This is a genomic window from Pseudoalteromonas sp. NJ631, from assembly GCF_000276645.1.
In the GTDB taxonomy this organism is placed as follows: domain Bacteria; phylum Pseudomonadota; class Gammaproteobacteria; order Enterobacterales; family Alteromonadaceae; genus Pseudoalteromonas; species Pseudoalteromonas piscicida.
In genome coordinates this window covers 1-115,343 of the sequence record NZ_AKXJ01000014.1, presented here as the reverse complement: position 1 = coordinate 115,343, position 115,343 = coordinate 1, and the positions used below count along the sequence as shown (strand labels likewise).

Genomic DNA, 115,343 nt, shown 5'->3' with positions numbered 1-115,343 from the left:
CCTGCCGTCGCATATGCAGGAACCATTTGTGCCAATGGCGCAAAGAACATCATGAGTAAGAAGCAGATCCCTACGACCACGGCCGTCAATCCTGTGCGACCACCGACAGATACACCCGACACTGATTCGATGTATGAAGTCGTCGTTGAGGTACCGAGCACTGAGCCTGCAATCGTCGCAGTGCTGTCAGCTGACAATGCCCTACCCAACCTTGGCATACGACCATGTTCGTCAGATAATCCAGCCTTTTGCGTCACCGCAACCAATGTGCCACTGGTATCAAATAAATCGACAAATAAAAATGCAAACACCACACTGAGCATGGAAAGCTCAAAAATTCCGCTCAAATCTAACTGCATATAGGTCGGCGCGATACTTGGGGGCACATCAACAACCCCGTGATAATCTACAAGCCCAAGCCCCCACGCAACACCCGTTACCATTAAAATGCTGATAAGCACGCCACTTTTGACTTCACGGTACATAAGCGCCGCAATCACAAAAAAGCTCGCAATAGCTAATAGCGGGCCGGGAGAAGTGATATCACCAAGTTGTACTAATGTAGCATCGCTTGCGATAACAATTTTCGCGTTCTTTAGCGCGATTAAGGCTAAGAATGCGCCAATACCTGCCGCGATCGCACGCTTTAGCACAATGGGAATAGCTTGGATCACCCACTCGCGAACCTTGAATACGCTCAAAAATAGAAATAAACAGCCCGACATAAATACCGCGCCTAATGCACTTTGCCATGTATAGCCCATGCCAAGCACAACACCATAGGTAAAAAAGGCGTTTAAGCCCATTCCAGGCGCAAGCGCTAAAGGATAGTTAGCCCATAGCCCCATAATAAAACAGCCGATTGCGGCTGCGATACAAGTTGCTACAAAAGCAGCGCCGTGATCCATACCAGCTTCTGCTAGCATTGCAGGGTTTACAAAAACGATGTAAACCATAGTAACGAATGTCGTCAAGCCAGCAATCACCTCAGTTCTTACATTGGTGTGCATAGCTTGCAGTGAAAATAACCGCTCGAGCATAACTAAAATTACAAATTTGAGGAACAAGTGGTTGGATTTTAACACGAATCACTTTAAAACTCGGACAAAATAGTTAAAATTCAGCTACACTCTGCTTATCAAGATTATTGCGAATAAAGATATGGATCAAAATAGCACCGACAACTCAGCAAACCATGACTTAGAACAGCAGCTGCTGAATGTGCTTGAATTTGTTACGTCGCCATTAAAAGCGGACGCAAAATTCCCAGATCTTCATGACAATACCCAAGCTTTGAAAAAAGGTCTCTATTACCTAAAAGAAAAGTCTTTTCCGCTTGCGGCAAAATGGCTAAGACTGGCGGCGATGTCTGGTGATTTGAAGGCACAGTTCTTTTTAGGTTTGTTGTTTATGAAAGGTCAAGGAGTGCCACCCAGCCCCTTTCATGCAGCCGCTTGGTTAAGTTTGGCCAGCAGCCAAGGGCACAAAGGCGCCGAACAGGTACTACTAGATGTACGCCGCTTCCTTACAACTAAGCGCTTTAGAGATGCACAGTGCTATGCTGCAACACTTTACGAGCAAATTCATCAACTACAGCATATTAGCCAGTAAATTAAATTTGACTCTCCAAAAAAACGTAGGCTAGGCGTAGCTAAGCCTCTCTTAAGTAAACGTACGCTTTCCCTCTGCGACGATCAAAATGATACAGTAGGAAAACTACTGTATCGCAGCTGAGAAAACTTCCTTGCTTTACTCATACTGAACTTTCGTCAATTAAGCTCTCATTTCAAAAAAATCACAACCACTTGTTTTATAATGAAAATTTAAACTAAATAAAAATTAAGCTTGAATATTGATTAAAAAGCTAGCAATTTTCCTTGCATTCACACACTGTATAAACTACTGTATACACATACTGTATAGATAACCAGTGAGACAATTATGTTACACAGCAATGCACTTCTACAGCCAAACAATTCAACTTATTACACACTTAACGAAATCAATAATGTGATAGTTGAAGATGAGATCGTCGCTAGCTTAGAGTTACTTAAAGTTTTACATAAATGTCAGCATAAACAAGGCTGGACGCTACTCGTTGCACCCGATAATGTACCAAACAAGTCACTACTAGAAAGCGCTTCAGTTGATGCAAGTAAGTTGCTCGTCATTAGGCAAAAGCACATATACGACCTTGAGTATGTACTTAAAAGTGCTATCAGCAATGGTAATTTCGCTGCAGTGGTGATTTGGACTGATATTGCATCAGTGCAAACTATCAACAAAATGGAACTGCCGGTATCTGACGTTGCGATCCACTGTTTTCAAAGCGCTTAACAAGCTACAATAACAGGATATAAATTTGTTAAAACTGAAGTTTTTATGTCTTGTTATTGCAATTCATCCCTTCCCTATTCGCAATGCTGTGAGCCGTACCTTAAGGGACAAAAATTCGCAGAGCGTCCACAAATACTCATGCGCTCTCGCTATACTGCATACTGCTTAAAAGATGCACAGTATATTCATGACACGTACGCCCAGGCTAAACAAGCACAAAATAGTGTCGACGATATTGCTGCATTTGCTAATTATGCACACTTTATAAAATTGGAAGTGCTAGAAGAAATAGCAGAAGCTACTCAGGGGGTTGTTGAGTTTAAGGCACACTATATCGCAGAAAACACGCACTATATACTCCATGAACGGTCAAATTTTATTACCGAAGCAGGCAGATGGTATTACTTAGATGGTGAATTGTACGATACGCCTACAACCAAAGTAGGCAGAAATGACGTCTGTCCGTGCGACAGTGGTAAAAAGTATAAAAAGTGCCATGGTAGCTAAAATAGTCTGAATTAGAGATTAAATATAAAGCAATAAAAAAGCTTGAAACGAGCAAAGGATGATTAAAGGCCGTTTAGCTTATACCAGTTGTATTAAGTAAATGATCTATCTTGAAGCGGGGAAATAGCTTTAGTAGCAAGGCAAAAATTTTGCTATTTAGTTGTTCTAAATGAGAAATTTTTAACGAAGCTAATATGCTATTTCACCCTTCAAATTGATTAGAGAATTAATTCAATTGGTATTAGACATGAGGCGCGATAAGCATGGCGTTTTATGTCAGTCTAGTAACGAAGCAAACAGCTGTAAAATGACAAGTTTAATACCAGTTTGTCTTAAACTTGCTCAATTTGAAGAAGTAAAAGCAGCTAATGTTGTTACGCCGTCGCGCGTAACATACTCTGCATATCTCCCGTTGCAATTTGATCATAAAAACCAGCTGCATCCATTGCCTTATCAGTAACCAAGGCCAGTTTACCTTGCGCGCTCGCCAAACGCCTTTTAACCGCTGGTTCCAAATTTTCTACAACTTCGAGTGGAATATGCTTTTTATCATTTCGTGCGGCAAAAGGTTCTGGATTTAAATTTTCTTGCAATCGCAAGGTCGCCATCGCCCCCGTAGATACCAGCTGCGCGTTATGCTGACCAATAAGCATATTGTACTCTTTTGGCGCAAGCGGCTTTTGTGGACCTATTTCAAATTGCTTTTTTAGTGTTTCTTCTGAGTTATCTTTTGCGGCAGCTTCAGATTTTGGTAGGTGAAATTGGCTAAAATCTAATGCATCAGTTGATAGCATAGATAACAGCATGGCAAAATCGGCAGAGCGCGTCTCATGAACACTAATGTTCAACGCGGACCCTAATTGTGACTCACTGATTAAAACGCCATCAATTTGCATGTATTCCAACCGATTATTTTGCTAATTATGAATTTATCGGCCTTTTTCCGAAAAACTTTAGTAGTTTTCTTTACTTCGAAAAAAACTTTGTTATTATCACCGCCGTTGTTTAGGAGGGGTTCCCGAGCGGCCAAAGGGATCAGACTGTAAATCTGACGGCTCAGCCTTCGCTGGTTCGAATCCAGCTCCCTCCACCATAAACAACAGTTACAATTTCGGAGGGGTTCCCGAGCGGCCAAAGGGATCAGACTGTAAATCTGACGGCTCAGCCTTCGCTGGTTCGAATCCAGCTCCCTCCACCACTTTCAAATTGTAACGCTTTAAAATGTATGGAGGGGTTCCCGAGCGGCCAAAGGGATCAGACTGTAAATCTGACGGCTCAGCCTTCGCTGGTTCGAATCCAGCTCCCTCCACCACTTTTAAAGTAAACGCTCCAAATGATGGAGGGGTTCCCGAGCGGCCAAAGGGATCAGACTGTAAATCTGACGGCTCAGCCTTCGCTGGTTCGAATCCAGCTCCCTCCACCACCTTCTATGCTTTATCTCACAATAAGCTTACATATATAAACGAGCTTAAAAACAATCCAAAGCCAAAAATCAAATGTGCTGCCATACTTTTTACCCTTGCCTTAGTCGGCTCTGGTAATTTAGATGCTGCGATCCCTGCACCAAAACAGGGTTGCATAATAAAAAATGGAAAAACACACGTTATGAAGCCAAAAACTAACGCAGTCAAAAGGCTAGGCTCAATCAACCAAGGCTTGCCCACGCTCAGTAGAAACACCAAGGCGAATACAATCCCAATGAAATAATGCATGGACCAGCCAATGACACGTTCACCAGATATTGGTTTACTACGCCCGATACCTTGATGCGTAAGTTGACCTTGACACAAGTGTCCAATCCACCTACCAACTAATGCATAATCTAAGCCCTTTATGGCAAACAAGCGACTGAGCATAAATGCCCACAAATCCATAACAAGCGTTGCACCTACGCCAATCACGACTGCTGGCATTAATATCGAATATAGGTTTTCCACTATTTTTACTCCTCTTTTTTACTGATAGCCGCTATCCTACTAGTTCAAGTTAACTTTAAGTCAAGGGCAAAAATGGATATCAGTGAAGTTGCAAAGAAGTCAGGTTTACCCGCATCCACGCTTAGATATTATGAAGAAAAAGGACTGATCCGATCGATTGGTCGACAAGGGCTCAAACGTGTTTTCCCCCCTTCGATACTTGAACGTCTAGCACTTATTACACTTGGCAGAAACGCAGGCTTTTCGTTAGATGAAATAGCGGACATGTTTACCCCCGAGGGTAAAGCGGATATTGATAGGGTGAAGTTACAATCCAAAGCGGATGAATTAAATGAAACCATTAAGCATTTAACTGCAATGCGAGATGGCCTCTATCACGCTGCAAAATGCCCTGCGCCAAGCCATTTTGAATGTCCGACATTTCAAAAGCTGTTAAAACGAGCGGCAAAGGTGAGGCCCGACAAATAATAGGCATAAACAGGACACTATGCTAATGCTCAATCATCAAGTCACGACCGTGGTCACGTAAGTAACGCCGAGCCATTTTATGGTCGTGGCCATAGTGCTTTGTTACCAAATGCCAAAATGCGCTATTGTGTGCCATGACATGAAAATGGCAAAGTTCGTGCACTACCACATAATCAATTACCCACTGAGGCGCACCAATCAAAAACGTATTAAACGCAAGCACGCCTTTAGATGAAAAACTGCCCCAGCGGCTTTTATAAACGCGTATTTTTAGGGTATCAAAGCGAGCTTGAATATCAGGTTGATAGCGCGCAATAACCATATCTACATAGTCATTTAGCGTTTCGCTTAACAGCGCAACTAATTCACGCCATTCATTTTTGACAGCCTTAAGTAAAACCCTTTTGTTTTCAAAATCAATTACAGAGGTCGTACTTTCGCCTCTTTGAATGGTAAAGGTCTCGCCGAATACTTGCACAATTCCTGTTTCCAGTGGCCGAGGGCTCTTTGGTATGATTTTTAGAGCAAGCTTTGATTTTATCCAATCGGATTTGCTTTCCACCCAATTATGTAACCAGCGCTCGCAAATTTGCTCTGGCGCATACACAAATACTTGGCCCGCTTTTATTTTTATCGCAACGCTCTTACGCTTTCGGCTTTTCTTCAATTGATATTGCAAGGTAACAAATTCTTAGTCACTAAAGCATGCATTATAGTATGAGCAACTTATCAGAGTCACTGCAAACGCCATGTAAGATAATGAATTCGACCAATGATGACAATACACTCATCAATAGTGTGGTTTCTAACACTCTATAAATTAGAAAGATTTTTTCGTTAAATCACCGTATTTATTATTTTTGCTGCTACGCTTAATGAAAAAGGCATTTTGATTTAGGCAAGCTATGGCTGATAAACCCATTTGCCAATATGTGTCACCTGAGGGAAAAAAATGCAGTGAAATCGATATGGGCTCAGGTTACTGCTTTTGGCATGACAATAAATTCGATAAAGGTGGCTTGGAGCTAAGCCAAAAGCTTGAACGCTACGCCAAGCGCGGAGGTTTGCTGCAAGGCTTAGAGTTGAAGCGAGCCAATTTGGAAGGGCTCAATCTTGTTAACTTTGAAAATCATCATGGCTATGATCTATCTTATAGCAACTTTTATCGTGCCAATTTAAAAGGGGCACACCTGTTTAATAATACCATTAAGCATGCGTCTCTAATGAAGGCTGATTTGAGAGAAGCAAGTCTGCACTGCTGTAATTTAGAAAGCACCAATTTGCTCGGCATAAAGCTGGAAAACACCCGTATCGATAATATGGAACTCGGCGAGCAATTACTGCAAGAGCAGCAAGCTTTTGAAGCTCGTAGAAACCGAGCCAAAGAAGACGCGGAAGACTTGTTCTTACAGTCCGAAGAGATCTATCGTTTACTACGTAAAGGTGCGGAAAACCAAGGACTATTTGAAATGGTTGGACGCTTTACATATAAAGAGCTGCGCATGCGACATGCCCAGTACCCACGATTTTCAAAACGTCACCTTATTTCCAGCTTTGTCGACTTGTTATGTGGGTATGGAGAAAAACCAGAAAATGTCATTCGTTTCAGTCTAGGTATGATAATTACCTGTGCATTTTGCTATTTTCTATTTGGCGTTTCGTTTCAAGATCAGATAATGCAACTGGACTTAGACAACAGTGTATCTGAAAACGTAATGGCGCTGCTGAACAGCTTTTATTTTAGTGTTGTTACCTTCACAACCTTGGGTTACGGGGATATTACGCCTGTGGGGATCTCCCGACTGATCGCAGCGGTAGAGGCTTTTACCGGCAGCTTTTCATTAGCGCTATTTGTGGTGGTATTTGTGAAGCAAATGACGAGGTGATACTCATCTCGTCATTTTTAATCCGCGATTTCTGATTTCAGTTGTTCTAAAAAATCCAGCATATATTGGGTGCGGGCTTGAGCCTGCTCACGGGCTGCGGTGGTATGCATGTTATCTTTAATATGCAGCAGCTTAATGAAGAAGTGATCTAAGGTATATTTGGTATCGTCAGCTTTTCTGTGCTCACAAAAAGGGTCTTCTACATTGTAAAGATTACGCGCTATCGCCCCACCTACTTTCATACAGCGGCTAACACCTATCGCCCCTAGTGCATCCATTCTGTCTGCATCTTGAACAATTTTGGCTTCTAATGTCGTGGGTGTGACACCGGCGCTAAAGCTGTGTGCGACAATGGCGTGGTGAATCGCCTCAAGTTTATCCGTGTCGTACTTCAACTCTGTTAGGAAGGCAACCGCCTTATCTGCTGCTAATTTCGACGCCAGCGGCCTGTCTGGATGATTTTTTGCTACGGCAACACAATCATGTAACCAAGCGGCAGGGATCACCACAGCAGGATCCGCTCCCTCAGCTTCGCAAAGCACCTTTGCAACTTTAACTACACGCTTGATATGAGACAAATCATGGGCGGTATCTGCACATGGTGTCGACAGCATAAACTCTTCACATGCTTTTTCTAATTCATGCATTTTTAACGTCATTAAGCTCAACTTTTATTAATATCTGACAAATAAACCCACACAAATTCAGCGGGAAAGGCATTACTGATTGTATGTTGCCACACCCTTCACTAAAATGGCAGCTATCAGGAAAGATTAGAGAAAATATATGACTTGCGCGCTATATCTGCAACCAGGCAGAGAAAAATCCCTTAACAGAAAACATCCTTGGGTGTTCTCAAAGGCCATTAAAAAAGTAAAAGGTAAACCTGCCCTTGGCGATACCGTTAAGATTTACAGCAATGAGGGTAAATACCTCGCGACAGCCGCTTACAGTCCAGACTCTCAGATCCGAGCCAGAATTTGGACATTTGATGAATCACAACATATCGACCAAGCGTTCTTTGAGCAAAAACTCGCACGCGCACTAGCAGCCAGAGAATATGTTATTGCTGAAGGTGGTTTAACTGGCTTTAGATTGTGTGCCGCAGAGTCCGATGGGCTGCCAGGTGTAACAATTGATAAGTTTGATAACTACTTGGTTTGTCAGTTGCTAAGCGCTGGTGCCGAGCGCCACAAGGGTGAAATAGTAATGGCATTGCAATCACTATTTCCCGATTGTCATGTTTACGAGCGCTCAGATGTTGATGTGCGCAAAAAAGAAGGCCTTGATAAAATTACCGGACCGCTTGCTGGCGATGCGCCAACCGCACCCGTCCTTATAAGCGAAAATGGTTTAAAGATTGAAGTCGATATCATCGGCGGCCATAAAACCGGCTTTTATCTAGATCAACGCGACAGTAGAGCCGCGTTAGAACGCTTTGTAAAAGACAAAGAAGTACTTAACTGCTTCTGCTACACCGGTACATTTGGTCTTTATGCACTGCGCGGTGGCTGCAGTAAAGTAATCAACGTTGACGTATCGCAGCCTGCACTCGACACAGCTAAACGCAATGTAGAACATAATGAACTAGACTTATCGAAAGCTGAGTTTGTTAAGCAAGACGTATTCAAACTACTTAGACAATATCGTGATGAGGGCCGTCAATTCGATACTATTGTGATGGATCCACCAAAGTTTGCAGAAAGTAAGGCGCAGCTTAACGGTGCTTGTCGTGGCTACAAAGATATCAATATGATTGCCATGCAGATATTAAAGCCTAGTGGCACGTTACTCACCTTCTCGTGTTCTGGTCTTATGGAACAAAACCTGTTCCAGAAAGTCGTTGCAGACGCTGCGCTCGATGCCGGTAAAGAATTGTTGATTATGGAAAGACTAAATCAAGCAGCCGATCACCCTATTGCGGGCAATTATCCAGAGGGTTTTTACCTGAAAGGCCTTATTTGTAAAGTTTATTGATTTAGCAATTTATAGTGGTATTGGAGGAAGTTTCAATACCACCTTTAGGGCTTAGGTAATCTAATTAAATTTGGTGATTTCAAGCCCTACAATCCACTGCTCATCCTGCTCTTGACTACAACGGATCACGGTTGCATGAGCACTAAGCGGCAGGATCATATCGCCACTGGAATCAATGAAAATGTCAACGGTTGAATTTGCTTCAATTGGGTCGCTCACTGTCACCGACAACCCTGTGGCGCTTAAATCGTGACAAACTCCTTGGTGCACTTTACCCGACTCAAGTTCGGTTAATTTTGCTACTGCATCCACCGACATACGCATAAAACGGCGTTTATCTTCATTGATCATATAATGCTCCTACACCATTGATTTTATTTTTTCTAATAGCGATTGCATTGAAAATGGCTTTACCACATAGGCATCGCAGCCTGCATCGAATCCCGCTTTTTGTTCTTTTTCGGACTCTAAACCAGACACCATTAATACCGGAATGTCCTTCGTTTCTGGTGTATTTTTCAACATTCGACAGGTGTCGTAACCGTCAAGACCCGGCATACACACATCAAGCAAAATAGCATCTGGAGGATCAGCAATTGCATTAGACAAGCAACTCGTACCCGAGTTTGCATAGCTCAGCTCAAACGCCCCTGACAGTGCCATTTCAAGCATTTCATAGTTAAAATACTCGTCGTCAACCACTAGCAGATGCGGTGCATTTTTCCTTTTCTCTCGTGTGGACATATTCAATGCCGCTTCCTTCTCACAATCCAAAACTTTACTTCCTCATATAATAAAGTAACTGTCGTACTCTAAAATGCAAGTTTATATTTCGCACTCTTTTATCGAATTCAGAACGCGTTTAGCCGAAATCGGATAAGCCGTTCCTAATGTTTGAGCAAACAAAGACACACGAAGTTCCTGTTGCATCCAAAAAATATTTATAAGCGACTCTGGTACAGGTAATCCAGAAGGGATTTTTGCCAACTTGTCTTGATAGGCCGCAGCAACTTTTTCCAATTCTAGTACACACAGCCTATCTCTGTTTGGATCTACCGCAAGTTTTTCAAGCCTTTTCTCAATCGCTTTCATGTAGCGCAAAATATCAGAGGTTTTGTCAGCACCATGAGCGGTGACAAATCCTTTGAAGATAAGACCGGATAACTGAGATTTTATGTCGCCGTGCGCGGTGATCATCGTGAGATCCACTCTGCCTTTCATGCGCTTGTTAATACTGTGGGCAATGCTAAGCACAGCCTCAACTTGCTTCGCAATTTCAACTACAGTGTCACCTAGCTCAGCTCGAATGTGCTCTTTGGCTTTTTCAAACGCGACGTCATCTCTGATCTCGCCAAATGCACGCAGCAACTTATCAACCCCAGCTTGCGTACAGTCATCAACTAAATCATGCACTTTACCAAAAGGGTTAAAGTACAATCCTAACTTAGCCTTATTTGGTAAGTGTTGCTGCAGGTATTTAACAGGCGAAGGAACATTGAGTAGCACAAGACGGCGCAATCCTGCTTGATGCGCCGCTTGGGCTTTTATTTCGTTATCAAACAGTTCTATAGCCGCACTTTGTTTTTTATCGACTAATGCAGGGAAAGCCTTAATCTCATAATTTCCTTGCTTTTTAGTATATTGCTCAGGCAGCTCGCCAAAATCCCACTGCTGAATATTCGTTTGCTCTATTCCTTGCTCAGCCACTTGCGACAGCGTCTCGGTCACTTGCCCTTGCAACTTTGCTTTAAGTGCCAATAAATCAAAGCCATGGGCTATCACCTTACCTTTGTCATCAACTACCTGAAATTGCATTTTTAAGTGCGGCTCAAGTGCACTAACGTCCCAATCTGACTCGGCGACTTTGACACCTGTCATTCTGAGTAAACGGTTGGCCACCGCTTCTATAAATGAACCTTGCATTACCTCAACAGCGGCAAGCACCGCATCGGCATAATTTGGTGCTGGCACAAAATTACGTCTTAAGGTCTTCGGCAGTGACTTAATAAGCCCACAAACCAGCTCATGTCTGAGTGCAGGAATATGCCAATCAAAACCTTCATCTTGAACTTGGTTTAACAATGCCAAAGGAATATTGACCACCACGCCGTCTAGTGCTTGGCCTGGGTCAAAGTGATAACTGAGAGGCAAGATCAAATGCCCTTGCTGCCACGTATCAGGGTAATGGATATCCGTGATATGTTCAGCGTCATGCTTCATTAATAGATCGCGCGTCATATGCAAAAAGCGTTTGTCTTTTTGCTTTTGTGAACGCCACCATTTACTAAACGCAGCACGATTATTTACGTCTTGTGGAATTCGATCGTTATAAAACGCAACCACATCTTCTTCGTCGACTAGGATATCGCGACGCCTCGCTTTATCTTCAAGCGCCTGCACTTCTTCAACCAATTTTTGGTTTGCGCTTAAAAAACCTTCGCTCTGGCCAAGTTGACCGTTTGCTAACGCTTCACGAATAAATATCTCTCGACTAACCACAGGATCAATATCACTATACACCGTGCGTTTGCGGCCAACGATGATCAAGCCGTATAAGGTTTGTTGTTCAAATGCGATAACCGCTCCAGCCTTTTTTTCCCAATGCGGCTCGCTATAGCTGCTATTAACTAAATGCTTGGCGAGCGGTGCAATCCAATTTACATCGATCTTGGCGTTAACCCGAGCATAAAGTTTACTAGTTTCCACAAGCTCTGCAGACATTAGCCACTTAGGGCTTTTCTTAAACAGTGTTGAACCGGGGAAAATATGAAATTGGCTGTTACGTGCGCCTTTAAAGACTTGCTTTTGCTTTTCGTCCTTCACACCAATATGGCTAAGCATACCGCTTAGCAATGATTGATGGACAGCTTCATCGCTTGCAGGACTGCTATTTATTTTAAAGCCAAGCTCCTCACATACCGTGGTCAACTGATATACAATATCTTGCCACTCACGTACGCGCATATAGGCCAAAAAGTCTTTTTGGCATTGCTTTCTAAACTGGTTACGCGTCAGTGCTTGCTGCTGCGCTTCAATATAGTTCCATAGATTTAGATATGCAACAAAGTCAGAGTGTTCGCACTCAAAGCGATTGTGTTTTTCGTCAGCGGCTGCACGTTTGTCTTGAGGACGCTCTCTTGGGTCTTGAATAGACAGTGCCGCGGTGATCACTATCGCCTCCCAAAGCGCATTATTTTGTGCCCCTGACATCACCATTTTGGCAAGCCTTGGGTCTATGGGTAAGCGACTTAGTTTACGACCTGATTCTGTGAGCTTAGCCTTTTCTCTGCGCTTAGCAGGAACTATCGCCTCCAGCTCTTCAAGTAACGACATACCATCTTTGATATTACGGCTATCAGGCGCTTGTACAAATGGGAATTGACTTATATCACCAAGTCCAAGTGCAAGCATTTGCAAAATAACCGAAGCTAAATTGGTTCTTAGAATTTCAGGGTCGGTAAACTCAGGGCGCCCTAAAAAGTCGTCTTCAGAATATAAACGAATACAAATACCGGATGCCACACGCCCACATCGACCTTTACGCTGGTTTGCACTGGCTTGTGATACCGCTTCAATCGGTAAGCGTTGCACTTTGGTTCGATAACTGTAGCGGCTTATTCTCGCAGTACCTGGGTCGATAACATAGCGAATACCTGGTACGGTCAATGACGTTTCTGCAACGTTTGTAGACAATACGATGCGCCGTTGGCTATGGGGCGCAAAAATGCGATTTTGTTCGGCATTAGACAGGCGCGCATACAAAGGTAAAATCTCAACGCCTTTTAAATTGCGTTTTGCCAGCGCGTCAGCGGTGTCACGAATTTCACGCTCACCGTTCATAAATACCAGAATATCCCCAGGTCCTTCGGCACAAAGCTCATCAACCGCATCAAAAATGCCCTGTAACTGGTCGTTTTCTGCTTCGCTATTTTGTGAGTCTACATCTTCAACTGGACGATATCTCACTTCTACTGGATAAGTTCGTCCTGACACTTCAATAATAGGTGCGTCACTAAAATGTTTGGAAAAACGCTCAGGATCAATGGTTGCTGAGGTAATAATCACTTTAAGATCTGGACGCTTCGGCAACAGCTGCTTTAAATAACCCAAAATAAAATCAATATTCAGGCTGCGCTCGTGCGCTTCATCAATGATGATTGTGTCGTACTGGTTGAGGAATCTGTCTTGTTGAATTTCCGAGAGCAAAATACCGTCGGTCATCAGTTTTACGTATGTATTGTCAGAGACTTGATCTGAGAAGCGAATTTTAAATCCAACTTCTTGCCCCATCTCGCAGCCAATTTCCTCTGCGATACGGGTAGATACGCTTCTTGCCGCTAGTCTTCTTGGTTGTGTATGACCAATATAGCCATCCACGCCTCGACCTAACTCTAAGCAAATCTTTGGCAGCTGCGTGGTCTTCCCCGAGCCTGTTTCCCCGGCAACAATAACCACTTGGTTATTCGCAATGGCCGCTTTGATGTCGTCTTTTTTCTGGCTGACGGGTAGTTGCTCAGGATACTCTACTGCTGGAATATTGGCACTTCTTGTTACCTTTAATTCTTGGCTTTTTGCAATCGCAGCCGCTACTTTTGCAACTACCTGCTTTTGCTTTTCTTGATCGGTAATTTTTTTCGCGCCATGAAGGCGCTTTTTGAGGATGAAGTGATCCTTTTTAAGACATGAATTTAGCTCTTTGAACAGCGAGTCAACCTGCACTACACGACACCTTGTGATTACATAAAACGCCGCGTAGTTTACCAAATCAGATTAGGCGAACCCAACAAAATTTGGTTAGGAATTGAGATTTTTGCCGTTATTTACAAGGCAGCTCCTCATGAGCTACCGAAACGGCCTGTATATTTCATCGCTTCATACGTAGCGGTGGCCAGAGACATAAGCATCATGTAAATGCTTATCTAACGCTAATAACACGTTTGCGCGACTGATGACCCCGAGTAAGCGCCCTTCATCGTCAACTACCGGGTACACTTTGGGTTTATTGCAAATCATCAAATCTGCCATTTGCACTATACTATCTTCACGTTTTACGCAAAGAGGCTCTTTTGTCATGACGTCGGACACCACACTATGAGACTCATTTTGATAGGTCGCCTCTAGCATTTTTTTGAGACAATCTTGCTCAGATAAAAACCCAATAACCCGCCTTGCTTCGTCTATAACCGGCCCGCCCGATTGACCGCTTTGTAGCAGCTTCTCTACAGCTGATTCTACGCGCATATCTTGCTTGAATGTTACGGGGCGATGATTTAAGTAGTCTGCGACTTTTATTGATTGCATTGCTCATCTCCATTAAAAACGCCAGCTATCATGATAATAGTAGCTGGCGTTTGAAGAACTTGCTTAGTCTCAACGAAATATTGTTTTACTCGCTATAAATACCAACATAGGTCTGTGTTGTTGACGACTTGCTCGCACGATACATCCCCGCGGTATTAAATGGCATGCTAATATTTCCTTTAGGGTCAACAATGATCACCCCACCCGTGCCACCAATTGGATAAAGCGTATCAAAAATCACTTCTTTTCCCGCTTTTTCAATCGACTTGTTTTGATAAGCGACACGAGCACAAATATCAGCTGCGACATTATATCGAATAAAATACTCACCATGTCCCGTTGCTGACACAGCACAAGAGCGGTTATCCGCAAATGTGCCCGCCCCAATCACTGGTGAGTCACCTATCCGTCCAAAGCGTTTAGCCGTCATCCCACCGGTTGACGTTCCAGCCGCTAAATTCCCCTGTTTATCAAGTGCGACAGCCCCCACAGTTCCCATCTTATATTGGCTCTCTAATCGTTGATGTGCCGCCTGATAGTCTTTGGTCGCCGCTTCTTTCATCTGCAATCGCTTTTTCGCCTTTAGGAGCGATTGATAGCGAGCATCGGTGTCAAAATAGCTGTTTTCCACTAACGTAAAACCGCGTTTCTTAGCAAAGTCTTCTGCACCTTCACCACTTAGCATGACGTGTACTGAGTGCTGCATTACTTCTTTTGCCAGATCGATTGGGTTTTTAATGTGCTTCACCCCCGCCACAGCGCCCGCTTGGCGATTACGACCATCCATGATTGATGCATCTAGCTCATGCCCTTCATCGTAAGTGTACACGGCCCCCTTACCAGCATTAAAAAAAGGAGAATCTTCAAGAATGTTAATGGCTGCCGTTACCGCATCAAGGCTTTCTCCACCTTGTTCTAGTACCTTATAACCCGCTTCAACGGCTTCTTTTAGCTTAGCTTTGTATTGTTTTTCTTTTTCTGGTGTGAAGTTACTGCGCTCAATCGTACCAGCTCCCCCATGAATGGCGATCGCAAACGGTGGCGCTTTCTCGTCAGCTACAGCAGCTGTCGCCGACAAGGCTAATAAGGCTGCTAACAAAGAGATTTTTTTCATTTTTATACCTTGGTTCGTTGTTAAACTTCAGCATGAGGTGAATTTTAGAACGATGCAAGCTTTCGCGTTAAAATACTCCTTTCAACTCAACAAGAAGAACGCCGAGTAGCGTATAACTGTCGTTGGGAAACACGCTCGGTTTGGATCCCTCGAGGCGGTTCATACTGTCCTATTCCAAACGCTAAGTAATACCAATTTGTCTTAATACTTGCTCAATTTGAAGGTGCAAATTGGTGTAGCACTTATAAAATAGCATCCACAAAAAAGCGCTTCCTCTGGAAGCGCTTCTATCGAATCATTCAATATCTAAAAGCGATTAGCTCGCTTCACGCTGTGCCTTCATACGAGCAAGGCGCGCTACTTGATGTGTAGAAGTTAAGAATGCGAAGATCGGTGCTAAATAGCCACGTTTACGTAGCTCTAGGAAATCTTCGTCACCTAATTCATTTAACTTACGCTCATCCACAAGGTAGATACCGTTGATGTCTTTTTTCTCACCACGGATTTCTACCGTTAGTGTTTGTTGAACTAGAAGCTCTTTGTCAGCAAGATACTGAGTAAACGCTTCAGTTACGCGAGCAAACTCAACATAGCTAACTAACGCTTCTTTACGACGACCTAGATATTCGGTTTCTTTACCGTCTTCGAAAAGCGCATTGCCTTCTTCTTCACCAACTAGCGGACTTGCTTCATCAATAACAATACCAAACTGATCTTGCTCAGGGTGCTTAACCAAACCAAACGGGTAACGTGCTGCGGCCATTGGCACAAAGCTGCCAGTCCACTTGTCACCGTCTACAAATAAGTTTTCACCTGGCTGAAGACCAAACATAGCAACCGCTTGAAATTGACCTGACTCAGTGTTTTTAACAAACGCCATTGGGAATTCTGTCGCTACACGCGCAAACTCATGCGCCACTACAGGCATTAAGTGCTGAGTTTTAAGGAAATCAACGTTCACGCCATTTTTTACTTTGATATTAGCGTGCTTTTCGTTGTGTAAAGGCTGCACTTGTTGTTCCGCCATAATACTGCTCCATTATTTTACGTATTTGTTACTTTATTTATTGCCCCTAAGGCTAGCGGTTTTCGGGGCAAATTGGAAGTTAAATATTTATGAGAAGAGATACCGATAACTATGGCAACCAAAAACCAAATAATTACCTCGCCTATATTCTTGAATATCTGTCTAAAAACTCTTGAATATCTGTCTAAAAATCAATCTAGACGCATCGTGCGAATCAATGACTAAAGAAGTAAAGAAATATATTAAACTCTTAGTTAAGAGTTTGATATATTGATGGTCTTGCCAACTTCCCTAGTGTAAAAAGAGAGCTAAATGAACGAAGCAATTAAACAACATATAAAATCTATTGAAAAGGTTGAACCCATTCAATTGTCGCCTTATGAAAGAGACACACCGATGATTTATATGGACTTTGGCAATATGAGCACAGTGTGGAAACAGCAAGCGCCAAGTTATCGTCCTGATTGGGTAAAACCGATCAACAGTTATCCAGGCTTATGGGCTCGAGTTTCAAATGACTATTTTGAATTTGTTAAGGAATTAGCACTTAAACTGGCTCCTTATTTTGGTGCATCACCATCACTAGAATCAATTAAACGTATCAGCTGCAATTATGCAATTGCCACCAAGTCAAATGAAGAACTTCATGCATATCAAACAATTCCACACTTCGACAATTTAAACTCAAACCAGATAGCATTGGTTCATTACCTTTGTGGTGGTGAATTTGGTGGAACTGGCTTTTACCAACACAAATCGACGGGAGTGAAGGAAGTTATCAGTGCAAATCATGACCGCTATCGAGATCACTTAGATATTGAGCTGTCACAAGGTGGCTACAAAGAAAAACAATATATCTCCAGTCACCATCCACTTTTTGACAGAACGCATTATATCGAAGCTGAGTTTGGCCGCATCGTGGCTTTCCCTAGCACTCGACTTCATTCAGCGTGTCTCGCGGAATCGCAACTTAACTCAGACGTAATATTGGATGGACGTTTAACGATTACGAGCTTCATTATTTTTGACCGACGTGAACTACCGAACGTTTAATATGCTCTAAGGTTTCTCTGTGCCCTCGTAAGTTATTACTGCAATAGCTTACTCCTTTCTGAATATCCTCCAATAGCTTCGATAATGCACTAGCCTCTCCCGAAGGCGGCTGAATCGAAAGGTGGGTATAATAATTCATGCCGTATAGAACATAGAGGTAGTTGCTGACACGGAACAGATCTAAATTGGAACGGAAGTCGAATTGAGAAGGAATTTTAGCACGCCAAAGTTGTAGCTTTTCTTTTAACTCATTCGATAACGAGTTTTCATTTCTATTATCAATCCAAAAAGCGCTATCATCTCTTTTTGATAAATAATAATGAAGTTTGATGAAGTCGGTCGTTGACTCCCACATCTGCGTTACATCTTCATTGAAACGCTTTTGCCTAAGTGTAATATTTTCTACATCACTCGGAAAAGCCTCTGCAAACATCCTTGCAGTAACATCAAACATAAGCAAACCTGTAGCTTCTAATGGCTCTACAAACCCTTGTGATAGCCCCATGGCAACACAATTATTTATCCATGGCGTTTGCTGGTATCCAACCTTCATTGGCAATTTTCGGACTTGGCTGAGCATCTTACTATCATCTATATAATTCAGTAAGGTAGATCTCGCACTCTCCTCTGTTTGATACTTACTGGAATAAACATACCCTATTCCTCTGCGAGTTGTTAAGCCTATATCCCAAATCCACCCGTATTTTTGAGCGGTTGAAGTCGTGTAAGGTTTGATCGTGGCATTTGGAGTATCATAATCAACTTGAACAGCCAACGCGGTGTCTGCTAAAAGCTCACTCCCTTTATCAATAAACTTCCCTCCAAGTGACTGTTCAATCAGTAACGATTGAAAACCGGAACAATCAACAAAGAAATCTCCCTTCATTCTTTCACCATTGCCGAGTTCTAAAGACTCGATAAAGTGCTCTTCATTTAAGTTGGCCTTTGTGACATTACACTTTAGATTCTTAACGCCAAGCTTGTGTATTGCATGCTGACGCAGGAGCTCTGTAAATTTACCAGCATCAAGATGATAGGCATAATTAAAGAGTCCTGAAAACTCTTTATCTGATAACCGTTTTGGTGGTAATGCTTTTGCACAAATATACGACTGTACTGATACTAAATCTGCATACTTTTTGCTGGCTAAATCTTTATTTAACAACCAATGAGGTGTTACATCAAAAGGGCGAATATTTGGGAAATCAAAAAGGTGATGATAAAAATCTTCTTCTACAGCTGATGGATTATGACACCAATTCACGAATTTAATACTATGTTTGAAAGTGACATCACATTGACTTATAAAATCACTTTCTTTTATTCCAAAGTATTTTAGCGTGTCTTTGATTACAGGGACGGTTCCTTCTCCAACTCCGATGGTCGGAATATCAGGCGAGTCTAATAAAGTAATTGAAATATTGTCATTTTCATTAGGGTTTAACTTTTTGGCAATATGACATGCAGCAATCCATCCAGCCGTCCCACCACCAACGATTACGACCTTGCTAATTTCTTTCAAATTAATTACCTACGAAACATAGTAAAACATCAAAACCGAATTTCTATATTGCTAAATAGAAAGAAGCCCCATATAGGGGCTTCCTTGATAGTATGCTAAATCTTAAAAGCGGAAATCAACACCAAGAGAGTATCTCGCATCCCCTTTATATGACCAAGCAGCATAGCCGTCACGAATTGATGGCTTAGTACCAGCAGGGAATTCAGCTACCCCATACTGTACACTATCTTCCTCAGTCAAATTCACAGCTGCAAAACGTAGCGTAATTGCGTCAGTAACATTGTAACTTGCGGTTAAATCGAGTGATCCATAATCATCGTGCATACGGTTACCGTAGAAGCCTGTCTCACGGATCATATACTTAGAACGCCAGTTGTAAGCAAGTCTTACGCTTACATCATCTTGCTCATAATACGCAACAGCATTGATTGTGTTTTCAGAACTATCTGAGAATAAGCCTACAGCATCAGAGAAGTTCGACTCATCAACAGAACCGTCAGCATAGGTGTAGTTGAATAGCGTGCCAAATCCACCACCTAGTTCGTGCTGAACTTGGAATTCAAAACCAAGAATATCACCACCATCACCATCAACCTGAGTGTTTACCTGCCAGTTATCTTGACCAGTCACAGGGTCAACAATTCCAACCGATTGGTTCAACGTGGTTTCACTAGTCGTAAAGTTACTGACATCTTTGTAGAACAATGTGATTGCAACCATATTTGCATCACCGTAGTAATACTCATATCCTAGGTCAGCTTGAGTAGCTTTAAACGGCTTAAGATTAGGGTTACCCTTTGTAAGCGTCTCATTACCGCGCTGAGTATCACCATAACCTGCAATCTGCGTTGCTGCAAACATATCGTTGTAGTTAGGACGAGAAATAACTTGTGCTAGAGAAACACGTACAATGCTATCTTCACTTAAGTCGTAGGCTAAGTTAAAGCTAGGTAAGATTTCGCTGTAATCACCTTTATCTTCAACAATGCTTGAGCTCAGACCATTGTTTTGGCCAATACCATTTGGATCAACAAAACCTGGCATAGGCGCAAAGTATTTAGATGATGCATCTGTTGATACATATCTCAAACCAAAATTACCTCTGTAATTTTCGCCTGAATAGTTAGCCATTAAGTAAATAGCTAAGTTTTCTTCTTCAACCGTAGAATAACCTGAACGGTCATGATACCAAGTACCAAAAGTTGCTTCTGCATTTGCTCTCATTGCATTAATGTCTGGTGTCGGAATTGCGACATTTGCATCCGTTCCTGACGTATCACTACCAGTCCAAAACTGCGTTGGGTCGATAGTATTGTGTGCATTATGCGTTGGGCGATACGAATCTCTTTCTACTTCGTGATCGGTCCAACGAACACCTGCTTTTATTGACGTAATATAATCATGATCTAGATTGTAGGTAAGATCTGCTTGGAAATATGTTTCTTCATCTTTATTTGGTGCTTTTTGAGAAGCCCAATTTTGCAGACCTCGACCGTCCCAACTTGGGTCAAATTCTGAAATATTCCAGCCGCCTTTTGGCAGATTTACTGAAGACACCTTTCCTGAGTTATCTAAAACTAAACCGTTAAGATCTGCCGCAGTTCCTAAGTATGCTGCGTGGTTTATTGTTAAATCCGTTCCACCTTCAGCTGAAGTTGAGCCTAAACGAGTCTCAACCTTAAAGTTGTCGCCATGATAATTATAGGCTAAATCAATAACTTCAGATTCCATCGAAGCAAAACGAGCAAACGTTTGTAAGAATGCACGGTTTGGCGCTGGATTCTCTGCTGTGTTCGAACGAACAGTACAGACATCTGACACTGCGATTTTTTTCTCACAGTTATTCAAGTTTGTGAATAAGAAAATACTGTTGTTAGCGTTATCAGCTTCTAGTTCTAATCCCAAGTAATGTAGGACAAACTCTGAATTTTCTGTTGGTGCGTACTGTGCAGTGATATCGATAGAAGTTCTTTCACGCTGCTGTTCGAAATAGTTTACTGACTCCGCACCATCCCAACCATAAGACGCTTCATTTCCGCGACGTACATATGTAGAATCTTCATACGCAACCGCCCCCATCACACCAAAAGTTTCATCAGCATTTTTCCAGCTGTAAAGCGCTGAGAGGCCAGGGTCTGTCTCTTCTGACTCTGTTGAATATTCACCTTCAACAGAGAAGAACGCTGAGTTTGAGTCCAAATCTAATGGTTTGCGAGTTTTAACGTTAACAGTACCACCCACTCCTCCTTCAACTAAATCGGCCTGTGAAGACTTAAAAACTTCGATAGCGCTGATTAATTGAGGTGGTAACAATGTATAGTTGAAGCTTCGGTCGATTGCTTGTTGGTCATACCAACCAGTCGACGCAACTGACTGACCATTTAAAGTGGTCAGTGTCAATTGGTTTGAAGCTCCTCGGATAGATACTTGTTGACCTTGTCCAAATTGACGGTTTACCGCAACACCTGGAATACGACCAAGTGCTTCACCTACATCGCTGTCAGGAAACTTACCGATATCTTCTGCAGATACGGCGTCAACAACACTCGTTGCAAAACGCTTGGTATTGATAGATTCTTTTAAAGAACGGCGAATACCACGAACTTCAATGACTTCTACGTTTTCTTGTACTTGATTTTGGCTTTCTTCTGCAACTACAACGCCTGAAAAGCCCGCACCTAGTGCGATACCGACGTTCACTGCTAGTAAGCTTTTTTTGAAATTATTAGCTAACACAGGATTCCCCTTGAATCATTTTGTTGGTTTTTTAAATCACTTCTGCCCAGTGATGATGACAACGCTGTCATCTAATAACAAACCATACACCCTAAATTACATATTCGCTACAATTTTTTTGGCCTGTTATTCAAAAAATATTCATATAGATATATATCTTATTGATAAATATAAACTTAAATATAGCCAAGATATGGTTTGTTACAAAAACGATTGGAGAATAGCACAAAAAATTTTGCTGCTGTAGGGTTTTAAGATGGAATTGTCTCAATAAAGGGACATTTTAGTTATCTGAATACACACAAGGGGATGTGTATTCAATTCCCTCATCAAGCTTGGGCAGAAGCTAAAGATGAGAACCAATATCAATGACAACGCTGTCATTATAGGTTTATCTGTAAGTACTGTCTAGTTCTTTTAAGAGAATTTTTTATGACAAAGGCTTATAAAATCTACAATTAGCGAGTTAGCTATCACTATCTTTTGCACAAATTTGAATACCCCATTACGGGACTTGTTGATTTTCTAGGGGTCATGCTTTGAATAGGAAAAATTTATTGCTTTTATTCGCAAGAAGTAAGAAGTAAGAAGTAAGAAGTAAGAAGTAAGAAGTGTTGTCGCTCCGAGCTGAATGTCCAGAGATATTCAATCAGTTGACTCAAGTAATCAAGGTAAGGCCAGCTATCACGCCAGCCTTACATTTTACTATTTCTAGTAGATGCACTCGGGTTACGGGCACCAAAATACGGTCAAATTAATATCAGGGTGATTTAATACAGCGCGCAGTGGTACTTCATACTCTGAGCCGGGTTGTTTTGCCGCTTCATACACCGCCTTTTTTTCATCACCAGAGATTAATAAAACAGCCGCCTTAGAGTTAGCTATTCCCGCCAAAGACAAACTCATGCGCTCGGTGATCTCACCTGTCACTTCGCTTTGATGAGCATTAATTGCGCAAACAGTGTTTGTGGTCGTTAACGCGTGCTCTAGGCCCTTTGCATTTGGAAATAAACTGGCGGTATGACCATCAGGTCCCATTCCCAAAATAGTAACATCGAACGGTTTTTTCAACGCTGCATAAGCAGACTCACATAAATCAGCGCCTTCTTCTGCTGACACTGCCGCATTCTTCATCGTCACAAATCGAGCATTTGCCGCTTTGTCTTGCAGTAATGTCGACTTGATAAATGCTTCGTTAGACTTTTCGTGTTCCGGTTCGACCCAGCGTTCATCAACCATAGCAACCGTAATTTTGTCCCAGCCTAGTTCAACACCAGAAAGGTAACTATACGCTGGAGCCGGTGATGAACCACCAGATACTAACAGCACAGCTTCACCGTCCTGCTCAATACCTTGACTGAGCCCAGCTTGAAGTAGCTCTGCAAGCGCTGCTGTCATCTCGTCTTTGGAGCTGAAATTTCTTTCTGTTAACTGTGCCATTACGCTTGCTCTCCCGCGTTGAACCAAACATGTTTGTTTTCTTCTAGCAGTTCATCGGCGTCTTCAGGACCCCAAGAGCCAGCACGATAAAGTGACGGAGCCCCTTTACTCTGCCAACGCTCAATGATTGGATCAACCCACTGCCATGCTTGGCGCACTTCGTCACGGTGAATAAATAAAGCAGGGTTATTTGCAGCGGCGTCTAGCATTAAGCGCTTATATGCGTCTGAATGATAGCCATTGTTATACTTTTCACTCAATGAGATATTTAGCGTCACTGGCTCTAGTTGCATTTCAAGGTTATCTAGACGCTTAGACATTAGCGTTAACTGAATACTTTCTTCAGGTTGTAACCTTATTACCAGACGGTTTGGCTGAATTGGACCCGCCGCATCGCCATAAACATTGTGAGAAACAGGCTTGTACTCAACCACAATTTCAGCACAACGCTTTTTCATACGCTTCCCTGTTCTTAAATAGAAAGGCACGCCAGACCAACGCCAGTTATCAATGTGAGCACGAATAGCAACAAATGTTTCTGTTTTACTCGACCCTTCGCCCAGCTCTTCTAGATAGCCAGGTACCAGCTTGCCTTCAAGGTCGCCTGGCACATATTGGCCACGCACAACATTATTATCTACATCTGTGTCAATTAGCGGCCTAAGCGCTTCTAATACTTTAAGCTTTTCAGTGCGAATGCTGTTGGCATTAAGTTTATGTGGTGACTCCATCGCAACCAAGCAAAGTAGTTGCAATAAGTGATTTTGCACCATATCACGAAGCGCACCTGCTTTGTCGTAAAAGCCTGCACGGCTTTCAAGACCGACTGTTTCAGAGATACTGATCTGAATATTATCTATGGCTTTAGCATCCCATAGATTCTCGAAAAGTGCGTTTGAGAATCTAAGCGCCATCAGGTTTTGAACCGTTTCTTTACCTAGATAATGATCGATACGGAATACTTGCTCTTCCGAGAAGAACTCACCGATTTTGGCATTGATTTCTTCTGCAGATTTACCGCAATAACCAATAGGCTTTTCAACAACTACACGTGATTGCTCAGTGATTAGCCCTTTGATTGATAATAACTCACAACAACGACCATAAACCGCAGGAGGAAGTGACAAGTAGAATACACGAGACTTATCTTCCCCATCAGCCAAAATATTCTTTAGCGTATCCCAGTGTTCGTCTTCTTCAGTAACGTTGACTACCACAGGCACTAAAAACTGTTCAAATGCGGACCAATCTTTCTTGTTGTATTCGCCTTTGCCAAGGTGAGTTTGTAATGCGATATGTGCCGTTTCGATAAATTCTTGTTGTTTGTTTTGCTCACGAACGGTCGGTAAGATGCGAGTGCCTTCAGGTAAGTTACCTTCTTGATATGCACGATACAAAGCAGGTAGGAGTTTGCGAAGTGCTAAATCGCCTCCCCCACCAAAAATTACGATGTCAAAAGGATTAAGCATAATTCACTCTCATTAGGTTAGGCGTGCACTACAGGCACGCAGTGTTTATTCGATTTGGAGCCACTCCAAAGCCTACCAAATTCATTGTGTAACGGGTGATGATTTCGATTGCAATGCGCTAGTAATATCAATTTGACTTAAGACCTGCTCAATTTGAGGGATTAAGTAAGTTGGTATAAATGAGTCTTAGAAACCTGTATTTCCTCTCACAAAAATACAGGTTCTAAGTACTCCAGCGCTACCCGTTCAAAGGTATTCTGTTTACTTCAAGTTCCACTCGAAGTACTAATTTGTTCTCTTTTGCTTGTAATAAGCGATTAGACCCGCCGTTGAGCTATCATGCGGGTTAGTAACGTCTTCTTGTGTTAACTCGGCTTCAATATTTGATGCCAGTCCTTTACCAAGCTCAACACCCCACTGGTCAAATGAACACACATCCAAAATGATGCCTTGGCAGAAAATTTTGTGTTCATACAAGGCAATTAGTCGGCCCACAGCTTTTGCATCTACCTTATCTAAGATAAATGAAGAGGTTGGACGGTTACCTTGGTGTATTTTATGCGGGATCAACTTGTCGATTTCCGCATCCGACTTACCTTTAGCCGTTAAATCTTCACGTACCTGCTGTGCATCTACACCCGTCATCATTGCTTCCGTTTGCGCGAAGAAGTTAGACAGTAAAATATCGTGATGCTGGCCTACTTTGTTTTGCGGTTCAATCGAAGCGATGAAATCGGCCGGTACAATCACATTACCTTGGTGTAAACACTGATAAAAAGCGTGCTGGCCATTTATCCCTGTCATGCCCCAAATAATTGGCACAGTCGTATAGTTTACCTGCTCTCCTGCAAAAGTAACATGCTTACCATTACTTTCCATTTCACCTTGTTGTAAATACGCAGGCAGCATATGAAGCGCCTGATCATAAGGCAAAATCGCTTGTGCTTGATACCCTAAGAAGCTGGTATTCCAAACGCTGAGTAACGCCATCAACAGTGGAATATTGTCTTCGTTGTTTGCCGTTTTAAAGTGCTCATCAATTTCAAACGCACCTTCCAGCACTTCGACAAACTTATCGAAGCCTAAATAAAGTGCGATTGGTAATCCTATCGCGCTCCAAAGCGAGAAACGACCGCCAACCCAGTCCCACATCGTAAACACGTTGTCATCGCTAATACCAAACGCTCTGGTCTTCTCAAGGTTGGTGCTCACCGCAACAAAATGCTTGGCGATTGCCGCTCTATCATTTGCAGCATTCAAAAACCACTCAACGGCAGTCTTTGCATTGGTCATAGTTTCAGAGGTTGTGAAGGTTTTTGATGACACAACAAACAGCGTGGTTTCTGCGTCCAAACCTTTTAGTACTGAAGCAATCTGTACACCGTCAACATTCGAAACATAATGCACGTTTAGCTTGTCATCTGCATACGCAGCAAGCGCATCAGTTACCATTTGCGGGCCTAAGTTAGATCCGCCAACGCCAATCGCAACCACATCTTTTACAGCTTTGCCTGTATACCCTTGCCACTCACCTGAACGAACTCGGTTACTAAATGCTTGTAGTTTTTCTAATTCTGCATTGACTTGTTCAGTAACGTTCACACCATCCACATAAATAGGTGTATTAGCTCGGTTACGCAGTGCTGTATGTAAAACCGCTCGGTCTTCGGTGATATTTATTTTTTCACCAGAAAACATCTTTTCTCGCCAAAGCGCGATATCGCTCTCTTTTGCGAGCTGCATCATTTCAGAGAATGTTTGGTCGTCAATGCGTTGCTTGGAAAAGTCGAACAACACACCTGGGATTTGACGAGAGAACTTTTCAAATCTTTGTGCATCGTTTTCAAACATCGTTTTTAAATGCTGTTGCTCTACTCGCTGCGCAGAACCACTGAGCTTTTGCCAACTATCCAAATCTACACGACCACCCATTACATATTCCCCTAAGACGTAAGTGATTGTTAGTTACCTTACTTTTCAGGTAGTAACAACAAAGAAACATTATTAAACAAGCACATTATGCCAAAATGACAACGCTGTCAAATTGCTTCTTTTCAATTTTACATTGCGAATAATAACCTAAAATAAAATTTTTGACACCGGTATCATTCATTTATTTCTGCGAATTGTAGTGCTAAATTCTGTACTTATTAGATAGACTAAGAAAAACAGATGATCCTTTTATTAAGCCGATGCTCGTCTTAACGGCTTAATATCACAGAAATTGGGCGCTAGCTTCTGCATACATAAAGCGCTACTATTCCTCTGTGCTTAATAATGATCGATACAGACCTGTAAATAGAAGAACAACTACATGAAAGTCACTATTAATGATGTTGCCAAGCTAGCTGGCGTATCTATGAAAACCGTATCGCGGGTAATCAATAAAGAACCTTCGGTTAGAAAAAAAACCTACGATCAAGTAATGCAGGCTGTAAAAGAGCTTAATTATCAGCCTAATATCGCTGCGAGAAACTTAGCTGGTACTTCTTCATTTGCAATTGGCTTGGTCTACGACAATCCCAATGCGTATTATGTCATTGATATGCAAAACGGGGTGTTATCTCGCTGTAGAGATGAAGGATATGAGCTCGTCATCCACCCCTGTGAATCCAATTCGGAAAATATGGCCGAAGAATTCGTCACTATGATCAAACGCTCACGTCTTGCAGGTTTGGTCTTGACTCCTCCTCTATCCGAACAACAAACCATTATTGATATGCTAGATGAGCTGGGCATTCATTACGTTCGTCTACTTTCAGGTCGAGCGCAAGAAGCGGAAAATAGCGCAAATAACTGTATCTTTGTTGACGACTACGCTGCAGCCTATGAAATTACTGAGCATTTGATCCAACTTGGACATAAAAAAATTGCGTTTGTACTTGGCGATGAAGAACACAAATCAACGACGGAACGGTTAGCCGGATATCGCGATGCCCTAAAAGCACACGGTATAAAACAAGACGATACACTGCTCTATCACGGTACTTACTCATTTGAATCTGGAGTAAAAGGCGCTAAAGCACTGCTGGCCGATGGCAATCCAAACCAAATCACTGCGATTTTAGGTGGTAACGATGAGGTTGCAGCTGGAGCTTTATTTGCTGCGCGGCTGATGAATATAGAGATCCCAGGCCAATTGTCTATCAGTGGCTTTGAAGACTCTCCATTCTCCCGCCAAACTTGGCCAAAGCTTACGACTGCACATCAGGCTAACAACATTATTTCTGAACATGCTGCGCGTTTATTGTTTTCTAAAACACGGGGACATCGAAAAAATGATAAAGAAGTCTCACATGTGTTCACACCGAGTATGGTGGTTCGTGAAAGCACGGGTAGGCTCACACAATAGCTATTTATTTAGTCGGCTCTAGAGCCGACTAACATCAAAAATTCTCACTACTTCGCCAACAGCTCTTCACTCTTACTCGACCATGCATTGATCAGCGCCTTGACCAGAGATGCAAGTGGAATCGCAAAGAATACCCCCCAAAAACCCCATAAACCACCAAAAAATAACACTGCAACAATGATATAAACAGGGTTAAGATCTACAGCTTCTGAAAACAATAACGGCACTAGAACATTACCATCCAAAGCTTGAATAATGCCGTACGCGATGAGAATAGTCCAAAATTCTGGCGCTAGACCAAATTGAAACAAAGCAACTGCGGCAACGGGTAAGGTAACGAGTGCAGCACCAATAAATGGGATAAGTACAGAGAACCCAACCAACGTCCCCAATAGTGCAGCATAACGTAAATCCAAAATGGAAAATGTCACGAAGCTCACTACACCAACAATAACAATCTCAAAAACTTTACCACGAATATAATTCATGATTTGTTGGTCCATCTCATGCCATACTTGTGAAATGAGTTTTCTGTCCTTGGGTATAATTTTTGACACTCCAGATGTAAGCTCTGTCTTGTCTTTCAACATGAAAAAAGCAAGCAGCGGCACTAAGACTAAATAAATCATCCAAGCGACAACGTCTTTTAATGAGGTTAATGAGGCTGAGACAATAACTTCGCCAAGTTCTAGCAATTTACTTTCCACAGAACTCACAATAGCTTGTACCTGAGTTGTAGAGATCAGCGTCGGATAGTATTCAGGTAAATGTAAAAGGAAGTCTTTCCCCTCTTCTACCATGGTTGGACTTTCTTGGAGCAGGTTACTTAACTGTTGCCACAAAACGGGAACGATACCAAATACCAGCCCCAAAGCGACCCCCACAAATACCGCCATTACCACTACTGCTGATAACATCCTACTGCCAGTCACTCGGGTGAGCTTGTTCACTGGCCATTCTAGTAAATAAGCAATGACAATTGCGACCAGTACCGGCATGACATAACTGCCAAAAAAGTACAGCAAAGCAACCGTAGCAACTAGCATCAGCAATAGAGTAACGGAATGTGGATCTGAAAACTTTTTGATATACCACGCTTTTACTAACTCAAACATCCATGATCTCCAAACACACTTCACCGCTTTCAATTTCAATAATTTGGTAACTCACTGAGTTACCATCCAAATATTTTTTTATGTCTAACAAGCTTTGATCCTGACTCATCAGCAACTTTAGTTTGCCTAGAGTATAGTCATGGCGCTTTAACCGCCACTTAAACTGAACAAATAATGCGGGACAGGTAAATTCTCGCAAATCATGTACAAATTTTGTTGTCTTGTCTCCACACAAATCACTCAATGCGGTAGCCCTCAAGGCGTTGATGGTTTATTCTTAATAGCATACTCTACTTCTTGGGAATCTTAATGCCAGGCGTTAATAATAAGGCCCGATTGCCAGCCAATCCAACACTAAAAGAAATAAATTGGTACAAAAAGCAAATTAATTGGGGTGAACTTCCGCCTTTTTATCACCTTGTCGCTTCTGCGGTAAGCGAATGCGAAGGTCTGCTCCATCACGGCTTTGATAATGCAGTAAAACGTTTGCTAGATAAGCGAAACTGGAATATAGAACTGTTAGGTGGTTATGAAGACGACAGTGGCATAATCCACTGTGACAATAAACCTCAAATAGCATTACATCAAGCATTTACTGATAGAGGCTTTGAGCTTTGGGCTTACCCAATAGCCAAAGGCACCAAGATTGATGCCTATGTTAAAGATAATCGTTTTTTAGAATTCCGAGTGTGGGATCCGCACACGATGAAAAACTTACTGCGCATCAACCAGCTCCATAAATTCATTGCGTTTTACTTTGAACGTGGTGATATAGCCGACAAAGCTTTAATACTTCATGCGCACAAAGTGCTACATATGACAGTGACGTTTTTGCAAAAAGAATTGAACATCACCAGCGTTGGCGGGGTCTCAATAAAAGATTTTTACCAACTTTGCGAAAAAGATGCTCGAGCATGCAATGATGAAGTCGACTTAGCTAGGATCATGCTCGGAGAAGACCTTAAAAGGGATTAAAATGCGGTTAAAGCCCCTATTAAATTCAATCGTTTTAACATTTGCGCTCGCTGCATCAAGCAGCGCTATTGCACAAACAGAGCTAAAATTACCAGATTTAGGCACTTCAGCTCTCCAAGCACTACCTATTGAAAAAGAGCAAGCGATCGGCGAAGTCATGATGATGCAGCTACGCTCGCGCTCCCCTGTGGTTGGCGATCCGGTACTTGAAGAGTACTTAACTAGCCTGGGCAATCGCCTCGTCGCCAATGCTAATGACGTACGCTTTCCATTTACTTTTTTTTGGATAAATAACAAAGATATTAATGCCTTCGCTTTTTACGGGGGCCACGTTGGTGTACATACGGGACTCATTGCGCAATCCGATAACGAGAGTCAATTAGCATCCGTTATTGGCCACGAAATTGCGCACGTTACCCAACGTCATTTAGCACGCCGCGTACAAAACGCAAAAGACAACAGCGCCATGACTATTGCGGGGCTTATTACTGGCATTTTAGCAACCGTTGTTGCCCCAGATGCGGGTATCGCCATTTTATCCGCAAGCCAAACTCAATCATCATTGAATCAGCTAACGCATAGCCGAAAAGCCGAGCAAGAAGCCGATCGATTTGGTATGAATACACTACATAAAGCAGGCTTTGACCCCTATGCGGCCAGTGAGTTTTTAACTAAGCTCTCAGATCAAATTCGCTTTAAAAATAAGCCACCTGCATTTTTGCTTACGCATCCATTACCCGACAGTCGAGTATCGGATGTTAGGCTTAGGGCACAACAATTTGAGAAAAAGCATTACCCCTCAAGCCTTTCCTACGCATTAGCTAAAAGCCGTGTGCTTGCACGATATTATTATTCAGAAGATGCTGGAGAAGCGTTTTTCAGAAACGCTCTAAAACACTCAACAGAACTCGACAAGCGCGCCCTACAATACGGGTTAGCAATTACGTTACTCGATCAAAAGAAGTACGAAGAAGCTGGCAAATTATTGGATGAGTTGTTAGAAAAAGATCCGAATAACCTGTTTTATCTTGATGTGTATACCGATTATTTAATTGCGACAGAGCATTCTGGCAAAGCCGTTGAGATGCTTCAAGCTCAACATCAACTTAGGCCCAATAACCAAGTTATCACGCTGAATTATGCTAATGCCGCCATAAAAGCAAAACAGTATGAAGTTGCCGAGCAATTGCTTAAGATCTTTTTACTTGAGAAACCAGATCATATCCTCGCTCGTGATTTACTCACACAGGCCTATGAAGCCCAAGAAAACAAGGCGGCTTACCATGAGTCAAAAGCGAGTGTCTATGCCCAGTACGGTGCATTTAATAAGGCAGCAGACGAAGTACAACGTGCACTCAATCATGTTGAAGACAAAGAAGATATCAAGCGTACAAGGTTAAAGGCACTACTTAGCCAATATCGTAATATGCAAAAAGAAATCGCTAAGCTGTAATGCTTAGCGATTGCTTACAGCGATAGTAGAAACCTATTTAAGCCAATTTTCTTGCACATCGCTTTTCGTCATCTCTACATTAAGCTATGATCCGTTTACATTACGACTTAGAGCAAAATAGAGCGAAATCATGTCAGTAGAAATCTATCACAACCCGCGTTGTTCAAAATCACGTGAAACCCTAGCTTTACTAGAGTCCAATGGCGTTAATCCTACCGTTATTGAATACCTCAAGACGCCAATCGATAATGACACTTTGGCTAATTTACTTTCTAAACTTGGATTTAGTTCTGCTCACCAGCTCGTCCGTAGCAAAGAAACGCTCTACAAAGAGCTTGGACTATCGAAAGACTCGGACGAAGCAACACTGCGCACAGCCATGCTTGAAAACCCTAAACTGATTGAGCGTCCTATCGTTGTCAAAGGTGACAAGGCAGCAATTGGTAGACCCCCAGAGTCAGTGCTTGATATCCTGTAATGAGTAAAATTCTTATTTTATACCATTCCAGTCATGGCTCCGTGGCGAATATGGCGCACGAATTTGCAGACACCATAGTTTCACAAGGCGGTGAAGCCATAGTACGCGTTTTTGAGAAACGTCAAGACCATGATGTGGTCGTAACAAAGCAAGATTTAGTAGGGTGCGACGGTTTGGCGTTTGGCACTCCAACACGCTTTGGTATGATGGCGGCTCAAGCGAAAGCGTTTTGGGAAACCACCAGCGATCTGTGGCTTAAAGGCGCGCTCATCGATAAACCAGCCTGCGTATTTTCGTCTTCAAGCAGTATGCACGGTGGCAATGAGGCTACCCTACTTAACCTCTCGTTACCGTTATTACACCACGGCATGATGTTGTTAGGTATCCCCTATGATGTTCCAGAGCTTTTGGCGACCGAAATGGGCGGGACCCCCTACGGTGCAACACACGTTGCAGGCAGCCAAAACAATACTTCACTCACTCAAACAGAAATCAAAATTTGTCGTGCAGCAGCGAGTCGACTGCTACGCGTCGCGGAAAAGTTAACATGAATGAAATTGCAAAAAAGCCCATCACTAGACGCTTTCAACTCTTTGCGCTAGTCGGGTATTTTGGTCTGTTGATCCTGATGCCACTGTGGCTCTTTGTGCTTGCACCAAGAGAAGGTTACAGCTTGGGTTTTGTCTTTGTGGTGTACGTTTTGCCTTTATTACTCCCGCTTAAAGGTATTTTGCAAGATAAGCCATACACTTATGCGTGGGCAAACTTTGTCGTGATGTTTTATTTTATCCACGGCTTTACCCTGTTGTGGACATCTCCTGACGAGCTAGTGTTAGTCCTGCTTGAGATTGGCTTTGCAACCTCCATGTTTATTGGTTGCACTTACTATGCAAGACACAGAGGCCAAGAGTTAGGGTTGAAGATCCGCAAGTTAAAAGAAGACCTAGCTGACGAAAAAGCAGCTCACGAACACAAAGAGTCATAATCTCGCTTGCGTAACTACATTAAAAAGCGCAGTCTTCAATGAAGTAACTGCGCTTTTTCGCATTCATGCCTTGGCATTATTCGATATGGTAAGCTACTGCAACGAGAGTACAGCTATCAACACCAATACTGAAAACAATACCTGCACACCAATACTGAGCCATGCTAACGCATTTACCCCGATGAGTGACCAAGGTGTTGAGCTGCTCGGATAGAGGGGATTACTGCGTTTTCGTCTTGCGAAAACAAAAATTGCGATAGAAGCAGCCGTAGTGACAAGTGTTGCAATGGTTTTTTCATCAACCTCATCAGTAAAAAATAAAAATAACTGAAGTGGTAGCAAAATAGCAGCAAAGGCATAAAGAATATGGACGGTTTTTATTTTTTGATACTTTGCCTCGTTAGAAAGCTCGATAATACCGTGCTGTTCAAATGTTTGCTTAGAAGTAAGCGCCTGATTTTTCATAGCCACACGGTAAGGGGTGTCGCCATGAATATCCGCAAGCGTCGGGTCATCACCATGTTCAAAAATCATTTCGATCATAGCAGCAGAGTTTGACGCCGCCGCATAGTGCATTAAGTTCCTGCCCGACTCGTCCAATTCATTTACTTTATGGTACGGCAACATGGTTTCAACCGCGCTCACAAAGCCATTTTCAACCGCCAACATAATGGCAGAACGCCCGCTGCTATCTCTTGCCGTTCCTTTCGCGCCCTGCGTTACTAGCGTAATAATCGCTGATTGTTTCACCTGTTGCTGGGTTAGCTGGAACAATAGCGCTTGTTCCAAAAGACCCGTCACTTCATCTTTGTCACACATAGCGCAAAGGAGCTCAAAAGTCTGCTGTCCATCCAGCAAACTATCCGTTGCTAGTTTAGCAGTAGCTGCTCTGTCAAGCAGACAAGTATCAATATGCGTCAATAGTGCCGTATGTGTTGCCTCCGAGCTGTTGCACCACAGAGCAACAATTTCTTTCGCGCTAAATTTAAGCCCTTTCTCCAATAGCCATATCAGCGTTTTTTCATAATGTTTGTCACAGAGCAGCTCTACAAACGATAAACTTTGCTCTTGTGCCTGAGCTTGAATGTTAGAGTACTGACCAAGACGCTGAATAAGTGTTTTTATTAGCTCATCCTGATCAGTATCATTTTCCTCAATGTGTTGAATTACGCTATTAACGTATTGACGCTGTTTATCGTCATAGTCATCAATATGCTGAAAATAACAGGCTTCGAACGGCTCTAGCGGTCGTAACCAAGCGAGATAAAATAAAGGAGGTAGAACAGTGGTCGTTACGCCCTGCTCATCTTTCATTTGTTGGCAATTCGGCCATGCCTCTATGGCATCTAGAATGTAAGCACCGTTTTGTTCGATTAACCCCTTTAACAGCATGGGATACTGGGCAGGCCAAATTAACACTTGTTCCATGAATGCGCTATTATCCTCAGAATGTAAATATATGCAGCATAATTATCGCGAAATGACTAGGTGGTGAATAATATCAACAGTCGCGCTAAAATGCTCACCTATTTCAGGACAAATTTAAAAAATAGGGCTTTTTTAAGGAGCTAGAATGGGCAATCAATTAGAGACATGGCAAGTGATCTTGATCATTGTTGGCGTGTTAGGGGTGATTTGGAGCAATATTGCGTTGTTAAAGTATTCCGCCAAATTTGAAATGAAAAAGAAAATCGACGAGCAGACGGCGCCTTTTGACAAAGATAAGGCAACGCCCAAAAACAACACGCCTCAAAACAATCCAAAAAAGGATGAAGATTGAAGCATGTTGCGACGTTAAACGTGCTGACTAAGCATTCATCCACATTTGAAGTTTAATCGCACATCATAAGGCTTACCGAGCGCACCATCGGCTATTCCTCCACCTATGGTCATTGCAGCCCCTGCATCATCGACACTATTTCGACCAAAAATCCACATCGCCATACCGGCAGCCTCAACGGCGTTAGCTACGCCTTTTTGCGTGATATAAGTACTCTCAGGCGTATCACTGTTATAAATGATATCTAGATTCACAACATACGCGACCATATCAGCTTGTTTGCAATAGTGTCTGGCCTGCTTTAATGCCTCTTTACTCCCCGCATCACGACTGTCGGAAAATAACATAATATTATGCACACCATCAGACGATGGACGCACATCATCATGATGAGCACACCCGGATAACCAAACCGCTAAACCAACACTTAATAGAATTCTTTTCATCACACTCTCCTATTCATTAAGCGCAAGCTTAAGGGTTATTTCGGTTTAGTTCCGTTAGTCATTGTTTAAATTTGTAATAAGCGACACAATTGACCAATCGTTGAGGTCACTTAACTTCCACGTCTACCCAAACTAAACGGTGATCGGAGCTGGCATGACGACTTTCCACTAAACGGAATAATTCGTCTTCTTTGCTTGGCCAGAAAACCCCGCTGCTAAGTACTTGAAAGCCGAACTTGGATGGCAATACGTAATCTACACGCGCTCCCCAATGGGCGGTATAACTACGACTCTCACTGTCCTTGCTATGTTCACTTCCCCCTTTGCTTTTTGGCGTAAAGTTCGAGAGTACTTTAGGGTTATCTAATAATTGTTCTATCACACCGGGTCTATATTTACCCCCTGTATCGGCAGCATTTAAATCACCGACAATGACAAATCGTGTATCATTTTTAAGGCCACCTTTAACGCCATTATCATCATAAATGTACTGGCTACGTTTAGGGTCAATATAATCGGTCATTAAGCGGATCTCATCGTGATTTCTGTTACCATTCCTATCCTCTTCACCATCAAAGACAGGGGGCGTTGGGTGCATCGCCAACAGGTGAAACAATTTACCATTCACTTCAATTGGCAGATCCCAGTGAGATTTTGAGCTTAGTCTCAAGTTTTGCCACTCTTGCTCACTATACCAAGGCAGCCTCGTCGTCGGATCTATTGTCACCATATGGTTTGGCATATCTTTCCAAAGAAATGTCTGCATAGTTCGGGCCTGTTCTTTTTTAATCGGGTACTTTGACAGTACAACCATCCCATATTGCCCCTCATATAAACCAAACCCTTGGGCATCACCGCCATAGTTAGATTGCTTACCGTCATTATCTAAATCATACGGTGTTGGTAATCCAGTATTGACTGGCGCAATATAAAAATAAGGGTACGATATCGGCTGCTGATCCGCTTGAGGTTGTGCTAGATAGTTATTTACAAATGCCTGTACACCTTTATTTGGTTCAGCGATGTAATCAAATTCATTGAGTAGAATCACATCTGGACGAACACGCTGAATGATTTCTGCTATATTCTTGATTTGTTGATGTTGACCATTCTGTAGCAATTTACTGAGCTTTTGAGAGTCCAGCGCTTGCCCTTTTTGTTGATAGTTCGTTGCTTCCATGCTGACATTAAAGGTAGCAACACGAAGTGTTTGTGCACTTACGACCGTTGTAATTAATAAAAAAAGTAGACCTACGTATTTCATAGACTTGCCTTAAAAAATTGTGATAAATCCCGCGATGACTATTTTATTCATAATCCTTTGAAAAACGGAAATTATCTCGACAGACTCAAACGATTTAATGTTGGCAAGTTAGCAAAGAGCGGTTAAAGTTAAATGATTAACTGCCTTGTACTGCCAATGTGAAATTTGTGAGTATTTTAAAACGATTACACCTCATCACCACAAACCAAGACACCACATTTGAAGAAAAAGTGACGGCGCTGCTGACTCTTGGCCTCGATGTATTTGAGCTTGATATTGCAATCGTCAGTGAAATCCAAGCTGATGTATACACAGTAAGGCATGTGATCACTCCAGATAATTCTTTGTTGGTAGGTACGGATTTTGAACTGGCAAACACCTATTGCTGGCACACTTTACAAGCTGACAGCGCGCTGTCTTTTCATCACGCTGGTACCAGCGAAATTGCCACTCACCCTTGCTACGCAAACTTTGGCCTAGAAAGCTACATTGGTGCGCCGATTATTGTTGATGGTAAACGCTATGGTACCGTCAACTTTTCCGCATCCAGTGCCAAAGCCCAAGCGTTCAGTCAAGAACACTTAGATTATGTGAGTTTATTAGGTCAATGGATTGGTGTTGAAATTTCTCGGCAAAAGGCGTTAAAAAAAATACAACACCGATCACAAGCATTAGCAGCAATGAGCCGTCTTGCTGATATTGGCTCATGGGAAGTCGATTTTAAAAAGAACAAAGTGTATTGGAGCCAACAAACGCGATTCATTCATGGTGTTGATGATAACTTTACACCAACACTCGACAATGCCATCAGCTTCTACAAACCCGGCATTCACCAAGGAAACATTAAACAGGCCATAGACGATGCCATCACCTCTAAAACCAAATGGGACATAGAATCCATTATTATTGATGCCAACGGCAACGAAAAGTGGGTCGCCTCTCACGGTCAAGGTGAATATGAAAATGGTGAATGCGTTAGGGTTTTTGGTGCCATTCAAGATATAGATGAACAAGTCAAAATGCGTATTGCATTGGAGCAAAAACGCGAAGAAGCGGAGCAACTTCTTAAGACCCGGAGTGAATTTATCGCCAAAATTAGCCATGAATTAAGAACCCCGCTAAATGGCTTAGTCGGCATGCTGCAAGCGTGCCGAAAAGAAACCGACATAAAAGAAATCAAGAGTAACCTGAGCGTCGCAGTCAACAGTGCAGATATGTTGATCACATTGATAAACGACGTATTAGACTTCAGTAAGTTAAATAGTAACAACCTGAAGCTAGACAATACCGCGTTTGATCTTCATCAGTTAGTCGAACAAGTTGTTGGCCTGTACAGTCCAGCCTGTCGCGAAAAAGGGCTTTCAATCAATTTCCATATTCATAACCAAGGCACAAATTGGCTCTATTCAGATCCGACTCGAGTTAAACAAATTATTGCAAACCTCGTGAGTAACGCCATCAAATTTACACCAACGGGTAGTATCGATATTTATGCCGACGTACTGGGTAGTGAAACTTCACCGGTTCTACAATTAAGTGTCTCAGACACAGGCATAGGGATTGCTAAGACCAATCAAGTACATCTTTTTCAGCCATTTAGCCAAGGCGATGTCAGTGTAAGTCGGCATTTTGGTGGTACTGGTCTTGGCCTTTCAATCGTATTTGAGCTTTGTAATTTGTTACAAGGCGAAGTACAGGTAGAAAGTGAGTTGGGTAAAGGAAGTACCTTTATCGTTACCTTCCCTATAGAGTTTGCAGACGAGGCCGACGACGTACAAGATCAAAAGACTGAAGAGCAGCATATTTCCTTATCAGAATGTAAAATCCTGCTTGTAGATGATAATCAAATCAACGTACTGGTGATGGAAAAGTTACTGAATCAGTTTGGTGCAACGCACATTGACAAAGTTTATAACGGTGAGCAAGCCGTAAAATCATGCCAAGACAAAACCTTTGATATTGTGTTTATGGATTGCGTCATGCCGATTATGGATGGCTTTGAAGCCACTCGCAGTATTCGTCGGCTTGCAAAAGATAAACGCCAAGGGCCGCATATTATTGCGTTGACTGCCAATACTTCTGAGTCCGATAAGGCAGCCTGTTATGAAGCCGGCATGAATAACTTTCTGTCTAAGCCAATTCAGCTTGACGCACTAAGAGGCGCGCTTGAGCCCTTCACGCAATAAAAAAGGAGCTTGACCTAGCTCCTTTCGTGTTGTGACGTAGCGGTATTATTCCGCTGCTTTTTCTTTGCTCGCTTTAGTGCCGTTACTGCTCTTCTTCGATTGACCAGTGCGGTTAAAGATCCCTAAGCGAATTCGAATAAAGTGTAAAATCTCTCTCGCTACATCAATGTCTACAGCCTGTTCAAGCCCTTCAAAACCTGGACTTGAGTTTGCTTCACAAATTTTAAAATGCTCTTCATCGAATAATAAGTCGATGCCAGCAACATCTAGATTCAGGATATTAGCGGTTTGTGTTGCTAGCCATTCGATTTCAGGGGTGATCGGGTGTGGGCTACCTTTTGCACCTAAACTGACGTTGGCCTTAAAGTTCTTACCGCCAGAATTGCGCTCCATACACGCAACAGCACGGCCACCGATGGTCAATACACGTAAGTCTCGACCATGACTCGACTTCACAAAACGCTGCAAAATGATATTCGCTTTTGGATTTGTCGCTTCAATGAGTTGCATCAAATCATCAAATTCACCGCGTGATTTAGACAAAAATACGCCGCTGCCCTGCGAGCCTGATAGCGTTTTAATCACGACCGGGAAGCCTATTTGCTTCTCTACCAGTTCAATATTTACAGGGAACTTAACCAACATAGTTTTTGGTGTTGGTAAATTTTGCTCTGCAAGGATCTGCTGAGCATACAGCTTATCTTTTACGGTTTCGATAGACTGTGAAGAGTTAAAACAATGTACGCCTAAACGTTCAAGGTGACGGATAATCGCAAGCGTAAAGTAAGTCGTGCCTGCACCCATACGCGGCAGTACAAAGTCAGGTAACGCAACCGGCTGACCATCAATCAGAATACTTTCTTCATCTTCTCTGGTTACCAATAGATCGAATTGATCAGGTGAGTAAACTTGAAGATCAATACCTTCTTCCTTTGCCACCGCCATCAATCTATCTATTTCATAAATTTCAGGTTTTAACAAACTGGCAGAGTCTTTGTAAATGATCCAACCGCGCATACGAATTGCCCCTTGAGTAGCGGAATAAGAGGAACGCTGTCGACACGAATCGTTAAGTGAAAACACCTAAGTAGGCTCGTGTATCACCGCCCCCCAAACAAAAGCGCGATTATGTGGACTCACCCGAAAACAGTACAGCAAAAAAAATTTATCGACACAATCTAAAAAACTACTCACGATTTTCAAAGTAAGATTGTGTCCCGTGAGCTTCCAAGGCGCTCTCAATACGTTTTAACGCCAGTTTGTATACAGCATCTCGCATCTCAAGCCCTTCATCACTTCGCAGCTGCCACGCCGCTTCGAACGCACTCGATAAATATTGCGCCAATTTATCTTGCACAGTTTGCTCGTCCCAAGCCTCTCCTTGGCGATTCTGACACCACTCAAAATAGCTTACGATGACACCGCCAGCATTAGCTAAAATATCAGGGATCACTATCACGCCCTGCTGATGCAAGATTTCGTCGGCGTCCGCCTCAATGGGTCCATTGGCAATTTCGACAATATACTTTGCCGATACTGCTTTGGCGTTATCTCGGGTAATTGCGCCGGATAGTGCTGCGGGCACCAAAATGTCCACATCCAGCGCAAGCAGCTCTTCATTACTCAGCACCTTATGTTCAACGCTTTCACATACTGAATCATCACAGTACACGGCTTTAAGCGCCTTATTGCGTTGCTTTTCTTGATAAATGCTTTCTATATCTAAGCCATCTTTACAGTAAATCCCGCCTTTTGAATCGCTTACTGCAACGACTTTATAACCCGCTTGCTGCAATAGCCTTGCACAGTGATAGCCACCGTTACCAAAGCCTTGAATAGCTACCGTTTGTTCCGCTTTATTCCAATTATTTTTTTCACTAAGCCGCTCTATCATTAAAAATGCACCGCGACCCGTGGCGGACTCTCGCCCTTCACTCCCTCCAAAAATAAGCGGTTTACCAGTGATCACTGCAGGACTTTTTTTACGGACGATTTTCTCGTATTCATCCATCATCCAACCCATGATCCTGGCATTGGTGTACACATCCGGTGCGGGAATATCTTGATCGGGTCCAATAAAATCAGCATTAGCTCTAATATATGCTCGAGCAAGGCGCTCAAGCTCCATGGGACTCAGTGATTTAGGGTCAACGGTTACGGCACCTTTGCCACCACCAAATGGTACGCCAACCGCGGCACACTTTAGCGTCATCCAAAGGGCTAAAGCTTGCACCTCACTCATATCAGATTCTTGGTGAAAGCGTATTCCGCCTTTTGTTGGACCTAGCAAATCATTGTATTGACAACGATATGCCTTAAAATAGTCAAGCTTACCGTCATCACGACGAATTGAGATATTGCTCGACAGCGTTCTTTGCGGCTGGGCTAACGCTTGGTAGGTAGACTCGTTAATTCCTGTTTTTTCGACTATATGGTTTAATCTTTTCAACGCGTCTTTTAGTAGATCCGTACTCATCCTTTCCTCGCTTATTTTTTAATTCAACAAGTAATTGTATGAGTGCATGGCGCAAAAAGATCAAGTCCATCAACAGGGATTAATAATTATGCGATTTCCTCTAAAAAGTAGGAAGGTGCATCGTTTGGCGCTAGTAAAAAGCATTGTTTCTTCGCTCTGGTTAACGCCACGTAGAATAAGCGCCGCTCTTCTGCGTCGGGAAATGCCCCTTGTGCAGGTAAAAGCGCATCGACAAATGCTGGCGTTTTTACCTGTGACGGAAAGTTTCTATGCTTAAGACCAAATACGATCGTAAAGTCTGCTTCAGTCCCTTTAGCACCGTGAAAGGTGTTATGTGAAATAATAAGTTCTGGATAGAGCTGTCGCCACTGCGCAATCTTTGATTTATCAGGTAATGCTCTGTGATTTCTTGCCAGTAGGGCAACGGAAGCTTTTCCTTCGTTGCGCTGCTCAATAAGATTGAGCAGTTGTTGCGCCTGCGACAATTCGTCATCCACCATAACTTTCACCACGCCCTGCCCTGCCACGCCGGTGGTATGAGAAGTGATATGCTTGGTTATTTGTTCTGGATTGCGGCAAATAAACTCACTCGCCGTGTCTAAAATGGTTTGAGGATAACGGAATGTTTTATCCAAGTATGTGGTCGTCGACTTACCAAAATACTGAGTAAATTCGGTAGTTAGGCGCATATCTCCACCACTAAAGCGATAAATAGCTTGCCAATCATCACCAACGGCGAACAATTGCGAGCCGGTTTTTTTATCTAGCAGCACCTGGATGAGCTTTGCCCGCACACGGGAGATGTCTTGAAATTCGTCGACCAAGATGAATTTCCATGGTGAAATAAACTGACCAGATTCGACGTAATAAATAGCCCGCTCCAGCATGTCATCGAAATCGATGCTAGATTCATTGCTTAGATACAGCTGATATTCTGCAAGAACTGGCATTATCACACTCATTTGATTGCTAAATTGCGTCAGCAGTTGCTCAACCTCTCCCATGATTTGAGCATGCTTCATCAATGGTAATACCTGACTTATTAAGTCTATCGCCTGTGACGCTTGCTGTGTACTCGAACTTTTCAGAAATAGCGCAAAGTCTCGCTCAAAGTGGCTTTCTTGTCGCAACGACTGCACAGTGTCTGCAATAAATTGTTTAAATAGTTTTTTATCCGTTGCTAGAGTTGAAATTGTCGGCTTTGCCCCGGTAACCGCTTCGATGATCTGCATGCCAAGCGAATGAAAGGTAGAGCAATTTAAAGTATTACAGAGAGGCTGACAGCGCTGGCGCATTTCCTCCGCCGCATCGTTACCGTATGCGAGCAATAGCACTTCCTCTGCACTTGCCAGTTTTCGATGTAGCAAGTAACCGACCTTGGCTTTTATCACGCTGGTTTTTCCGGTCCCCGCTGCCGCTAGCAACAGCTGTCTATCGTCTTGGATAATACAGGCCTTTCTTTGCGCTGGCGTCAATGGGTTCGATTCAACTTTGTCGAAGTAAGCAGCATCTTTTGTTAGATAGTGCGCGACAAACGCAGCTTGAAATTCAGCGATGTCCTTCTCTCCCCACAGCGCAATCTCACGCACAGTAGCAAGCTTTCCTTTTAGTTGGACAGGCACCACATCTTGTGCAACATGTTGCCAACCATACCATAACGCCTGACTCGCTGACTGAACGAGACGCTGATTACTTTGACTCAGATACCTGTGTTTGAGTAGCTGTTCTATCTTATTGGCTTTACTGTGTAATTGCTTATAGTGATGTAACACCCAAAGTTTTTGCAAACGCTTTCCCACCGCCTCCGCGCCTTTATGCTTTATTGCTAAAACAGCTGTGTTGGACTCGGTTTTTATCCGTAAACTTTGATACAGCCAGTGCTTCTTAAGTGTTGGTGGCTCGCGCATTTCAGCAAATGAAATAAAGGTTTCACTTGAATGATGACGCAGATACAGGCCCTCTTTGGAGCAGTTGACACCACGAACTCGGTGGAATAAGCGACTAAAGATATGTAATGCTATCAATTGGTAGATCAGATTAATAAATTCCCTTGCGGTCATGCTATCACGAAACACAAAAGCCCACTTAGTGAATTTTCAGTATTGAAAGTTATTTCTATTAGTTTCAACTAGCTAGGCACACCTTTGTCATCTTAAATCACAACTTTGTCACCTAATTTCTCGTCTTTATCACTTCTTCTTTGAATGACTCAAGCATCATCTTGTTATCTTTTCGTAACGGAAAAAACAACAATGAGAAATGCACTGAGCACAACCTCTTGCCTATTTACCTTTAGTCTAATGTCATGTTTAGTTTCTTTTGAAACACAAGCAAACTGGCAACAATTCACCCAGGCAGAAACCGAAATACCAAAAATTAATACCACTCCTACCATTGACGGTAAACTGTCGGAGCGAGAATGGGAAAATGCCAAGCTGATTAAAGATTTTGCGGTATTTAGACCCAATGTTGGTGATAAACCCGACCATCATATTGAGGCCTATGTCAGTTATGATAGTGACTATTTTTATGTAGCCGCCAAAATCTACCAACCAGAGCATGCGTTGACAGACCGAGTCCTTACCCAAGGTGAATTTATGTGGAATGAAGACTACTTTGGCTTAGTGTTGGACACCAATTTCGATAGATCAGATGCTTACTTATTTCACGTGACTCCCTCTGGCGTAAAAGAAGACGGTTTGGTCGATGGCACCACTTATATTGCACAGTGGAAAACCCTGTGGCATGCCAAAACGTCGATTGATGTAGACAGCTGGTCAGTGGAAATAGCAATACCGATGCAATCTATCTCATTTGAACAAAATGCCGAGCATTGGGGATTGCAATTAAGACACAGAGTGGCCAGTCCAAACACCCAAATTTATTGGAACATCAATAACCCCAGTAATTATGCCTGGCACACAAATCAACTCGCGCCAATCAAGGGTCCTAAAGGATTAGCACAAGGTTTGGGTTTAGAAGTTAAGCCCAGCTTAGCGCTTAAAAATACCAGTGGAGAAAGTAAGCTTACACCAGCTGTCGATCTGCTTTACAAAGTTACCCCCAACCTTTCAGCCATGCTGACTGTCAATACTGATTTTTCAGGCACAGAAGTCGATGAAGTGCCATTGAACACCACTCGATATAGCCAGTACTTCACTGAAAAGCGCGACTTTTTCTTACAAGACAGTCAAATTTTTCGCTTTGGCGGTATGGATGATAACTACGCCAATGGCATGCCCTTCTACTCAAGGCGAATAGGACAAGGTCGTCGCTCTGGCTTGCTAGACATTAACTGGGGGACCAAACTAACCGGGCAAATCGGCGATACGCGACTGGGGATCTTAAGCGTAAATCAAGAGCGGGACGGCAGTCTATCTGAAGATACCCAATTAAGTGTGGCCAGAGTCATTCAACAAGTGGCTGATAACCATCAAGTAGGCGCTATCGTAACTACAGGCAGTCCTGACGGGCAAGATGAAAACACATTATTAGGAGCAGACTACCGCTTCCAGGGCAATATACTCGACCAATACCCTGTGGTTACACATGCGTATTATCAAGAAGCTGAATCTGTGCCACCGAAAGAAACAACTAATGAAGATAACAAATCTTATGGGGTCTCTGTGAGGCTGCCCAACGATACGTTTTATCTTCGTAGTCGTTATCAATATATAGGCAAAGATTTTAGCCCCGCTTTGGGCTTTGTAAATAGAAAGGATCTTCAGTATTACGAAGCAGTAAGCCACTACAGAGTGAGACCGCAATCAGGCTGGTTAAGCGATCAAATTAATTATTATCAAGCCACTGGGTTTTATTACTTATGGGAGGATACTCAGGGAAACCGTGAGGGACAAAGTGTATTTATTCGACCACTACAAATCGATTTTAAAAGTGATGACTTTTTCTTCGTTAGCCATAATCGCTACCAAAGGATCTTAACAAAGCCATTTAGCTTTACCGATAAACTTATTTTTACTCCAGGGGAATACAACTATACCCAAAATGAGCTTTATATCAGCAGTGCTAATAGCAGGCCCGTCTATGCTATCACTCGATTCTCTAAGGGTGAGTTTTACGACGCAGACCTTGAACGCGTGAGTGTAGATATAAACTATCGCCCAAACCGACACTTATTTTTAAACTTAAGTCGCAACATGTATTACTATGAAAGAGACGGAATAAACGACCAGCTATTCAACACTCAACTAAAGATCAATGTTGCATTCAATACGGAATGGTCTTGGAACACCCTATTGCAACACAACAACCAAACCAACAACTTTTCACTCTTTAGTCGTGTGCGCTATGAGCCATCTCCAAATGAAATCTACATTGCCAGTATCAATCGAGGTTATGATATTGAAGCTGGTTGGCATCAGCGCGTGGAAACTACAGATGAAACAGCAATTAAGCTGGCCTACACTTATCGCTGGTGATCAGCTGTCATTTTATCAAATCTGAACTCGGGATAAGAAGTGAGTTAGTCAACTAAAATACCTAGACTAAAAAGCGTAATATTACTTCTTAATACAAGGTAAGCTTAGCGCTGTAGTCAGGGATAACAGCTGCTATAGAACCAGTTGTTATCCCGAGTTGGGTTATCTACTGTGCTCGAGTGGTATATAAATCACTACTAAACGCTCGAGTACTCGCATAGATTATTTGCCCCTCTTTAACGTCAAAGCCGTAATAACCATCAAAACGCTTTTGACTCAGCAATTGTAATGACTCGTCGTTAATCTTATAAGTAGTTAAACTCGCTTCTTTGTCGTTGGCAGCATACAGTACACCATGCTCGATAACACCTTGATGAAAATGTGTTACCTCCCCAAGTCGCGTCCCATTTTGCATCTGCCCGTTTAATACATCCGCCAACGCAAAACGATAAAGCTCGTTGTGTTGATTGTATGCGTACACAAACTCTCTATCTCCTTTGTCAACCATCAGCTTTACCCAAGGCGCTGATAACTCAGCAACTAGCTGTAGCTGACGATTGTAAATCCTCACATGACGAGATTTGCTTTTTTTCACTGTCACAGCAAATAAAGTGGAGTTTATCCATGATTGAGCAAAGCCATAGCCATCTAAATAAGTTTGCTCAGTGACCTTTCTTTCTTCGCTATCAACCAACCATAGCTGGTGATTATCATGATTTAATAACATCAGTTTATCATCAGGAGAAACCGACATTCCTCGTAATACTGTATGCTCGGCCAACGGGATAACCGGCGTAGCTCGTTGTTGTGGCGCTTGAAAATAAATCGCATTATCACCGGCTCGATTAGAGGTGAAATAAATACCCGATTGCTTGTTTGCAAAGGCTGGCAGCCTTTCGTTACCGTTACTGTTATCTAGCTCAAAACCGGCAAGCTGCCAATTTAAATCGATATTCTTATCATAAGTAGAATACACATAATCCTTTTTGTTGGGATGACGTGCTAACTCACAACAAATTCTATCACTTAAACTTGCCAGCGTACGTTCAACACCTGATTGCAAGTCCACCAGCTGAAGTTGGGTGGGTTTTGAAGCAGAAACCATAATAATTTCTCCCTCCTTTTGACCCCATATACCAAACTCAATTTGTTGTTGCACGTCAGTCATTACCGAGAGGGCTTGAGTAGAGGTATCAAACGTAAACAACTGGCTTACACCTTGACTATTGTGCGCAATCAACAGCAGTTCATTTGAATTGGCCTTGAGATCTAATGACACAAACTGCCAGTCTTCAGATAAAGTCACTGTGACAGGCTCAAGCCCCGTGGCAAAGTCAACTTTATACAGGGTGTTTTTATGTTCATGTCGCCTTGGGTGTCCTAGTAACCAGATTACATCTTGCTGCGTATCATAGGTTAGCTGATGAGACACCAGCTCATCACAGCCAAGTTGCTGTGCCTGTCCCGCTTGCAGAGTATGAGTACCTTCATTAAATGGTACTTTAAACCAACCACAATGTTCCTCAAGGTAACCGCTAAAAATAAGATGGTTAGACGTTTGGGCTATCAAAGATTCAATATAATACTCGCCACTGGATATCTCTTTACCAACGTCATCATCATTGTTACTCAGGTGCTTAACCCAAAGCGCATTTCCCTTGCCTCGGGTATCATTAATAAAACTAACCGTCTCTCCATCTGGAGCCACAACCAGACTTCGCTTAGCACCTAAGACACGGGTTAATACATTATTTTCGCTATAATTTAATTCATTAGCTTCGTTACTGTTCAACATCACAAGCGCAACAACAAGTAAACCCGCCAATACGCCAATCAGCCCCTTAACGGCATAGCTTGGAGTATTTTTGTCTTCAGAGGCGAGGTTAGGATTAGTATCACTACAGACTGTGGCTTCAGCGATAAAGCGGTAGCCCTGTTTTGGCACGGTTTGAATATATTGAGGGAACTTAGGGTCGTCATTGAGTGTTTTACGTAAATTGGCAACGAGCTTATTAATCGCATTATCAGTCACAATCACGCCTTGCCAGATCACCTCTTGTAATTCATCGCGCGTGACAATGCGATTGGGGTTGTCTAGGAGAAAAAGCAACAATGTCACCGTTCTTGGATCTAGCGCTATCACCTGATCATGAGAGGTTAATTCATATGATCCAGTATTAAACTGAAACTCGCCAAATTGAATTCGCTCCAAACTACATCTACTCCATGTAAGATTTATCGTTATTATTATTACCAACAGAAATTATAAGTTGGTTTGGCATCAAACAATTGAAAGTTACTTGTATTGTTAATACATTTTGTACAACTTAGTTTATACCAATTGGGTTAAGTAAACGAGCTATTTTGAAGCATGAGAATAGCGATACAGATAGGAAAAAATATTGCTATTAGGTTGTTCTAAATGACAAATTTATGAAGGTGCTTTATTAAATAGCGCACCTGTTAAGTTGGTGACAAAGTTACGTCCAAACAGAACCTGAAGACGGCAGGCCATAACAGAGGCCCACACGCTAAGCACAGTGATCCTTTTATGGTTACTCTCAGGCAGCAGTTACCGTTGTAAGCTTGCTTTTAGCCACTGAGGTTGCTTTGCCAACCAGCACGAGTACCACCGCACCGATAATCACGGGGGTAAATAAAAAGCCCCACCCTTCTAGAGCCAGCATAATTAGTATTGGATTCGCGCCAGCTGGCGGGTGAGTGGTTTTTGTTATTAACATGCTAAATACCCCCAACCCCGTTGCAAGTGCTAACGTTAATTCGTTCACACCAATATATTGTGCAAAAATAATCCCAATGGTCGCGGTAAGAATATGTCCAAAGATGACATTTTTAGGCTGCGCTAGTGGACTTTCGGGCACACCAAATACCAGCACTGCCGTTGCGCCCAAAGGTGCCATTAAAAAAATATGCTCAGCACTTATCGTTTGACTAAACGCCAATATTGCAATTGCGATAAACGCCCCCGCTCCAGCAATTAAAGCAAGTTGTATTTCTCTCATTGTATTCTTTCCCTTTCCAAGAAGTAGACCAATCTGTCTACCTCGCAAATGGTAGACAAATTGGTCTACTTCTGTCAACCTATAATCACGGTAATAAACATGGCTGACTGATGAGTACAAAAAAACAACAACTAATCGATTGCGCAATGAGACTGTTTTATCAACATGGCATTCATACCATTGGTATTAATGAAGTATTAAAGTCATCTGGTATTGCTAAAAAAACCCTGTACAACCATTTTGAGAGTAAAGAGGCGCTGGTGCTTGCAACACTTGAGCAGCGCCATCACCTATTTATATCTTGGTTATCTCGTTGCCTCGAAAATGCTCAAACGAATGAACAGCTCACAGAGCAGCTATTTTCAGCACTAGATCACTGGATTAATAATAAAGTGGAGGTGCTAGGCGATTTCCGTGGTTGTTACTTTATCAACACGGCGGCAGAATTTGGTGAGCTCACCAGTCCAATTAATCAACTATGCCAGAGGCACAAACTTGCGGTAAAAGCGTTACTTAAACAATCGCTCAACGACGCTGATGATGCCGCTGTCGAGCGCCTGTTTCTATTGAGCGAAGGGATTATTTCAACGGCCTATACCTGTCACGATACGGGCGTGGCCAAGCGGGCACTCAAGAATTAAGATATTTTTCCACCTCTGTAAAGCAAGATGCAAACTTGCTTGGCACAAACTCGATAATGTCATACCGAGCCACTTCGGCGACATAAAAGGGATCTTGACGAACAATGTCAAGTAGCTCAGCTTCACTACTCGCCTTTGCCAAAATAACCCCACCAGTTCGTGGGATTTTTCTGCCAGAAGCGATAAAAGTGCCATTGGCATAAAAACGTTCTAAAAACGCAATGTGAGGGGCAAGCAGCGGCTCTACCTGTTCAATTTCGGTAACATAAGTAAGATTAACAATAAATATTGAAGCTGACATTAAGCTATTTTCCTGTGTGATTATGGTTCTGATTTGGGTGCTTTTTTACGTTGTTCTTGTTTGGCTTTCGCGACATTTTTAAAAACGGGTGGTGGAATAGGAAAAAGAGAAATGAGCGGCATTAAAGCCAAAAATAGATAGGCGCCTTTTGGCATTTTTTTGGCCCATAGCACGACCTTAAAAAGTAAAAAGGACGCGATAAAAATCGCCGTAAATAACAACAATACTTCTGTGATCCCTATATCCATTATTATCTTCTCATCTATTCAATAAGCTGGATATGGAGATAAGATGGGTAAAAAGCAAGCGATGTAAAACAAATAAGATAAGAACGAAAAAAGGCCCTGTGGGCCTTTGGATTTTAGTTACTTTGGGATAATCTGCGATCAGTACAGCATCGCAGAAACTGTGCTGTGATTATCAATCGCCATCGCGATACTTAGGACTGTGATATTGACTATTGAGAATGCAAATACTTGCCTCGCCCAACCATGTAAATCTAAATCTCTTTGGTATCCTTTTAACGCCATCAATAACCACCAAAAACTGGTTGTACAGGCCACCGCCATAAATGCAATGCCGGTATAACCGCTAAGCGGCAGTAACATCACCACGAGTGCATAAATGGCGATATACAAAACAATATGATGCTTAGCCTTTTCAACACCTTGCGCAACTGGCAACACTGAAATATTCGCGGCCCGGTAATCTTCAAAACGGAAAATCGCAATGGCGTAAGAGTGTGGCATTTGCCAAAGACAAAACATCAATAATAAAATGGCAGCGCCAGAGTCAAACACCCCGCTTACCGCGCAGTAACCAACCACAGGAGGCACTGCCCCTGATAGGCTACCAACCACCGTGCCATACACTGAGTTTCGTTTCATGTATAAGCTGTAAACACCGACATAAATAAAAAAACCAAATGCGGCAAAACTCAGCGCAATCCAATTGGTGAAATAGGCTAAGAGCCCAAAGCCAGATAATCCGAGTACCAGACTATGTGACAGTGCAGCAACTGAGGAAATTTCCCCAGTTACTGTCACGCGAGTTTTAGTGCGAGCCATTGCCGCATCGATATCCCTGTCGATGACATTGTTAACTACACAACCTGACGCAACGACCAAAGATAGCCCTAGTAGAGTCAAGGCAAATAGCAGCCAATCAACTTCACCTCGAGAGGCCAATAAAAAGCCTCCTGCGACTGAAATCAAGTTTCCCATAATGATCCCAGGTTTTGTCACCTGAAAATAACGACGCAGCATGACTACTCTCCTGTTAATACATCATCATGGCGTTCGATTCGTAGATGATCCAGACCGACAGCCCCACTACCATCACAATAATCAACGCACTAAAGATAAAGGAAAGCGTGCTTGCCTTGCCTTCTTCCGTAACAAAATTCAGGTGTAAAAAGTACTTTAGGTGCACCCAAATTTGCACTAACGCCGTTGTCACTAACGTCCAGAATGTCGTGCTAGATGACAAGCTGCCACTCATCACGGCAGCAAAAGGAATGGCTGTCAAAATGACGGATAACACAAAACCAATTAGATACGACTTCACACTACCGTGGCTGTCGTGTTCATGCTCATGAACATCCATCTGTGCTAACGCTTGAGATTCACTATGGCTCATTACATTGCCCCCATTAAATAAACAACGGTAAATACACAGATCCACACGATATCTAAAAAGTGCCAGAACAAGCTTAAGCAGCTCAAACGGGTTACCGTTTGTGGCTTAACACCACGACGTGTCACTTCAATCATCATCACTGTCATCCAAATCAAGCCTGCCGTCACGTGCATGCCGTGCAGACCCACCAATGAGAAGAAAGAAGTCAGAAAAGCACTATGCTGCGGTCCATGACCATGTACTATTAAGTGATGGAATTCATACACTTCCATACCAATAAACACCGCACCAAAAGCAAATGTCACCGCAAGCCAAGATAAGGTTTGCGACTTTTTCTGTTTGTTTGCCGCTATCATGGCAAACCCAAAGGTAATACTACTTAACAGTAGGGCCGCGGTTTCAACCGCAACAAAACCCAGCTCGAATATGTCTTTGCCAGACACCCCACCTGCCGTGTTCATGTACAACACAGCATAAGTGGCAAAGAAAGAGGCAAACAACAAACAGTCCGTCATCAGATATAGCCAAAAACCGAATACGGTATTTGAACCTGTGTCATGCTCTGCATGCTCGTGAGCATCTTCTAACGCATGCAGCGTAGCGGGAGTAATTGCACTCATGAATTAACCCTCCTGTAATGCGCGAGAAAGGTGGGCAGACTCAATCTGCTCAATCTCGTCAACCTGAACATAGTAATCAACGTCGCTGGTGTAACAACGCTTAATAAATACCGCGATAGCGCTGACAAAACCCACCGCTGCTAACCACCAAATATGCCAAATCATGGCAAAGCAAAACACGGTCAATGACGCGCTGATAAGCACTCCAGCCGGGGTATTTTTTGGCATGTGAATAGGCTGATACTGTGCAGGCTTTTGATATGCCTGTCCCTGCTCTTTCATTTCTGTCCAAGCGTCAATATCGTCAACCACAGGGGTTTTCGCGAAGTTGTAGTACTGCGGTGGAGAGTCCGTTGACCATTCTAACGTATGCCCATTCCACGGATCGCCTGTGGTATCTTGCAATTGTTCGCGGTTTTTGTAACTCACCACTAGCTGTACCACTTGGAAGATGATCCCAAACATAATGATAAAGGCACCAATACACGCGATGTATAGCCAAATGTTCCACTCTGGCGTGTTGGTATGATTTAGGCGACGTGTCATGCCTAAGAAGCCAAGCACATAAAGCGGCATAAAGGCCACAAAAAAACCAACTAGCCAGCACCAGAACGAGGCTTTACCCCAACGCTCATCAAGCTTGTAACCCATTACTTTAGGGAACCAGTAAGCAAAACCCGCTAGATAACCAAACACTGCGCCACCGATAATGGTGTTATGAAAGTGTGCGATCAGAAAAAGACTGTTGTGCAGCACATAGTCCGCGCCAGGAATTGCAAGCAATACGCCGGTCATCCCACCAACGGTAAAGGTCACCATAAACCCTAATGTCCAAAGAACCGGCACCGTGATCCGCAAACGACCGCGATACATGGTAAATAACCAGTTGAAGAGTTTTACTCCCGTCGGCACCGCAATGACCATCGTCATGACCCCAAAGAAAGCATTAACATTGGCGCTTGAACCCATAGTAAAGAAGTGATGTAGCCAAACAATAAAGCCCAAAATAGAAATCGCACCGCTGGCGTACACCATCGACTTATAGCCAAACAGGCGTTTGCCTGTAAAGGTTGAAATAATTTCTGAGAAAATCCCAAACGCAGGCAAGATCAAAATATAAACTTCAGGGTGACCCCATGCCCAGAACAGATTGATATACATCATGGCATTACCACCGGCTTCATTGGTGAAGAAGTGGAAGTCCATATAACGGTCAAGCGTTAGCATCGCTAGCACCGCAGTAAGAATCGGGAAAGACGCCGCCACTAGGATATTTGCCCAAGTACAAGTCCAAGTAAAAATAGGCATTTTCATTAGCGTCATGCCAGGCGCACGCATCTTAAATACGGTTACCAAGAAATTCACGGCGGTGAGCAATGTCCCAAGTCCGGATATTTGCAGCGCCCAAATATAGTAATCAACCCCGACACCAGGACTAAACGACAACTCCGACAATGGCGGATACGCCACCCAACCGGTTTTTGCAAACTCACCAAATGCCAAGGACAAGTTGATCAGAATTGCCCCGCCCGCCGTCAACCAAAAACTGAGGTTATTCAAAAACGGAAAAGCAACATCTCTAGCACCAATTTGCAGTGGCAAGATGATATTCATCAAACCAATCATAAATGGCATCGCCATAAAGATGATCATGATCACCCCATGTGCGGTAAAGATCTGGTCATAGTGCTCAGGAGGTAAGTAACCGGCAGCGCCGCTTGTGGCCATCGCCAGCTGTGTGCGCATCATGATGGCGTCGGCAAAACCACGCATTAACATAATTAATGCCAAGATAATGTACATCACGCCTAGGCGTTTATGATCGATTGAAGTGATCCAATCGTGCCACAGTACGCCCCATTTTTTGTGTTTTGTGACCATTGCCGCCACAATTAGACCAACAACCGCCACCACAGCTAACGTCACCATAATGATGGGTTCGTGATAAGGGATTGCCTCGATGGATAATTTACCAAACAACGACATAATTACTCCTCAGCTTTGCCGTGATGTGGGTGCGCAGCATGCTCTGGTTTGGCGTAATAACTCATTTCGCCATGGCCCTGCATGTATTTCATAACTATGGTGTGGAATAAGCCCTGCTCTACCGAGCCAAAATATTCAACGGGGTGATATTCCGAAGGCTCAGCCAGTTTCGCATAACGACCTGCGGTTAAGGCTTCGCCGTTTGCTTTGATGTCGGCAACCCAGTTATCAAAACTTGCTTTGTCTTTGGTCGCAATGGCATCGAACTTCATACCCGTAAAGCCCGCTCCACTGTAGTTAGCAGAAAAGCCTTTGAACGTCCCCGGCTCGTTGGCAATCAGGTGAAGCTGTGTTTCCATCCCAGCCATCGAGTAGATTTGGCTACCAAGCTGTGGAATAAAGAAAGAGTTCATGGTGCTTTCGGAAGTGATTTTGTACTCCACTGGTACATTCGCTGGAAACACCAGCTCATTCACTGTGGCAATGCCTTGCTCTGGATAGATAAATAACCACTTCCAGTTTAGCGATACCACCTGAACAGTGAGGTGTTCACCCTTACCTTCCAACGGCTTGTACGGATCAAGTGATTGTGTAGAGCGCCAAGTGATCACCCCGAGTACAATAATAATCACAATCGGAATGGTCCAAACCACGGCTTCTATTTTGTTAGAGTGAGCCCATTTAGGTGCATAGATCTCGTGGTCACGACCGTCTCGGTACTTCCACGCAAAATATAAGGTAAGAATAATAACTGGTACTACAACGAGTAACATCAGTACAGTGGCAATGATGATCAAGGACTTCTCATCCATGCCAATTTGCCCCTTGGGATCTAAAATGCCACCACTACAGCCGGTGAGCATAAGCCCCAATGAAGCGAACGCATAATTCACAACACTACGTTTATTCAATTGATTACCCTTCAACGATAAGCTGCGGCTTATTTATCAAGCACGCTGAGTATCTATTTGTGCAAGCTATGCTGCACAAGTTCGAATTGCACTGTATCCATCAGGGAAAATGCATTAGTGAAGGGAAACGCTCCTTTGATACCAGTCACTAACCATTTACCTAATAATCGATACAGTAAACGGACAATCACATTTGCTAGGCTTACAATTTGCCCTAATAGGACTGTAAGTAGCCGATTAATGTAATTGAAACTGAATTGCTGACTGCTGATCCAAATCGCGTAAATCAAACGCACTGGACTCAAATATTGCGATTACGCAAACAGACAGCGGTACCCAAAAGGAGGAGCACGACAACCATGTGCGCTAGGCACCGGTTGAGGTTGAATAGCCTCAGTAGAGGCGAATGCCGTTTTACGCAGGACAACGCCCGCGCGTGTAGGCAAAATAGTATGGAAAACTAACCAATAAAGACCTATCAATAATTGCAATGACAAGATAGGCTGAGCCAAAAACTCTCCGAGCATCACCAAAACAGAGTCAGGTAGTGAATTATCTGCAAAAAGTGCTTCTAATTCAGCTACATCACCTAGCATGCCAGTGAATAATAATGCCGCGTTAAACATCATCAATGCGCTTAACACACTGAAAATACGACCAAATAACTGCGCACGCGTCATCGCACAACCTTGATAGGTTGTGTCGTTAGTAGTAGCAGTTTGTCGAGCATAGCTTAACAGTGGCACAGATTATCCTGATGTTTTTATCTTGATAGAATTGATTAGTTCAGAACTTTCAGTCTAAACTGAAAATTCGCTGCGAGTATAACAAAGTCGTTATTCGATTCAAGCGATATCTGCAATGATCTATATCAAATTATCTTAATCTACCTCTAACTTTCTTCCTTACCTAAGACAAAATTCTTAAACACACTTATTGGCAATAGTTCTCATTCACAATCATTTACAAAACGTAAATATTAACATTTTGACTATCTATCAATCAGATAGTCAGCTTTATCGCTTAATAGAATATTCATTCTACGTTCATGCTATTTATTTTTGGTTCGTTCTAAGTATGATCCCCGCCAATTGACATCGCTGTCATTTCACTAATCCATTGTTACTAGAGGATCTCATGAAGCAGCTGAATAAACTCCTAGGTTTTATGAAAGTGCCCAATAAACTCAGACTCAGTCTGCTTTTGTCTGTCGTGATCATTGCCCTTGTGCAGCTCTCATCAGCACTCGTTTTACGAGACAGCTTAACGCAAGAAAGACGTATTAATGCAAAAAACCTAATGGAAACCACAGTTGCACAACTTAATATGGTGGCCACCGAGACCTCGCTCACTCCACAACAAAGACAAGAAAAAATAAAAAAGCTCATTGATGCTGCACGCTATGGTGATGCAGGTTACTTCTTCTTGTTTGACTTAAAAGGGAACATGGTAACGCATCCCATTAAGCCACTACTCAATGGCACCTCAATGACTCACCATCATGAACGCTTTATTCGCGAGGCATTCAGCCAGTTCGTCGTCATTGCCAATCAAAATCAACGAGGTTTTGCCCAATATCAATGGCCAAAACCGGGGACAAAGGAGCTTGAGGGCAAGCTCTCTTATATTGCTAACTTAGGGCACTATAACTGGGCAATTGGAACAGGCATTTACCTTCAAGACGTTGAAGAACAGTTTTATGACCGACTCATGTTGATGACTGCTGAAACGCTCGGCTATGCGATATTACTTATTTTCCTCTCTAGCTTGATCAGCAAAAATATTACCAAGCCACTGGATAAGCTCACCCAAACCATGGGACTTATTTCAGCGCAAAAAGACCTTACCATTGCACTGAAAAGCCACGGAAAAGACGAGCTTGCCCAAATGGCTATCGCATTTAATAAAATGAATTCGCATTTTCGTGATGTACTGCATGATATCAACGAAAACACCCATTCTTTGGCCTCCCAAGCAGAGGAATTATCCTGTATTACCGAGCAGATCCAAGCAGGTATTGGACAACAAAGTAGTGAAACAGAATCGCTGCAAAACCGCATGCAGTCGCTTAATCAAGTGGCGCAAGCTGTCAATAATGAGTCAAAGCGTGCGCTTGATAAAGTGACAGAGACAACCACATTGACGACCCAAGGGCTGGCGCATGTAGACGAAAATGTGGCAGTCATAGCGCATGCCTCACGTAGCGTCGACTCAGCGCAACAAGCTGTGCTCGAACTACAACGCTCATCAACCGAGATTGGTGCAGTACTTGACGTCATTAAAAAAGTGGCAGATCAAACTAATTTATTAGCATTAAATGCGGCCATCGAGGCTGCCAGAGCAGGAGAACAAGGTCGCGGTTTTGCCGTGGTGGCCGATGAGGTAAGAACGCTGGCTCAACGTACGCAACAATCTACCGATGATATTCAAGCGATCATTGATAAACTGCACAATGGCGTCGCCACAACCGTTGAAGAAATGGAGAGCTGCCGCGCAGCATCCGGGCAAAGCCTCAAAGTGAGCCAAGAATGTAAGCACGCACTAGAGCAAATCAACCTCTCCATCGCAACCGTGCATGATATCAACGTTAATATCTCCACTTGGAGTGCAAAGCAGTCTGAAGATCTTAATGACATGACTGACAACATCAGTGGCATCGCAGCAGTTGCAAACCAAACCGCTCTCGGCGCTGAACACACCAAAGTATCGAGCCAACAATTAAGCGAAATGTCACAACGACTCTCGCAAATGGTAAATGAATTCAAGGTGTGATCTTACACCTGTTTGCAGACGCGGAAGTGCGTACTTCCGCTGAGAAATGTTGAGTAGCAAGGGGTTTTAGCGCCCCACTCTATGAAGCAGCCTTAGCGCGCTTCAACCACTCTGCCATTGAATTTGATACTTTCTTTACATCACAACCATCATGATAAAATACCCAAACCGAAAAGTTATCTTCAGGGTCTAGATACAAAAAATCACCGTCATCTTCTGCAATAACAAAAGCATTGGCGACTCGACCAATAGCGATCTGTCCTTCAGGCGAATGAATTTCACCTTTTTTAGTGCTTTGTTGATAACATTTTAAGTAAAGCGCGAGTTGCTGATGTGCAGGTGCCTTACCAACACCAATCATTTCAACTTCTTCACTCAATAGTGATTCATCATAGAAAGCCCAGCACCGTCCCTCAAAATCAGGATACTCTTCTGGAAATTCGTTGAAGAAATAGTCCTCACCCGCCTCTATATTTGCAAGAAACGCCAAATATTTTTCTGGCAAAATAATCGTTCTTTCTTTTTGTATCTTGGAGATCTTCATATTTCTTCCTTGACGTTTTACGCTGAGCCACACCAATTTTCCACAGTCAAGACTCAAACTAATAGCACTCTATATATTTTCGGCCTTTGCAAGTACACACAGGTAACAAAACAGCTCGGCGGGTAAACCGTCTCATACTAGACTGGTTTTACTTCGAAGTAGGAGATGCTTTACGCAGCGATCTTTAAAAGCCATTACGCATAATCCCGCCCAATATAACCTGTTTTACTTCGGAATGGGAGGTGCTTTACGCAGCAATTTTTAAAGCCCTTTCCCTCCTCTAAATATAACCCAGTCACAACCTGCTCGGCGGGTAAAAAGCCCCCTACTAGACAGGTTTTGCTTCGGAGTAGGAGCTGCTTCACGCAGCGATCTTTAAAAGCTATCGTCACACAGCCCCACCCAACAAAATCCACTACTATTAATCAGCGTAAGGGTAATGAACATGACGCTGCTCTTGTAATTTCATACCCAAATACTCAAAGGTCCCCACCAGCATCTCAGTAAATGGCGCCGGCGCTTTCTCTTGGCATGAGGTTGATAAAATCGAAAACTGCTTTTCGCGCAATGTTCTTAATTCTGGCTTTAGCGCTTCGATGTCCATAAAGTCGGTTATTCTGTCGATAAATGCCTTCATTCTGGGTGTTACTGCATACCAATAAACGGGAGATGCAAAAATGATGTGCTCAAAGCCAAGCACCCACCTAAACAGGTTAACGAAGTCATCATCGCTGTGAGAGTGTTTGTAGCAGTATTCACCAATTTTATAACGGTCTAAATAGATGAGTTCAGCTCTTTTTTCTTCTGCTAGTGCCTTTGCAGATTGGTAGGTATTTCCATTGGGGTTTGAGCTTGAGTAAATAACGACTGTTTTCATAATGTTCAATTCCGGTTGCACTAATAATAAATTGGGTGCTACCTTAAAACCTCACCTTAAGTTAAGGTAAAGCATTAATTTATGAAAACTGAAAAATTATTACGAGACGAACCGAACCTCAGTGTCGGCAAAGTGGCTCAAAGAGCCGACGTTGCGGTGTCTGCACTGCATTTCTATGAGAACAAAGGGCTTATTCGCAGTTGGCGTAATAACGGTAATCAGCGCCGTTATAAAAAGGATGTGTTGCGCCGAATTGCCATTATTAAAGCTGGTCAAAAAATGGGGATAACCCTAGGGGAGATAAAAGAAACCCTTGATACCCTACCCGATTCAAGAACACCAACCAAAGCGGACTGGGCCAAACTTTCTACAGCCTGGCAAGCAAAGCTGGACGAAAAAATCGCTTACATGCAGCGCTTAAGAGACTATGTCGATGGTTGCATTGGCTGTGGCTGTTTGTCGATGAAATCATGTCCTATCTACAACCCAGATGACATCGTTGCTAAGGAGGCTAACGGCGCTGTGTGGTTGGATGAGCCAGACAAAGCAAATAAAGCGAAATCTTGTTATGATAGCGAAAACCATTAAATAGGACACAATAATGAAAAAAACTGCCTTGTGCATGGCGCTAGCCATGGCAATGGGCCTGACTGGCTGCTCACTTTCTTCTTCGTCTGTCGAGACGACGCCTTCAACTTCACAGCTGGCAGTAGCAAAAAATGCACAATTCGCTGAGTTTTCTCAGCAATTTATCAATGACTTATGGAAGCAGTACCCAGAAGCGTCGCTATGGGCAGGCTTTGGCAAGTACGACGATATTATCACGGTACCAACCCAAGCGACTCGTGATGCAAGTGTTGCCTTCTCTCAGGCGCAACTGGCTAAGTTACAACAGTTCGACCTTGCTAACTTAAGCAATAGTCAAAAAATCGATTATCACTTAATTGAAAATCGCTTAAAACGCGATATCTGGCATATTGAAACCTTCAAAAGCTGGCAGTGGAATCCGTCAAACTACAATGTTTCTTATGGCTTTGCGACGATACTCAACAGCCGCTTTAAAACGGATGACGAAAAGCTCAAGCTCGTTTTAGCACGTCTTCAATATGTGCCAGCGTATTATGAAGCAGCACAAAACAATATTAACAATCCAACGCTTGAATATACTCAGCTTGCGATTGCACAAAACCAAGGCGCATTTAGTGTATTAAACGACGAGTTGCTTGATAAACTCGCTACTTCATTATTAACAGCCGAAGAAAAAGCCCTATTCAAACAGCGCTTCGCTGCCGCGAAATCTGCCATTAATGGATATGTATCTTACCTTAGCAACCTTGAAAAAGAGTTAAGCGAAAGCGGTAATGCGCGCTCATTTAGAATTGGTGAGAAGCTGTACGAAGAAAAATTTGCCTTTGATATTCAGTCTGGCTACACCGCCAAGCAAATGTATGAAAAGGCAATGGCCGACAAAGCCCGTGTTACTAATGAAATGGTTAAGATTGTTGATCAACTCTGGCCAAAGTACTTTGCTGGCAAGCCACGCCCAGAATCTGACATTGATGCGATTGCCACGCTTATCAAGCACCTTTCAGTCAAACACGTAAAGCGTGAAAACTTTGTGAGCGAAATCAAGGCGCAAATACCAGAACTTGAAAAGTTTGTGATGGAAAAAGATCTCATCACGCTAGACCCAGAAAAGCCGTTGGTTGTTCGCGAGACGCCTGAATATATGCGTGGCTTTGCTGGTGCTTCAATCAGTGCTCCGGGTCCATACGACAAAAAAGAGAACACCTATTATAACGTGTCTCCGCTGGACTCAATGAGCGACGAGCAAGCTGAATCGTATCTACGTGAATACAACCACTGGATCCCGCAGATCCTAAATATTCACGAAGCCGTGCCAGGTCATTACACGCAGTTAGTTTACTCTAACGAATCTCCGTCTTTGGTGAAGAGTATCTTAAGTAATGGCGCGATGATTGAAGGATGGGCAGTATACACTGAGCGCATGATGCTAGAAGAAGGCTATGGTAACTTTGAGCCTGAAATGTGGTTAATGTACTACAAGTGGAATCTACGTGTGATCTGTAACACCATCCTAGATTACGGTATCCAAGTAAAAGGAATAAGCAAAGAAGAAGGCTTAGATCTGCTGATGAATGGGGCTTTCCAAGAGCGTGCAGAAGCCGAAGGTAAATGGCGCCGTGCAACCTTGAGCCAAGTACAATTAACCAGCTATTACTCTGGTTATCGCGAAATTTACGACTTCCGTGAAACGCAAAAACAAAAGCTTGGAAAGGAATTTGACTTAAAAGCATTCCATGAAGAATTCTTAAGCTTTGGTAGTGCTCCGGTGAAGTATATCCGCCAATTAATGGCGAAGTAACATAATAATGCCAGCCTAATGGCCGGCATTATTTTTTCGAAAAATTGATATCTCCCGTAGGTCGGCCTTTAGGCCGACTAACGTTTAAACCCAAAGGCTACCCTTTAAACATTGGGGGGATTGTCGACCTAAAGGTCGACCTACTTTACTATCTTCATTTCATCTAGCAGGTTTTGCGCATTATCAACCTTATCCATTACCCATAACATGTAACGCGAATCAACATGGATTGAGCGGTTTAGGTTTTTATCGTAATCCCAGTCACCAATAATGCTTTCATATACACCGTCAAACAGTAAACCTACTAACTCCGCTTTCCCGTTTAAAGTTGGCGAGCCTGAGTTACCACCTGTGGTATCCACGTTAGAAAGGAAATTCACCGGTACGGTATTCATGCCACCTGTATATTGACCATATACTTTTTCGCGGATCAACTGCAGTTGCTTTTTCGGCGCGTTAAATGGTTCAACATCAGTATTTTTAGCCAGTAACCCTTCAAGTGAAGTAAATGGCGTTGCCACTAAGCCATCTTGCGGTGAATAGCCACCTACTGTACCGTATGTGACGCGGAGAGTGCTGTTAGCATCTGCATAAACTGGCTTATTTTGCGACTTGTTGTAAGCAATAATAGCTTCCATTAAGGCAGGACGTGCAGATTGCTGCTTACCAGCCAATTCTTTTTCTTCATCTTCGATTTGCTTCATCACTGCAAAAATCGCTTTTGCATATTGAATGAATGGATCAGAGCTTTGATTTAACTGCTCAAGCTCTAAGTCTAACATCCAAAGACGGGCTTTTTCATCAGCAAGCTTAGAGTTAGCATACATCTCATCTAGCAGCGCTTGGTGTTTTGCTTTATTGAAGCCGCTTTCAAGTTGCAGCTGCTTATCAACTTCAGCTAAACGCGCTTCTTTTGGCAAGGCTGCATAAAGCTCCATGAAGTAAAGCATAATCGCTTTATCAACTGTTTCATCATAGCGGCGCGTCATACGCTGAAGCCCCGCTTTGATTTTTGGCATATCACGTTCTTGATAGCCACTTTCACGCTCAGCATCAGGTTTTTGTTTTTCAACCGCCAAGCGATACAGCTTGCGCGCTGTCGACATCATTTGCGAACGGTGGATATAGCCAACCATCATATCACGCTCATAATGAGCTTGAGATTGAGCAACCAACTCGCTCAATTCGTTTAGTACAGCACCATACTTTGCTTTACGATCTACTTCGGCATTAATCCAAGTGCTAAGATCGCGCTCAAATTGCTGCTTGCGGCTGTACATACTGCCTTTTTTGAAGCTCTCAATCATAGAGCCATAGTTTTTAATGTAGTTGTTGTAACCTGCAATGGTGCTTTCATAAGCGATACGAGCTTGTGAACCTTCTGGTGCATTTTCTTCAATCAGTGCCACATACTTTGAGTTATGTTTACGTACCATGGGGTAAACCGTGTTAAACACATAATCTACTTCAGAAGCGATACGATAACGGTTGGTACGACCCGGATAACCCGTCACCATTACAAAGTCGCCCTCTTGCACGCCTTTTGCACTCACACTCAAGAATGATTCAGGGTTATAAGGTACGTTATCTTTAGAAAACTCAGCGGGTTTACCATCTTTACCCACATATGCACGGTAAAAAGCAAAATCGCCAGTGTGACGAGGCCACATCCAGTTATCAATATCGCCGCCATATTTGCCCACGCCCATCGCTGGCGTGTATGCCAGACGGACGTCTTTTATCTCTAGCGATTTAATGAGGTAATATTCCAATCCACCATGAAAGGTATAAACATTACAGCGATAGCTTTCATCTTGCTCACACTCGGCAACAAGTTGCTTGCGCTTACTGTCAATGGCATCAAAACGTGCTTTACCGGTCAGTGAATCAGTACCGGCATTAACTTTATCCGTTACGTTCGATACTTCTTTTGTCACATAAACGCGTGAGCCCGGTGCCGCTGGTAAGTCTTCACTTGGCTGTTTTGCTAAAAAGCCATTCTCAAGAATATTGTTATCTGTTGTTGAATTGTATTGAATAGAGCCGTATGCACAGTGATGATTTGTCACCACCAGACCTTTAGGAGAGACAAATGACGCCGTACAGCCACCTAAGCTAATCACCGCATTCATCGGGAACTCTGTGAGTTTAGAAATTGACTTAGCATCAATCTCTAGTCCTTTAGACTTTAAAATAGATTCAAGTTCAGGTAGTTGATGTGGTTGCCACATGCCTTCATCGGCAGCAACGTACTGAGAAAAGGCCAACACCATGGCCGCGGAGATAGCTTTAATACGCATATTCCAATCCTAAATGTTATATTATTTTAATTGCGGTCAGTAATGTGACCCAAGATAGTGCCAAATAGCAATTTATTTCGGTGGAATTCGATAAACCGATGTAAACAACCATGCAGAAAGTACCAAGATAAAACGCCTAGTTTTCACTTTTTTAGCGAAACATATCATCGGTTAATTCAAAGGGTTCCCAAGTCGCTTGTGCTGAACCAATTTCTTCTAAAATGCGTCCTTCCACGCCATCAAACGGTGCATTAGAAATCCACATTTTTACTTCGCCCTTTTCACCAAAACCAAAGATAATATAGGGCTCAACATCGGTTTCTGTTTCGCCTGTGTAATGAGTAATGCTAGGTAAATTACCCGCGATTTTGTACGCCTTGTCACGCTGTACAGTTAACGCTGCACGATAGTGTTTTCCCTGCTTATAATCCCACCACTGCGCTTTTACTTTATATGGGATTTCAGCTCCCCAAAATGTCCCACTTCCTGCGGCATTTCCCCAACCCCCCCCTACCGCACCAGCAGGGGGAGAAAATTGTTCGTCAAATATCAATTTCACCATCAAATCGCTTTTTTCATACGCAGATATAGCTATATTTAATTTTTCTAGCTCGGTATGTGAAGAGCAACTGCAAAGCAGTATTACTGCCAGTAAAACGGTATAGAACTTATTGTTCATCCTTTTCTCCAATTCGAACATCCCTAGTCTCATTCGTTTTAGATATTAACTTTGGATTGTGGGCACTTATCTAATTAAACATCTCATCGGTTAATTCAAAGGGTTCCCAAGTCGCTTGCGCTGAACCAATTTCTTCTAAAATGCGCCCTTTAACTCCACTAGCAAACTGAGAATTAGAAATCCACATTTTTACTTCTCCCTTTTCACCAAACCCAAAGATGATATAAGGATCAACATCGGTCTCCGTTTTGCCTGTGTAATAAGTCACGCTCGGTAAATTACCCGCGATTTTGTACGCCTTATCTCGCTGTACCATAAACACAGCACGATAATACCTGCCTTGCTTATAATCCCACCATTCTGCTTGAACTTTATGTGGGATCTCAGCTCCCCAAAATACTCCAACTTTCTGAGCATTTCCCCAACAGCAACCTATTGCGCCCGCTGGGGGGGAAAACCTATCATCAAATATCAATTTCACCATCAAATCGCTTTTTTCATAAGCGGAAATACCTATATTTAATTTTTCGAGCTCGGTATGTGAAGAGCAGCTACAAAGCAGCATTACTGCCAGTAAAACGGTATAGAGCTTATTGTTCATCCTTTTCTCCAAATTGATTTATTTCCATTTTTATACGCTTTCCACACTCGCACCTGCGGTAGCGCTTTTGCATTATTGTAAAACATTTCCCTTTGTCCATTTTCAGTCACGTACTTTGCTTTCGTTTCCTCACCGTGAGCCAGTTTATCCGTAGTTCCCGTAAACCGAGAACTAATATGAATATAATGCTCGTATAACTTCTGCCAAGCTTGGCTTGTTGGCCCAGCTTTAAGAGCCTTAGGTACCAAAGTTGCGACCTCATTGCTAAGTTCATAAGGGTAGATACTTTGAAGACGCGCCATAGCTCTCAGCGGAACGCCATGTTGAACCGCCTCGTTATACATTTGGTGCAGTCCAAAATGGGCGAGGGTATTATCTATTTTACGTCTCCAAACGGGCCGGTATGTGGTGTAAAAATCCTTGTCTCTTCCCGAGCGACTTGCGCCATATCTAAGTCTTTTGAAGCGATAGACCATATCCACATTAATGCCAGGCCACTGATATTTATGTTCAATTGCCAATTTTGCCTGTTGTACTTTTGCTTCATGCTCTGGATTTCCGGGAATACCACGAATGCGCTTTAAAGGATACTCAATATCAATACTGATAGGGGCATACCCGCCCCCAATATCAGAATGAACGCCTGGCAGATAATCTTCTTTATGGTTAGCAAACAAGCTGCCATCTTTATTTTTTAACGAGCTTAGCGGAAATTTATCGCGCCGCTCATCCCAAGCCGTTAAGTGATACACAGCCCCTGCGCTGGCCTGATTGAGATCGAGTCTAGCCGCCTCCTCTAACTCATCTCTGGCATACAGCTCACCATGATCATTATCTCCATCCCCTCCAATAGACGCGACGGTATCGAAAATACCAACAAAGCGAAATACCACCTCTTTATTCGCTAATTTAGTATCTTGCTTTTCTTTCATTCCATTAACCAGATTAACAAACGCTCTTGCTGCCGCTGCACCACGACTAAATCCAAAGCAATCTAGCAGTACATTTTGGCAAAGTTCAAAATCATAACTCTGTAAAAACGCACATAGCTTCGAACCAGCCTCAACTAACCTTTCATCAAATGAATAAGCGACAGCTAAATCTACGATTGAATCTTTCTTTCCCGCAGCTGTACCAACTCCTTCAATATAAACTGAAGTGGTAAACTTACCTTCATTTTCATACAACTCATGGAGCTTAGCGATATTCGTCGGCTCTTTATCATCAAAGGGGTCCAAAATATCGTTGTACTTGTTGTTGCCTGTACCATCAAAGAAGATCCCGATGCTCGGAGGCTCGCTAATAAAATATAGGTGTACATTACCCTCGCCTGAAACATTGTGTTTAATCAGCTGCACTCCGCCCTCAGCGCCAATCTTAAGTGCTTTTACTTTTTCTATATCAAGTAAGTCAGCATATGGCACATTGTTAAAAAGCACCTGCTCCGGCACACCTAAGATTTTTGCTTTTAGACTATAGCTGCCATCTTCACTCAACTTTCCGAATACGAGAGGCGTTTGCGTTGCCCCTTCAGAGGCTCTCGACAACGTGGGGGTATCAGCGCCTTGGATCACAAAACTCACCGCCAACTCTCCCTCCAGCGACACCAATATGCGCTTTTCAGCCACCTCAGGTGATTTATCGACGTTAATCGAGGCCAATACCTGTTCAACCGGTGTTAACGGGTCTAATTGGCTTGCGCCAATGGGCTGATTAGGATCAACCCCACCACTGCTTGTAAAGGCATTGTTTCTAATCTCTGCTTTGAAATAAGACTTGCGTTTAACGATGATTAGCTGCTCTTTAGAACCGGCAGCACTGCCAGACCTTACACTTTGTAAGCCCTTTTTGGTCTTTATAAAAACACGAGTAAATTCGTCACGCTTAACATGGCGCCAATTATGTCTTTGTTGCAATACTATCCAATCACTGGCATGAGGCTTAAGTTGCGTTCTAATTTCTGACGGTAAATGAGCGGTTGTGGTATGGGGTGGTAAGACTTCCAGCTCATCGATTTGTTGGTCAATCAACCAATTATGTTTTTCTTCAACTATTTTCATCCTTGTTCACCAGAGTTAGTTTTTTATATCATCCTTTCGCATTAAAACAGGCTAACATTTAACCACTCAATTGGTAAATAAAATTTAATAAAATCGTAAATAAAACGTCTTATGACGATAAGTTTTCAACGTCTGGGTCTTTGCTATATCAGCCGCAAAAGTAATGTGTGAGTTAGCCAAACTTTTTACATCATTTGTCACCCATAAATGATAGGATCGCCGCAATTGTCAGTAATGAGTCAAATTTATGCTTTCGTGTAACAACATCACTATGCAGTTTGGTGCAAAACCACTGTTTGAGAATATTTCCGTTAAGTTTGGTGACGGCAACCGCTACGGCCTAATAGGCGCTAACGGCTGCGGTAAATCCACCTTTATGAAAATCCTAAGCAAAGAGCTAGAGCCAAGTGCAGGTAACGTAAACTATGATCCAAACGAGCGCATCGCTAAGCTAAATCAGGATCAATTTGCATACGAGCAATATACGGTTGTAGACACAGTGATCATGGGTCATAAAGAGCTGTGGGAAATCAAGCAAGAGCGCGATCGCATTTACTCATTACCTGAAATGAGCGAAGAAGACGGCATGCGTGTTGCCGACCTTGAAACGCAATTTGCTGAAATGGATGGCTATTCCGCAGAAGCAAAAGCGGGTGAATTACTCCTCGGTGTGGGTATTCCAACCGAGCAACATTATGGCTTGATGTCAGAAGTTGCTCCGGGCTGGAAACTGCGTGTACTACTTGCACAGGTATTATTTGCAGAGCCAGATATCATGCTCTTAGACGAACCAACCAACAACTTGGATATCTATACTATCAAGTGGTTGGAAGACGTATTGAATCAGCGTGATTGTACTATGATCATCATCTCGCACGACCGCCACTTCTTAAACTCAGTGTGTACACACATGGCGGATATCGACTATGGCGATCTGCGTATTTACTCAGGTAATTACGATGAATACATGTTTGCTGCGACGCAAGCTCGCGAGCGCCTGTTGTCAGACAATGCCAAGAAAAAGGCGCAAATCGCTGAGCTACAGCAGTTCGTTTCGCGCTTCTCTGCAAACGCCTCAAAAGCGAAGCAAGCGACATCTCGTGCTAAGCAAATTGACAAGATCCAACTGGAAGAAGTTAAAGCATCAAGTCGTCAAAATCCATTTATTCGTTTCGAGCAAGAAAAGCCGCTATTCCGTAACGCACTTGAGCTTATCTCGCTATCACAAGGTTATGACGACACCCTATTCTCTGATCTAAATGGCCTTGTTGAAGTTGGCGAGAAAGTTGCCATCATCGGTGAAAATGGTGCCGGTAAAACAACATTACTCAACACCTTAGCGGGTCGTAAAGCGCCGCAAGCGGGTGAGTATAAATGGTCAGAAAACGCCAATATTGGTTACTATGCGCAAGACCATGCTGACGAATTTGAAAAAGATCTGGATCTTTTCCAATGGATGGAACAGTGGCAACAGCCTGGCGATGATGAGCAAGTCGTACGCGGCTTCCTTGGCCGTATGCTGTTCTCTCAAAACGACATCAAAAAGTCAGTTAAGGTGATCTCAGGTGGTGAACAAGGCCGTATGCTATTTGGTAAAATCATGATGCATAAGCCAAATATCCTACTAATGGACGAACCAACGAACCACATGGATATGGAATCAATTGAGTCTCTCAACTTGGCACTTGAACAATACGAAGGCACGTTATTCTTCGTATCGCACGACCGTCAGTTTGTCTCATCACTTGCAACGCGCATTTGGGAAATTAAAGACGGTAAGATCACCGACTTCCATGGTACGTACGACGAGTACCTCGCGAAGAAAGCCGCTGAAGCCGTATAGGATTAGACTGTTAAGGGCCAATGATTGGCCCTTTTTATTTTCTTAAAAACAGCAGATCATTCCCCCCTCACTCACCAGCACAAAAAATAGACAAACCTGCAATTTTGCTGTTAGGATTGTTCTCGCAAAAATTGGAATAATAAAAGGGTCGGCTATGGAACGTTTACAGAATATGTATTCAATAATGTTGCTGTCTAAGCTGAAAGCAAGCTTTCCAGAATCGTGCGATATCAATCACCACACTTTTTCACTCCCACACGCAGATCAACAACTACTTGAAGATGTTGTGACTACTCACCTCAATGAAGGGCTTATCCAAGCGGATGGCCGTGATCAGTATAGTTTGACGACAAAAGCAATTGCACTGTTTGACGAAGACAAATAACGAAAAAAATAACTTAATAACAAAGAAATAAGCGCACCGAAGTGCGCTTCCAAGTTATTAACCTGAGATCAGGTTAACTAGGGACTGTGATGCTATCGTTAGCATCTGTAACCAAAGTGACTTGGTTACCTATGAAATCTACGTCTAAATCCGACAATACCAGCTAGCAACATAAGGCCGGCAAACATTGAACCGCCAGATGAATCAGAGTCAGTTGAAGGCTTATCAGGCACTTGATCAATCAAGGTATTTGCTTTTGGACTTAAGCCTTGAGCTGATTTGGGGTCATCATCCAGCACAGTAATTGCGTTTATGGTTACAAAGTTAGCTGCCCCCGGCTCACTATTGCTATCTTTACACTGTTCATCAGTGAAGTTAACTAATGGCACATTACCACAACGAGGAATTTTTGCTATCGCTGCTAATATTTCCATGCCATCACCAGTCACTTGACCAAAAACTGTGAAGCCACCGTTGTCAACGTCCAAATTTTTACTGTTATCTACCAAATTAAAGAACCATTGACTTGTCGCACTGTCAGGTCTATTTGCTACCTTTGCCATTGCAATGGTGCCTTTTACGTTAGACCACTTTGGTTCATTTTTTACAGCATCGTAAGTAGCGATGGCGTCAAGAGGCACGTCTCCTTCATATTTGAAGCCGCCGCCTTGCACAACAAAATCTGGAATAACGCGGTGAATAACCGTATCAGAATAACGCCCGTTATCTACGTATTTCAAAAAGTTTTCCACGGTTTTAGGCGTGCTTTCATCAAATAGATTGACCTGAAAGCTACCATGAGAAGTTTGAAATTCGACAATCGTTGCATTAGCAGCGAAGCTTCCCAACAAAGTTGAAGCGAGCAATAGAGAGTTTAGCTTGAACATACTTTTCCACTTGGTTATTTTAATTCTCTTTGCAAACTAGAATAAAAATTTATTTATAAGTCGGCTAGCAATTCATTGCCAGTGGTAACAATTAAGAACATTTGCAGACTTAGATTTACAAAAGCTGGTTAGGAACCCACCACACCTTGAGCAAGTTTTAGTCAAAAAAACGAATTTCACCGCATAACTCCTCGGAGTAGACGGTTTATACATGCAACACTTCGTCATTTTTTATATGATGCGCCCGATTATAATTCTAAATCCAGGACAACAAGTATATGAGTAATTCCTCTGAAGCGACGATGGAGATGAATACCATCAGCGATGGGCGCTGGACCCAACACGACACCCATTGGGTGTTAAGTTTATTTGGCACTGCGGTCGGCGCAGGTATTTTGTTCTTGCCAATTAACATTGGTATTGGTGGTTTTTGGCCACTACTAATCATGACCGTGCTTGCCTTCCCTATGACCTTTTTAGCACACCGAGGATTGGCACGGTTCGTCCTTTCATCAAAGCAAAAAGATGCCGATTTTACGGATGTAGTAGAAGAGCACTTCGGCGCAGGTGCTGGCCGTTTAATTTCCTTACTTTACTTTTTCTCTATTTTTCCTATTTTGCTTATTTATGGTGTTGGCCTAACCAATACCGTCGACAGCTTTATCGTCAATCAACTTGGCTTTGAGTCACCGTCTCGTATTTTACTCTCTGGTGTGCTCGTTGCCGGGATGATTGCCATTATGCTAGGCGGCGAAAAACTGCTACTGCGTGCTTTTGCTATTTTGGTTTACCCGCTGGTTGGGGTATTACTGTTTTTGTCACTCTATTTAGTGCCTAACTGGCAAATGCCAGTGGTAAGCACGCCTGATGTTGCGAGCTTAACCGAGTTACTTTGGCTATCCGTTCCTATCGTAGTATTTTCATTTAGCCATGCAGCCGCCATTTCTAGCTTTGCTAACGTACAGCGTCGTCACTACAAAAGTGAGGCAGTTCAAAAATCAGAAGCGATCCTTCGTACGACCTCCATTATGTTGATAGTGTTTGTTTTGCTATTCGTATTCTCCTGCGTATTCTCTTTAACACCAGAGCAAATGGAAGAAGCAAAATCGGCGAACGTGTCTGTTTTATCCTATTTAGCTAACGTGTATAACAATCCGTTTATTGAAATGCTTGGCCCTCTTGTGGCATTTATCGCGATTACTTCGTCTTTCCTAGGCCATTTCCTTGGTGCACGTGAAAGCTTTAACGGCCTTGCAAACAAGCAAACGAGCATGAGCTATAAGCTTGCTGACAAGCTAGGCGTGGTATTTATGTTTGTTGCTATTTGGGTATGCGCCGTATTAAACCCAAGTATTTTGGACATGATGGGAGCTATCTCAGGCCCGATCATTGCGATGATCTTGTTTATCATGCCAACCATTGCCGTGTTTAAAGTACCGGCACTACAAAAATACAAAAGCCACATTGGCACTTATTTTGTGCTATTCGTCGGCTTGCTGGCGGTTTCTGCATTACTGTATAACATGCTAGGCTAACCAAAAGGGAGGCATCGCCTCCCTCACCTTTCTTGTTACTTATCTTCATAGCAGTTCAGACTAAATATAGTACTAGTTTTCAGTGTATTGAATGAACCACCATAACCGAAAAATGAACTTTGACTTTGTTTATCTTCATGGCAGTTCAACCTATATTATGGTAGTTTTCAGTGTCTTAAATTGAATACTACAACCAAACGATGAATTTTGACTTTCCACCAGCAATTAACGAAGAAATCACAGCGCTAATCAATCAAGTGCATAACCTACCTGTGCACGAGCAAATGCTGTTGAGTGTGCTGGCGGTCGTCTATAAACCAGTTTCAGCAATCAAACTCAAACGCCTAGTTCAAGCACTCGTGGCAAAAGAGATCATCCCCGAAAATGACTTTGAACAAGGTGTAAGTCATAGCCAAATTATGAAATGGCGCTCAGACGGGTTAGTGACTTTTAACGAAGATGGAGTGCAAATAAACCTAAAGCTCGCGACCAGTTTAAGCCATCGAGTCATGGCTGATGGCCAGTTTTTAGCAATCCTTAACGCTGCTGAAGAGTTTATCCCTGTACTGAATGCTTATGAATGGGAGCGCCAATTTGCCGATGAACAGCGACTCATTCGAGACTTTTTATTTATCAATCAACTACCAAAAGCCCGCAATCATTTAGGACTGGCGAAAGACCCACAGGCGGTGTGCCATAAGACCAATCAAGTGCTCTTACCACTGTATTTTTATCCTTTTACAGTTGAAGGATTTTCGGCGCTTGCTGATGACTTGCAATATCAAGCTTTTGCAACTTTGCTCTATACCTTACTACAAGGTGGTCACAGCATTCTCTATGCACTTGAAATACTCACCCGGGTTCAAGCCAAGACACAAAGCCCGCTACTGACCTGCTTATTAGCAGAATACCAAATCTATACCATGCAATTGGATAAGGCTCAGACGTTGGTAGCCAATATCCAAACCGCTTATAGTGCACAAATTATGGCAAGCATTGCTTTTTTACATCAACACGACGACCTTATCGTTTGTTTTGAACAAGCACTAAAAGCCAAAGACAAAATCACCAAACGTAAAAAGCAGTACCTAGGTAGAACACTGGGTTTGTTTCATAAGTTGGCGTTATTGCAGCAAGCCAATAGCCATGATGCCGCATTATTTGACACCCTCTCACAACAGCTTGAGTTTGAAAGCCAAGACAGCAAAGCACCTTATAACAACTTCTTTGCCAATAACGTGCTGTTATACTGCGCAGAGAGCTTGTCGCAAAACAGTAGCTACAGCAGCGCCCATTTAAATTATTCAAGCCTGAAGAAATCTCATGTTTTTGACTATTACTTAGGTCGCTTGCTCGACTGCTTTGCACACTTCTGGTGTAATCAAAGTTTAGATGCCAAAACGCTTGCCAGTCTCGACGACTGCATCGCAACGTTTGAGCGCCTCTCTTTACCTCTTTTTGCTGGGCTTGCAAAGCAGTTGATGCTGGCAATGCACGGTGAGCAATATCCGCTTGCGTTTAATCCCAAGCTTAATGTTAGTCATCTCGTTGCCAAAAAGACGGCATGGGATCTGGCACTGGACAAGCTTATTGCGCTCAACCCGAACGCAAATACCAGCCAAGAAGTTGACGAACAATTTCGCCTTATTTGGCAAATTAGGCAAGGTCGCTTTGATATTGAGTTTTTAGCACGCGAGCAAAAGCGGGGTAAAACAGGCTGGGGAAAAGGTAAGCCAATTTCCTGCAAACAACTGAAACAGCACCCCGAGCAATTTAGTTATATTAGCCAGTCTGATAAAAAGCTGATCGATGCCATCGCACCACAGTCAGGTTATGGCTACAATGGTCGTGCGGACTACGCCCTTGCTGGAATTCCAGCGTTAAAAGCCGCAGTCGGTGCCACCAACCTATACCATGAAGAAGACTTAAAACAAGCCATTACCATTGCCGAGAAATCTCCCGAGTTACACATCCGTCAACATGGCGACGATCTGCTACTCTCTATTCCTAATTTACCCAGCTATTTTGGTCAACCGCAAACCTACTCATTTATTCAGCAAGCTGAGCACCACTACGAGTTTATTGTGTTTAACCAGTCACATATACAGGTCGCTGAGATTATTGGTGAATCCGGATTAACCGTGCCTGCTAGTGCAAAACAAAAAGTGCTGTCGAGTATTAAAGCCATTGCACCTTATCTTAATGTACAGTCTGATTTAGCTGATATAGATACTGGGCTGGATAGTATCGAGGCGCAATCGGCGCTTGTTATTAACATTCAACCTTATCATCAAGGCCTCGATTTTCACTGCGTGGTCATGCCCTTTGGCGAAAAAGGGCCGATTTTTCATCCGGGACACGGTATTGCCACTGTCAGCGCCGAGATCGATGGTAAACGCCTATCCACCACCCGAAACTTGTTACTTGAGCAGCAAAGATTGGATGAGTTAGATACGCACTGTCCGCTATTTTTGGAGATGACGGATAATCGCTTAAGTTTAGCCGAAATGGACGAAGCGCTAGAGGTGCTGCAAGAACTTGAGCTGGTGATCAATCAAGAGCTTTGCCCTATGGCGCTCAAGCTCAGATGGCCTAAAGGTAAAAAGGTTAAGCTCAGTAGCAAGCTCGAAAGCCAACATTTGCAACTTGCCATGAGCAAGAAAAATGAATGGTTCGACATGACCGGCGAGCTTCAAGTAAGTAATGACCAAGTTATCGAACTGAAACAGCTTCTCAAAATGGTTGCCACCAGCAATGGCCGCTTTATTGCGCTGGACGGTGAGCAAGTACTCGCCCTTTCAAGTGACTTAAAAGCGCAACTTGACCAGCTCAATAACGCGACCGAGGGCGGAAAGTTTCACCCGCTAGCCGCGCCGTTAATTGCGGAAGCCACCACTGGAATGCGGATGAAAACCTTGCCAGCCTGGGAAGAGCAAAACGAAAAAATGCAGCAAGCCGTCGGATTGACTCCAACGCTTCCTTCAACATTACAAGCCGAGCTTCGCGACTACCAGCAGGCGGGATTTGACTGGGCTATGCGACTTGCCCATTGGGGGGCAGGTGCGTGCCTTGCCGATGATATGGGATTGGGTAAAACCATCCAAGCGCTGGCGATGATATTGGCCCGTGCCAATGTCGGCCCGACGCTTGTCATCGCGCCAACATCGGTCTGCTTCAACTGGCAACAAGAAATCCAAAAATTCGCTCCAACTTTGTCGGTGAAGCTCTTTTCTGACTATCCACATTCTGATGCCAGAGCTGAGATGCTGAGCAACTTGCAACCACTGGATTGTGTAATTTTAAGCTATGGTCTGCTACAGCGCGAAGTTGATATCTTAAAGCCTATCGCTTTTGAAACCATTGTCGCCGATGAAGCCCAAGCGCTAAAAAATCCTTTAGCAAAACGTACTCAGGCCGCCTGCGCGCTCAAAGGCAAGTTTAAGCTGATCACCACAGGGACACCAATAGAAAACAACCTCACAGAGCTTTGGTCACTCTTTCGTTTTGTAAACCCAGGATTGCTCGGTAACCTCAAACGCTTTAGCGAGAAGTTTTCCGCTCCCATTGAAAACGCCAATGAAGATAAACTAGCAGCACACCGTGCCCGTAAAGGCCTCAAACACCTGATCCAGCCTTTTATTCTGCGCCGTATGAAGCATCAGGTATTAACCGAATTGCCACCACGCACTGAGATCAATGTACCAATTCAATTGAGCCAAGAAGAACAAACCTTTTACGAAGCGCTGCGCCAAAATGCCATTGACGAAATTTCACAGTCAACACAGCAAGACAGTGCCAACGAACAACGCTTTAAAATGCTGGCAGCACTAACCCGCTTGCGCCAAGCCTGTTGTCATCCAAAACTGTTAATGGCAGAAAGTCAGATAACCAGCTCGAAATTAACGGCATTGGATGAGCTTCTGACCGAGCTGCAAGAGAACAATCACAAGGCGCTTATATTCAGTCAGTTTGTAGGCCACTTGCAACTCATTAAAGCTCGCTTGGAAAAACGTGGGATCAGGTTTCAATATTTAGATGGCAGCACCCCAAGCAAAGCTCGTCAGCAAGCTGTGAATGCGTTTCAAAAAGGTGAAGGCGAGGTATTTTTAATTAGCCTCAAAGCCGGCGGCTCTGGCTTGAATCTTACCGCAGCAGATTACGTTATTCACATGGATCCTTGGTGGAATCCTGCGGTTGAAGAGCAAGCGTCAGACCGCGCACATAGAATGGGACAAACACGCCCCGTTACTATTTATCGCTTAATTGCCAAAGGCACGATTGAAGAACAAATTGTCGAGCTCCATCACCATAAAAAAGACCTCGCGGATCAATTGCTCGCGAACACCGATAAAGTGATGAAGCTAGACGTAAACGATGTGCTATCCATGCTCAAGGAGACGTTATAATACAAATCTCAGGCGCACGATAAGGTAAATCTAATAGCGAAAAGTAGTTTTGACCTAAGGCGATCCGGCGAAAAGCATTGTCGTCAAGAGAGGCGAGAATTCGACTATTGATATCGACTTCTTCTAAATAATCGAAAAAGCGTTTATTTTTACTAGCGACGAAATCACTGCCTGGCAAAAAGCGCTCAGCATGGGCATTAATAAATTCAACATACTGCGCCTGAATTTTCGGGTCGCTAAAGTAATAGTCGTACAAAATCCGCCATGACAGATCGGCCTTTAGGTTTTTATATTGGGAGAATAACCGCTCCATGGTGTTTATGTGCAGCTCAGGGTCAATTTGGCTTAACTCTTTTGAGACTCCCATGTGCATCCAAATAATATCATTATCAGGATAGCGCTTTAGCACTTCCTCAAGCAAAGGCAAGTATTGGAGTGGCGCGGCGTTATCGCCTAAGTCAGCGTGCAGAGCAAGCGGAATACGCTTTTCTTTTAGCACAGCCATAAATGGCTGCCATTTTGCGATAGTCTCTTTATCTACCGCTTGATGGCCATTACCAAAGTGCGCCGCTTTGACTAAATTCACTTCTCCCATCCAACGAAATAAGTCACCAAACTCATCTTCGAGTAGTGCCATTTTTGGCAAAATAGTCTCTGGTTTATGCAAGTCAGCAAAGGTCATAGACAAAGTAATATGCACGTTATCTGCGCCATATTTAAGATAATTGCTTGCATTTTTAAAGTCATTTTGAATGCTGGGTGAAATCAACTGGCTGTAGCAACCACGCTCACCAAAGCAGTCAGGCCTTCGCTCGTAAGTTTGACCAATGCCATAAACATTGATAAACACCACTTCCGCACGCTCTGCCCAAGTAACGAGCTTATCAAACGGGACCGCATCTCCCCTAAATGGCTGAAAATGGTGATGGGAATCAACGGCAAAATAACTAGGCTGCGCCTTGCGGTCGTAACATTGGGTATTATCTACACTAAAAGTTGCCAGCGTGCGTGTGCTAGTGGCCGAGACACTTTGACAACCTGCCAATAAAACGGCACAACTCATGGCTATAACACTTTGTTTTACATTCATTTTTATTATCTACTGAGTCTCCTTTACCAAGGTACTTTACCACGGATAATATCCTTGTACATGACCCAGTCACCCATCAAGCTATACAGCGGATATTGAAATGTCGCAGGCTTATTTTTTTCAAAAAAGAAATGCCCCACCCAAGCAAAACCATAACCCGTGATTGGCAACAACCACAGTAAAGACCAATGTGTCGTGACAAGCGCAAAGAGCAAAATCAAGAGCACTAAGGTTGAGCCAATAAAATGCAAGCGACGACAGGTTTTGTTTTTGTGCTCCGCGAGGTAATAGGGGTAAAACGATGCAAAAGAATTGAACTCTTTGTTATTATTTTTGGTCATGAGAGTATGCGATTCGTTATTCGACTGTAATACTCAGCATAGTGCAAAGTATTTACGTTGAAAATAAAAAAGGAATGAGCGTGGCAACAGGCTCAGAAACAGTATGTTGAAACCCCTAATGATGATCACCGCTGCGATGCTGCTTCAAGCTTGCAACGACACCGCCCCAACTACAAAATCAGAGGCAACGATGAATGCACAAAGTAACATTCAATGCAGTGTGAGTAAGGGTTCCGACTCAGGTATGACCTACCCCATTAATTTCACTTTTACCAACGCAGGCCATAATGATGAAAAGTTTCTAATTTGGCATACCCCTTTTGAAGGCTGGTGGAGCCAATTTTTAGAGGTAACACAAAATGGCAAGCCACTTAATTATCAAGGACCCATGGCGAAACGACTCGCGCCGACAGCCAATGAATTTATGACCCTAAATGCAGGGCAAAGTAAAAGCGTAGAATTAGATTTAGCACTGGCTTATGAGATAAACACCGCACAGCCCATTACCATCACCTATCACAATCAGCTAAGCCATGCCAATGCATTAAAAGCGTCATGTAGTACGGTATTAGAATAGAACCGATATCAGCACCGTGTCTCGGCTTGTAGGTCGGCTCGTAGGTCGGCTTTTAAGCCGACAACTTAACCCAACAACCCGCAACCAACTACAAAAACACAAAACCACAACATCAAGGTCTCGAAATTTGGATCACGACTCGACGGTTCTTACCGCGACCAATGGCGTTGTCGTTGGTATCAATATGGCGTTTTTCGCCAAAGCCATCGGTCATAATCTTATTCTCTTCAACCCCTAAGCTCGCCATATATGATTTAATCGCCTCGGCACGTTTCTTTGACAACCTCAGGTTGGTATCACGGCCACCGTAACTATCGCTATAGGCCGAAATATAAATTTGCTCAATTTTCGGGTCATTTTTAAGATATTCGCCGATCATATCCAAGCGTTTACGTGACGATTTTGTCAGTTCGCTGGAATTTTTCTTGTAATTCATCACCGTAAAAGCAATGTCTTCAAAGCTATATGGCAACAAGTTATCGCGACATTGTAAGAACGCCCAATATGCCTGTTTAAAGTTCACTGACGACAAAGAAACCGAGATTTTATCTACGTCGTTGTGCCAATCTTTATAATAAAAAGTAGGAAAGTAGCCCTTTTCAAGCTCAGTCAGCAACTGCCACGCGACGTCATTTTCAAGTTCACCGTCAAATTTTTTCAGTAATTTCATTTGCCCGATACTTCTTGCCGGTTTGCCGGCTCGCCAAAGCGGTGGCACCGATTCAAGTCCTGCAAAATCGTAACTTTCAGGACGTACCATCATATCTAGGTTAAAGGTTAAGTCTTTATTTTTACTGGCATTACTTGAAAATATAGCTTCACCGTAATACGGGACTTCATGATTAAGCGCACAACTCAAACGATTGTTTTGGTCAACATTCCAATGTGATGAATCAGCTTCGGCAGCGTATTGCCGCATTGCAGCCTCGCTATTAAAGGTGATGGCGCATAACGATATACCAACCCAACCTACTGATTTATATAACTTGATCACCCCACACCTCACAACATCAACCATTAATCTACACTCGCTCAGCACGCCAAAAACTAGAGATTGTCTCTACCAATTCGCGCTATTTAGAGTTAAGCAATAAATGTACCATACTAAGCGCTCTCAAGCTGCTCGCTTCTTGTCTAGGTATCAGTATAATAGGCCGCTAAATTTCACAAACCAAGAAGATTATGTCTGATACCGAGCAAACGCTATTTTCAAAACGCTTTCGCGGCTTCTTTCCTGTAGTTATCGACGTGGAAACCGCTGGCTTTAATAAAGATACTGACGCCCTACTAGAAATTGCCGTCAGTATGTTAAAAATGGACGATGACGGGGTATTAAGCTTAGATCAGACAGTACACTTTCATGTTGCGCCTTTTGAAGGCGCAAATATTGAGCAAGCTGCGATTGACTTTAATGGCATTGATCCATTTTCACCACTCAGAGGCGCGGTTGCAGAAGATGAAGTGCTGAAAGAAATTTGCAAAGCCGTGCGTAAAGCCCAAAAAGCCGCAGGCTGTCAGCGCTCCGTTGTCGTCGCCCATAATGCCGCTTTTGATCACGGCTTTTTAAATGCAGCGATTGAGCGTAACAAGATAAAGCGCACGCCTTTTCACCCGTTTGTCAGTTTTGATACCACATCACTTGCAGGGCTAGCTCTAGGCCAAACGGTGCTTGCAAAGGCATGTCGTGCAGCGGGTATCGAGTTTGATAACAGTCAAGCACACAGCGCACTTTACGACACAGAACGCACCGCAGAGCTCTTTTGCTACATAGTCAACAAGTGGCAAGCATTAGGTGGCTGGCCATTACTAGAGCCTGAAGCCGAGTCAGAACCTGAGTCAACAACCGACACCGAATAATAAAAATGCCAGCAAATCCAGCTGGCATTTTTATAAGTGCTCGTTTTTACGCTATTTCTGCGGTTTTGGCAGTCGTAAACTGTTGCATGATCTTACCTTCATGCAATTTAACGAAATTAGGCGGGTAAATTCGCGAAAACAGCTTAGTGTCTTTCGCTATTTTTACTTCAGTTCCGGGGTGCATTAGCTCATTGACTGTGATTCGACTCAAGCGTGCTAATCGATGTATTTTTTGCTGTATTAAACCGATGTTACGCTGATTGCGGCGATAATGCTTGTTTATCTGCGCTTCGCTGTGCTGCAACTTGGCAAGATATGCATCTCGTTTTTGCGATTGCGGCGACGCCTGTGCTTTATTCATAGCTTGTTTAATATCGATGACTTTGGACGCCAGCACCTTTTCCAGCTCCACTAATTCTCGGTGCTTATCGTGCAAACTATCCCAGTCTTGGGCTAGTGAAATACGTGTTCTTGTGCCTGAAGGTGCCCCAAGTTCACCCGTTTCTATACGCATGGCATCTAATACATTTCCGCCAATCAGTTTGCCTCTGGGGGTTTCACCTTTACCCACTTTTATTAAACGTTTGGAAGCCAAATCACAATGCAGCGCTTGACGCTCAATCAAAATATCTTGCTCACTCTCAATGTGGCAGTACTGCGCATAACCTAACGAAACACTGCGCTTTGCTTTAATCGAACATGAAAAAGGTTCACCTTCGGTGCGCTTACGACCAATCGTACCAAGCATAACCGTAACCGCGCTGCCACTTTCAAGAATAGCCGACTCCACAAAACCAATAACAGTAATATCGCCCGAAGCCTTAACGCGCATTCCATCTTTAATATCGCCGCTCACAATCACGCTGCCATCAAACTCAACATGCCCAGTCGTCACATCAATGTTTTCATAGCACAACACATCGTCAACGCGCATGCCTCGAGGAATGGCTACTGGCACCCCCTTTGAATCGGCAATAAGTAGGTTTTTGTCGCTTGGATCAAGTTTGGTTCCTTCCGACACCTCAAGTGGCGCATCTTTACCCGGTTTTGGCTCAATCACATCGCCAAATACGGTATAACCTGGTTCCCCTTTAGTTGGCGGGACTTTTTTCATCAATGGGCTGCCCGGCTTTACGGTGATGATAGCGCCTAGGTTGCGCATATCGACTTTGCCACCGCTCGACTCTTGTGGGCTGAGCACTCTATCTTGTGCAGTCATACACAGGCGCACAAACCGTGCGTCATTGCCATCTTTGGCTCGTTGACCATGCGCAACAATACCATTGTAAGTGTGTCCAGGAGGGAGTTCTAACTGCTGACCGAGAAGATTATCGAGGGCTTTGCCACTGACGCCTTTTTTAATACCCGCTTGTTTTAACGCTTGTTTGGCCTTGTTCATACAAACCAACTTACCACCACGGGCTGTGGTCACTCTCGCTTCAGCAAGCATGTTGCCTTCTTCAATACGCACAGAAATAGACGCATCGATGGCACGAGCCACAATGAGCGAGTCCTGCTCGGGCGTCTCACTAGCGGCAAATAATTGACCTATATTGGCATGAATGATTTCAAAATCCGCATATGGCGACCCCTCTATCATCTCAACTAGCTGAGACGAGCTCGCCGGAAATCCGGATTCCACAGGATGAGAGAGTAAGTAGACATAGCCCTCATCCTCATCAAAACGAAATAATGACATTCATCAACCCTGAAAAGTATGCACGATCTTATTGTTATGTTGTTATTTTTAATGCAGCGAACTCATTTGAGCATAACTTCGCCAAATTGTTAAGCTTAACATCACCTGAACTGCTACAAATTATAAATGAATGTAAATCAATCTGTGCATTAAAAAGACAACTTATTATTTTCTTTAGATTTATCGGCTTTACAGTGCAAAACTTTAGGCAAATTAAGATATTTCAAGCTTAGTTTCGACAAATAATAACTAAGTCTCACCTGCGTTTGCGTTTGGCCACAGATAGGGTAATTTCAATCCATGCGAAAAGAAAATGAATTTTTTAGGGACAACCATGACAAAATACATACACCTCTATTTTACCGACTCTAATAACTACCCACACGTAAACGTTTGCTATCGACAGCTCAAGGGCTAGCCAAAGCTTAATTTTATAACGCACTGTGTGAATCAACTTGACGTGAGTGCAGCGGATTCAGGATTAGCGATCATACAAATCCAAACAATAAACTCAGTTACATCACCCTAATTTGTCTCTATGTGTATTTATCGGTGAGATATTAAGCAAATACACCTCTCCCAGCGTAAATCACATGCTAAGCCATTGTAATGACATTAATCCTATGTATAATGCGAGACATAGTTAGATGTATAGACACTAACAGTACTGAATTTATTCAGGGGCTGATTAGGATTCGACGGGATTCAAGAAGCCTAAGGTGCATGTCGAGGTGCGGCTGGCCTCGTAAAAAAGCCGTATTTAAAGTAATCGCAAACGACGATAACTACGCTCTAGCGGCATAATAGCCCGCTAGCACTCCTCCATGATATTCTTGTGGATCTGGTTCTGGAGTGTCACCCTACACAAGATCGCTACGGAAACCCTGGCCGGGGTTGAAGGGCTAAAACTAAGCGGCCTCGCCTTTACTTATCGTGTTCGTCCGAGATTTAAAGGTTAACCAAAAGACGATACTAAACATGTAGGACCGAAGGTCGACGCTTTCCGGACGGGGGTTCAAATCCCCCCAGCTCCACCAAATTTTAGCGTTTTAAATCAACCAGTTAGAGAGAGCTTCTTTAACTGGTTTTTTTACGCCTGAAGCAAAGTGTCCACATCGTGACCACATTTGTTTTTTGAAAGTCCGCAATTTGTTCATCAGGGCGGTACATTGCCATAGTTCAAAAATATTTTTTCTGCGCGCATGGAAAGTTTTGTGAACAGGTAAAAACGGAGTGTGCTTGCGTTAACCATCAAGGGGCACGCCCCTTAATAATCCCACTTAATTGTCAGCTGCAGCGAGTAGGGTTAGTAAAGTGGCTCAATGAACCACTTAGATTGATACCTAGAGCCAAATTAAATATCAAGATTAATTTCGATAAGTCCTAACTCAGTTATAGAAATGAAAGCATTGATGCTACACTCGCGGTTTTTGGCAATATCAGTTAGCATATCTATGAACTCCTTTTTAGCTTTTGCCCTTTGATCGTCAACATCTTCACTTGAGATTGAATGTTTAGCGATATAGGCGGTATCTATATTACTAATATTCTTATAACGTTTATCTTCATTGAAATGATTCCTTATATCGTTACGAACATTATTAGAATCACTATTTTTACCATTCTTGGTATTAACAGAGTAGACAAGTAGCAAGTTTTCTTTTACATCTGACTCACTTTTTTCTGCCTCAAACATTGCACGCAAAATACCATTCATTTTTTGCTCCTCCTTAGTAATGGGCATTAGCTTATATCTGGTCAAGTAAAAAAATTTCAACTAATAGATACCAAATGTCTATAAGATTTAAGAAAGGTTTGGTGTCGCCGCGCTGCGCTCAGGCTTCGCTTGGCGCGTCGCCACCAAATCCAGCTAAATTGATGGGCTGTTGCTGTCCTTGTTTGTTTTGTTGCTGATATTGCTGTTCTTGTATCGGTGGCGGTGTGTCCGTTGGTTTGCAGATAGCATGATACTGAAAGCCTTGGTACTCGATACGTGCTAGGCATGAGTTAAAAACGATGACCGAATAACCCATTCGGGTTATATCTTTGGAGTTAGCCGAGACTGTCCCGTCTTGTGTTTTGAACTCGATAACCACCTCTTTTTCTACCCGCTCACCATCAACCGTGGTGATAATGGCGCTGATGTATGCACGCTTAGCATCGTATGGTAGGCCTATATGAATTGTTGGAGAAACAACAGGCGTATTGCTGTCATTATCACTAGGAGCAACAGCACTTTCTTGATGATGTTCCACAGGTATTGTCGCGGTTTCTTGGTTTTCTTCCACATCAAAAGCACCACCGAAATATAGGCCGAAGTAACCAAGACACAGAGTGACCACAACCACCGGAAAGGCAAACATAGGACTGAGTAGGAAATTTTTTCCTGTGGCACTTGTAATAGATTTGGTCGCTGTGGATTTGTAGAGGTCGTGGACGCGGACGGGGATTTTGCGCCATTTTTTCGGGTCGGCTTTGTTTGGCGTTTTGCCATCCAATTTTGGATTATGTTCATGAATTCGTGGTCTCCGATAGAAATACGGGATTTTGGCTAGGCCGTCGAAGTATTTATGCGCGTAGGCGTATTGGCTTACGTTGCGAATGTATTTATGCACGGACGTAATATCAGGTGTGCAGCAGATGATGTCCCAGTTGTATTTACGGTGGCGCATGTACGCCTCTTTCAGCGTTTTGGGGTAGATAATATGTCCGTGTTCGTTAAATATCTCGATACCTAAATCATCGACATCACCACTGGTTAGGTCTGCGGGCTTATAGGTCTCTAGGGTGTCTAAGTGATATTGATACCAGTCTTCGGGTAGCACTTCTTGGTAGTTTTGAACGGGCTGATAGTCGCACGACTCAGGTTTGAATTGCGTGGTTTCCGTTGGGTAAATGTCTTGGACTTCATCCATGATGATGAGAGCGCCACATGGCACCCAATGATACCAATTTCGCCAAAGCTTATGCCCTGTGTCACTTTGGCTCGACATACGCCATAGTTTGGCGGTTTCTGGAAAGGTTTCATTGAGTTCCTGCTCGATGTCTTCGATTGGCTTAATGCCCTCAATATTGGTGACAACTAAGCGCCCTGCTCTCAGCGCTGGCAGTAATTCGAACCACACCGCTGAGGCGGATTTGAAAGAACCAGGCGCACCATGAAATATTGACGTTGCCATTATAAGAACCTCATCACATATCGAGTAACTAACGCATTAATCACAACATTCACGGCATCAAAGGCACGCATATCAACCAGTGCCGCTTGCATATCTTGAGGAAGCGCACTGGCCGCAGCCGCAATACGTGAACCAATTTGAAAATTGTCGATAATGTTCTTCGAAACTTCCCAAGAGAACTTAATCGTTTCTAGCTCAATCTTGAGTTTTAGGAGCGTTGCATACTCAACGAACCACGCAAAGAAGCGGGTAATAAACTCAGGGATATCGGTATCCCATAGACTCCAAATATCGGTCACAAAGTCGTTGATAAAATCTAACATCCCCTTTGTTCCTTCATAAGTAGTCGGGGCGCTGGTTGCCATAGCCAGCGCAGGAATAAAAAGCAGTACCGCAATAAGTACGTGAGTTTTAGTTTTAGTTTTAGTCATGACGTTCCCTCAATAAAATAAACATGGCTGAGATAACCGCAATCAACATCAATGGGGCGGCTAGCATTTGGTAAAACGATTGGAATCGAGCAACAGATATATCAATGTTTTCACCATAGAGATTTAACGTCCTGTCTTGGTAACTGGCGCTAAGTGATGGTGCAACATCTATAATTTGTGAAAGCTCGAATTCGATACGCTCTAGCTGAGCGGTGTTCGCTTCGAGCTGCTCCTCAATCTGCTTTTTAAGCTCCTCAATATCTTCTGTTTTGAATAAATCATTTAATCCGCCCTGCTTTCCGCCTTGCGTGAGTTTGCCGCAATCTAAACCGACACACGGTTCACAATTGGGGTCGTCGGGTTCACAGTCCGTCGGTGGGCCATCGTCACAATTGGGGTCGTTTGGCTCACAATCAGGTGGGTCGGTAATAGGCCCATCATCACAATTAGGGTCGTTCGGTTCACAATCAGGTGGGTCAGTAATTGGCCCATCATCACAGTTAGGGTCGTTCGGCTCACAATCAGGTGGGTCAGTAATTGGCCCATCATCACAATTGGGGTCGTTCGGTTCACAATCCGTTGGCGGTGGTGGGTCTGTGTCATCACAATTTGGGTCGTTGGGATCACAATCGGGTGGCTCAGGTGGCTCGGGTTCACGACAAGCGGTCGGCTCTTGACTACCATAGGCGTTTGGGTGGTAATAACCGCCCGTTTCATCCGTTTCAATACGGCATTGTGTACCGTCCGCATTGTCATAACAGACAGTGCGCTGTTGACCTGTACCAAATGTAAATGGGTCATCGTCCGTAGGTTCTGGGCAGTGGCTCTTTATTTTTCCACAGTATTTAGTTCCATCAATTTCAACGGGACCCATTTCAAATGATGGTGCGGTAGGTGGTGGGCATTTATCAACAAACGTTTCATCAACAATCAGCTCAATGCTGGCCCCCTTTGTTCTTGGGTTACATAGGCCGTGTTGACACATCTGCCACACTTTAACATTGCGAGTATATTTAACTCTATTTTCGCCGGCGCTTACTACATCACCAGATAATACCTCACACTTAGCCCAATCCTGACAATAGTTAGGAAATCGTGCATCGAAAGCCTCTCCGGGCGTGTTAAACCACCCACCGCCGTCAACTGGAAAATATTTTGTTGTTACGTCCCCGCCAGCCCCAACAAATACATAGCCCGGATAGCTGGGGTGTTCGAAAGCGGCAGAGGCAAAAAAGGCGCTAAAAAGCGCCATCAATAGGATAATTCGCATATTAACGCCTTTGGTTTAGGAGGTACGAACCCCGCTTGTGAAGCCTTCAACGAAGACCCACACGAGGAACGTACCGAGTAAAACAGTGGTGACCATTAACGAGATAATTTGCTAACGATAAAGCCAACACCAAAACCAATGGCGGCTAAGCTCAATAGACCTACTACAACAAGCGTATAGTTGGTTTGGCCTGTAGAGATGGCAGTAGTAAGCGCAGTGGTTACGTCTTCATTTGCAGATGCAGCCATTGAACCCATAACAGCCGTTGCGCCAAGTGCGATTTTAGATACTAATTTCATAGTGATTTTCCTTATTTAACATTGAGTGTGTGTTTTATGATTTGCCCATGGTTCGAACGATACGCCCGATACTATGACCAACGAAAAATGCGGTTAATGCTGCCGCGTTAATTAACCCAAACATGGGTGTATCAAAGGCAAACAGCTCGTTGAGCGTGTTCACCAATCCGTCAAACTGCAAGTGCGTCAGCTGCTCTTGAGTCAATAGCACGTATTCGCACGCGGGTTGTGTGGTGGCGATAAGTTGCCCTGACTCGGTGATAGTGACGCATTGCATGTTAATTCCTTACTTCGCTTGCTGTGTTGCAATGGAGTTCAAGCGGAAGCCTTTCCATTCCATTTGGCGTGCGACGTTTGCGCCCTCGTAATACTCAAGGTTAAGTAGCACAGGTTTTAAGCCCCACCCATTCGGGTCGGATTGGAGTTTTTCTAGCTGCGAGAATGTACCGTTAGCCATTTGGTCGTTAGTCACTTTTACCGTCCAAATGCTCGCGGGGCTTTTAGTGTGAAATTTAAATTCAGCGGTTTCAGGCAATGGTGCGCCTTTGTCGTCCGTACGGTTGACACGTTGTAAGTCTGTGATTGCACCTTCAATACTGGCCATGGTTATTGCTCCTTTGAATAGTCTTCAATAAGTTGATGTTGTGACCGTAGTAGGTCGTTTAATCTGCTGTGTTGCATGTGAATTCCTTAGGGTTACAGTTAATGACACAAGTCCAAGGCGACTTCGTCGCTACCGACTACAGAAAGTGCCTCGTAATCCATAAACAAACACATGTTCTGATAGTCTTCGATTGCGCAGGATTCTAAGAACTGCATCTCCTCAATGCTTGGTTGTTCAAAGCGGCCATCGTCTACCCAGTTCTGGATAGATTCAGCTACGCCAAACATAATCTTGCGCTGTGATTGAATGTCTTTTTCGGTTAGTACTTGGTTCGTACCGCGACGGGTAATAACTACAACCGAATCCCACGCAACGCCCAAAATACGTTTAGCTGGCATATCGCCATATTTGGTGGTGAAGTACGGGCTATTAGATTCACTACGGCTGATTTCCCCTGTGATTTGGTCAACGATGTCAGGGATTTGATAGTGAATGCGTACCGCTTGGTCTTTACGTTTAACCTGCACACCACCCATCGCAAGACAAAAAGCCGCCCAATCGGAAGCGTCGGCCGCAGCTCTCACTTTCTCAAGGGCGTAACGGGAAACCGTGTCTAAGTTTGTGTTCATAGAGTTTGCAACCTCACATTTGCCGCTTTCACCCATGCCAAGGCGTCTAAGTTCACGCCATGTGGTAACGCTCGGACCACCAATTTGCTGAAAACGTCTGATATTAAAAGTACTCGCCCATGTGGATGCGCGTTCGGCTGCATCAGCGGGAGCAATGGAAATCTTTCCCGCTTCAGGGCAAGTCACTTGATTGATGTGTTCACCGTTAACAGCTTTGGTGATGTATTTGGCGATATATCCCGCAGCACTGCCCTTTTTGGGATCAATGCTGATAGCCTTAAAACGGGTTGATGATGTACGGACTTCACTTGGTGTGTCTTCAAGTGCCAATGATTTAAGGATTTTACGGGCTTTAATCGCTTGGCCTTTTTCCATAAACAGCAGCATGTGCCAGTGTGGGCAGCCGTCATGATGAGGCTCTACAACACGAAAACCATAAGGGCGGATATCTGATTTTGCGAACAATGCCCTTGCACGCTTCCATAGGTCATTGAAATAGTCCTGCGCATCGTTCGGGGTTGAGCCGTTGTATTTGCGGTTAGGAATACCGCTTGCGTGTACCGAGTGAAAACGACTTGGCGCGGTGATGGTGTAAAACTCTCCACGGTGGCCGAGTGTCTTTGAACATTCCTCAAAGCCACGAATGCGTACCATGAGTTCAGCAGCTAGCTGTTTACCAGACGTTGAGCTTTTAGCAGCAACGTCTTTCAATGATTCAAATTCATCAAAGGGATTGGCGTCATTTGGTACAACATACAAATCATTCATTATCGCGTCTGATTTGGCGTTGCGTTCGCGCTTGCTACGGATGGTAAATTCGCTGACATAAGGCGATGACTTTTTATGTACGGTACGCATATCACGGGCTAATTGCTCGATAACCAATGCTTGTTTAGTGCGTAAACGACGACGCCACCAAAGCGGGCAAGCCATGCGATTAAGCGCACCATTTAATTGATTCATCACACCTTGGCGATACGCAGGAGAAAGCTTTGAACGCTCAGCAGGTGATAACGTAAAGTAATCGTCATCAAACGTTGGCGGCTCAATGCAGTACACACGAAAGTCATTACAAAGCTGTTTGTAGAATTTGTAGGTAGGCTGATTGCGCTTAACTCGCAATTCGAATAAACGGGCTTTGTCTTCTGCGATTTCGCATAGCTCATCATCAGAAACACTGAGATTAATACCACCTAAAGTAAGCACCCTATCCGCTTCTAGTAAGCGTTTACGTGCTTCGGAGTAACCAAAGAATTTTTCAGTAACTAAATAGCCATTGGCAAGCATGACCGCCAAGTTACTATGGGTGTGCAAAATCTCAGAACGCAATTGATGGCTATCAAGTTTTGATTCTGCTAGACGTTCTTTGTTCGGCATTTTAGCGCGAGCAAGAATAGCCGCTGCACTGCTATCAGGTCTGATATCAGCAACAGCATTTACCGCTGATTGTGCGGGGAATGTTTTTTCAAAAGTCGTCAATTGGCGTTCGTTAAGCATGGCTAGCCCTACCCTTGAACATGAAATTCTAAATTCGCGGCTTTGGCTGCCTCTGCATATAATGCAACCATGTTGATATATTTTTTGACGCGAGCTGGATTCTCGTGAGGTGCGCACGGCGGGGTGTATGTGGGTAAGCGTCCATTTGCTACAGCATTAACCACATCCTTGACCTTTTGACCTTGCAGCCTAGCGTATTCGTCATACGTCAAAATAGGCGATGCGAGAGATAAAATTAATTGGTTACTCATGTTATATTCGTCTTTGTCTGTCTGAAACTAACGAAACGAAGCTTAGATATAGAAATTTTCTATGTCAATAGATATTTTCTATACTTGCGTGGATTTTTTACATATGAAAATTAACACAACTATCGAAGTGCTTGAAAAATTAAGGGTTTTATATGATTCGAAAACTCTAACTGAGCTATCACGAAAATTAGGGAAAAACTCAAGTTGGGCTGCACAAGCTAAGAAAAATGACGCCATTCCACTCACTGAGTGCAGGCAAGCATGTATAGATTTTGGTGTTTCAATGGACTGGTTTCTATTTGATTCAGAAGGTAGCTATGTTGAAAAAGCTGATGCGCTTAATGAAATTCAGGAAGGGTTATACGAATCAAAAGAGTTAGGCATTTTAGAAGAAATGAGTTTAGAACAACTCAAAGCCACATCGGTATTGATCCTAAAAAGGCTGGAAAATATCGTTAATATCAAAAATAGCGAAAACGATATTACAAAACTCAAAACCAGTTAGAAAATGGTAGGGCCTACAAAATGGGCCCTCACAATAGTTGAACACTAAAAGTCAAAGCTCTATATCACTAGGCCAAACAAAGTATTCACCAAATCTTGGGCTACTTTTGTGCTCAGCACCCAATGAAATTGCAGATTCACTTAGTTCATCATTACCATTATTTTCAATTAAATAACCCTTGGACTTCAGCTGTTCTATCATCTGTGGAGTCTTAAGCTTGTGAAGTCTAGCCAATTTTGATGTGGACAATTTATCTCGCTCTATCTTGGGTTGCGTTACTTTTTCCATAGAGATTTTAACTTCATCACTAATTCTAATAACTCTTTGGCACTCTTCAAAAGCATCCTTATAAGCAGTTTCATCATCCTCTCGAGATAAAAATACGCCCATTTCATTGTTATTTATCTGGCTAAATTCATATAAATTCAAACTTGAGATAATTGCTGAGTTTTCGTTTAAATAGCATTTAGCATGTAAGTTTTTACAAAAACTCGTTCTAACAAAATTCAAACTATTCAACCAAGATATCTCCTCGGGCTGAAGTTCACTTTTACCATAAACAACCCGAATATCTATTTTCATACGGTCTTTATCTTCGAGTAACTCCTTTACCCTATCATTAAGCTTCAAATATGGGCTTATAAGAATAAGCCTTTCAGAAGAAGACTTAATAAGCTCCTCAAGATGATAATTAATTGCTGTTGTATTAAGAAAGTTAGCCATATATCCCTACTTTTTAACCAATTTAACTGTATATAGTTTATCCACTTTTTTTCTGCTTCCAATCTACCACAGAATGCCATAAACCTTGCATCCCAATTTTCTTTGGCATTGATACGAGAGGAAACAGGTAGCTTCTTCATATCTCGATACTCTATAAGTAATATTTTTGCTAACTCATCCAATGGGATCTCTGTATCATCTCGCTCCAAATTTTTGAGTGACAAAACAAACGCTATTAACGAAAGTACAACGAGCGTTAAAACTATAAGTATCTCAAAGTGCATAACCTAAGCCACGAAACAATTCTAAATTTTAGAGCCAAAGAAAAAGCAATAACTATTGCGGTAAAATTAACAAGCAACGAGTAAAAATAGTAGAACCAATGCTCTTGATACCGAACCTCAAACGCTAAATAGTGCATTGTGAGATAAGAAAACATATTTATGATACTCATCAAATAAGCGAAGCTAACACAGGGCTGATGATTTACCTTCTTTAGCATATGAGCAAAGAATATAAGCAACACTGTCGATGTGTCATAAAGCGCCCAGTTCAGGTAGTAGGCTTCAGATGCGAAATATTCAAGCCCATTAAAATCTATTCTATTCGTTAAGAAACTAAGCAAATAAGAAAGTGAATATATTGCTGATGCAATCCTTATCGATATATCCTTGCGAAAAAATTGAACATAACAGAAAGACAGTACGAAAAGGCACAATATAAAAAGGTCAACACTCTCTGTTATTGACCAGTCTGTAATATTTATAACTTCAATCATTTATCTGGATTATTTTCAGCTAAATCAAAGTTTACAGATTGAGACTCCACACTGTCACCTTTTGGAACAACAACATGACCGCCACCGCGGCCACCTGATATTTTTTGAAGTAAACTTAAAGGGATTGTTGATTTTTGGAATTGCATCGCTGTAACCTCCATTTGTTGCGATTCAGGGTATATTAATTTTTTGTAAAGTTTTGGTCAATGGAGTTTCGATGTATGACTATAAAAAAAGTCGCAAGTGGGTATAAAGTAGACATCAGGCCGTGGGGAAGCGATGGCCGACGGATTAGAAAAGTATTTCCTACCCGAGGCGAAGCACAAAGATATTTAAACCACATGGTCGCTCAAGCTGAGGACAAACCTTGGAAGCAAGAAAAAACGGATCTAAGAAAGCTATCAGATATCGTCGCTACGTGGTACAAAATTCACGGCCAAACTTATACTGACCCGCAAAAAGCACTCAATAAATTAGAGATGATGTGCGAAGCATTCGGTAACCCAATTGCTCAATCATTCAGCTCAAAAACGTATGTTGATTGGCGTGGTAACCGAATGACAGGTGAAAAGGCTATTTCAGGTAAAACGGCCAATAATGACTTGGCACTTATCAAGGGGGTATTCAATAAGCTAATTGAAGTGGGTGAAATCAACTACCCTAATCCCTTAGCTGATGTTAAACCATTTAGACTCCAGCAGACCGAACTTGCTTTCTTAACTGAGGATGAAATACAAACCGTGCTTAACGAGCTTAAACGCTCGTCAAATCCGCACGTTTACATCGTGGCAAAAGTTTGCTTAGCTACTGGATGCCGAATAAGTGAAGCATCTTCACTAAAAGGTTCTCAAGTGATCCACTCCGGTGGTAACTGCAAAATTATGTTTATGAAGACCAAGGGCAAGAAGAACCGGACAGTGCCAATTACTCAAGCACTCTATGATGAAATCCCTAAAAAATCAGGGCCACTATTTGCAGATTGCCGAAAGGCATTCGAACGAGCAATAAATAATACAGACATTATTTTGCCAGCTGGTCAGTGCAGCCATGTGTTAAGACACACGTTCGCCAGTCACTTTATGATGAACGGGGGAAATATATTGGTATTACAGCAGATACTTGGCCATGCGAAGATAGAGCAAACGATGGTTTACGCACACTTCGCACCTAGTCATTTAGAAGATGCTATTAGGTTTGGTCCTAAGATATATGGATGAACACCAATTATTAAGTAAAGAGAATAGATATGGAAACTACAACATTTATAACAAAGGCTTTCTTGTCTGGTGCAATAAGAAAATTAGCAAGCAACATCGTAGATAAAGCATGGAGAAAAGGAAGTGAAGAAGCTAAATTCCTTTTAGGTCAGCTACGCCAAGATTATATTTCTGAAGTCTATGCTGAAAAGAAGCTACTAAGTACTTTAAGAATGAGAACACTTAACAGCGCAGAGAAAGATGTATTCATAGACGAAATATACACACCATTAAAAATATCCGAAGTTGATGGGAGTGAAAAGTTAATCATAAATAATGGCTTCACTTTAAATAAAGATGAAACAATTAATATAATCGGAATTGCAGGGCAAGGTAAAAGTACAATACTTAGAAAATTATTCATTGAAGAAATAGTGAAATCAGAAAGGCTACCAATATTCATTGAACTAAGAAGGTTGAACGAAACATCTATTATAGAATATATAGAACAACAACTTACTGATCTTGGGTTAAGTGTTACAAACCTAAATGTTTCGTTGCTTCTACAATCAGGCAAAGTAGTGTTAATGCTAGATGGCTTTGATGAAGTAGCATCACTTTACCGAACTAGAGTACTTGGTGAAATAATTTCACTAAAGTCTAAATACTCGTGTAACGCAATTATCACAAGCAGACCTGGAACAGAAGTATGCGCAGAAGCAGGAATTATTAATTACAAAGTAGAAAACTTAAAAAAAGGTGAAATCATATCAATAATAGAAAAGCTAGACACTAAAAATGAGAATAAAGAATTAAAAGAGCTAATAACAAAAAACACAACCTTAAGGGAGACTTTGATAAGCCCGATATTGGTAAACCTCCTTTATATATGCTATCCATATTTAGATTCAGTGCCAGAAAACACGATAGACTTTTACGATAAATTATTCATAACCTTATTTAGCAGGCACGACAAAATAAAAAACTTCAACAGAGAAAAAATATCAAACATAAACTCCCAAGATATAAATAAAATATTCAACTACCTCTGCTTTGATACGATTAACAAAAACATATTAGAATTCAGTGAAGAGTCGCTTAAGGAACATTTGAACAAAGCCGTAAAATTCTACTTGAATAAGGAAATTTGCATTCAATCATTAATGAACGACATTGTAAACATAACATGTTTAATTCAAGAAGATGGATATGACAGGTTCGTTTTTTTACACAAGTCAATTCAAGAGTTTCATGCAGCAAAATTTATTTCATTACTACCTCATGGAAGCAAAGTTAGCTTCTATCAAAAAGCAGTATTATTTATAGAAAAAGATGAAAAATTTGACAATGCTTTTAACTTCTTACGGGATATAGATGAAGACAACTTTAAAAACTTGCTTTCTTTGGCATATTTTGAAAATAAAGAGTTAGCCACAACAGATGAAAATAAAAAGAAAATAATTGCAATAAATATAGCAAACAAGATACTTAAAGAGTTGTATTCAAATATTATAATTCACAACAACGAGATTTCTATAGTAGGATTTTCAACAATACAAAAAAGTAAAATTCTGAGAACGCTAAGTTTTATACATTTTGGACACAGAAGGGTAAATACACTTATAAACTCATTCCTTATGGCAAGACTATTTAAACCAAATGTTAAAACATTACAGGATAGAGATATAAGTGAGATTAAAAGCAACACTGTGAAAGGCATGCAAAATGAGCTTTTTGTTCACGACACGACTTTTGAAATTACTGAACTCCTAACAGATGATATACAGTTGTACACTGTTCCACTAAAATTGATCTTAGATAGGTTCCACCTTATAGATGATTTCAATGATCTAATTAGGGATGAATTGGATATACACCTTAATTATAATTACCTACCCACTAAGCAAGAGCAAGTTGCGGTAAGTGAAGCTCTAAACTTGGATTTCGGCTTTTAAAGGAATTAAATAAGAGTTAGTTGAAAGTGAATGTCCACATTGTGTCCACATTCATTAGTTAACACAAGATACAACTAGCTTGAATGAGATTACAAGTCATTGTTTTTGATGTAAATCATTGTTTTTAAAAGAGCTGTGAGAAAATCGACGCTTTCCGGACGGGGGTTCAAATCCCCCCAGCTCCACCAAATAGCGACACTGACCCCCCATCAAAACACTGTTTTTGATGGGGTTTTTGTTTATCTATGGTTTGGTAATTGGTTCAATATGGGGTAGATCTGGACGTGGAATGTCCCCAGTGTGCCCCCCGAGAATAATGCACAAAAAAAGCCGCATATAGCGGCTTCCAATCAAGTATTTTGGTTTAGAAGAACAGTGGTAACACTGCTTTCAGCACTGCGGTAATCTCTGGGTTAGTTACTGCCAGAGCACCAGAAGCGGCCCTCAAAGTTGGAGAACATCTGAAGAGGAACAACTAAAAAATAGAAGAAAAACTATTACAGTCAATTTAAATTTTTCTTCAAACAGAACTAAAAGTAACTTTAATATTACCAAACGCCTAGCCGTTCGTACTGCTGTCGCTTCTGGTTCAGCTTTTCATCAGACTTAACTAACCTAAGTAATGCACGCAAATAGCCTGCAGACGTGTTGTAATCTCTGAGCTGTTCACACACTTGCAGTAAACGAGTTAGTATTTTCTTTTGCATAGGGAACAGCTTATTCAGCTTTTCCAGCTCAGTTCTGGCTTCATCGTACCTTGCATTTAGACCAAGTAATGATGCGTAGCACAAAGACACATCGAAGTTGTCCGCGTCATTGATTCGAGCAATCTCAATAAGGTCCTTTGCTAGATCAATGTTTCGCCACTTCAACATGGCTTTTATAGCAATAACTCGTGCAGATTCAATGTCACTATCACCGTTATGAATAAAGACAGAGTGGTTATTTTCTATCAATTGCTCTAAGTCATTCCAACGTTCATCACGGTAAAGGGCGTGACATTGAAGGAGCAGTGCATAGTTATTTTTGCTTCGCTGATATTCTAGCTGAGCCCTCTTAGCAGCAGCTTTGTAATCAGTATCTTCTAGAGCCTGAGTAACCTCACTAGACCAATCTTTTCGAGTTGTTGTATTCGTCTTAATGGTATTCTTTGGTGCAGTGAAGGCAAGCTGTCTTTGCTTAGAAGTTTGAAAATCAGCTTTCAATGCTTGAATAGAACCATAACGATCTTGTGGATGCTTGTTCAAACATTTCAAGATCACAGCTTCTAATTCAGGGCATACACCAGAGTTGATTTCACTCGGTTTTGCAAAAGGAGCATGACTTCTCACCTCGATCTGTGTATCGTGAGGCAAGCGCCCCGTCATTAGCTGATACAGCAGCACGCCGAGGCTATATACATCCCCAAAAAGCAACTCTTCCGTTGTTCCCTTGCGCGAGCCACAATCACAAAACTCCGGCGCTGAATAAAGCACAGTGCCGCCATTTTCACGCGTTCTAACATAGAACTCTAACGGCAACGCTGAGCTACCAAAATCCGTTAATTTAACCAGATCATTTTGCCCAATAAGTATGTTGTGTGGCTTGATATCGCCATGTGAGATTGGTGGTACCAGATCAGAAAGGTATTCCACAGCATCTAGAACTTGCTCGAAAACATTGAAATAGTATTTCGGTGAGTTAACCGCGACACACTCATACTCGTTACCAGGAAAAGCTTTCTCGGAACGGTTTAAATGAAACTCACGATTCTCTAGTTTCTGAGCTAACGTTTCGCTTGGAAAGTACTCCATCTCTATCACGTACAAGTGCTTCTCGGAGGGAATTCTCCCCATCTCAAATACTTGAATCACGTTTGGATGAGGGTCTAACCCTATTAACTCTTTGCCTTCTGCTAGTACACGATCCGGTTGCGAGTTTTGTTTTGGAATCTTAATCGCGACAGTTTGCCCATCTGCTAATCGTTCAGCTCGATAAACCCACCCGTGGGTCCCATCGCCTAAACACTCTAGCAAATAGTATTTGTCCCCAAGCTGTTTATTAGCTTTAGGCAAAAACAGTCCTGCTACTTGATTCATTGCGCCTCCCAAAAGCTAACAGATTGTAGAAACAATTTTTGGCTCACCGAGTCTTCAAAAAAGAAACGATTAATCAAAAGCTGAGCGTCTTCGATACCCGGAATAAAAACACCTTTGCTGTTCGTCGCGCCATATTTCGCTAATTGTTTTAACTCTCTCATATCTGGCGCAGAAACCACTTCTTTACTCCAAAAAGAAAGCACAAGTAATGAAGGCTTTCTATCCCAGCGATGGTAAGCCTCTAACAGGTTCATTAACTTTGCCATTAGCTTTGTCTTGTCTGGTGTTGAACCATCATAACGCTCAAACTCAATGACTACTTCTGGTGATTGAGTCGCGTATGAGAACCATACAGAATCTGAACGAATATCATTACCTGCACCAGGTGGCACAGGTGCCTCGACAACGGCCATAAAACCAAGCTGGTGCCCCAATGTGTTCCAAACACTACACCCTAAGCTATGAACCAATACATCCTCATCTTTCACTCCCCAGCCCGTTAGCATAGGGAAAGTTTTATCGATAAAGGCGTTTTGATTTAGCTCCGCTTTGATCTTAGATACCGTATCAGCCATCAAAACGCTCCCAGACACTTAGTACATCTGGCGACTCACCACCATGGATAAGTGCTTTGGTTCCGACTTTAACTAATAGAGGAGCTGGTATCGAACGGCCACAAACCAAGGCTTCACCCGTTGAAAGGCTGGATAGCTCATCAAGGTCTGCTTTACTCACCATGTCGGATGCCTTGGCAATGAATCGTTGGTCATCAGGGTTCTTTAAGCGCATGGTTATTAGCGTATTACATTGAGAGGTCACATCGGCATCAAGCTTTGATGGACGTTGACTAACGATCCCAAAGCCCACGCCAAATTTACGACCCTCACCGGCAATCTTTTTAATAATGCGGTGACTGACAGCATTACCACCAGCTGGCGCAAAGTTATGCCCTTCTTCGTATACCAAAAAGCACGGACGGGTCTTGTCTGTCTTACTGGATGCAGCGCTTAGAATCTCACTCGATAGCAAGCCACAAACCACCTGTTTAGCGGTATCGCTTAAACCCTGTAAATCAACAACAACCAATCGCCCTTTGCGGTTCGAAGCTCGACCAACCATCTGATAAATATCAGTAGGCTCTTTCATTGCTGCTGAGTAAAAGCTTTTCGCTTCATTCAATACACGGCTAAGCTTCATTGACGCTACAGCAGCACTTCGTCCGTTGAGAGCTTTGGCTTCTGCCTCAGATAAGTCATCCCAATCACGAAGCTCTTCGATGCCATCACCCAAGAAATAACGCAAACGGTTAATATCGCGTGGGGTACTCTTATCAACACTACGCCAATAGCGAATCGCGACATCTAGTACACGTTGCTGTGGTTCTGTTAGCCCAGGTAAAATCTCTGAAATATCATCCATTTCAAAGTTATCAAACTGCAACGCCAATGGATGATTCTTACCAGCATATTTATGATTGAAGGCATCATCCTGAGGTGTATAGACCTGAATACCCGCATCAGCTGCTTGAAGCTTCTCGATCATTGCCTTTATTTCAGGTAAGGCGGTTTGGTCTCGACTATCTTCTACAGAATCAAGGCCATCACTGAACTGCAGCTCACCTTTGGACAACGCACGCCCATATTCTCCATGGGGGTCGAACACCACAACGGTACCATTATTAAAGGCAACCAAGCGCTCGATAATCCTACCAACAGTATAAGACTTACCTGAACCGGTCATCGCCAAAATGGCCATGTGTTCTGTGACTAGCTTGTTGACATCAAGGTATACCGGTACCGTATTTTCACCTCTTTCATAACCAACAAGGTTACCTAGATGAAGGCTACTATCTTCCTTAAATTCATAGAACTTACTTAAGAACTTAAAATCAACGGTTTCAACTTTAGCGCCAGGATCAAGAGGACGACGAGGAATTTTTATCTGGTTCGTTGCTGGGTCTCGATATCCTACTAACTCTATAGTTGCATGCATATTCTCGCCAGTCATATTTGCGCCAGGGAGTAGTTCTAGCTCGGTAACACTATCCCCGAAGCCTGAGTTAAATAGCATGTTTGAGCGATAAATTTTGTTTACTCTGCCCAGTACAGCAACATCAAGCTCATCCTTTCGCTCTTGGTGCATAATCCGGACAAACTCTCCTCTTCGCACAGAGAAAGAGTTTTCTACTACCATAGTGAGTTTGTTTGCGTCACCGGTATTACCAACTAATTTACCTAGTACACTGTGTTTCATTTTTATTCCTCGTCCAACCCAGATAACCAGGTATCTTCTACATCGTTATTCTTGATTGCATCGCTTAACCCCTGACGGTAATACGCTGCAAACTGGTCAAGCATTTTCAATTGCTGCATCGCTAAAAGTTGTGGTAATGGCTTCAACTTGCTTTGCCCTTGGATATCTAAAGCCATCAGTTTCCAAGCAACTGCATCAAGCTTTTTGGTGTCCCAGTCTTGAGCTTCACCCGCAAGCTGTACCATTTGAATTTGACTGGTGTGTCCGCCTCGATAGTGAAAGCCAATAACACCAGCATCTACTGCTTCAGCTGGCTCCATTCTTGAACGGTTCTCTGTCATCCTAAATGCCATCGTGCGCGTAAACGCTCCCAAAATGCCATGAATGAAACGCTTATCACCAATACCTGCTAAGCGAGACTCTAAGTCTGCAAGCTTATCCAAATTTTGCTGCACGAGCTCATCTGTCGTTAACAAGTGCTTGCGACCTTCTTCTGTACGTAAATCTTGCTTAGCAATGTTAACGATGGCACTAAATCTTTCTGATACAATACTCGCTAATACGGGCCCTTGAGGGTTCCACGGGAACAATTGCTCTCGATAGCTGGACCAGAATTGAGCTATCACATTTTTTGTACGCTGGTACTCCTCAACGTGTTTTACATTTCGATCTAATGGCGTCATTGCCCTATCCAAAAATAGGGGCGTATCCAATAGAATTAATTGACTAGGGTTCCCTTGCTGTAGCTGCTTCTCGACCAATTGATAAGCTTGGCGAATTTCCACCAAATCTAGACGCTTTCGTTGCGCTTCAAAATCGATATCATCCAACTCTGATACAGAATCGTTACTACCGGTCCCCACTTGGTTTTGTTCGATACACATATCTATGCGAACCGCACCAGACGCGTATATATAGCCGCCTAAAGCATTCTTAATACAGGAATGCGTGGCGATACCTGATACCGTCAAGTCAATAACCTTTGGCCGTTCAACACGCTTTACGAGACCAGCACTTTTGAACAATGGTGCAACGGCAAGCACATCTCTGATTTGTTGTAACAATCGCCCTGCACTTCCCGGCAGACGGATTTGTGACTCAACCGCCAAAGATTGCGCTAAGTTTTGTTTTCTCATCGTGTTGCATCCTTTAGCTGTTCTGCGTAAAGCCAGTAAGCACTGTCTTTGAGTATTTCTAACCCCTCAGTGGTTAGCCCACTCTCGTTTACATATCCAATTGCTAACAATCGAGAAAAACCCTCATCCATTTCATTCTCTGTAAGCTGAAAAACTGGAAATGCTTGATTAGACAGATAGGCATTCAGTTCACTCGCAGAGATCGTCTGCCATGCGTAAATACATGCCATGATCGAGTAATCGGTCGCTACTAACTGGGTTGGTTCATTGTCGGCGTCAGTCTCGATAGCATCTGGTGTTCCCGCTAACCGGTCAAAGAACGCAAACCATTCCCGTACTAACTCAGTTTCATCAATTAATGAGATTGACCATAATGGCAAACAAGTAACTGCAAACATTCCCGAGGCAGCATGATGCTTTAGGTAGCGAGTGTTCGACGCAGAAGCGCCCCAAAGATGACCCTGTGAACGCTCACAAACACCTTGTCTACCTTCAATCTGCTGAGTTACCTCGGCCTCTAATAGTCTCGCCAATGGCGAATCAATAGAAGGCACTTCCTCACTGAAGCCAATCTGCCAGTCTATATCCTCATCAATCATTCCGGAGGAATAAGGGGGAAGCAACATCAACGTTCGTCCAGACAGCAACGCCCAATCGCGCCACTCTCTCTTCTTAGCAGCCTCAAGTTTTTGAAAGTCTTTACCTAACATCAATACGCAACCTTGATGTGGCAATGTTTCAGTAACTGGCTCCGCTTCAATAAGCGAACTTAAAAACCGTCCTCTGCGATGATTAGTAAGTGAAAGTGCTAAATAGAAAATCATTAAGCTCCTCCAAAGGTGATTTGAAGTTTAATGATTCCTTTGTCCACTAATTCACTTTGCTCTCGAGAAGTAAGATTCGGCTCTGAATTGCTGAGCATGAGCGAAGAAATTTCTACCCAACGATCAACTGAGATTGAGGTCCCCTGCAGCGCTTGCTCCGCGAGCTCGCGCCAAGCGCGATGGCGGCACTCCAGCTCAATAGCCAATTCAGGCAGCGATAGGTTAGCGACCTCTTCATCTTTAATCGTCGAAAGCGCAGGGTTACCTAACGCGATTAAAAGCGGTGTCACTTCCGGCCTTAGGGTTCGATTAGCCTTCTCAATCAGCCCATTGCGATAACTTTTTACTGCAGACTCAACACTATTCACTTTACCCATTAATACACCAAGCTGTGCAGTAATAGGCTTCATGAGTTTTACAGGTACATCTTTAATCGCTGAGAATTGCCCTGTTCGAGCGTCGGTTGCAAACTTCTCTCTGAATAGATCAACTTCTTCGTCAAGGTCCTGTAATGCATCTTCGATATCACGTAGAGATTCTTGATACATTAGAATTTTTTTAGGGTGATCAACCTCTGGGTAATCAACAGGTAACATGTCACCAAGCTGAAACTTAAGAGCAGAAAGCTTATTATCCAATTTGCCAAAATCAGCCTTTGTGTCTGCGAACATTTTAAGCAAGCTACGGTACGCCTGTACGATGTAGCCGCTAATATCGTCAAAGCTTCTTTGGCTGCCACTTCGGATGTCAACACCCACCTCTTTGGCCAAATCATCCAAACGACTAGAAACTTTATCTAATTGCAATGTGCGTAAGTAGAAGTTAAGCGTCTCTGTGGAGCCCTGATACTCTATTCGCTGTGTTTCAGTGACTTGTGACTGCTTAATTGCACCCTGAAGTATGTTGCTAATTGTTCCCAAAGAGAGCGTAAATAGCTTGCTTGGGAAAGGGGCTTGAGCTGCTGGCTCATCACTGATGTTCGATATAACATTGTCACACGCAACTTCGATTCGTTGCGCTGCTGTTTGTACAAACTGAGCAAACTGATATGCCTGTTCAATACGCGAATAAAGCGAACGAGAGTCGTCTTCCAATCGAATCCGTTGCTCCAAACGTAAGTCCGCGCTCGTCTCATGGATATCTCGCACTGCACGAATATGGTTAAGTACCTGATAACGTAAACGCAGCAGCTCTGGAAATGCCTCAACAACAGCGCATAGCTCTGATTTAAGATTTGTTTCCTTGTCGCTAATCTGAACCACCAGCTCAACTGCCGCTTCCAAATGATTATGTGCTTTGGTGGTTTCAGTTCCATGCTTGCCCTGCATGCCGGCAAACAAGCCTGGGATCTTATCCTCTCCGAACACTTCTCTTAATGCTTCCACTCGCCCTTGATAGCTATCCACGCCTTTGCCATCAAACCAAGCTTTAGCAAAACCTAGCTCGCCATCTTCAATATCCGCGCGAGTAACCGGTAACCATTTTTCTTTTCTAGCTTGGCGATCTTCTATCTTCGCTAAGTTCAGTTGGCTGCAAAGCCACATCCAATCACTGAATACCGCTTTAGAAGATAAGCCTTGACTCGCTGGGGACCACAAATATCCCCAATACCACTTCTCTTGAGCGTCGTCCAATGTCCATGATTTGGCTTTTTTCGGGTTCGCTATCTCTGCCAAAAATGCAGGTACACGGGCCTGTGCCTGTGCAGGATGCTCAATGTCGCTAAAAAGACCAGCATGTTCGTTTGACTGATAGCCGCTTTGTAACACTTTACCGTTTAGTGATAAACGGCTGAACACCGCTCGAATATCTGCCGCATCAACTCCATGCTCAGGCAAAATATCATTCAAGCTATTGACGTTGTTATCTTGGACCAGGAGTAAATGCCAAGCCTTAAAAAGCTTATTGCGATCATCATCATTAATACGCCCCGAAGGCTTAAGAGGCCAAGCGATCAAGCCACGATCATTTAGCCACTGTCGCCACTCATGAATTCGACTGTAGGTATAATCACGAATATTGTTTAAACGGTTCTTGAACTTTGAGGTAAACACCTGCTCATTAAGCTCAAAGCCCTCTTGCAGGCGTTGGTCGACACCAATTCTTTCAATCACATCAATTTCACTGGTGTTGAGATAATAGAGTAAGATGTTCTCTTTCAAATCGTCTTTAACACTGCCCTTGGCATAATCGTCCATCACCCCAATCGAGCCGGTGAATGCAACAACAGGTACACGCCCAATTGCCGCATATTGGCCTGTTATTTCATCGTTTAGACGTGTGAGTTCATCTTTACTATCTACCCAAGCAAACGCGGCTTTGCCCTGAGGATGAAGCTTTAAGCCCTCACAATACTGCAATCCAGAGCTTGCGCCTCGCCCTCCGCCCGCTTTAGTAAATTGGATAGCCAAGTTTTGCTTACTAACAAAGGCTTCTTGGTTGTAGTTCCAATCTCGATCCAATAAGCGAAATAACCCCAACAATCGAGTACGACGCCTTACAAGTGGTGAACGCTCCCATTCAGCCTTAAGCGCTGACATCGCTTTTTCATGACCGTCGGCATAGCCTACTTCACGGAAAATCATTGAGTTTTGTTGTTGAGAGCGATAACGCATGTCCAAACGAAGCAGCATCGCCACACTCGGGCCGATATGGGTTTTGTCTTCATCGTCTAACTGTTGTACATCACCAAAGAAACGTTTCCAAAGTGCGTCAGCAGCAAATTCTGCAGCGGGGTGACTGTATAGCAGACTGATCAAGTGACGGAATTCTTGAACGTCTAGCGGTAGAAGAAAGGTATTTTCATCACCTGTTTCGTTAATAGCAAACGTGCGTAAATTCTGACGTAGGGCCTGAAGGTTGAGGCCTTGATCTACGCTTGGATAGAACCACTCATCACGATCACGGCGGAATTTTCCATCTTGCAATGCTTGGCGGCAATCAAGCATCGACCAATCAACTTTACGATATAAGCTGACGATAGGCTCATCATATTCATTTTTCAGTGGCAATAACGCCAACAAATGTTGATGATCGACATCTAGCGCCATAGGTAATTGAGCAAACAACAAATGACGTGCTTGTTTAAGAAGGGCTTTGTCCTCGGTTTGGATTCCACCAATCACATTATGATCCAAAACATGGCCAGAGATCCGCCCTGAATTTTGCAGGACTTGATCAAATAACTCCCCCACATTGCTAAACGCTTGGCTATTCCCTGCGAGCTTATCTAGCTCAACATCAATATTAGCCATCACCACGTTGAACCAACCAAAGTTAGCACCGCTCATGGCATAAGCTGCTTCAACTAGACCTATCGGATATTGATGACGTAGCTTGTTACCCTCTTGCAGCTTAGCGACATAATCTGATACATCAGCAAAGGCATTATTTTCGAGTTCGACTAGCTCAAAACGACGCGCCGTCGATTGAATTTCACGCAGCTGCTGCCCCAATAACGGGGAACAAAGCGCTACATAGCGCAACCATGGCAACTTACGACGTGGATCTTCTTCTTTAATCGCTTTACCAATCAGACGAATGGCTTCTCCATCCAGTTGACAAGCATCATCCCTATCAATGCCGTAAGTAGCGGCCTCTGCCACTGTCTCTAGCTCATCAAGCACAATCAAGATGTATTGGATACCAAACTGCTGAAGGTATTGGTAAGCCGAATCAACCAACTGAGTTACTGTAATAGTGTTGCCATTCTCATCTTGAGCTTGATCGTAATACAGCTCCTCATCAGAAAAAGCGCGATCAAGCATTAACCGATTCGCTAACTCTGAAGTTTCAAAACCAAACGGCTCAATACGTTGCAGTGCCTGTTTAGCGATACTTGATTGAATAGAGCCATCAAATTGCTTAGTCGCCAATGGGATCAACGCTTGATATAAACCATAGGCAAACCAGTTATCGGTGTTTTGAAACTTTGACACAATTTGCGAGTAGCGAATATATAAGCCTAAGTATTCGTCTCGCTTATTCTCATCATCAAAGAGTTCAGCGTTTTCTAGCTCACCGCTGCCATTGCGCACGTACCAACCTTTAGAGCAATCATTGATCTGTGCAATTAACTCATAACCCAAACGAGACTTACCTCGGCCCCACTCGCCTTCAACGGCAAACACGTGAGCGAATTTATCGTCTTCATGGTCAATAGTTTTAATAAACGTACGATAACGATTAAAGAATTTACTTTGCCCAACAAGCGGGTCTTTTGACGGATAATCCGAAACACCTGTTGCCGCCCAGTTATGTTGTTCTGTCAGCGCTTTCCAAACATCTTGAGATTCATTGATAGTATTATTTTTTGTCATTATGTTACATCCTTTAAAAACTGCGCTGAGGTATTACTCGTATTTGTTGAATGGGCTGTGCTGATAAGCGACTCTTGCTCTTGGCGCCAACGCAAAGCCTGGGTACGAATCGCCTCTCGCAATTTTTTTCCGTACAGGGCAAAAGCGCGTTGGCCTTTCATGCGATAACAGGCATCAGCAAACTGTGGGTTAATTTGGTAATAATCCAGCTCACCGCTTATGCCGTCTCGATGTTGCCAAACTTGGCGTTTAATCAATAGCTCAATCACATCGCCAAGCTGTTGGTCAAGCTCTTGAGTGCTGATAGCAGCCGGGAATAACGCCATAGATAATTCAGCCAAGATCCGCGAAACAAACTGAGCCAAGCTGCCACAAAGCACCTCATCGCCATCTCGGTTTAGCACCAACACCTGCACCAAACTGGGTTTATAGCCACTTTGACCAGCGGGCAATTCAAGCATTAAACCGCCCAGCCCTTCACTTGACCATATATCCTGCTCATAGGTGATCGCCGCGAGCAGCAATGCCCAAGGCGAACTAAGCACCCAATCGAGCGCTAAATCACTTCGGGTCTTAGTTGCATCTAGGGGGAGATTATCAAACGCATGTTGGTCAAAATCATATTGCCCTATCTTTTGCTGCCCAAGCTCATGATGATCACTGTCATCTGATTGACTGGTCTCGGTTGAACGAGAAGATGAAGAGAGCGAAACTAACAGATATGGGTTGTATTTAACCTTGGCTTTAGGCACCGGTAACAAACGTCCCTTTACCCAATCAATATCTGGACGCTGGCCTTGTAATGCGGTTGATGCAATCACGGGCAAGGCTCGTCCGCGCCATAGGCTCAGCTGATAAGCGGTGGTTAATATGCGTGTTAAAATAGGTAGTGCACTAATACTGTCTGCTTGGGTACCCAATAGCTCACGTTCAATCACGCTATAGGGTGTCGCGCTCAAAGAGGCCTTAGCAAGTGAAGCCTCTACCCACTCGCTGGCGGCGCCAAGCTGGTGGATACGCTCTACCAACTGCAGTGGGTCACTCAGCTCAGACGCCTCTTGGCAGCGTGCCGCCATCAGGTTTAACCAAGGCTGACGGAACCGGCAGTCACTCGCGAGCACAGCGGCCACTAGCTGCGAGCTTGAACCAAGTTCGGTCACACCATCAAGTAACCGCTGACTGGCTACCCAATGTTTGCCATCATCACACGGGTAAGCCAAGCCAGTTAGCAACTCGCGAACGGCTTTGTCTTGAATAATGGCGCAACCACTCTCCAACAAACGTTCTAACGGCCTGACCACGCTAGCCAACAAGAAATTTTCGTTTTGCAGCAATTCGTCACTCAAGACGTGTGATGATGGCTGTTCCATTAGGCCTCCGCCATCGCATCGTCAAGCGCTTGTTTAGCTTGCTCAAGCAGCTCGTATAGCTGATCAATATCGTCAAACAGTGGATCACCTTCACCATCAATGCCCTCTGCTGTCATACGCTCAAGTAACGCACGATCGAGTGATTTATCGCTTGCTTCTAGTGCTTGCTGAGCGGAAACTATTTCAGCTTCACTCACAATCCCTTCTATGAGGTTTTCTACCAAGTGTTTAGCTAGATTGGTTAGCTTGTACGACAATCTTATTGAATATCTAGCATTTGATAGTTTATTAGCCAGCTCATCTTCTAGACTGTCATTCAACCGAGGAATCAATACCTTTGCGAGATCCGTTAATGAAGTGTGTTCTACCGTAGTCTTCACAGCCCACTGATTTAACTGAAGCTGTCCTTCAGGACGATTTAACCAATGAGTTAGTAACTCCGAACGAATTCCGTTGACTGCAAGCATTGCTACACGCTGGTTAATCAACATTGGTAACTCTTCAGGGATACAAAATTGGGCTTTAAAGTAGCCATCCATCCCTAAGACAATCATCCCTTCTTTTGCATGGTAGTTTGCAGCTTCATCATAAGTATGCTGAGTGATACCAGTATCTAAACCTTTAAAACCCTCCTCAGCAATATTCCGAATTCTGACTAGTGGGATAGCAAAGCTTTCTTCAACAAAGTCATTGCTTGATACTGGATAACCGGATGAAAAAGTCACTAATGTCGATATTTTGTCATGGTCTAATGATTCAATACTGTCGACTAAATCAACAACATTGGATCTATAAGGCCTAGGGTCTAGTCGATCACCCAAGATCGATTTCTTTGCGTAACTAAACATGTCAGGTTTAGCATGTATGGGTAATACTAAATCGTCGAGCACAGAATTTACATCAGCTTTAAGCTGCTTCGCCCAAGACCTCAGACGCTCTGCTTGGCGGACTTTTTCACCGATGTATTTTTGAGCGTCAGGCTTTGGAAAAAACAGTGGTACGGCTTTTATATGCTCATTAGACAAGTTTAACTGGCCCGTAGAGCCAGAAATCCCACTTTCTAGTAGCCTTTCGCCAAAATAGCTTTTTAAATAAGAGCAAACATAATGGCTATCAGCCGAAGACGGCCTGACAATGAACAAATGATCATTCACATACGCTTCTTCTGTATAAGGATATACAGATGCTCGTCCAATAGTCCCCGAGCCCGATCGAGTAATAACAACGTCGCCATATACTAGTTTTTGGTTTTGTATCTCTGCTTTTGTTGATGGTTCTATCCAATCAACCTCTTCAGCTGACACTAACATGCTATTAGTGTTTCTAGGCTTAATACAAATCAAACCTGTATTCTTTGTGTATATAGGAGACTTACCTTGACGAATAGGCTTGGAGCATACGCTTTGCAAACTGACATGATTTAAAGCGAGAACCTTGTGCTTTACATCAGTAATTTCAGGCCGATATGTCTGTGCCGTTAAGAAATCTTGAAGATCCTTAACTGATATTCTATTGATATGAAAGTTTTCTCGAAGCGTATCAACACTCATCACTCACCTCGCTTATAAGCAGCGACGATTGGGTCCAAGTCATTACTTACACCTGCGGCATAGTCTTCAATATTGTTCTTCACCAAGTAACCTAGGGTTTCTGCCACCGCCATAAAAACATCGGTTTGTGGCTCTGGTAAAAACTGCTCTGGGTGCTTTTCGCTTGCAGGGCGCTTTTGTAAATAAAGGATTGAGGTTTTTGCACCTGTGCCAGAAAGCTTAAAGGTATCGGATGGTAGTGACACCACAGCTTTGACAATGGCTTTACCGCCGCTGAATTCACCGGTTTTTTCATCTTTTTTGCCCATGATGTATTCACGAACATAACGGTCACCCGAGTTACACAAGATTCCGTCTGGCAATACAATCATTAAACGGCCACCCGGTTTAAGTAGCTGCAAACAGCGATCGATAAACAGCACGGCAGGGTCAATCGAGCCACCTTTAACTGGCTTCCATTCGCCATTTTTGCTTGGCTTGCTGCCCAAAGCTAAACCAGACACCGTTGGGAGCAGCTCATATTTCGCTTTCTTGCCAGTAGAAACATTACGCAAATCTGTTCGAAAACCTGCCCAAACTGGTGAGCCATCTTCGTTTAGTTCCAGTGGACCTGTGTCTTCCCACGTCATTTTGGTGTAATCGTAGTATGCGTTGTAGGAATCGACGACCTCTTCAGCTGGGCGGAATCCACCTAACACTTGTTCCATATCCGCTTCATACGCTTTTTTCGACTCTTTACCACGTTTATCAGATTTAAACTTCGGAGTACCAAATGGCGGGTTGGTACAGATCAAATCAAAGCTATTGGGCTTTAGCGACGGCGTGGTTAGTGAGTTACCGGTATAGAAGATTTTTGCTTTCGGTGCACCTTGTAGTGCCATATTTACACGTGCCAGCATCACCATACGCGGCGCAGCATCGGCACCCACAAAGCCATTTTCCAGTAAGTGGTTAAATTGCTGTTCGCGCTCTTGGTCTGAGAGACCTGCTACCGTGTGAAGGAAGTTTTTTACGCGGCTTAACGCGACAGAACCAAAGCCGTAAGAACCACACGTTGGGTCGCAAAAGCGGAACTGACCAGAGGTGATTTGCGCGACGGCATTAGTATCGTTTTCGATGTCATGGAAAACCATATCCAGCATCGCATCTTTCACTGGCTTTGGTGTTAGGTAAATGCCCAAACCCCCTTTGGATTCAAAGTTTGCGCGCAGGAATACATCGAATACACGACCAAGGAAATCAGCCGATACATCGGCCAATGTGCCTTGGCGAGTTTCACCGTTTTTCTCATCGGTGAATGGTCCTAGGTCTTGAATCGCTTTTAACAGAGTTTCGTAGTTGCGTGGCTTTTCTAGGCGAAGGTGAGTTTTTTCATCAAAGATCGGGTTCGCTTCACCTGCATCATTAACGACGACATAGTCTGGGTGCAGTTTGAAATGGTCAAATGCAGCCTGGATCAGCTCAACAGCAGCTTCACTATGTGCTTGTACATATTGGTAAGTAAAGATTTCTGGTAGCTGATACGCCTTGCCATTGTGCTCAAAACCAAGGTCACTACCTGATTTGTGGTGCACTCGGAATGATTCTAAGAACAGAACCTTCGCTACTTCCTCAATAATGTCGTTTTTGTCAGACACCTTATCTTTAACGGTTTGATAAACCTGTTCATGAAAGGCGTCAAGGTCTTGCATTAGGTTACGGTATACCATAGCTGACCAAGCCAAGTTTTGCTCTCCACTCAAGCGTTCGTAATCGCGAATAAGCTCAATGCCTGGAATTTCAGGTACCGCTTGGCTAAAGCCTTTAAACTCGTAGCTACGCTGGTTGTTCGCATCTGCCAAACAGATAAATGCAGGCCATTGGCTATCGTCACCTAGCATGTCGTTTTCACCCAATAGTTCAAATACCAATGCATCTAATCTTTCTGGCTCTGAGTAATGCCAGTTCCCCTCTGCAAGGATCAGCAGCAAGATTTTCGGCGTTTGATTACCTTCAACAACACCCCATACAAGCTCTGCTTGATGAAAGTCTTGTGTAGCCTCTAACGGTAACGACTCACTAAATTGACGAAACTGTTTGCGAACTGATGTATAAATTGGGGCTAGTTCTGTAGCATTACTCATTATTCTTTTCCTAATACATGCCTCTTTCTTAGAGGCTATCTATTGAGCCAAGCTCAATATTCGAATTGATTTACAACAAGACAGGGCTAATCAAGCAAGCTTAATTAAGGGCCCCATCATGGTTAATTTGGGGTGTTCTTGCACCGCGCTTTTCAGCATGCCCTCTGTGGCGACGATATGGCTGGGCAGCTTACTGAGCGCTAGCTTTACCGGTAACGGGCGCTTCAGCTCAACGACCAAATCTAGCAAGATGTCTCCTAAGTTTTGGCTACTGTTATCCGCCGTAGATCTCCCTTCGGTTCGAAGAGAAAATAGGCCCGAATTCGCCTCTCTCACTACTGCTGACTGGCAGTTTAGCCATAACGACAACTGACTCTTCTGCCAGCCTAACTCTTGCCAAATATGGCTTTGTTTTGACCAGATATCGTTAAGAGCTTGTGGTTGACTCGTCAGGCCATTAAGGGTCTGTTGCAGTGCTTGCCGTAACTCAATGTCAGTTAACATGATTCACCTCGTCTAGATTTGGATGAACACTGCTATACACTTGTGCCATATGTCTTTTTATCTGTTCCATCTCTGCAAGTGCTTGGCTTTGCTTTCTCAAGATATTGTCCAATTCATTATGCCAACGTGTCGCCAATTCACTGGTTAACGGTGGAAACGTCACCTTGGCAAGATCGGATAAGTTTATAAAAGCTTGCACACTACCACTGACTAACTGGGCCATTTGCCATTTGATTAGCGGCGTTTCCAACAGCAAGGTGTACGCCCCTGCATACTGGTGGAAAAACAGCGTTGCCAAATGCTCACTTGCCAGCGTATCTTGAGGCAAATTCTCGTTTATCCACAATACTTTACTTTCTCGCGCAAATGTTGAGAGCAGCACATCATTTTTTTGTACTAAACGCTTTTTAACTCGGCTGAGCTTGGCTATTTCGTCATGGTTTGAGTCGACCAGGGTAAGGTCATCAGACACTCGAAAGTTCGGCTTTAAATCTTTAATTTTAAGTAACTGATACCGTTCTGGCAGTACGTGCTCTTGTTTCGGTTCAATAACAGCAAGTTCAGATAGATATTGGCCGCCGTTAGCGGATAGTTGATGGGTTACTTTATTGTGCTCTGAGTAACCAAAATCTAAACGTTCACTTAAGTCTTCAGATTTGAACCATGCCGTCTTTACCCTATTCTCATTCCACGAGATGGATAAGTTATCTAAGAAATCAGTTAACCAGGCTGAAACCTGTTCGCGCAGGTCTCGCAGCGACATTTGACTAAAGTAAAGCCGTTCTAAACACGAAAGGTAGTGCTCAGAAAGAGGAGTAAATTCATCAGGGGTTGGCGCTAAAGGCATATTCTTTAACTGCGACAGGCCCACACGAACCAGCTCGTCTTTTCGAATTCTGTTCTCTAGGTAGTCAACGTATAGAGGTTGCTGCAAGCAATAGGTTAACCAAAGCGCATCTTGGCGGTTTAAGCCACGCACGATTGCCATGTTAGCATCAATCGGATGCTGTCGATCAAACTCTGAAACATAAGCTGCAGATGCACTGCCGACCCTGCGCACTACAACATCAGAAGGCTTAACGCAAGACTCGAATGAAAGTATCGGTGTTTGGTACTGACTACTCTCCGGATTCAACCTCATGTCAGCAACATGCCTCATTCGGTAATAGCGCTCTCCCACCAGAGTAGTTTCAATATCTATCGCTAGCTTCCTTGTTTTCTCATCAACCAACTTTGGCTGGTATTTGAGGGTTATAGGATCTCTTTTACTGGTATCCAGCAAAGAAACATTTGCCATATACCACTCTGATTCTGGGCTTTCGCTAAATCGCCAACCATCAACAAACTTGACTTTATGGTCCTTCAACTGTGCCCATTGTTTTTGTTTTGCAAGCACGGGAAGAATAGCCGCAGTTGACAGGTGATAATCAGCCCGCCAGTCCGTCGCCTCTTCAAACTCTTCTTTTGGTATTTTTTTAATACTAACGGCCTGCATAGTGCCCCCGATGCTTTTCTTATTTTATGTACCTTAGTCGAACCGTCTGAAAAAATCAACAAGTTAATATGCGAGTCAAAAGCGATAAACAAAAAACCAACCATAAAACAATCGAAAATTTCATTTTGCGAGTTCAAAGCGAAAAAATAAAAATATTTCAAATTCACTGTTGACAGAATGCACAATCATGTTCAGTATACAAATGACATCGCAAACTTGCGAGTCCAAAGCGAAAATAAATTCATTATTAGAAGGAGCAGCCATGCTTAAAGTTACACCATTATCGATATACCTACTAAAATCTGAAGAGAGCTCAAATACTTCAGTAATCAAACTTAATGATGCGAAAAGCCATAATGTTGAGATAGAAGGGACCACCAGTACATTACATGTTCAAATCCCTACTTCTAATCCCCCTGCTTTTGCAGGACTATTTCATGCAGACAATCAGTTAAATGATGTCGATTTTGGCACTAATCAATCAACAGGAGCTGTATTAGAGGTACGCCACGCAGGCAAGACTTTTTTCATAGCCTTTGGAACTGGCTATCACATGCTAGAAATGAGTTGCATGGTTCCAGACTTCGGATTAAGAACAGCCCTTAACCTTGTAGAGCGTAAAGATATCCGCGGTATTGATACAGCATCAAATAAACACACTCCACTGAACAACCGTATTCAAAGCGGTTTAGGTATTGAAGTATCTGATTTTCCAATTGACATAGACGAAGATTTCCTGTCTGCAATCGAAGGAGCCAGTAGTGAAAAAATATTTGGTTCTCGTGTAGCAGGCCGAAGAAAGGCTCTACGAATCAACTATAAAGGGACCTTAAATGACCTTCCATCGCTATTGCTTCGAGCATATTTAAAATATTGTGAGGAATTACCTAATGAATTTAAATGGGTGGACAATATTCGCGAAGTGACTGAAAGCTCAGTCACTACTTCTCTAGATATTGAGCTCATAAAGTGTTTAGTCAATTTATATAAAAACGGACCAACAACAGGCGATAACCTAATGCTAATCGCTCCTGAAGTATATGAATCAGAGCAGATCACAGGCTTTAGCTATGGGGCAAGAAATAAGGAGCGCTCGGATCTTTTATGTTTGGAGCGATACTTAAGCTACATAATGCAAAAAGAGAATCAATTAAACCTCAAGCATTTACAGGTTGCCCATAAAATATATGCTAAAGATGATAATCACAAAACCTTAAAAAGATGGTCTGGCTACGAATGTATTTACTGTGAGCTTATTCACAACGGTAAACACTATGAACTACGAGCTGGTGTATGGTATGAAATAAATACTGACTTCGTTAAAGAAATCAATACCGTTATGGGGAGAATACCTATTTATCCAGTAGCTTTACCTGAATACAACCATGATTCAGAAGGTGATTACAATAAAGATGTAGCTGCTAATGACACAAATATTGAATGCTTAGATACCAAAAATATCTATATTGGTGGTGGACAAAGTCGATTTGAATTCTGTGATTTAGTAAATTTAAACAATGGCCATGACAAGTTAACCGATTTAATTCATGTGAAGCATTATACTTCGTCGGCAACTTTGAGCCACCTGTTCAGTCAAGGTATTGTTTCAGCTGAAATATTTAGGGCTAGCGAAGTAGCTCGTCAAAAATTATATACAAACCACCCTGGTGTTATGCCGCTAACAGATCCAGAGGCTATGCCTGATACAGGTAAGTATCGAGTGGTTTATGCTATCTATGATATTGCAGAACTACCAACAAAATTGCCATTTTTCTCTAAGGTTAATTTGAAAAACGCTTACAACAGATTGAAGGTTTTAGGTTATGAAGTAGCATTAGCTCATATCGAGGTTTCACGCTCAAAAATAATTAAGAGGAAATGTAAAAAACAAGCAAACAAAAAGCGAGTAAGCGCGGCAGCTTAACAGAAGTTAATCTAGGGGATTTGGGCTTAATTTAAGATTGTTAAGCCCCCTTATTAATTTGCATCTCTAGCCGCCGTTTTTTTTACCAAAATCCAATCTTCTACCTCACCTTCAACCCAAGCTACTGAATTTGCGCCTAATGACACGCTTTTAGGGAATTCGTCTTTAGCCATGAATCTGTAAACAGTTGCTCTGCTTAAGCCTGTGATATTTAGTACTTCTGATAATTTAATTAACCTGAGCTGCGCATAAGAAAATGAACTAAAAGCCCTTGTGGTGATCAGATCTTTCGACCAAGAAACATAAGATTACCAAGGACAAGGGCATGAATAACTTAGACGCAATTTTCGTAGATGTCGATGACTTTTGTTTATTGTTTGAACCTCAGTGGCTGGCACACTTGCTCGAAACAGGTGAAAAGCAGCGTATTAAGCCATCAAGGCTGAGTTCTAGCGAAGTTATGACTATTCTTATCGCCTTTCACCATTCAGGCTTTAGAGATTTTAAAACTTATTACACCAAGTTCGTTTGCCAATATTGGCGGTGTTATTTTCCTGATTTAGTCAGCTACACGCGAATGCTGAAGTTACTACAAACCGTATTACCTGCCCTATGCAGCTATCTAAAACAGCGATTTGCTAAGCCTACTGGGCTCGCATTTATTGACTCAACATCGCTGAAAGTTTGCCACAACATGCGTATCCCTCGTCATCAAGTATTTTCAGATGTTGCGAAGCGAGGCAAAGGGTCTATGGGGTGGTTCTATGG

Annotated in this window: 98 protein-coding genes, 4 tRNA genes and 1 other RNA gene (1 of these 103 running past the window's edge); 36 read left to right on the top strand and 67 right to left on the bottom strand. The window is 43.0% G+C overall.

Annotated features, from left to right (window positions below):
* Nucleotides 1–1,040, bottom strand: partial view of an NCS2 family permease gene (locus tag A587_RS0119130; protein WP_026001064.1) — the 5' portion only. 250 nt of this gene lie to the left of the window's left edge; only the first 1,040 of its 1,290 coding nucleotides appear in the window; the start codon lies at nucleotides 1,038–1,040; its stop codon lies off the left edge, out of view.
* Between the two features lie 121 nt (nucleotides 1,041–1,161).
* Between A587_RS0119130 and A587_RS0119125 the strand changes: the two genes are divergently transcribed.
* From A587_RS0119125 to A587_RS0119115, 3 genes are all read left to right on the top strand, one after another.
* Nucleotides 1,162–1,611 carry a tetratricopeptide repeat protein gene (locus A587_RS0119125; protein ID WP_010375560.1) on the top strand — a complete coding sequence of 150 codons (450 nt, stop codon included), beginning with the start codon at nucleotides 1,162–1,164 and terminating at the stop codon, nucleotides 1,609–1,611.
* 330 nt (nucleotides 1,612–1,941) lie between these two features.
* Nucleotides 1,942–2,337: a SulA-like leucine-rich domain-containing protein gene (locus A587_RS0119120; RefSeq protein ID WP_017218896.1), complete on the top strand. Its 396-nt coding sequence runs from the start codon at nucleotides 1,942–1,944 to the stop codon at nucleotides 2,335–2,337.
* 45 nt (nucleotides 2,338–2,382) lie between these two features.
* Entirely contained in the window at nucleotides 2,383–2,844 is a 462-nt protein-coding gene (locus A587_RS0119115) for a YchJ family protein (protein ID WP_083838461.1), read from the top strand.
* 374 nt (nucleotides 2,845–3,218) lie between these two features.
* On the opposite strand, the gene A587_RS0119110 is transcribed toward A587_RS0119115, so the two are convergent.
* Nucleotides 3,219–3,740 carry a VC2046/SO_2500 family protein gene (locus tag A587_RS0119110; protein WP_017218894.1) on the bottom strand — a complete coding sequence of 174 codons (522 nt, stop codon included), beginning with the start codon at nucleotides 3,738–3,740 and terminating at the stop codon, nucleotides 3,219–3,221.
* A gap of 112 nt (nucleotides 3,741–3,852) precedes the next feature.
* On the opposite strand from A587_RS0119110, the gene A587_RS0119105 reads away from it, so the two are divergent.
* The 4 genes from A587_RS0119105 to A587_RS0119090 all read left to right on the top strand — a co-directional run bounded on the left by A587_RS0119105 (nucleotide 3,853) and on the right by A587_RS0119090 (nucleotide 4,267).
* Nucleotides 3,853–3,937 (top strand) — tRNA-Tyr (locus tag A587_RS0119105).
* Between the two features lie 20 nt (nucleotides 3,938–3,957).
* Nucleotides 3,958–4,042: transfer RNA gene (locus A587_RS0119100), tRNA-Tyr, on the top strand.
* Between the two features lie 29 nt (nucleotides 4,043–4,071).
* A tRNA-Tyr gene (locus A587_RS0119095) sits at nucleotides 4,072–4,156 on the top strand.
* A gap of 26 nt (nucleotides 4,157–4,182) precedes the next feature.
* Nucleotides 4,183–4,267 (top strand) — tRNA-Tyr (locus A587_RS0119090).
* Between the two features lie 16 nt (nucleotides 4,268–4,283).
* On the opposite strand, the gene A587_RS0119085 is transcribed toward A587_RS0119090, so the two are convergent.
* Nucleotides 4,284–4,781, bottom strand: a complete 498-nt coding sequence (locus tag A587_RS0119085; RefSeq protein ID WP_010375555.1) for a DUF2938 domain-containing protein — start codon at nucleotides 4,779–4,781, stop codon at nucleotides 4,284–4,286.
* 72 nt (nucleotides 4,782–4,853) lie between these two features.
* Here A587_RS0119085 and A587_RS0119080 point away from each other — a divergent pair, with 72 nt between their 5' ends.
* On the top strand, nucleotides 4,854–5,249 hold the full coding sequence (locus A587_RS0119080; protein WP_010375554.1) for a helix-turn-helix domain-containing protein: 396 nt from the start codon (nucleotides 4,854–4,856) through the stop codon (nucleotides 5,247–5,249).
* Nucleotides 5,250–5,271: 22 nt separating this feature from the next.
* Here the strand turns inward: A587_RS0119080 and A587_RS0119075 are convergent, their stop codons facing one another.
* Nucleotides 5,272–5,928: a M48 family metallopeptidase gene (locus tag A587_RS0119075; RefSeq protein WP_017218892.1), complete on the bottom strand. Its 657-nt coding sequence runs from the start codon at nucleotides 5,926–5,928 to the stop codon at nucleotides 5,272–5,274.
* A gap of 226 nt (nucleotides 5,929–6,154) precedes the next feature.
* Here A587_RS0119075 and A587_RS0119070 point away from each other — a divergent pair, with 226 nt between their 5' ends.
* On the top strand, nucleotides 6,155–7,135 hold the full coding sequence (locus tag A587_RS0119070) for an ion channel (RefSeq protein ID WP_010606522.1): 981 nt from the start codon (nucleotides 6,155–6,157) through the stop codon (nucleotides 7,133–7,135).
* A 17-nt stretch (nucleotides 7,136–7,152) separates the two neighbouring features.
* Here the strand turns inward: A587_RS0119070 and A587_RS0119065 are convergent, their stop codons facing one another.
* Nucleotides 7,153–7,794, bottom strand: coding sequence for an HD domain-containing protein (locus A587_RS0119065; protein WP_010375547.1), 642 nt, complete (start codon nucleotides 7,792–7,794; stop codon nucleotides 7,153–7,155).
* 127 nt (nucleotides 7,795–7,921) lie between these two features.
* On the opposite strand from A587_RS0119065, the gene A587_RS0119060 reads away from it, so the two are divergent.
* Entirely contained in the window at nucleotides 7,922–9,112 is a 1,191-nt protein-coding gene (locus tag A587_RS0119060) for a class I SAM-dependent methyltransferase (protein ID WP_017218891.1), read from the top strand.
* 60 nt (nucleotides 9,113–9,172) lie between these two features.
* Here the strand turns inward: A587_RS0119060 and A587_RS0119055 are convergent, their stop codons facing one another.
* The 6 genes from A587_RS0119055 to A587_RS0119030 form a co-directional block, all read right to left on the bottom strand.
* Nucleotides 9,173–9,463: a PilZ domain-containing protein gene (locus A587_RS0119055; RefSeq protein ID WP_017218890.1), complete on the bottom strand. Its 291-nt coding sequence runs from the start codon at nucleotides 9,461–9,463 to the stop codon at nucleotides 9,173–9,175.
* Between the two features lie 9 nt (nucleotides 9,464–9,472).
* Complete coding sequence (locus tag A587_RS0119050; protein WP_010606518.1) at nucleotides 9,473–9,856, bottom strand: response regulator; 384 nt, start codon at nucleotides 9,854–9,856, stop codon at nucleotides 9,473–9,475.
* A gap of 81 nt (nucleotides 9,857–9,937) precedes the next feature.
* Entirely contained in the window at nucleotides 9,938–13,831 is a 3,894-nt protein-coding gene (gene hrpA, locus A587_RS0119045; RefSeq protein WP_017218889.1) for an ATP-dependent RNA helicase HrpA, read from the bottom strand.
* A gap of 153 nt (nucleotides 13,832–13,984) precedes the next feature.
* On the bottom strand, nucleotides 13,985–14,413 hold the full coding sequence (locus tag A587_RS0119040; protein ID WP_010375537.1) for a CBS domain-containing protein: 429 nt from the start codon (nucleotides 14,411–14,413) through the stop codon (nucleotides 13,985–13,987).
* A gap of 85 nt (nucleotides 14,414–14,498) precedes the next feature.
* Nucleotides 14,499–15,527 (bottom strand): isoaspartyl peptidase/L-asparaginase family protein, encoded by a 1,029-nt coding sequence (locus A587_RS0119035; protein WP_017218888.1) that lies wholly within the window; start codon nucleotides 15,525–15,527, stop codon nucleotides 14,499–14,501.
* A gap of 316 nt (nucleotides 15,528–15,843) precedes the next feature.
* Nucleotides 15,844–16,554 carry a SapC family protein gene (locus tag A587_RS0119030; RefSeq protein WP_010375531.1) on the bottom strand — a complete coding sequence of 237 codons (711 nt, stop codon included), beginning with the start codon at nucleotides 16,552–16,554 and terminating at the stop codon, nucleotides 15,844–15,846.
* A 312-nt stretch (nucleotides 16,555–16,866) separates the two neighbouring features.
* Here A587_RS0119030 and A587_RS0119025 point away from each other — a divergent pair, with 312 nt between their 5' ends.
* Nucleotides 16,867–17,607 (top strand): DUF6445 family protein, encoded by a 741-nt coding sequence (locus tag A587_RS0119025; protein ID WP_017218887.1) that lies wholly within the window; start codon nucleotides 16,867–16,869, stop codon nucleotides 17,605–17,607.
* Here A587_RS0119025 and A587_RS0119020 read toward each other — a convergent pair.
* From A587_RS0119020 to pgi, 5 genes are all read right to left on the bottom strand, one after another.
* On the bottom strand, nucleotides 17,573–19,129 hold the full coding sequence (locus A587_RS0119020; protein WP_017218886.1) for a tryptophan halogenase family protein: 1,557 nt from the start codon (nucleotides 19,127–19,129) through the stop codon (nucleotides 17,573–17,575). The genes A587_RS0119025 and A587_RS0119020 overlap by 35 nt on opposite strands.
* 102 nt (nucleotides 19,130–19,231) lie before the next feature.
* Nucleotides 19,232–21,865, bottom strand: a complete 2,634-nt coding sequence (locus tag A587_RS0119015) for a TonB-dependent receptor (RefSeq protein ID WP_017218885.1) — start codon at nucleotides 21,863–21,865, stop codon at nucleotides 19,232–19,234.
* Nucleotides 21,866–22,594: 729 nt separating this feature from the next.
* Nucleotides 22,595–23,305, bottom strand: a complete 711-nt coding sequence (gene pgl, locus A587_RS0119010; RefSeq protein ID WP_017218884.1) for a 6-phosphogluconolactonase — start codon at nucleotides 23,303–23,305, stop codon at nucleotides 22,595–22,597.
* On the bottom strand, nucleotides 23,305–24,774 hold the full coding sequence (zwf, locus tag A587_RS0119005) for a glucose-6-phosphate dehydrogenase (RefSeq protein ID WP_017218883.1): 1,470 nt from the start codon (nucleotides 24,772–24,774) through the stop codon (nucleotides 23,305–23,307). The genes pgl and zwf overlap by 1 nt, the downstream gene beginning before the upstream one ends.
* Nucleotides 24,775–25,059: 285 nt before the next feature.
* Nucleotides 25,060–26,706, bottom strand: coding sequence for a glucose-6-phosphate isomerase (gene pgi, locus A587_RS0119000; protein WP_017218882.1), 1,647 nt, complete (start codon nucleotides 26,704–26,706; stop codon nucleotides 25,060–25,062).
* A gap of 382 nt (nucleotides 26,707–27,088) precedes the next feature.
* Between pgi and A587_RS0118995 the strand changes: the two genes are divergently transcribed.
* Nucleotides 27,089–28,126, top strand: a complete 1,038-nt coding sequence (locus A587_RS0118995) for a LacI family DNA-binding transcriptional regulator (RefSeq protein ID WP_017218881.1) — start codon at nucleotides 27,089–27,091, stop codon at nucleotides 28,124–28,126.
* Nucleotides 28,127–28,173: 47 nt separating this feature from the next.
* Here A587_RS0118995 and A587_RS0118990 read toward each other — a convergent pair whose 3' ends face one another.
* Nucleotides 28,174–29,241, bottom strand: a complete 1,068-nt coding sequence (locus A587_RS0118990; protein WP_017218880.1) for an AI-2E family transporter — start codon at nucleotides 29,239–29,241, stop codon at nucleotides 28,174–28,176.
* Nucleotides 29,242–29,550: 309 nt separating this feature from the next.
* Between A587_RS0118990 and A587_RS0118980 the strand changes: the two genes are divergently transcribed.
* The 5 genes from A587_RS0118980 to A587_RS0118960 all read left to right on the top strand — a co-directional run bounded on the left by A587_RS0118980 (nucleotide 29,551) and on the right by A587_RS0118960 (nucleotide 33,132).
* Entirely contained in the window at nucleotides 29,551–30,216 is a 666-nt protein-coding gene (locus A587_RS0118980; RefSeq protein WP_010375513.1) for a hypothetical protein, read from the top strand.
* A gap of 1 nt (nucleotide 30,217) precedes the next feature.
* Entirely contained in the window at nucleotides 30,218–31,669 is a 1,452-nt protein-coding gene (locus A587_RS0118975) for a beta-barrel assembly-enhancing protease (RefSeq protein WP_017218879.1), read from the top strand.
* A gap of 130 nt (nucleotides 31,670–31,799) precedes the next feature.
* The gene (arsC, locus tag A587_RS0118970) at nucleotides 31,800–32,147 is read left to right on the top strand and encodes an arsenate reductase (glutaredoxin) (RefSeq protein WP_017218878.1); all 348 of its coding nucleotides are present in this window, start codon (nucleotides 31,800–31,802) and stop codon (nucleotides 32,145–32,147) included.
* Nucleotides 32,147–32,698: an NAD(P)H:quinone oxidoreductase gene (gene wrbA / locus A587_RS0118965; protein WP_017218877.1), complete on the top strand. Its 552-nt coding sequence runs from the start codon at nucleotides 32,147–32,149 to the stop codon at nucleotides 32,696–32,698. Before arsC ends, wrbA begins: the two co-directional genes overlap by 1 nt.
* On the top strand, nucleotides 32,695–33,132 hold the full coding sequence (locus tag A587_RS0118960; protein WP_017218876.1) for a DUF2069 domain-containing protein: 438 nt from the start codon (nucleotides 32,695–32,697) through the stop codon (nucleotides 33,130–33,132). Before wrbA ends, A587_RS0118960 begins: the two co-directional genes overlap by 4 nt.
* A gap of 93 nt (nucleotides 33,133–33,225) precedes the next feature.
* Here the strand turns inward: A587_RS0118960 and A587_RS0118955 are convergent, their stop codons facing one another.
* Nucleotides 33,226–34,560, bottom strand: coding sequence for an ankyrin repeat domain-containing protein (locus A587_RS0118955; RefSeq protein WP_017218875.1), 1,335 nt, complete (start codon nucleotides 34,558–34,560; stop codon nucleotides 33,226–33,228).
* Nucleotides 34,561–34,705: 145 nt separating this feature from the next.
* Between A587_RS0118955 and A587_RS0118950 the strand changes: the two genes are divergently transcribed.
* Nucleotides 34,706–34,912 carry a DUF2897 family protein gene (locus tag A587_RS0118950; protein ID WP_017218874.1) on the top strand — a complete coding sequence of 69 codons (207 nt, stop codon included), beginning with the start codon at nucleotides 34,706–34,708 and terminating at the stop codon, nucleotides 34,910–34,912.
* A 35-nt stretch (nucleotides 34,913–34,947) separates the two neighbouring features.
* On the opposite strand, the gene A587_RS0118945 is transcribed toward A587_RS0118950, so the two are convergent.
* Both A587_RS0118945 and A587_RS0118940 read right to left on the bottom strand, forming a co-directional pair.
* Nucleotides 34,948–35,358 carry a hypothetical protein gene (locus A587_RS0118945; protein WP_017218873.1) on the bottom strand — a complete coding sequence of 137 codons (411 nt, stop codon included), beginning with the start codon at nucleotides 35,356–35,358 and terminating at the stop codon, nucleotides 34,948–34,950.
* A gap of 106 nt (nucleotides 35,359–35,464) precedes the next feature.
* Complete coding sequence (locus tag A587_RS0118940) at nucleotides 35,465–36,622, bottom strand: endonuclease/exonuclease/phosphatase family protein (RefSeq protein ID WP_017218872.1); 1,158 nt, start codon at nucleotides 36,620–36,622, stop codon at nucleotides 35,465–35,467.
* Nucleotides 36,623–36,789: 167 nt separating this feature from the next.
* On the opposite strand from A587_RS0118940, the gene A587_RS0118935 reads away from it, so the two are divergent.
* A complete protein-coding gene (locus A587_RS0118935) occupies nucleotides 36,790–38,808 on the top strand; it encodes an ATP-binding protein (RefSeq protein WP_017218871.1) in 2,019 nt (672 codons plus the stop codon).
* Nucleotides 38,809–38,853: 45 nt separating this feature from the next.
* Here A587_RS0118935 and A587_RS0118930 read toward each other — a convergent pair whose 3' ends face one another.
* The 3 genes from A587_RS0118930 to A587_RS0118920 all read right to left on the bottom strand — a co-directional run bounded on the left by A587_RS0118930 (nucleotide 38,854) and on the right by A587_RS0118920 (nucleotide 43,359).
* Entirely contained in the window at nucleotides 38,854–39,825 is a 972-nt protein-coding gene (locus A587_RS0118930; RefSeq protein ID WP_010375495.1) for an ATP-grasp domain-containing protein, read from the bottom strand.
* A 169-nt stretch (nucleotides 39,826–39,994) separates the two neighbouring features.
* Nucleotides 39,995–41,284: a Glu/Leu/Phe/Val family dehydrogenase gene (locus tag A587_RS0118925; RefSeq protein ID WP_017218870.1), complete on the bottom strand. Its 1,290-nt coding sequence runs from the start codon at nucleotides 41,282–41,284 to the stop codon at nucleotides 39,995–39,997.
* A gap of 86 nt (nucleotides 41,285–41,370) precedes the next feature.
* Nucleotides 41,371–43,359, bottom strand: a complete 1,989-nt coding sequence (locus A587_RS0118920; protein ID WP_017218869.1) for a UvrD-helicase domain-containing protein — start codon at nucleotides 43,357–43,359, stop codon at nucleotides 41,371–41,373.
* A 177-nt stretch (nucleotides 43,360–43,536) separates the two neighbouring features.
* On the opposite strand from A587_RS0118920, the gene A587_RS0118915 reads away from it, so the two are divergent.
* Nucleotides 43,537–45,723, top strand: coding sequence for a carbohydrate binding family 9 domain-containing protein (locus A587_RS0118915; RefSeq protein WP_017218868.1), 2,187 nt, complete (start codon nucleotides 43,537–43,539; stop codon nucleotides 45,721–45,723).
* A gap of 166 nt (nucleotides 45,724–45,889) precedes the next feature.
* Here the strand turns inward: A587_RS0118915 and A587_RS0118910 are convergent, their stop codons facing one another.
* A complete protein-coding gene (locus A587_RS0118910; protein WP_017218867.1) occupies nucleotides 45,890–47,935 on the bottom strand; it encodes a winged helix-turn-helix domain-containing protein in 2,046 nt (681 codons plus the stop codon).
* A gap of 349 nt (nucleotides 47,936–48,284) precedes the next feature.
* Complete coding sequence (locus tag A587_RS0118905) at nucleotides 48,285–48,746, bottom strand: HPP family protein (RefSeq protein WP_017218866.1); 462 nt, start codon at nucleotides 48,744–48,746, stop codon at nucleotides 48,285–48,287.
* 110 nt (nucleotides 48,747–48,856) lie between these two features.
* On the opposite strand from A587_RS0118905, the gene A587_RS0118900 reads away from it, so the two are divergent.
* Nucleotides 48,857–49,387, top strand: a complete 531-nt coding sequence (locus tag A587_RS0118900; RefSeq protein WP_017218865.1) for a TetR/AcrR family transcriptional regulator — start codon at nucleotides 48,857–48,859, stop codon at nucleotides 49,385–49,387.
* Here A587_RS0118900 and A587_RS0118895 read toward each other — a convergent pair.
* The 8 genes from A587_RS0118895 to A587_RS0118860 all read right to left on the bottom strand — a co-directional run bounded on the left by A587_RS0118895 (nucleotide 49,377) and on the right by A587_RS0118860 (nucleotide 55,589).
* Entirely contained in the window at nucleotides 49,377–49,688 is a 312-nt protein-coding gene (locus tag A587_RS0118895) for a YciI family protein (protein ID WP_017218864.1), read from the bottom strand. The two genes, A587_RS0118900 and A587_RS0118895, sit on opposite strands and share 11 nt — an antisense overlap.
* A gap of 20 nt (nucleotides 49,689–49,708) precedes the next feature.
* A complete protein-coding gene (locus A587_RS0118890) occupies nucleotides 49,709–49,936 on the bottom strand; it encodes a hypothetical protein (protein WP_017218863.1) in 228 nt (75 codons plus the stop codon).
* Nucleotides 49,937–50,074: 138 nt separating this feature from the next.
* Nucleotides 50,075–50,953 carry a heme o synthase gene (gene cyoE, locus A587_RS0118885; RefSeq protein WP_017218862.1) on the bottom strand — a complete coding sequence of 293 codons (879 nt, stop codon included), beginning with the start codon at nucleotides 50,951–50,953 and terminating at the stop codon, nucleotides 50,075–50,077.
* Between the two features lie 13 nt (nucleotides 50,954–50,966).
* Nucleotides 50,967–51,326, bottom strand: coding sequence for a cytochrome o ubiquinol oxidase subunit IV (gene cyoD / locus A587_RS0118880; protein WP_017218861.1), 360 nt, complete (start codon nucleotides 51,324–51,326; stop codon nucleotides 50,967–50,969).
* Nucleotides 51,326–51,946 (bottom strand): cytochrome o ubiquinol oxidase subunit III, encoded by a 621-nt coding sequence (cyoC, locus tag A587_RS0118875; protein WP_017218860.1) that lies wholly within the window; start codon nucleotides 51,944–51,946, stop codon nucleotides 51,326–51,328. Before cyoC ends, cyoD begins: the two co-directional genes overlap by 1 nt.
* Nucleotides 51,947–51,949: 3 nt before the next feature.
* Nucleotides 51,950–53,932 (bottom strand): cytochrome o ubiquinol oxidase subunit I, encoded by a 1,983-nt coding sequence (gene cyoB / locus A587_RS0118870; protein ID WP_017218859.1) that lies wholly within the window; start codon nucleotides 53,930–53,932, stop codon nucleotides 51,950–51,952.
* A gap of 2 nt (nucleotides 53,933–53,934) precedes the next feature.
* The gene (cyoA, locus tag A587_RS0118865; protein WP_442852599.1) at nucleotides 53,935–54,795 is read right to left on the bottom strand and encodes a ubiquinol oxidase subunit II; all 861 of its coding nucleotides are present in this window, start codon (nucleotides 54,793–54,795) and stop codon (nucleotides 53,935–53,937) included.
* A gap of 362 nt (nucleotides 54,796–55,157) precedes the next feature.
* Nucleotides 55,158–55,589: a hypothetical protein gene (locus A587_RS0118860; protein ID WP_017218857.1), complete on the bottom strand. Its 432-nt coding sequence runs from the start codon at nucleotides 55,587–55,589 to the stop codon at nucleotides 55,158–55,160.
* Nucleotides 55,590–55,980: 391 nt separating this feature from the next.
* On the opposite strand from A587_RS0118860, the gene A587_RS0118855 reads away from it, so the two are divergent.
* Nucleotides 55,981–57,615, top strand: coding sequence for a methyl-accepting chemotaxis protein (locus A587_RS0118855; RefSeq protein ID WP_017218856.1), 1,635 nt, complete (start codon nucleotides 55,981–55,983; stop codon nucleotides 57,613–57,615).
* A 79-nt stretch (nucleotides 57,616–57,694) separates the two neighbouring features.
* Here the strand turns inward: A587_RS0118855 and A587_RS0118850 are convergent, their stop codons facing one another.
* Entirely contained in the window at nucleotides 57,695–58,159 is a 465-nt protein-coding gene (locus A587_RS0118850; protein ID WP_017218855.1) for an SMI1/KNR4 family protein, read from the bottom strand.
* A gap of 421 nt (nucleotides 58,160–58,580) precedes the next feature.
* On the bottom strand, nucleotides 58,581–59,036 hold the full coding sequence (locus A587_RS0118845) for a flavodoxin family protein (protein ID WP_010375468.1): 456 nt from the start codon (nucleotides 59,034–59,036) through the stop codon (nucleotides 58,581–58,583).
* 81 nt (nucleotides 59,037–59,117) lie between these two features.
* On the opposite strand from A587_RS0118845, the gene soxR reads away from it, so the two are divergent.
* Together soxR and A587_RS0118835 are read left to right on the top strand one after the other, a co-directional pair.
* Nucleotides 59,118–59,624, top strand: a complete 507-nt coding sequence (gene soxR, locus A587_RS0118840; protein WP_010375466.1) for a redox-sensitive transcriptional activator SoxR — start codon at nucleotides 59,118–59,120, stop codon at nucleotides 59,622–59,624.
* A 13-nt stretch (nucleotides 59,625–59,637) separates the two neighbouring features.
* Complete coding sequence (locus tag A587_RS0118835) at nucleotides 59,638–61,422, top strand: DUF885 domain-containing protein (RefSeq protein ID WP_017218854.1); 1,785 nt, start codon at nucleotides 59,638–59,640, stop codon at nucleotides 61,420–61,422.
* A 140-nt stretch (nucleotides 61,423–61,562) separates the two neighbouring features.
* Here A587_RS0118835 and A587_RS0118830 read toward each other — a convergent pair whose 3' ends face one another.
* From A587_RS0118830 to A587_RS0118815, 4 genes are all read right to left on the bottom strand, one after another.
* The gene (locus A587_RS0118830; protein WP_017218853.1) at nucleotides 61,563–63,722 is read right to left on the bottom strand and encodes a S46 family peptidase; all 2,160 of its coding nucleotides are present in this window, start codon (nucleotides 63,720–63,722) and stop codon (nucleotides 61,563–61,565) included.
* Nucleotides 63,723–63,873: 151 nt separating this feature from the next.
* Nucleotides 63,874–64,401, bottom strand: a complete 528-nt coding sequence (locus A587_RS0118825) for a hypothetical protein (protein ID WP_017218852.1) — start codon at nucleotides 64,399–64,401, stop codon at nucleotides 63,874–63,876.
* 70 nt (nucleotides 64,402–64,471) lie between these two features.
* A complete protein-coding gene (locus tag A587_RS0118820; protein ID WP_017218851.1) occupies nucleotides 64,472–65,002 on the bottom strand; it encodes a hypothetical protein in 531 nt (176 codons plus the stop codon).
* Nucleotides 64,999–67,062 carry a T6SS phospholipase effector Tle1-like catalytic domain-containing protein gene (locus A587_RS0118815; RefSeq protein WP_017218850.1) on the bottom strand — a complete coding sequence of 688 codons (2,064 nt, stop codon included), beginning with the start codon at nucleotides 67,060–67,062 and terminating at the stop codon, nucleotides 64,999–65,001. Before A587_RS0118815 ends, A587_RS0118820 begins: the two co-directional genes overlap by 4 nt.
* A gap of 247 nt (nucleotides 67,063–67,309) precedes the next feature.
* Between A587_RS0118815 and A587_RS0118810 the strand changes: the two genes are divergently transcribed.
* Nucleotides 67,310–68,905 carry an ABC-F family ATPase gene (locus A587_RS0118810; protein WP_010375453.1) on the top strand — a complete coding sequence of 532 codons (1,596 nt, stop codon included), beginning with the start codon at nucleotides 67,310–67,312 and terminating at the stop codon, nucleotides 68,903–68,905.
* A gap of 154 nt (nucleotides 68,906–69,059) precedes the next feature.
* The gene (locus tag A587_RS0118805) at nucleotides 69,060–69,290 is read left to right on the top strand and encodes a hypothetical protein (protein ID WP_017218848.1); all 231 of its coding nucleotides are present in this window, start codon (nucleotides 69,060–69,062) and stop codon (nucleotides 69,288–69,290) included.
* Between the two features lie 125 nt (nucleotides 69,291–69,415).
* Here A587_RS0118805 and A587_RS0118800 read toward each other — a convergent pair whose 3' ends face one another.
* Nucleotides 69,416–70,177, bottom strand: coding sequence for a peptidylprolyl isomerase (locus A587_RS0118800; RefSeq protein ID WP_010375449.1), 762 nt, complete (start codon nucleotides 70,175–70,177; stop codon nucleotides 69,416–69,418).
* 278 nt (nucleotides 70,178–70,455) lie between these two features.
* Between A587_RS0118800 and A587_RS0118795 the strand changes: the two genes are divergently transcribed.
* Nucleotides 70,456–71,712: an aromatic amino acid transport family protein gene (locus tag A587_RS0118795; RefSeq protein ID WP_017218847.1), complete on the top strand. Its 1,257-nt coding sequence runs from the start codon at nucleotides 70,456–70,458 to the stop codon at nucleotides 71,710–71,712.
* Between the two features lie 200 nt (nucleotides 71,713–71,912).
* Entirely contained in the window at nucleotides 71,913–76,118 is a 4,206-nt protein-coding gene (locus A587_RS0118790) for a DEAD/DEAH box helicase (protein WP_017218846.1), read from the top strand.
* Here the strand turns inward: A587_RS0118790 and A587_RS0118785 are convergent.
* Together A587_RS0118785 and A587_RS0118780 are read right to left on the bottom strand one after the other, a co-directional pair.
* On the bottom strand, nucleotides 76,102–77,208 hold the full coding sequence (locus A587_RS0118785) for an amidohydrolase family protein (RefSeq protein WP_017218845.1): 1,107 nt from the start codon (nucleotides 77,206–77,208) through the stop codon (nucleotides 76,102–76,104). The two genes, A587_RS0118790 and A587_RS0118785, sit on opposite strands and share 17 nt — an antisense overlap.
* A gap of 23 nt (nucleotides 77,209–77,231) precedes the next feature.
* The gene (locus tag A587_RS0118780) at nucleotides 77,232–77,549 is read right to left on the bottom strand and encodes a DUF962 domain-containing protein (RefSeq protein WP_017218844.1); all 318 of its coding nucleotides are present in this window, start codon (nucleotides 77,547–77,549) and stop codon (nucleotides 77,232–77,234) included.
* Between the two features lie 103 nt (nucleotides 77,550–77,652).
* Here A587_RS0118780 and A587_RS0118775 point away from each other — a divergent pair, with 103 nt between their 5' ends.
* Nucleotides 77,653–78,126: a hypothetical protein gene (locus A587_RS0118775; RefSeq protein ID WP_017218843.1), complete on the top strand. Its 474-nt coding sequence runs from the start codon at nucleotides 77,653–77,655 to the stop codon at nucleotides 78,124–78,126.
* A gap of 112 nt (nucleotides 78,127–78,238) precedes the next feature.
* Here A587_RS0118775 and A587_RS0118770 read toward each other — a convergent pair whose 3' ends face one another.
* On the bottom strand, nucleotides 78,239–79,144 hold the full coding sequence (locus A587_RS0118770; protein ID WP_010375438.1) for a flagellar protein MotY: 906 nt from the start codon (nucleotides 79,142–79,144) through the stop codon (nucleotides 78,239–78,241).
* 164 nt (nucleotides 79,145–79,308) lie between these two features.
* On the opposite strand from A587_RS0118770, the gene rnt reads away from it, so the two are divergent.
* Entirely contained in the window at nucleotides 79,309–79,983 is a 675-nt protein-coding gene (gene rnt / locus A587_RS0118765) for a ribonuclease T (protein WP_017218842.1), read from the top strand.
* A gap of 46 nt (nucleotides 79,984–80,029) precedes the next feature.
* On the opposite strand, the gene A587_RS0118760 is transcribed toward rnt, so the two are convergent.
* Entirely contained in the window at nucleotides 80,030–81,682 is a 1,653-nt protein-coding gene (locus A587_RS0118760; RefSeq protein ID WP_017218841.1) for a DUF342 domain-containing protein, read from the bottom strand.
* A gap of 680 nt (nucleotides 81,683–82,362) precedes the next feature.
* On the opposite strand from A587_RS0118760, the gene ssrA reads away from it, so the two are divergent.
* Nucleotides 82,363–82,719: a transfer-messenger RNA gene (gene ssrA, locus A587_RS24835) on the top strand.
* Between the two features lie 317 nt (nucleotides 82,720–83,036).
* On the opposite strand, the gene A587_RS0118750 is transcribed toward ssrA, so the two are convergent.
* From A587_RS0118750 to A587_RS0118710, 9 genes are all read right to left on the bottom strand, one after another.
* Nucleotides 83,037–83,399 carry a hypothetical protein gene (locus A587_RS0118750; protein ID WP_017218839.1) on the bottom strand — a complete coding sequence of 121 codons (363 nt, stop codon included), beginning with the start codon at nucleotides 83,397–83,399 and terminating at the stop codon, nucleotides 83,037–83,039.
* Nucleotides 83,400–83,517: 118 nt separating this feature from the next.
* The gene (locus A587_RS24830; protein WP_017218838.1) at nucleotides 83,518–84,861 is read right to left on the bottom strand and encodes a zonular occludens toxin family protein; all 1,344 of its coding nucleotides are present in this window, start codon (nucleotides 84,859–84,861) and stop codon (nucleotides 83,518–83,520) included.
* Nucleotides 84,861–85,292, bottom strand: coding sequence for a DUF2523 family protein (locus A587_RS0118740; RefSeq protein ID WP_017218837.1), 432 nt, complete (start codon nucleotides 85,290–85,292; stop codon nucleotides 84,861–84,863). The genes A587_RS24830 and A587_RS0118740 overlap by 1 nt, the downstream gene beginning before the upstream one ends.
* Nucleotides 85,285–86,562, bottom strand: coding sequence for a hypothetical protein (locus A587_RS0118735; protein ID WP_017218836.1), 1,278 nt, complete (start codon nucleotides 86,560–86,562; stop codon nucleotides 85,285–85,287). The genes A587_RS0118740 and A587_RS0118735 overlap by 8 nt, the downstream gene beginning before the upstream one ends.
* Nucleotides 86,563–86,657: 95 nt before the next feature.
* On the bottom strand, nucleotides 86,658–86,861 hold the full coding sequence (locus tag A587_RS0118730) for a hypothetical protein (RefSeq protein ID WP_010377257.1): 204 nt from the start codon (nucleotides 86,859–86,861) through the stop codon (nucleotides 86,658–86,660).
* 34 nt (nucleotides 86,862–86,895) lie between these two features.
* Nucleotides 86,896–87,138, bottom strand: a complete 243-nt coding sequence (locus A587_RS0118725; protein ID WP_017218835.1) for a hypothetical protein — start codon at nucleotides 87,136–87,138, stop codon at nucleotides 86,896–86,898.
* Nucleotides 87,139–87,147: 9 nt separating this feature from the next.
* Nucleotides 87,148–87,465, bottom strand: a complete 318-nt coding sequence (locus A587_RS0118720; protein ID WP_010377253.1) for a hypothetical protein — start codon at nucleotides 87,463–87,465, stop codon at nucleotides 87,148–87,150.
* Between the two features lie 98 nt (nucleotides 87,466–87,563).
* Entirely contained in the window at nucleotides 87,564–89,591 is a 2,028-nt protein-coding gene (locus A587_RS0118715) for a replication endonuclease (RefSeq protein WP_017218834.1), read from the bottom strand.
* An 8-nt stretch (nucleotides 89,592–89,599) separates the two neighbouring features.
* The gene (locus tag A587_RS0118710; RefSeq protein WP_017218833.1) at nucleotides 89,600–89,842 is read right to left on the bottom strand and encodes a hypothetical protein; all 243 of its coding nucleotides are present in this window, start codon (nucleotides 89,840–89,842) and stop codon (nucleotides 89,600–89,602) included.
* Nucleotides 89,843–89,903: 61 nt separating this feature from the next.
* On the opposite strand from A587_RS0118710, the gene A587_RS0118705 reads away from it, so the two are divergent.
* Complete coding sequence (locus tag A587_RS0118705) at nucleotides 89,904–90,347, top strand: hypothetical protein (protein WP_017218832.1); 444 nt, start codon at nucleotides 89,904–89,906, stop codon at nucleotides 90,345–90,347.
* Between the two features lie 51 nt (nucleotides 90,348–90,398).
* Here the strand turns inward: A587_RS0118705 and A587_RS0118700 are convergent, their stop codons facing one another.
* Together A587_RS0118700 and A587_RS25085 are read right to left on the bottom strand one after the other, a co-directional pair.
* Nucleotides 90,399–91,070, bottom strand: coding sequence for a phospholipase D family protein (locus tag A587_RS0118700; protein WP_026001059.1), 672 nt, complete (start codon nucleotides 91,068–91,070; stop codon nucleotides 90,399–90,401).
* A gap of 774 nt (nucleotides 91,071–91,844) precedes the next feature.
* Nucleotides 91,845–91,994: a hypothetical protein gene (locus A587_RS25085; protein ID WP_017218828.1), complete on the bottom strand. Its 150-nt coding sequence runs from the start codon at nucleotides 91,992–91,994 to the stop codon at nucleotides 91,845–91,847.
* Nucleotides 91,995–92,069: 75 nt separating this feature from the next.
* On the opposite strand from A587_RS25085, the gene A587_RS0118685 reads away from it, so the two are divergent.
* Nucleotides 92,070–93,065, top strand: a complete 996-nt coding sequence (locus tag A587_RS0118685) for a phage integrase (RefSeq protein WP_017218827.1) — start codon at nucleotides 92,070–92,072, stop codon at nucleotides 93,063–93,065.
* Between the two features lie 29 nt (nucleotides 93,066–93,094).
* A complete protein-coding gene (locus A587_RS0118680) occupies nucleotides 93,095–94,999 on the top strand; it encodes an NACHT domain-containing protein (protein ID WP_017218826.1) in 1,905 nt (634 codons plus the stop codon).
* Between the two features lie 548 nt (nucleotides 95,000–95,547).
* Here the strand turns inward: A587_RS0118680 and A587_RS0118675 are convergent.
* The 11 genes from A587_RS0118675 to A587_RS0118625 all read right to left on the bottom strand — a co-directional run bounded on the left by A587_RS0118675 (nucleotide 95,548) and on the right by A587_RS0118625 (nucleotide 112,651).
* Nucleotides 95,548–97,077 carry a serine/threonine-protein kinase gene (locus A587_RS0118675; RefSeq protein ID WP_017218825.1) on the bottom strand — a complete coding sequence of 510 codons (1,530 nt, stop codon included), beginning with the start codon at nucleotides 97,075–97,077 and terminating at the stop codon, nucleotides 95,548–95,550.
* Nucleotides 97,074–97,652, bottom strand: a complete 579-nt coding sequence (locus A587_RS0118670) for a hypothetical protein (RefSeq protein ID WP_017218824.1) — start codon at nucleotides 97,650–97,652, stop codon at nucleotides 97,074–97,076. The genes A587_RS0118675 and A587_RS0118670 overlap by 4 nt, the downstream gene beginning before the upstream one ends.
* Nucleotides 97,645–99,330 (bottom strand): helicase HerA domain-containing protein, encoded by a 1,686-nt coding sequence (locus A587_RS0118665; protein WP_017218823.1) that lies wholly within the window; start codon nucleotides 99,328–99,330, stop codon nucleotides 97,645–97,647. Before A587_RS0118665 ends, A587_RS0118670 begins: the two co-directional genes overlap by 8 nt.
* Nucleotides 99,331–99,332: 2 nt before the next feature.
* Nucleotides 99,333–100,466 carry a hypothetical protein gene (locus tag A587_RS0118660; RefSeq protein WP_017218822.1) on the bottom strand — a complete coding sequence of 378 codons (1,134 nt, stop codon included), beginning with the start codon at nucleotides 100,464–100,466 and terminating at the stop codon, nucleotides 99,333–99,335.
* Nucleotides 100,463–101,290 (bottom strand): hypothetical protein, encoded by an 828-nt coding sequence (locus A587_RS0118655; RefSeq protein WP_017218821.1) that lies wholly within the window; start codon nucleotides 101,288–101,290, stop codon nucleotides 100,463–100,465. Before A587_RS0118655 ends, A587_RS0118660 begins: the two co-directional genes overlap by 4 nt.
* Nucleotides 101,290–105,609, bottom strand: coding sequence for a hypothetical protein (locus A587_RS0118650; protein WP_017218820.1), 4,320 nt, complete (start codon nucleotides 105,607–105,609; stop codon nucleotides 101,290–101,292). Before A587_RS0118650 ends, A587_RS0118655 begins: the two co-directional genes overlap by 1 nt.
* Complete coding sequence (locus A587_RS0118645; RefSeq protein ID WP_017218819.1) at nucleotides 105,609–106,979, bottom strand: hypothetical protein; 1,371 nt, start codon at nucleotides 106,977–106,979, stop codon at nucleotides 105,609–105,611. The genes A587_RS0118650 and A587_RS0118645 overlap by 1 nt, the downstream gene beginning before the upstream one ends.
* Entirely contained in the window at nucleotides 106,979–108,529 is a 1,551-nt protein-coding gene (locus A587_RS24220) for a restriction endonuclease subunit S (protein WP_017218818.1), read from the bottom strand. Before A587_RS24220 ends, A587_RS0118645 begins: the two co-directional genes overlap by 1 nt.
* Nucleotides 108,529–110,652 (bottom strand): HsdM family class I SAM-dependent methyltransferase, encoded by a 2,124-nt coding sequence (locus A587_RS0118635; RefSeq protein ID WP_017218817.1) that lies wholly within the window; start codon nucleotides 110,650–110,652, stop codon nucleotides 108,529–108,531. Before A587_RS0118635 ends, A587_RS24220 begins: the two co-directional genes overlap by 1 nt.
* Before the next feature lie 90 nt (nucleotides 110,653–110,742).
* The gene (locus A587_RS0118630; protein ID WP_017218816.1) at nucleotides 110,743–111,156 is read right to left on the bottom strand and encodes a hypothetical protein; all 414 of its coding nucleotides are present in this window, start codon (nucleotides 111,154–111,156) and stop codon (nucleotides 110,743–110,745) included.
* The gene (locus A587_RS0118625) at nucleotides 111,146–112,651 is read right to left on the bottom strand and encodes a hypothetical protein (RefSeq protein WP_017218815.1); all 1,506 of its coding nucleotides are present in this window, start codon (nucleotides 112,649–112,651) and stop codon (nucleotides 111,146–111,148) included. Before A587_RS0118625 ends, A587_RS0118630 begins: the two co-directional genes overlap by 11 nt.
* A gap of 262 nt (nucleotides 112,652–112,913) precedes the next feature.
* Between A587_RS0118625 and A587_RS0118615 the strand changes: the two genes are divergently transcribed.
* Nucleotides 112,914–114,575, top strand: a complete 1,662-nt coding sequence (locus tag A587_RS0118615; RefSeq protein ID WP_017218813.1) for a TIGR04141 family sporadically distributed protein — start codon at nucleotides 112,914–112,916, stop codon at nucleotides 114,573–114,575.
* 53 nt (nucleotides 114,576–114,628) lie between these two features.
* On the opposite strand, the gene A587_RS0118610 is transcribed toward A587_RS0118615, so the two are convergent.
* Entirely contained in the window at nucleotides 114,629–114,808 is a 180-nt protein-coding gene (locus A587_RS0118610) for an AlpA family phage regulatory protein (RefSeq protein WP_026001056.1), read from the bottom strand.
* Between the two features lie 92 nt (nucleotides 114,809–114,900).
* Between A587_RS0118610 and A587_RS0118605 the strand changes: the two genes are divergently transcribed.
* Nucleotides 114,901–115,343, top strand: a 443-nt coding sequence (locus tag A587_RS0118605; protein ID WP_017218811.1) for a transposase, incomplete at its 3' end; no start/stop codon positions are given.

Excerpts from the sequence above, each read along its gene's own strand:
- A587_RS0119125 (WP_010375560.1), top strand. The coding sequence starts at position 1,162 with ATGGATCAAAATAGCACCGACAACTCAGCAAACCATGACTTAGAACAG.
- A587_RS0119120 (WP_017218896.1), top strand. The coding sequence starts at position 1,942 with ATGTTACACAGCAATGCACTTCTACAGCCAAACAATTCAACTTATTAC.
- A587_RS0119115 (WP_083838461.1), top strand. The coding sequence starts at position 2,383 with ATGTCTTGTTATTGCAATTCATCCCTTCCCTATTCGCAATGCTGTGAG.
- A587_RS0119110 (WP_017218894.1), bottom strand. The coding sequence starts at position 3,740 with ATGCAAATTGATGGCGTTTTAATCAGTGAGTCACAATTAGGGTCCGCG.
- A587_RS0119080 (WP_010375554.1), top strand. The coding sequence starts at position 4,854 with ATGGATATCAGTGAAGTTGCAAAGAAGTCAGGTTTACCCGCATCCACG.
- A587_RS0119070 (WP_010606522.1), top strand. The coding sequence starts at position 6,155 with ATGGCTGATAAACCCATTTGCCAATATGTGTCACCTGAGGGAAAAAAA.
- A587_RS0119065 (WP_010375547.1), bottom strand. The coding sequence starts at position 7,794 with ATGACGTTAAAAATGCATGAATTAGAAAAAGCATGTGAAGAGTTTATG.
- A587_RS0119060 (WP_017218891.1), top strand. The coding sequence starts at position 7,922 with ATGACTTGCGCGCTATATCTGCAACCAGGCAGAGAAAAATCCCTTAAC.
- A587_RS0119055 (WP_017218890.1), bottom strand. The coding sequence starts at position 9,463 with ATGATCAATGAAGATAAACGCCGTTTTATGCGTATGTCGGTGGATGCA.
- A587_RS0119050 (WP_010606518.1), bottom strand. The coding sequence starts at position 9,856 with ATGTCCACACGAGAGAAAAGGAAAAATGCACCGCATCTGCTAGTGGTT.
- A587_RS0119040 (WP_010375537.1), bottom strand. The coding sequence starts at position 14,413 with ATGCAATCAATAAAAGTCGCAGACTACTTAAATCATCGCCCCGTAACA.
- A587_RS0119035 (WP_017218888.1), bottom strand. The coding sequence starts at position 15,527 with ATGAAAAAAATCTCTTTGTTAGCAGCCTTATTAGCCTTGTCGGCGACA.
- A587_RS0119030 (WP_010375531.1), bottom strand. The coding sequence starts at position 16,554 with ATGGCGGAACAACAAGTGCAGCCTTTACACAACGAAAAGCACGCTAAT.
- A587_RS0119025 (WP_017218887.1), top strand. The coding sequence starts at position 16,867 with ATGAACGAAGCAATTAAACAACATATAAAATCTATTGAAAAGGTTGAA.
- pgl (WP_017218884.1), bottom strand. The coding sequence starts at position 23,305 with ATGGCACAGTTAACAGAAAGAAATTTCAGCTCCAAAGACGAGATGACA.
- zwf (WP_017218883.1), bottom strand. The coding sequence starts at position 24,774 with ATGCTTAATCCTTTTGACATCGTAATTTTTGGTGGGGGAGGCGATTTA.
- pgi (WP_017218882.1), bottom strand. The coding sequence starts at position 26,706 with ATGGGTGGTCGTGTAGATTTGGATAGTTGGCAAAAGCTCAGTGGTTCT.
- A587_RS0118995 (WP_017218881.1), top strand. The coding sequence starts at position 27,089 with ATGAAAGTCACTATTAATGATGTTGCCAAGCTAGCTGGCGTATCTATG.
- A587_RS0118990 (WP_017218880.1), bottom strand. The coding sequence starts at position 29,241 with ATGTTTGAGTTAGTAAAAGCGTGGTATATCAAAAAGTTTTCAGATCCA.
- A587_RS0118980 (WP_010375513.1), top strand. The coding sequence starts at position 29,551 with ATGCCAGGCGTTAATAATAAGGCCCGATTGCCAGCCAATCCAACACTA.
- A587_RS0118975 (WP_017218879.1), top strand. The coding sequence starts at position 30,218 with ATGCGGTTAAAGCCCCTATTAAATTCAATCGTTTTAACATTTGCGCTC.
- arsC (WP_017218878.1), top strand. The coding sequence starts at position 31,800 with ATGTCAGTAGAAATCTATCACAACCCGCGTTGTTCAAAATCACGTGAA.
- wrbA (WP_017218877.1), top strand. The coding sequence starts at position 32,147 with ATGAGTAAAATTCTTATTTTATACCATTCCAGTCATGGCTCCGTGGCG.
- A587_RS0118960 (WP_017218876.1), top strand. The coding sequence starts at position 32,695 with ATGAATGAAATTGCAAAAAAGCCCATCACTAGACGCTTTCAACTCTTT.
- A587_RS0118955 (WP_017218875.1), bottom strand. The coding sequence starts at position 34,560 with ATGGAACAAGTGTTAATTTGGCCTGCCCAGTATCCCATGCTGTTAAAG.
- A587_RS0118950 (WP_017218874.1), top strand. The coding sequence starts at position 34,706 with ATGGGCAATCAATTAGAGACATGGCAAGTGATCTTGATCATTGTTGGC.
- A587_RS0118945 (WP_017218873.1), bottom strand. The coding sequence starts at position 35,358 with ATGAAAAGAATTCTATTAAGTGTTGGTTTAGCGGTTTGGTTATCCGGG.
- A587_RS0118940 (WP_017218872.1), bottom strand. The coding sequence starts at position 36,622 with ATGAAATACGTAGGTCTACTTTTTTTATTAATTACAACGGTCGTAAGT.
- A587_RS0118930 (WP_010375495.1), bottom strand. The coding sequence starts at position 39,825 with ATGCGCGGTTGGATCATTTACAAAGACTCTGCCAGTTTGTTAAAACCT.
- A587_RS0118925 (WP_017218870.1), bottom strand. The coding sequence starts at position 41,284 with ATGAGTACGGATCTACTAAAAGACGCGTTGAAAAGATTAAACCATATA.
- A587_RS0118915 (WP_017218868.1), top strand. The coding sequence starts at position 43,537 with ATGAGAAATGCACTGAGCACAACCTCTTGCCTATTTACCTTTAGTCTA.
- A587_RS0118905 (WP_017218866.1), bottom strand. The coding sequence starts at position 48,746 with ATGAGAGAAATACAACTTGCTTTAATTGCTGGAGCGGGGGCGTTTATC.
- A587_RS0118900 (WP_017218865.1), top strand. The coding sequence starts at position 48,857 with ATGAGTACAAAAAAACAACAACTAATCGATTGCGCAATGAGACTGTTT.
- A587_RS0118895 (WP_017218864.1), bottom strand. The coding sequence starts at position 49,688 with ATGTCAGCTTCAATATTTATTGTTAATCTTACTTATGTTACCGAAATT.
- A587_RS0118890 (WP_017218863.1), bottom strand. The coding sequence starts at position 49,936 with ATGGATATAGGGATCACAGAAGTATTGTTGTTATTTACGGCGATTTTT.
- cyoE (WP_017218862.1), bottom strand. The coding sequence starts at position 50,953 with ATGCTGCGTCGTTATTTTCAGGTGACAAAACCTGGGATCATTATGGGA.
- cyoD (WP_017218861.1), bottom strand. The coding sequence starts at position 51,326 with ATGAGCCATAGTGAATCTCAAGCGTTAGCACAGATGGATGTTCATGAG.
- cyoC (WP_017218860.1), bottom strand. The coding sequence starts at position 51,946 with ATGAGTGCAATTACTCCCGCTACGCTGCATGCGTTAGAAGATGCTCAC.
- cyoB (WP_017218859.1), bottom strand. The coding sequence starts at position 53,932 with ATGTCGTTGTTTGGTAAATTATCCATCGAGGCAATCCCTTATCACGAA.
- cyoA (WP_442852599.1), bottom strand. The coding sequence starts at position 54,795 with ATGCTCACCGGCTGTAGTGGTGGCATTTTAGATCCCAAGGGGCAAATT.
- A587_RS0118855 (WP_017218856.1), top strand. The coding sequence starts at position 55,981 with ATGAAGCAGCTGAATAAACTCCTAGGTTTTATGAAAGTGCCCAATAAA.
- A587_RS0118850 (WP_017218855.1), bottom strand. The coding sequence starts at position 58,159 with ATGAAGATCTCCAAGATACAAAAAGAAAGAACGATTATTTTGCCAGAA.
- A587_RS0118845 (WP_010375468.1), bottom strand. The coding sequence starts at position 59,036 with ATGAAAACAGTCGTTATTTACTCAAGCTCAAACCCCAATGGAAATACC.
- soxR (WP_010375466.1), top strand. The coding sequence starts at position 59,118 with ATGAAAACTGAAAAATTATTACGAGACGAACCGAACCTCAGTGTCGGC.
- A587_RS0118835 (WP_017218854.1), top strand. The coding sequence starts at position 59,638 with ATGAAAAAAACTGCCTTGTGCATGGCGCTAGCCATGGCAATGGGCCTG.
- A587_RS0118830 (WP_017218853.1), bottom strand. The coding sequence starts at position 63,722 with ATGCGTATTAAAGCTATCTCCGCGGCCATGGTGTTGGCCTTTTCTCAG.
- A587_RS0118825 (WP_017218852.1), bottom strand. The coding sequence starts at position 64,401 with ATGAACAATAAGTTCTATACCGTTTTACTGGCAGTAATACTGCTTTGC.
- A587_RS0118820 (WP_017218851.1), bottom strand. The coding sequence starts at position 65,002 with ATGAACAATAAGCTCTATACCGTTTTACTGGCAGTAATGCTGCTTTGT.
- A587_RS0118815 (WP_017218850.1), bottom strand. The coding sequence starts at position 67,062 with ATGAAAATAGTTGAAGAAAAACATAATTGGTTGATTGACCAACAAATC.
- A587_RS0118810 (WP_010375453.1), top strand. The coding sequence starts at position 67,310 with ATGCTTTCGTGTAACAACATCACTATGCAGTTTGGTGCAAAACCACTG.
- A587_RS0118805 (WP_017218848.1), top strand. The coding sequence starts at position 69,060 with ATGGAACGTTTACAGAATATGTATTCAATAATGTTGCTGTCTAAGCTG.
- A587_RS0118800 (WP_010375449.1), bottom strand. The coding sequence starts at position 70,177 with ATGTTCAAGCTAAACTCTCTATTGCTCGCTTCAACTTTGTTGGGAAGC.
- A587_RS0118795 (WP_017218847.1), top strand. The coding sequence starts at position 70,456 with ATGAGTAATTCCTCTGAAGCGACGATGGAGATGAATACCATCAGCGAT.
- A587_RS0118790 (WP_017218846.1), top strand. The coding sequence starts at position 71,913 with ATGAATTTTGACTTTCCACCAGCAATTAACGAAGAAATCACAGCGCTA.
- A587_RS0118785 (WP_017218845.1), bottom strand. The coding sequence starts at position 77,208 with ATGAATGTAAAACAAAGTGTTATAGCCATGAGTTGTGCCGTTTTATTG.
- A587_RS0118780 (WP_017218844.1), bottom strand. The coding sequence starts at position 77,549 with ATGACCAAAAATAATAACAAAGAGTTCAATTCTTTTGCATCGTTTTAC.
- A587_RS0118775 (WP_017218843.1), top strand. The coding sequence starts at position 77,653 with ATGTTGAAACCCCTAATGATGATCACCGCTGCGATGCTGCTTCAAGCT.
- A587_RS0118770 (WP_010375438.1), bottom strand. The coding sequence starts at position 79,144 with ATGGTTGATGTTGTGAGGTGTGGGGTGATCAAGTTATATAAATCAGTA.
- rnt (WP_017218842.1), top strand. The coding sequence starts at position 79,309 with ATGTCTGATACCGAGCAAACGCTATTTTCAAAACGCTTTCGCGGCTTC.
- A587_RS0118760 (WP_017218841.1), bottom strand. The coding sequence starts at position 81,682 with ATGTCATTATTTCGTTTTGATGAGGATGAGGGCTATGTCTACTTACTC.
- A587_RS0118750 (WP_017218839.1), bottom strand. The coding sequence starts at position 83,399 with ATGAATGGTATTTTGCGTGCAATGTTTGAGGCAGAAAAAAGTGAGTCA.
- A587_RS24830 (WP_017218838.1), bottom strand. The coding sequence starts at position 84,861 with ATGGCAACGTCAATATTTCATGGTGCGCCTGGTTCTTTCAAATCCGCC.
- A587_RS0118740 (WP_017218837.1), bottom strand. The coding sequence starts at position 85,292 with ATGACTAAAACTAAAACTAAAACTCACGTACTTATTGCGGTACTGCTT.
- A587_RS0118735 (WP_017218836.1), bottom strand. The coding sequence starts at position 86,562 with ATGCGAATTATCCTATTGATGGCGCTTTTTAGCGCCTTTTTTGCCTCT.
- A587_RS0118730 (WP_010377257.1), bottom strand. The coding sequence starts at position 86,861 with ATGAAATTAGTATCTAAAATCGCACTTGGCGCAACGGCTGTTATGGGT.
- A587_RS0118725 (WP_017218835.1), bottom strand. The coding sequence starts at position 87,138 with ATGCAATGCGTCACTATCACCGAGTCAGGGCAACTTATCGCCACCACA.
- A587_RS0118720 (WP_010377253.1), bottom strand. The coding sequence starts at position 87,465 with ATGGCCAGTATTGAAGGTGCAATCACAGACTTACAACGTGTCAACCGT.
- A587_RS0118715 (WP_017218834.1), bottom strand. The coding sequence starts at position 89,591 with ATGCTTAACGAACGCCAATTGACGACTTTTGAAAAAACATTCCCCGCA.
- A587_RS0118710 (WP_017218833.1), bottom strand. The coding sequence starts at position 89,842 with ATGAGTAACCAATTAATTTTATCTCTCGCATCGCCTATTTTGACGTAT.
- A587_RS0118705 (WP_017218832.1), top strand. The coding sequence starts at position 89,904 with ATGTCAATAGATATTTTCTATACTTGCGTGGATTTTTTACATATGAAA.
- A587_RS0118700 (WP_026001059.1), bottom strand. The coding sequence starts at position 91,070 with ATGGCTAACTTTCTTAATACAACAGCAATTAATTATCATCTTGAGGAG.
- A587_RS25085 (WP_017218828.1), bottom strand. The coding sequence starts at position 91,994 with ATGCAATTCCAAAAATCAACAATCCCTTTAAGTTTACTTCAAAAAATA.
- A587_RS0118685 (WP_017218827.1), top strand. The coding sequence starts at position 92,070 with ATGACTATAAAAAAAGTCGCAAGTGGGTATAAAGTAGACATCAGGCCG.
- A587_RS0118680 (WP_017218826.1), top strand. The coding sequence starts at position 93,095 with ATGGAAACTACAACATTTATAACAAAGGCTTTCTTGTCTGGTGCAATA.
- A587_RS0118675 (WP_017218825.1), bottom strand. The coding sequence starts at position 97,077 with ATGAATCAAGTAGCAGGACTGTTTTTGCCTAAAGCTAATAAACAGCTT.
- A587_RS0118670 (WP_017218824.1), bottom strand. The coding sequence starts at position 97,652 with ATGGCTGATACGGTATCTAAGATCAAAGCGGAGCTAAATCAAAACGCC.
- A587_RS0118665 (WP_017218823.1), bottom strand. The coding sequence starts at position 99,330 with ATGAAACACAGTGTACTAGGTAAATTAGTTGGTAATACCGGTGACGCA.
- A587_RS0118660 (WP_017218822.1), bottom strand. The coding sequence starts at position 100,466 with ATGAGAAAACAAAACTTAGCGCAATCTTTGGCGGTTGAGTCACAAATC.
- A587_RS0118655 (WP_017218821.1), bottom strand. The coding sequence starts at position 101,290 with ATGATTTTCTATTTAGCACTTTCACTTACTAATCATCGCAGAGGACGG.
- A587_RS0118650 (WP_017218820.1), bottom strand. The coding sequence starts at position 105,609 with ATGACAAAAAATAATACTATCAATGAATCTCAAGATGTTTGGAAAGCG.
- A587_RS0118645 (WP_017218819.1), bottom strand. The coding sequence starts at position 106,979 with ATGGAACAGCCATCATCACACGTCTTGAGTGACGAATTGCTGCAAAAC.
- A587_RS24220 (WP_017218818.1), bottom strand. The coding sequence starts at position 108,529 with ATGAGTGTTGATACGCTTCGAGAAAACTTTCATATCAATAGAATATCA.
- A587_RS0118635 (WP_017218817.1), bottom strand. The coding sequence starts at position 110,652 with ATGAGTAATGCTACAGAACTAGCCCCAATTTATACATCAGTTCGCAAA.
- A587_RS0118630 (WP_017218816.1), bottom strand. The coding sequence starts at position 111,156 with ATGTTAACTGACATTGAGTTACGGCAAGCACTGCAACAGACCCTTAAT.
- A587_RS0118625 (WP_017218815.1), bottom strand. The coding sequence starts at position 112,651 with ATGCAGGCCGTTAGTATTAAAAAAATACCAAAAGAAGAGTTTGAAGAG.
- A587_RS0118615 (WP_017218813.1), top strand. The coding sequence starts at position 112,914 with ATGCTTAAAGTTACACCATTATCGATATACCTACTAAAATCTGAAGAG.